The sequence below is a fragment of the Aliagarivorans taiwanensis DSM 22990 genome (genome assembly GCF_000429505.1).
In the GTDB taxonomy this organism is placed as follows: domain Bacteria; phylum Pseudomonadota; class Gammaproteobacteria; order Enterobacterales; family Celerinatantimonadaceae; genus Aliagarivorans; species Aliagarivorans taiwanensis.
The window spans coordinates 1-115,343 of sequence record NZ_AUBZ01000009.1 but is presented as its reverse complement, the minus strand read 5'-3'; the positions used below and the strand labels follow the sequence as shown (position 1 = coordinate 115,343).

Annotated in this window: 94 protein-coding genes and 2 pseudogenes (1 of these 96 running past the window's edge); 31 read left to right on the top strand and 65 right to left on the bottom strand. The window is 54.6% G+C overall.

The features are described 5' to 3' along the window. A protein-coding gene (gene ftsH, locus G462_RS0108030; protein ID WP_026958548.1) for an ATP-dependent zinc metalloprotease FtsH crosses the window boundary here: on the bottom strand, positions 1-1,036 show its 5' portion. 905 nt of this gene lie to the left of the window's left edge; only the first 1,036 of its 1,941 coding nucleotides appear in the window; it begins with the start codon at positions 1,034-1,036; its stop codon lies off the left edge, out of view. Between the two features lie 45 nt (positions 1,037-1,081). Continuing rightward, positions 1,082-1,711, bottom strand: coding sequence for a 23S rRNA (uridine(2552)-2'-O)-methyltransferase RlmE (gene rlmE / locus G462_RS0108025; RefSeq protein ID WP_026958547.1), 630 nt, complete (start codon positions 1,709-1,711; stop codon positions 1,082-1,084). 103 nt (positions 1,712-1,814) lie between these two features. Here rlmE and yhbY point away from each other — a divergent pair, with 103 nt between their 5' ends. Further along, a complete protein-coding gene (gene yhbY, locus G462_RS0108020) occupies positions 1,815-2,111 on the top strand; it encodes a ribosome assembly RNA-binding protein YhbY (RefSeq protein WP_026958546.1) in 297 nt (98 codons plus the stop codon). Positions 2,112-2,324: 213 nt separating this feature from the next. Here yhbY and G462_RS0108015 read toward each other — a convergent pair whose 3' ends face one another. The 5 genes from G462_RS0108015 to carA all read right to left on the bottom strand — a co-directional run bounded on the left by G462_RS0108015 (position 2,325) and on the right by carA (position 8,636). Continuing rightward, the gene (locus G462_RS0108015; RefSeq protein ID WP_026958545.1) at positions 2,325-2,792 is read right to left on the bottom strand and encodes a hypothetical protein; all 468 of its coding nucleotides are present in this window, start codon (positions 2,790-2,792) and stop codon (positions 2,325-2,327) included. A gap of 116 nt (positions 2,793-2,908) precedes the next feature. Continuing rightward, positions 2,909-3,529, bottom strand: coding sequence for an HAD family hydrolase (locus G462_RS0108010; protein ID WP_026958544.1), 621 nt, complete (start codon positions 3,527-3,529; stop codon positions 2,909-2,911). 90 nt (positions 3,530-3,619) lie between these two features. Beyond that, a complete protein-coding gene (gene greA, locus G462_RS0108005; RefSeq protein WP_026958543.1) occupies positions 3,620-4,096 on the bottom strand; it encodes a transcription elongation factor GreA in 477 nt (158 codons plus the stop codon). Between the two features lie 160 nt (positions 4,097-4,256). Continuing rightward, complete coding sequence (carB, locus tag G462_RS0108000; protein WP_026958542.1) at positions 4,257-7,475, bottom strand: carbamoyl-phosphate synthase large subunit; 3,219 nt, start codon at positions 7,473-7,475, stop codon at positions 4,257-4,259. A gap of 18 nt (positions 7,476-7,493) precedes the next feature. Beyond that, complete coding sequence (gene carA / locus G462_RS0107995) at positions 7,494-8,636, bottom strand: glutamine-hydrolyzing carbamoyl-phosphate synthase small subunit (RefSeq protein ID WP_026958541.1); 1,143 nt, start codon at positions 8,634-8,636, stop codon at positions 7,494-7,496. A gap of 328 nt (positions 8,637-8,964) precedes the next feature. Here carA and G462_RS0107990 point away from each other — a divergent pair, with 328 nt between their 5' ends. The 3 genes from G462_RS0107990 to G462_RS0107980 all read left to right on the top strand — a co-directional run bounded on the left by G462_RS0107990 (position 8,965) and on the right by G462_RS0107980 (position 11,706). Next, a complete protein-coding gene (locus G462_RS0107990) occupies positions 8,965-9,858 on the top strand; it encodes a hypothetical protein (protein WP_026958540.1) in 894 nt (297 codons plus the stop codon). Continuing rightward, complete coding sequence (locus G462_RS0107985) at positions 9,855-10,172, top strand: hypothetical protein (RefSeq protein ID WP_026958539.1); 318 nt, start codon at positions 9,855-9,857, stop codon at positions 10,170-10,172. The genes G462_RS0107990 and G462_RS0107985 overlap by 4 nt, the downstream gene beginning before the upstream one ends. A gap of 268 nt (positions 10,173-10,440) precedes the next feature. Further along, positions 10,441-11,706, top strand: coding sequence for a methyl-accepting chemotaxis protein (locus G462_RS0107980; RefSeq protein ID WP_026958538.1), 1,266 nt, complete (start codon positions 10,441-10,443; stop codon positions 11,704-11,706). 117 nt (positions 11,707-11,823) lie between these two features. Here the strand turns inward: G462_RS0107980 and G462_RS0107975 are convergent, their stop codons facing one another. The 3 genes from G462_RS0107975 to G462_RS0107965 all read right to left on the bottom strand — a co-directional run bounded on the left by G462_RS0107975 (position 11,824) and on the right by G462_RS0107965 (position 17,830). Then, the gene (locus tag G462_RS0107975) at positions 11,824-14,262 is read right to left on the bottom strand and encodes a glycoside hydrolase family 94 protein (protein WP_026958537.1); all 2,439 of its coding nucleotides are present in this window, start codon (positions 14,260-14,262) and stop codon (positions 11,824-11,826) included. Between the two features lie 73 nt (positions 14,263-14,335). Then, positions 14,336-16,837, bottom strand: coding sequence for a glycoside hydrolase family 3 protein (locus tag G462_RS22090; protein ID WP_051326610.1), 2,502 nt, complete (start codon positions 16,835-16,837; stop codon positions 14,336-14,338). Between the two features lie 171 nt (positions 16,838-17,008). After that, positions 17,009-17,830: a methylated-DNA--[protein]-cysteine S-methyltransferase gene (locus G462_RS0107965; protein WP_026958536.1), complete on the bottom strand. Its 822-nt coding sequence runs from the start codon at positions 17,828-17,830 to the stop codon at positions 17,009-17,011. 389 nt (positions 17,831-18,219) lie between these two features. Between G462_RS0107965 and G462_RS22085 the strand changes: the two genes are divergently transcribed. Further along, the gene (locus G462_RS22085) at positions 18,220-19,383 is read left to right on the top strand and encodes a 3-phenylpropionate MFS transporter (protein ID WP_051326609.1); all 1,164 of its coding nucleotides are present in this window, start codon (positions 18,220-18,222) and stop codon (positions 19,381-19,383) included. A gap of 22 nt (positions 19,384-19,405) precedes the next feature. Here the strand turns inward: G462_RS22085 and G462_RS0107955 are convergent, their stop codons facing one another. The 7 genes from G462_RS0107955 to recA form a co-directional block, all read right to left on the bottom strand. Continuing rightward, positions 19,406-19,984 carry a porin family protein gene (locus tag G462_RS0107955; protein WP_026958535.1) on the bottom strand — a complete coding sequence of 193 codons (579 nt, stop codon included), beginning with the start codon at positions 19,982-19,984 and terminating at the stop codon, positions 19,406-19,408. A 165-nt stretch (positions 19,985-20,149) separates the two neighbouring features. Next, on the bottom strand, positions 20,150-20,743 hold the full coding sequence (locus G462_RS0107950; protein WP_026958534.1) for a porin family protein: 594 nt from the start codon (positions 20,741-20,743) through the stop codon (positions 20,150-20,152). Between the two features lie 138 nt (positions 20,744-20,881). After that, entirely contained in the window at positions 20,882-21,070 is a 189-nt protein-coding gene (csrA, locus tag G462_RS0107945; RefSeq protein WP_026958533.1) for a carbon storage regulator CsrA, read from the bottom strand. A 112-nt stretch (positions 21,071-21,182) separates the two neighbouring features. Beyond that, positions 21,183-22,400 (bottom strand): aspartate kinase, encoded by a 1,218-nt coding sequence (locus G462_RS0107940; protein WP_026958532.1) that lies wholly within the window; start codon positions 22,398-22,400, stop codon positions 21,183-21,185. Positions 22,401-22,434: 34 nt separating this feature from the next. Next, positions 22,435-25,059 carry an alanine--tRNA ligase gene (gene alaS / locus G462_RS0107935; RefSeq protein WP_026958531.1) on the bottom strand — a complete coding sequence of 875 codons (2,625 nt, stop codon included), beginning with the start codon at positions 25,057-25,059 and terminating at the stop codon, positions 22,435-22,437. Positions 25,060-25,226: 167 nt separating this feature from the next. After that, the gene (locus tag G462_RS0107930; RefSeq protein WP_026958530.1) at positions 25,227-25,688 is read right to left on the bottom strand and encodes a regulatory protein RecX; all 462 of its coding nucleotides are present in this window, start codon (positions 25,686-25,688) and stop codon (positions 25,227-25,229) included. 5 nt (positions 25,689-25,693) lie between these two features. Continuing rightward, positions 25,694-26,743: a recombinase RecA gene (recA, locus tag G462_RS0107925; protein WP_026958529.1), complete on the bottom strand. Its 1,050-nt coding sequence runs from the start codon at positions 26,741-26,743 to the stop codon at positions 25,694-25,696. A 271-nt stretch (positions 26,744-27,014) separates the two neighbouring features. Between recA and G462_RS0107920 the strand changes: the two genes are divergently transcribed. The 3 genes from G462_RS0107920 to mutS all read left to right on the top strand — a co-directional run bounded on the left by G462_RS0107920 (position 27,015) and on the right by mutS (position 31,272). Further along, entirely contained in the window at positions 27,015-27,674 is a 660-nt protein-coding gene (locus G462_RS0107920; protein ID WP_026958528.1) for a Bax inhibitor-1 family protein, read from the top strand. Positions 27,675-27,719: 45 nt separating this feature from the next. Continuing rightward, positions 27,720-28,490, top strand: a complete 771-nt coding sequence (locus G462_RS0107915; protein WP_026958527.1) for a hypothetical protein — start codon at positions 27,720-27,722, stop codon at positions 28,488-28,490. Positions 28,491-28,734: 244 nt separating this feature from the next. Continuing rightward, a complete protein-coding gene (gene mutS / locus G462_RS0107910; RefSeq protein ID WP_026958526.1) occupies positions 28,735-31,272 on the top strand; it encodes a DNA mismatch repair protein MutS in 2,538 nt (845 codons plus the stop codon). Between the two features lie 31 nt (positions 31,273-31,303). On the opposite strand, the gene G462_RS0107905 is transcribed toward mutS, so the two are convergent. Continuing rightward, complete coding sequence (locus tag G462_RS0107905) at positions 31,304-31,843, bottom strand: NUDIX domain-containing protein (RefSeq protein ID WP_026958525.1); 540 nt, start codon at positions 31,841-31,843, stop codon at positions 31,304-31,306. Between the two features lie 304 nt (positions 31,844-32,147). On the opposite strand from G462_RS0107905, the gene G462_RS0107900 reads away from it, so the two are divergent. Both G462_RS0107900 and G462_RS0107895 read left to right on the top strand, forming a co-directional pair. Beyond that, positions 32,148-32,666 carry a hypothetical protein gene (locus G462_RS0107900; protein ID WP_026958524.1) on the top strand — a complete coding sequence of 173 codons (519 nt, stop codon included), beginning with the start codon at positions 32,148-32,150 and terminating at the stop codon, positions 32,664-32,666. A 3-nt stretch (positions 32,667-32,669) separates the two neighbouring features. Beyond that, complete coding sequence (locus G462_RS0107895) at positions 32,670-32,870, top strand: PEP-CTERM sorting domain-containing protein (protein WP_026958523.1); 201 nt, start codon at positions 32,670-32,672, stop codon at positions 32,868-32,870. 97 nt (positions 32,871-32,967) lie between these two features. Here G462_RS0107895 and G462_RS0107890 read toward each other — a convergent pair whose 3' ends face one another. The 4 genes from G462_RS0107890 to rlmF all read right to left on the bottom strand — a co-directional run bounded on the left by G462_RS0107890 (position 32,968) and on the right by rlmF (position 40,155). Next, complete coding sequence (locus G462_RS0107890; RefSeq protein ID WP_035477184.1) at positions 32,968-35,118, bottom strand: cellulase family glycosylhydrolase; 2,151 nt, start codon at positions 35,116-35,118, stop codon at positions 32,968-32,970. A gap of 61 nt (positions 35,119-35,179) precedes the next feature. After that, the gene (locus tag G462_RS0107885; RefSeq protein WP_026958521.1) at positions 35,180-37,996 is read right to left on the bottom strand and encodes a glycoside hydrolase family 9 protein; all 2,817 of its coding nucleotides are present in this window, start codon (positions 37,994-37,996) and stop codon (positions 35,180-35,182) included. 291 nt (positions 37,997-38,287) lie between these two features. Beyond that, positions 38,288-38,884, bottom strand: a complete 597-nt coding sequence (locus G462_RS23855; RefSeq protein WP_157378578.1) for a hypothetical protein — start codon at positions 38,882-38,884, stop codon at positions 38,288-38,290. A 158-nt stretch (positions 38,885-39,042) separates the two neighbouring features. After that, positions 39,043-40,155: a 23S rRNA (adenine(1618)-N(6))-methyltransferase RlmF gene (rlmF, locus tag G462_RS0107875; protein ID WP_084404977.1), complete on the bottom strand. Its 1,113-nt coding sequence runs from the start codon at positions 40,153-40,155 to the stop codon at positions 39,043-39,045. A gap of 152 nt (positions 40,156-40,307) precedes the next feature. Between rlmF and G462_RS0107870 the strand changes: the two genes are divergently transcribed. The 4 genes from G462_RS0107870 (at position 40,308) to G462_RS0107855 (ending at position 44,266) form a co-directional block, all read left to right on the top strand. After that, entirely contained in the window at positions 40,308-41,579 is a 1,272-nt protein-coding gene (locus G462_RS0107870; protein WP_026958518.1) for an O-acetylhomoserine aminocarboxypropyltransferase/cysteine synthase family protein, read from the top strand. A gap of 186 nt (positions 41,580-41,765) precedes the next feature. Beyond that, positions 41,766-41,972 carry a hypothetical protein gene (locus tag G462_RS0107865; RefSeq protein ID WP_026958517.1) on the top strand — a complete coding sequence of 69 codons (207 nt, stop codon included), beginning with the start codon at positions 41,766-41,768 and terminating at the stop codon, positions 41,970-41,972. A gap of 134 nt (positions 41,973-42,106) precedes the next feature. Then, positions 42,107-42,349, top strand: coding sequence for a DUF6868 family protein (locus G462_RS0107860; protein WP_026958516.1), 243 nt, complete (start codon positions 42,107-42,109; stop codon positions 42,347-42,349). 264 nt (positions 42,350-42,613) lie between these two features. Further along, on the top strand, positions 42,614-44,266 hold the full coding sequence (locus tag G462_RS0107855) for a methyl-accepting chemotaxis protein (RefSeq protein ID WP_035477178.1): 1,653 nt from the start codon (positions 42,614-42,616) through the stop codon (positions 44,264-44,266). Here G462_RS0107855 and amt read toward each other — a convergent pair. After that, positions 44,263-47,352, bottom strand: a complete 3,090-nt coding sequence (gene amt / locus G462_RS22075) for an ammonium transporter (protein ID WP_051326607.1) — start codon at positions 47,350-47,352, stop codon at positions 44,263-44,265. The two genes, G462_RS0107855 and amt, sit on opposite strands and share 4 nt — an antisense overlap. Before the next feature lie 307 nt (positions 47,353-47,659). On the opposite strand from amt, the gene G462_RS0107840 reads away from it, so the two are divergent. The 3 genes from G462_RS0107840 (at position 47,660) to G462_RS23850 (ending at position 53,160) form a co-directional block, all read left to right on the top strand. After that, complete coding sequence (locus G462_RS0107840) at positions 47,660-52,003, top strand: AsmA family protein (protein WP_026958513.1); 4,344 nt, start codon at positions 47,660-47,662, stop codon at positions 52,001-52,003. Between the two features lie 213 nt (positions 52,004-52,216). Further along, positions 52,217-52,888, top strand: a complete 672-nt coding sequence (locus G462_RS22070; protein ID WP_051326606.1) for an alpha/beta fold hydrolase — start codon at positions 52,217-52,219, stop codon at positions 52,886-52,888. Continuing rightward, the gene (locus G462_RS23850; protein ID WP_051326605.1) at positions 52,846-53,160 is read left to right on the top strand and encodes an alpha/beta fold hydrolase; all 315 of its coding nucleotides are present in this window, start codon (positions 52,846-52,848) and stop codon (positions 53,158-53,160) included. Before G462_RS22070 ends, G462_RS23850 begins: the two co-directional genes overlap by 43 nt. Before the next feature lie 39 nt (positions 53,161-53,199). Here the strand turns inward: G462_RS23850 and G462_RS22065 are convergent, their stop codons facing one another. Together G462_RS22065 and G462_RS0107825 are read right to left on the bottom strand one after the other, a co-directional pair. After that, positions 53,200-54,381 (bottom strand): acyltransferase family protein, encoded by a 1,182-nt coding sequence (locus tag G462_RS22065; RefSeq protein WP_084404976.1) that lies wholly within the window; start codon positions 54,379-54,381, stop codon positions 53,200-53,202. Further along, positions 54,378-54,839, bottom strand: coding sequence for a hypothetical protein (locus tag G462_RS0107825; protein ID WP_026958512.1), 462 nt, complete (start codon positions 54,837-54,839; stop codon positions 54,378-54,380). The genes G462_RS22065 and G462_RS0107825 overlap by 4 nt, the downstream gene beginning before the upstream one ends. Positions 54,840-55,048: 209 nt before the next feature. Between G462_RS0107825 and G462_RS23845 the strand changes: the two genes are divergently transcribed. Then, positions 55,049-55,996, top strand: coding sequence for an AraC family transcriptional regulator (locus tag G462_RS23845; RefSeq protein WP_169720150.1), 948 nt, complete (start codon positions 55,049-55,051; stop codon positions 55,994-55,996). Here G462_RS23845 and udp read toward each other — a convergent pair. The 6 genes from udp to G462_RS0107790 form a co-directional block, all read right to left on the bottom strand. Next, positions 55,993-56,763, bottom strand: a complete 771-nt coding sequence (udp, locus tag G462_RS0107815; protein ID WP_026958510.1) for a uridine phosphorylase — start codon at positions 56,761-56,763, stop codon at positions 55,993-55,995. The genes G462_RS23845 and udp overlap by 4 nt on opposite strands. A 147-nt stretch (positions 56,764-56,910) precedes the next feature. Next, entirely contained in the window at positions 56,911-57,705 is a 795-nt protein-coding gene (locus G462_RS23840) for a LysR substrate-binding domain-containing protein (protein ID WP_084404975.1), read from the bottom strand. A 383-nt stretch (positions 57,706-58,088) separates the two neighbouring features. After that, a complete protein-coding gene (locus tag G462_RS0107805; protein ID WP_026958508.1) occupies positions 58,089-59,780 on the bottom strand; it encodes a family 31 carbohydrate-binding protein in 1,692 nt (563 codons plus the stop codon). 118 nt (positions 59,781-59,898) lie between these two features. After that, positions 59,899-63,477: a di-heme oxidoredictase family protein gene (locus tag G462_RS0107800; RefSeq protein WP_026958507.1), complete on the bottom strand. Its 3,579-nt coding sequence runs from the start codon at positions 63,475-63,477 to the stop codon at positions 59,899-59,901. Positions 63,478-63,526: 49 nt separating this feature from the next. Next, positions 63,527-65,077, bottom strand: a complete 1,551-nt coding sequence (locus G462_RS23835; protein ID WP_026958506.1) for a di-heme oxidoredictase family protein — start codon at positions 65,075-65,077, stop codon at positions 63,527-63,529. A 36-nt stretch (positions 65,078-65,113) separates the two neighbouring features. After that, a complete protein-coding gene (locus G462_RS0107790) occupies positions 65,114-67,102 on the bottom strand; it encodes a family 31 carbohydrate-binding protein (protein ID WP_026958505.1) in 1,989 nt (662 codons plus the stop codon). A 442-nt stretch (positions 67,103-67,544) separates the two neighbouring features. On the opposite strand from G462_RS0107790, the gene G462_RS0107785 reads away from it, so the two are divergent. Next, a complete protein-coding gene (locus tag G462_RS0107785) occupies positions 67,545-68,216 on the top strand; it encodes an NAD-dependent epimerase/dehydratase family protein (RefSeq protein WP_084404974.1) in 672 nt (223 codons plus the stop codon). Between the two features lie 24 nt (positions 68,217-68,240). Here the strand turns inward: G462_RS0107785 and G462_RS0107780 are convergent, their stop codons facing one another. Then, entirely contained in the window at positions 68,241-68,612 is a 372-nt protein-coding gene (locus tag G462_RS0107780) for a hypothetical protein (RefSeq protein WP_026958503.1), read from the bottom strand. A gap of 178 nt (positions 68,613-68,790) precedes the next feature. Here G462_RS0107780 and G462_RS0107770 point away from each other — a divergent pair, with 178 nt between their 5' ends. Together G462_RS0107770 and G462_RS23830 are read left to right on the top strand one after the other, a co-directional pair. Continuing rightward, on the top strand, positions 68,791-69,273 hold the full coding sequence (locus G462_RS0107770) for a DUF2947 family protein (RefSeq protein WP_026958502.1): 483 nt from the start codon (positions 68,791-68,793) through the stop codon (positions 69,271-69,273). A 266-nt stretch (positions 69,274-69,539) separates the two neighbouring features. Continuing rightward, the gene (locus G462_RS23830) at positions 69,540-70,178 is read left to right on the top strand and encodes a carbohydrate binding domain-containing protein (protein WP_051326603.1); all 639 of its coding nucleotides are present in this window, start codon (positions 69,540-69,542) and stop codon (positions 70,176-70,178) included. 85 nt (positions 70,179-70,263) lie between these two features. On the opposite strand, the gene pstB is transcribed toward G462_RS23830, so the two are convergent. From pstB to G462_RS0107725, 8 genes are all read right to left on the bottom strand, one after another. Then, the gene (gene pstB, locus G462_RS0107760) at positions 70,264-71,013 is read right to left on the bottom strand and encodes a phosphate ABC transporter ATP-binding protein PstB (RefSeq protein ID WP_026958501.1); all 750 of its coding nucleotides are present in this window, start codon (positions 71,011-71,013) and stop codon (positions 70,264-70,266) included. Between the two features lie 9 nt (positions 71,014-71,022). Then, the gene (gene pstA / locus G462_RS0107755; RefSeq protein ID WP_035477175.1) at positions 71,023-71,868 is read right to left on the bottom strand and encodes a phosphate ABC transporter permease PstA; all 846 of its coding nucleotides are present in this window, start codon (positions 71,866-71,868) and stop codon (positions 71,023-71,025) included. Then, the gene (pstC, locus tag G462_RS0107750; protein ID WP_051326602.1) at positions 71,868-72,803 is read right to left on the bottom strand and encodes a phosphate ABC transporter permease subunit PstC; all 936 of its coding nucleotides are present in this window, start codon (positions 72,801-72,803) and stop codon (positions 71,868-71,870) included. Before pstC ends, pstA begins: the two co-directional genes overlap by 1 nt. Before the next feature lie 87 nt (positions 72,804-72,890). After that, a complete protein-coding gene (locus tag G462_RS0107745) occupies positions 72,891-73,706 on the bottom strand; it encodes a phosphate ABC transporter substrate-binding protein (RefSeq protein ID WP_026958498.1) in 816 nt (271 codons plus the stop codon). Positions 73,707-73,929: 223 nt separating this feature from the next. After that, positions 73,930-74,469 (bottom strand): DUF924 family protein, encoded by a 540-nt coding sequence (locus tag G462_RS0107740; RefSeq protein ID WP_026958497.1) that lies wholly within the window; start codon positions 74,467-74,469, stop codon positions 73,930-73,932. Between the two features lie 40 nt (positions 74,470-74,509). Further along, positions 74,510-75,007, bottom strand: coding sequence for a hypothetical protein (locus G462_RS0107735; RefSeq protein ID WP_157378577.1), 498 nt, complete (start codon positions 75,005-75,007; stop codon positions 74,510-74,512). After that, positions 74,982-75,596 carry a helix-turn-helix transcriptional regulator gene (locus G462_RS0107730; protein ID WP_026958495.1) on the bottom strand — a complete coding sequence of 205 codons (615 nt, stop codon included), beginning with the start codon at positions 75,594-75,596 and terminating at the stop codon, positions 74,982-74,984. Before G462_RS0107730 ends, G462_RS0107735 begins: the two co-directional genes overlap by 26 nt. A 218-nt stretch (positions 75,597-75,814) precedes the next feature. Further along, entirely contained in the window at positions 75,815-78,676 is a 2,862-nt protein-coding gene (locus G462_RS0107725; RefSeq protein WP_342664475.1) for an FAD-binding and (Fe-S)-binding domain-containing protein, read from the bottom strand. A gap of 276 nt (positions 78,677-78,952) precedes the next feature. Between G462_RS0107725 and G462_RS0107720 the strand changes: the two genes are divergently transcribed. Then, complete coding sequence (locus G462_RS0107720; protein WP_157378576.1) at positions 78,953-79,702, top strand: hypothetical protein; 750 nt, start codon at positions 78,953-78,955, stop codon at positions 79,700-79,702. Here the strand turns inward: G462_RS0107720 and G462_RS0107715 are convergent. After that, a complete protein-coding gene (locus tag G462_RS0107715; protein WP_026958492.1) occupies positions 79,641-82,310 on the bottom strand; it encodes a bifunctional acetate--CoA ligase family protein/GNAT family N-acetyltransferase in 2,670 nt (889 codons plus the stop codon). The two genes, G462_RS0107720 and G462_RS0107715, sit on opposite strands and share 62 nt — an antisense overlap. 465 nt (positions 82,311-82,775) lie before the next feature. Between G462_RS0107715 and G462_RS0107710 the strand changes: the two genes are divergently transcribed. After that, positions 82,776-83,192, top strand: coding sequence for a CBS domain-containing protein (locus G462_RS0107710; protein WP_026958491.1), 417 nt, complete (start codon positions 82,776-82,778; stop codon positions 83,190-83,192). A gap of 58 nt (positions 83,193-83,250) precedes the next feature. Here G462_RS0107710 and G462_RS0107705 read toward each other — a convergent pair whose 3' ends face one another. The 4 genes from G462_RS0107705 to pomA all read right to left on the bottom strand — a co-directional run bounded on the left by G462_RS0107705 (position 83,251) and on the right by pomA (position 87,292). Continuing rightward, complete coding sequence (locus tag G462_RS0107705; protein WP_026958490.1) at positions 83,251-83,745, bottom strand: glycine cleavage system transcriptional repressor; 495 nt, start codon at positions 83,743-83,745, stop codon at positions 83,251-83,253. Between the two features lie 211 nt (positions 83,746-83,956). Beyond that, entirely contained in the window at positions 83,957-85,420 is a 1,464-nt protein-coding gene (gene thiI, locus G462_RS0107700) for a tRNA uracil 4-sulfurtransferase ThiI (RefSeq protein ID WP_026958489.1), read from the bottom strand. Between the two features lie 178 nt (positions 85,421-85,598). After that, entirely contained in the window at positions 85,599-86,522 is a 924-nt protein-coding gene (locus G462_RS0107695; protein WP_035477170.1) for a flagellar motor protein MotB, read from the bottom strand. A gap of 5 nt (positions 86,523-86,527) precedes the next feature. Further along, positions 86,528-87,292: a flagellar motor protein PomA gene (gene pomA / locus G462_RS0107690; RefSeq protein WP_026958487.1), complete on the bottom strand. Its 765-nt coding sequence runs from the start codon at positions 87,290-87,292 to the stop codon at positions 86,528-86,530. A gap of 270 nt (positions 87,293-87,562) precedes the next feature. Here pomA and G462_RS0107685 point away from each other — a divergent pair, with 270 nt between their 5' ends. Genes G462_RS0107685 through dxs form a run of 3 tightly spaced genes read left to right on the top strand, consistent with a single transcriptional unit; the run spans position 87,563 to position 90,619 of the window. Further along, the gene (locus G462_RS0107685; protein WP_026958486.1) at positions 87,563-87,799 is read left to right on the top strand and encodes an exodeoxyribonuclease VII small subunit; all 237 of its coding nucleotides are present in this window, start codon (positions 87,563-87,565) and stop codon (positions 87,797-87,799) included. Positions 87,800-87,802: 3 nt separating this feature from the next. Then, complete coding sequence (gene ispA / locus G462_RS0107680) at positions 87,803-88,687, top strand: (2E,6E)-farnesyl diphosphate synthase (protein ID WP_026958485.1); 885 nt, start codon at positions 87,803-87,805, stop codon at positions 88,685-88,687. A 33-nt stretch (positions 88,688-88,720) separates the two neighbouring features. Next, positions 88,721-90,619, top strand: coding sequence for a 1-deoxy-D-xylulose-5-phosphate synthase (gene dxs / locus G462_RS22040; RefSeq protein WP_051326601.1), 1,899 nt, complete (start codon positions 88,721-88,723; stop codon positions 90,617-90,619). On the opposite strand, the gene G462_RS0107670 is transcribed toward dxs, so the two are convergent. From G462_RS0107670 to glyA, 15 genes are all read right to left on the bottom strand, one after another. Further along, positions 90,616-92,118 (bottom strand): ABC transporter substrate-binding protein, encoded by a 1,503-nt coding sequence (locus tag G462_RS0107670; protein ID WP_026958484.1) that lies wholly within the window; start codon positions 92,116-92,118, stop codon positions 90,616-90,618. The genes dxs and G462_RS0107670 overlap by 4 nt on opposite strands. Before the next feature lie 123 nt (positions 92,119-92,241). Beyond that, on the bottom strand, positions 92,242-93,255 hold the full coding sequence (locus G462_RS0107665) for a peptide ABC transporter ATP-binding protein (RefSeq protein WP_035477166.1): 1,014 nt from the start codon (positions 93,253-93,255) through the stop codon (positions 92,242-92,244). Beyond that, the gene (gene dppD, locus G462_RS0107660; protein WP_026958482.1) at positions 93,252-94,232 is read right to left on the bottom strand and encodes a dipeptide ABC transporter ATP-binding protein; all 981 of its coding nucleotides are present in this window, start codon (positions 94,230-94,232) and stop codon (positions 93,252-93,254) included. The genes G462_RS0107665 and dppD overlap by 4 nt, the downstream gene beginning before the upstream one ends. A 10-nt stretch (positions 94,233-94,242) precedes the next feature. Continuing rightward, positions 94,243-95,157 (bottom strand): dipeptide ABC transporter permease DppC, encoded by a 915-nt coding sequence (dppC, locus tag G462_RS0107655; protein WP_035477162.1) that lies wholly within the window; start codon positions 95,155-95,157, stop codon positions 94,243-94,245. An 8-nt stretch (positions 95,158-95,165) separates the two neighbouring features. Continuing rightward, the gene (locus tag G462_RS0107650; RefSeq protein ID WP_026958480.1) at positions 95,166-96,176 is read right to left on the bottom strand and encodes an ABC transporter permease subunit; all 1,011 of its coding nucleotides are present in this window, start codon (positions 96,174-96,176) and stop codon (positions 95,166-95,168) included. 53 nt (positions 96,177-96,229) lie between these two features. Then, positions 96,230-97,822: an ABC transporter substrate-binding protein gene (locus tag G462_RS0107645; RefSeq protein ID WP_026958479.1), complete on the bottom strand. Its 1,593-nt coding sequence runs from the start codon at positions 97,820-97,822 to the stop codon at positions 96,230-96,232. A 373-nt stretch (positions 97,823-98,195) separates the two neighbouring features. Beyond that, on the bottom strand, positions 98,196-98,687 hold the full coding sequence (locus G462_RS0107640; RefSeq protein ID WP_026958478.1) for a phosphatidylglycerophosphatase A family protein: 492 nt from the start codon (positions 98,685-98,687) through the stop codon (positions 98,196-98,198). Between the two features lie 43 nt (positions 98,688-98,730). Then, positions 98,731-99,708 carry a thiamine-phosphate kinase gene (gene thiL, locus G462_RS0107635; protein WP_026958477.1) on the bottom strand — a complete coding sequence of 326 codons (978 nt, stop codon included), beginning with the start codon at positions 99,706-99,708 and terminating at the stop codon, positions 98,731-98,733. 1 nt (position 99,709) lies between these two features. Continuing rightward, a complete protein-coding gene (gene nusB, locus G462_RS0107630; RefSeq protein ID WP_026958476.1) occupies positions 99,710-100,135 on the bottom strand; it encodes a transcription antitermination factor NusB in 426 nt (141 codons plus the stop codon). Positions 100,136-100,149: 14 nt separating this feature from the next. Then, positions 100,150-100,620 (bottom strand): 6,7-dimethyl-8-ribityllumazine synthase, encoded by a 471-nt coding sequence (gene ribH / locus G462_RS0107625; protein WP_026958475.1) that lies wholly within the window; start codon positions 100,618-100,620, stop codon positions 100,150-100,152. Positions 100,621-100,733: 113 nt separating this feature from the next. Continuing rightward, positions 100,734-101,852 carry a bifunctional 3,4-dihydroxy-2-butanone-4-phosphate synthase/GTP cyclohydrolase II gene (ribBA, locus tag G462_RS0107620; RefSeq protein WP_026958474.1) on the bottom strand — a complete coding sequence of 373 codons (1,119 nt, stop codon included), beginning with the start codon at positions 101,850-101,852 and terminating at the stop codon, positions 100,734-100,736. A gap of 24 nt (positions 101,853-101,876) precedes the next feature. Further along, entirely contained in the window at positions 101,877-102,539 is a 663-nt protein-coding gene (locus tag G462_RS0107615; RefSeq protein ID WP_026958473.1) for a riboflavin synthase, read from the bottom strand. A 77-nt stretch (positions 102,540-102,616) separates the two neighbouring features. Continuing rightward, entirely contained in the window at positions 102,617-103,753 is a 1,137-nt protein-coding gene (gene ribD, locus G462_RS0107610; protein ID WP_026958472.1) for a bifunctional diaminohydroxyphosphoribosylaminopyrimidine deaminase/5-amino-6-(5-phosphoribosylamino)uracil reductase RibD, read from the bottom strand. After that, entirely contained in the window at positions 103,753-104,202 is a 450-nt protein-coding gene (nrdR, locus tag G462_RS0107605) for a transcriptional regulator NrdR (RefSeq protein WP_026958471.1), read from the bottom strand. Before nrdR ends, ribD begins: the two co-directional genes overlap by 1 nt. 501 nt (positions 104,203-104,703) lie before the next feature. Then, a complete protein-coding gene (glyA, locus tag G462_RS0107600; RefSeq protein ID WP_026958470.1) occupies positions 104,704-105,957 on the bottom strand; it encodes a serine hydroxymethyltransferase in 1,254 nt (417 codons plus the stop codon). A gap of 169 nt (positions 105,958-106,126) precedes the next feature. Between glyA and G462_RS22035 the strand changes: the two genes are divergently transcribed. Beyond that, positions 106,127-107,158 (top strand): ChaN family lipoprotein, encoded by a 1,032-nt coding sequence (locus tag G462_RS22035; RefSeq protein ID WP_051326600.1) that lies wholly within the window; start codon positions 106,127-106,129, stop codon positions 107,156-107,158. 194 nt (positions 107,159-107,352) lie between these two features. After that, entirely contained in the window at positions 107,353-107,619 is a 267-nt protein-coding gene (locus G462_RS0107590) for an Lpp/OprI family alanine-zipper lipoprotein (RefSeq protein WP_026958469.1), read from the top strand. A gap of 74 nt (positions 107,620-107,693) precedes the next feature. Here the strand turns inward: G462_RS0107590 and G462_RS0107585 are convergent, their stop codons facing one another. Continuing rightward, complete coding sequence (locus G462_RS0107585; RefSeq protein WP_026958468.1) at positions 107,694-108,599, bottom strand: L,D-transpeptidase family protein; 906 nt, start codon at positions 108,597-108,599, stop codon at positions 107,694-107,696. A 934-nt stretch (positions 108,600-109,533) separates the two neighbouring features. On the opposite strand from G462_RS0107585, the pseudogene G462_RS24895 reads away from it, so the two are divergent. From G462_RS24895 to G462_RS0107570, 3 genes and pseudogenes are all read left to right on the top strand, one after another. Beyond that, a pseudogene (locus tag G462_RS24895) lies at positions 109,534-109,851 on the top strand (transposase); the annotation flags it as partial. Between the two features lie 465 nt (positions 109,852-110,316). Continuing rightward, complete coding sequence (locus G462_RS0107575) at positions 110,317-111,129, top strand: polysaccharide deacetylase family protein (RefSeq protein ID WP_026958466.1); 813 nt, start codon at positions 110,317-110,319, stop codon at positions 111,127-111,129. A 15-nt stretch (positions 111,130-111,144) separates the two neighbouring features. Next, positions 111,145-112,293 carry an acyltransferase family protein gene (locus tag G462_RS0107570; RefSeq protein WP_084404973.1) on the top strand — a complete coding sequence of 383 codons (1,149 nt, stop codon included), beginning with the start codon at positions 111,145-111,147 and terminating at the stop codon, positions 112,291-112,293. Positions 112,294-112,349: 56 nt separating this feature from the next. Here G462_RS0107570 and G462_RS0107565 read toward each other — a convergent pair whose 3' ends face one another. The 4 genes and pseudogenes from G462_RS0107565 to G462_RS0107550 form a co-directional block, all read right to left on the bottom strand. Then, positions 112,350-113,267, bottom strand: a complete 918-nt coding sequence (locus G462_RS0107565; RefSeq protein WP_026958464.1) for an IS5 family transposase — start codon at positions 113,265-113,267, stop codon at positions 112,350-112,352. 77 nt (positions 113,268-113,344) lie between these two features. Continuing rightward, positions 113,345-113,935: pseudogene (locus tag G462_RS22025) on the bottom strand (IS5 family transposase); the annotation flags it as partial. A gap of 195 nt (positions 113,936-114,130) precedes the next feature. Then, positions 114,131-115,027: a site-specific integrase gene (locus G462_RS0107555; RefSeq protein WP_035477157.1), complete on the bottom strand. Its 897-nt coding sequence runs from the start codon at positions 115,025-115,027 to the stop codon at positions 114,131-114,133. Then, on the bottom strand, positions 115,020-115,259 hold the full coding sequence (locus G462_RS0107550) for a hypothetical protein (RefSeq protein WP_026958462.1): 240 nt from the start codon (positions 115,257-115,259) through the stop codon (positions 115,020-115,022). The genes G462_RS0107555 and G462_RS0107550 overlap by 8 nt, the downstream gene beginning before the upstream one ends. Positions 115,260-115,343: the final 84 nt, after the last annotated feature.

The following is a 115,343-nucleotide window of genomic DNA, read 5'->3' as shown; positions in this document are numbered from 1 at the left end:
CATCGGCCAGCGGCACTTTGCGCATGTGTACCTTAAGGATTTGCTCGCGGCCACGTACATCTGGCAGACCAACGGTCACCTGACGGTCGAAACGACCGGGGCGCAACAGTGCAGGGTCCAGTACGTCAGGACGGTTAGTCGCAGCGATAACAATAATACCTTCGTTACCTTCGAAACCATCCATCTCAACCAGCATCTGGTTAAGGGTTTGCTCACGCTCATCGTGACCACCACCCAGACCAGCACCACGCTGACGGCCTACCGCATCAATCTCATCGATAAAGATGATGCAAGGCGCAGACTTTTTCGCTTGCTCGAACATGTCGCGAACACGAGAGGCACCCACACCCACGAACATCTCAACAAAGTCAGAACCGGAGATGGTAAAGAACGGTACCTTCGCTTCACCAGCAATCGCTTTGGCCAGCAAGGTTTTACCGGTACCCGGAGGACCTACCATCAACACACCAGTCGGGATCTTACCGCCCAGCTTTTGGAACTTGGTTGGGTCGCGCAGGTAGTCAACCAGCTCTGCCACTTCTTCTTTGGCTTCGTCGCAACCAGCAACATCGGCAAAGGTGGTTTTGATTTGGTCTTCACTCATCAGACGCGCCTTGCTCTTGCCGAAGGACATCGCGCCCTTACCGCCGCCGCCTTGCATCTGACGCATAAAGAAGATCCACACCCCGATCAGCAATAGCATCGGGAACCAAGAAATAAAAATCGAAGTCAGTAAGCCTTGTTCTTCCGGCTTCTCACCAATCACTTTCACATCTTGTTTGATAAGGTCATTCAACAGGTCACGATCTGGATATGGGATCAGAGTAGTGAATTGCTCGCCGGTGCGTTTGACACCGTTGATCTCCTGCCCAGAAATCTTCACTTCGCGGATCTGGCCGTGATTGACTTCCCTTACAAACGTTGCGTAGTCCATTTGACGACCACTACTGGAATCGGGGCTAAAGCTTTGAAAAACCGACATCAAAACTACCGCGATGACCAGCCACAAAATCAGATTTTTTGCCATGTCACTCAAGACGAAAACCTCATCTGTAAATAAAAGGTAACTTTAGTTAGCGTACTACAGTTTAAAACCACTAGCTACCAAATAGACTTCACGGGAACGGGCACGTGAAGAGTCTGGTTTACGGGTTTTGACGCTACTGAACATACTACGTACTTCCTGCAGATATTGGTCAAAACCTTCTCCTTGGAATACTTTGACCACAAAGCTGCCTTTCGGTGCCAGTACCTCTCGGCACATATCCAAGGCCAGCTCAACCAAATACATTGCACCCGATTGATCAACGGCTTTGTTGCCGCTCATATTCGGCGCCATATCTGACATCACCACATCGACCTTGTTGTCGCCAATACGCTCCAACAAAGCATTCAGCACGGCTTCTTCTCGGAAATCGCCGCACAAGAAATCGACGCCAGCAATTGGGTCCATCTGCAAGATGTCACAGGCAATCACATGGCCATCCATGCCCACCTGTTCCACCGCGTATTGCGACCATCCCCCCGGGGCAGCCCCAAGGTCGACAACCGTCATGCCCGACTTTAGCAGTTTGTCCTTTTGCTGGATCTCTTCAATCTTGAAAACCGCCCGTGAGCGCAGGCCTTGTTTCTGCGCTTGTTGGACGTAATGGTCATCAAAATGTTCGTTTAACCAGCGCTTAGAGCTGGCTGAATGTTTCTTTTTGGTCACCGAAAACTTACCGAATAGTATTTAGTTAGGACGATTACATAGTAATAGCCTAGAGATGGCGCTAAAATAAGGGTTTTCAACCCCGAGTCAGTAGAAAATTTCTATGCAACTGAGTAATAAGCAGAAACAACACCTTAAGTCCTTGGCCCATCCGCTCAAGCCTGTCGTCTTGCTGGGTGCCAATGGCTTGACTGAGGGGATTATGGCCGAGATTGAGCTGGCACTTGATCATCACGAATTGATCAAGGTGAAGATCCCCACCGACGATCGGGAAATGAAGCAATTGATTGCAGACACCATCGTGTCAAACACCAAGGCAGTGAAGGTACAGACCATCGGTCACATCCTGGTGATTTACCGCCCGTCGGAAAACCGAAAGATCGAACTACCTCGCAAGTAGCCCTAACCGGCACAGCGTACTAAAAAGCGGCCCATGGCCGCTTTTTGCGTTTTTATACCAATCCGAATAAGTAGATGTTCAGATGTTGCACAGGAAAAATCTTTGAGGACGAGGAAGGGCTTGCCGTAACTAGTGGACTAATTACAAAAGCGCTGACGCTGTCACCAAAGATTTTAACCAGCAAAGATGACCAGATACTTGTTCTGATTGGTATTATACCTGCTCGTTTAACAGCTCAGGGCGAGGGGCTTGCTCCCAATCACGCACTTGCGCATAGATACCTGCGGTCTTCAAGTAGCGATCGACTTTTTGCTGGTTTTCGATGCTGTCGTTGATCGATTGCACCGTGGTCCAGGTACCATCACTACGTGAAGAGCCAGATTTGTCGCCACCCATGGTGGTCTGCAGGTAGATATCCACCAGCTTGTCTTGATGTTGCACCTGATTGACCTGTAGGGCTGTGTTGCGCTTTGCATCGGTCTTGGCTTGCTCACCGGCTTGGTAATCCGCTACTGCGCCTTCAGCGGCCCGGCGCGCCTGCAACTGCTGCTCAGGGCTGAGCTTGTCGTACTCGTCTTTGATGCGATCAACGATATCGCGCGGCGGCGTCGGTTGGATCCGAGCATCGCCAGCGGAAGAAAGGTATTGCGCTGCAGAGAAACCAGTTTGGGATACTTGCATTTGTTACCACCTGAAAATGCCAATTAGCAAAACAAAATAAACAGTTTACCCGTCCCTGGTTGGTCATTAATCTATCAAAATGCGAGTTATTGTTCAAATATCGCACGCATAAGGATTTATGCAGTCTGATGCTCTGGACAAGCATGGAATTCCGCCAGTTGCCCATCCAATACCAATACGCAATCCATACCGGCGTTGTGCGCAGCCTGCAGGCCAAAGGGAGTGTCTTCAAACACTAGGCATTGCTCAGGTGCGGTATTCATCTGCTTGGCGGCGTATAAGAAGGTATCGGGCTCAGGCTTGTGCGCCTTCACCTCATCGGCGCTCACCAAGGTGGTGAACATCTCTGTCAGCGACAGATTATCGAGGATCCGCTGCATATTACTGCGCTCTGCGCCGGTACCCACCGCTATCGGTAGCTTGCCTTGGAACTGCTCAGCAACCGCTACGCTAGCTGGAATGCGCGCCACTTCCTGCCACAGTGTATCGAAGGTGGCTTTCTTAGTTTTAACCAACTGGTCCTTATCGAAGCTCACGCCAAAGTGACTAGCGTATTCGTCGGCAATCTTGGGAGTCGGCATACCGCCGCGCTTTCCAACAAAGTCGATATCCACCGGCAGCCCCTGCTCTTCCAAAGCCGCTTGCCATGCCTTTAAGTGCGATGGCATAGAGTCGACCAAGGTGCCATCCATATCAAAAATCAGCGCTTGATAGCGCGAGTAATCCAGCTCTAACACGTAATACCTCTAAATACGAAAAACGCAGCCGAAGCTGCGTATCAATCAAGTAAAGCGAAGGTACACCATGAATGTGACCTACGGATGTCGTTACTTGTACTCAACCTCGGTGATCTCGTAGTCCACCTCACCACCGGGGGTGTGAACGGTGACTTCGTCATCCAACTGCTTGCCAATCAGGGCACGGGCAATTGGAGAGTTTACAGAGATCATGTTCTGCTTTAGGTCCGCCTCGTCGTCACCCACGATTTGGTAGGTCACTTCGCCTTCGGTATCCAAGTTAAGCAGGGTCACGGTGGCACCGAAGATCACTTTGCCGTTGTTTGGCATCTTGGTGACATCGATAACCTGCACGTTGCTCAGCTTGGCTTCGATTTCCTGAATGCGGCCTTCGCAAAAACCTTGTTGCTCACGCGCAGCGTGGTACTCGGCATTTTCTTTTAAATCACCATGCTCGCGGGCCTCAGCGATAGCATCGATGATTGCCGGGCGGCGCACGGTTTTCAGATGTTCCAGTTCCTCACGTAGCTGGTCAGCGCCACGCACGGTCATTGGGATTGCTTGCATAGTATTAACTCTTCATCGCTTACAGCGTTAAATCGCTTTGAACAGAAAAAAAACTGGCCATCAATTGATAGCCAGCATTCTTAAGATCTTGTCTTCAGTGTAACCCGAAATGACAAAAGCGTGAAGCCTTGGCCATTTCGGTCAGGAAAGCGGGCTTTCCTTACTTCATACGCTGATGCAACTCTTGCACTGAAGTCACCACGCCACGGTCATCGGCCGAGTGGGCCTGACAGGTCGCGAATGCGCCATTCAGGGTAGTGGTGTAGTTCACCTTGTAACGCAGGGCTGCGCGACGTAGCTGACGCGAGTCTTCGATAGACTGGCGGCCTTCGGTGGTATTTACCACGTAGGCGTACTCGCCGTTCTTCATGCGGTCAAGGATGTGTGGACGACCTTCGTGTACCTTGTTCACCAAGCGAGGGTTAATTCCCGCTTCGCCCAAGATAACGGCAGTACCGTGGGTTGCATCCAGCTCGTAGCCCAGCTCAACCAGCTTCTTAGCCAGCTCAGCAACGCGGTGCTTGTCTGAGTGACGAACCGACAGCAGCGCACGCCCGCTCTTAGGACCATCGTTACCGATGCCCAGCTCAGCTTTAGCGTAGGCTTCAGCGAAGGTATCACCGACGCCCATTACCTCACCGGTAGAGCGCATCTCAGGGCCCAAGATTGGGTCAACACCCGGGAACTTGTTGAACGGCAGTACCACTTCTTTCACTGAGTAGAACGGTGGGATCACTTCTTTGGTGAAGCCCTGTTCTGCCAGAGTTTTACCGGCCATTACCCGCGCAGCAACCTTGGCGATTGGCACGCCGGTGGCCTTCGATACGAACGGCACAGTACGCGCAGCACGTGGGTTCACTTCGATAAGGTAGATGTCATCGCCCTTAATCGCGAACTGCGTGTTCATCAGGCCGATTACGCCCAGCTCCAAAGCCAAGGCACGTACTTGCTCGCGCAGACGGTCTTGAATTTGCGGGCTCAGGGTGTATGGAGGCAGTGAACAGGCAGAGTCACCAGAGTGAACACCGGCTTGCTCGATGTGCTCCATGATGCCGCCAATCACCACGTCTTTGCCGTCACAGATGGCGTCGATGTCTACTTCGATAGCGTCGTTCAGGAAGCTATCCAGCAGTACTGGCGATTCGTTAGACACGCTTACCGCTTCGTTGAAGTAACGACGCAAGTCGACTTCGTCATACACGATTTCCATGGCGCGACCACCCAGTACGTAAGATGGACGAACTACCAGTGGGTAACCGATGCGCTCAGCGCTGCGTACCGCTTCTTCAACGGTAGTCACGGTGTCGTTCTCTGGCTGCTTCAGCTTGAGGCGGTCAACCGCTTGTTGGAAACGCTCACGGTCTTCGGCGCGGTCAATCGCATCCGGTGAAGTACCAATGATTGGCACACCGGCCGCTTCTAGAGCGCGAGCCAGTTTAAGCGGGGTTTGACCACCGTATTGAACAATCACGCCCTTAGGCTGCTCAACGCGGACGATTTCCAGTACGTCTTCCAGGGTTACTGGCTCGAAGTACAGGCGATCTGAGGTGTCGTAGTCAGTCGATACGGTCTCTGGGTTACAGTTAACCATGATGGTTTCAAAACCGTCTTCACGCATCGCCAGAGCGGCGTGTACACAGCAGTAATCGAACTCGATACCTTGACCGATACGGTTCGGGCCACCGCCCAACACCATGATCTTGTCTTTATCAGACGGGGTGGCTTCGCACTCTTCGTCGTAGCTTGAGTACATGTAGGCGGTGTCGGTTGCGAACTCCGCAGCACAGGTATCTACACGCTTGTAAACCGGCAGAATGTTCAGGCGTTGACGCAGCTTGCGCAGCTCGCCTTCAGATACGCCAGTGAGCTCAGCCAGACGCGCATCGGCAAAACCTTTACGCTTCAGTTTGCGCAGGAAGTCTTCATCCAACGAGGCCACGCCGCCTTCAGCAACTTGGTTCTCCAGCTGGATAAGCTCTTCGATTTGCACTAGGAACCAGAAATCAATCTTGGTCAGGTTGAAGATATCTTGCACGCTTAGGCCTGCACGGAAGGCATCGGCGATGTACCAGATACGCTCAGCGCCCACGTTCTGCAGCTCGTGGCGGATGGTGTCCATCGCGTCCGCTGCATTCAGGTCAACGATTGGGTCGAAGCCATTGGCGCCTACTTCCAGACCACGCAGGGCCTTTTGCAGCGACTCTTGTTGGTTACGGCCGATAGCCATTACCTCACCCACCGACTTCATCTGAGTGGTCAGACGGTCGTTAGCGCCGGCAAACTTCTCGAAGTTAAAGCGTGGGATCTTGGTCACTACATAGTCGATAGACGGCTCGAACGACGCCGGGGTGCGACCACCGGTGATGTCGTTTTGCAGCTCATCAAGGGTGAAGCCCACCGCCAGCTTGGCAGCAATTTTTGCAATCGGGAAACCGGTCGCTTTCGAGGCCAGAGCAGACGAGCGAGAAACACGTGGGTTCATCTCGATGATAACCATGCGGCCATCGTTCGGGTTCACACCAAACTGTACGTTAGAGCCACCGGTTTCTACGCCAATCTCGCGCAGTACCGCCAGCGATGCGTTACGCATCAGCTGATACTCTTTGTCAGACAGGGTTTGCGCAGGCGCAACGGTGATAGAGTCACCGGTGTGTACACCCATTGGGTCGAAGTTTTCGATAGAACATACGATGATGCAGTTGTCGTTCTTATCGCGAACCACTTCCATCTCGTACTCTTTCCAGCCAATCAGGCTCTCGTCAATCAACAGCTCGTTGGTTGGCGACAGGTCCAGACCGCGGGTACAGATCTCGTCGAATTCTTCTTTGTTGTAGGCGATACCACCACCGCTACCACCCATGGTGAAAGACGGACGGATAATACATGGGAAGCCAACTTGGTCGAGTACGCCGTAAGCTTCTTCCATGTTGTGGGCGATACCTGCACGCGGACACTCAAGGCCGATGCTCTTCATCGCTTCGTCGAAGCGGTGACGGTCTTCGGCTTTGTCGATGGCATCTGCGGTGGCGCCGATCATCTCAACGTTGTACTTCTCCAGAACGCCCTCGCGCTCTAGATCCAGCGCACAGTTCAGTGCAGTCTGGCCACCCATGGTAGGCAGTACCGCATCTGGGCGCTCTTTAGCAATAATCTTTTCAACCACTTCCCAGTGGATTGGCTCGATGTAAGTCGCATCAGCCATCTCTGGGTCGGTCATGATGGTCGCTGGGTTCGAGTTCACCAGGATTACCCGGTAACCCTCTTCGCGCAGCGCCTTACAGGCTTGAGCACCTGAGTAGTCAAACTCACAGGCCTGGCCGATAACAATCGGGCCAGCGCCCAAAATCAGAATGCTTTTTATGTCGTTACGTTTTGGCATAGGTCTCAGTGCTCCCGATTAAGCTTGGCCGTTACGGCGAGCTTCAATCAGCTCAATAAAGTGGTCAAACAAAGGTGCGGCATCGTGCGGACCCGGGCTCGCTTCAGGGTGACCCTGGAAGCTAAATGCCGGCTTGTCGGTGCGATGGATGCCTTGCAGGCTTTGGTCGAACAGCGAGAAATGAGTCGCTTCCAGGTTCGCAGGCAGGGTGTCGCCATCTACCGCGAAGCCGTGGTTCTGAGCGGTGATCATCACCTTGTCGGCCTTGATGTCTTTCACCGGGTGGTTACCACCGTGGTGACCGAACTTCATCTTCACGGTATTGGCACCGCTGGCCAGAGCCAGGATTTGGTGGCCCAGGCAGATGCCGAATACTGGAATGTCGGTCTCAAGGAAGGTCTTCACCGCCTCAATGGCGTAGTCACATGGCTCTGGGTCGCCAGGGCCGTTCGACAGGAAGATGCCGTCTGGGTTGAGTGCCAGTACCTCTTCTGCAGAGGTTTGAGCAGGTACCACAGTCAGCTTACAGCCGCGGTCTACCAACATGCGCAGGATGTTACGCTTCACACCGAAGTCGTAAGCCACTACATGGAACGGCAGGTCGCTGCTGTTTTCTGGTAATCCGTCGAGCAGATCCCAAGTGCCCTGAGTCCATGGGTACGCGTCACTCACGGTGACTTCTTTTGCCAAGTCCATGCCTTTCAGACCAGGGAAGGCTTTCGCTTCCGCCAGTGCTTTAGCTTCATCCAAATCGGCGCCAGCCACGATGCAACCCGCTTGCGCACCTTTCTCACGCAGGATACGGGTCAGCTTGCGGGTATCGATATCGGCAATACCCACCACGTTGCGGGCTTTCAGATATTCGCTGAGGCTTTGTTGGCTGCGGAAATTGCTCGCTACCAGAGGCAGGTCGCGGATTACCAAACCACAAGCGTGGATATCAGTCGACTCTTCGTCTTCTGAGGTGGTTCCGTAGTTTCCAATATGGGGGTAAGTAAGGGTGACGATCTGTCGGGCGTATGAAGGGTCGGTAAGAATTTCTTGGTATCCGGTCATGGACGTGTTGAAAACAACTTCACCAACGGAACATCCGTTGGCTCCAATCGCAGTACCTTTAAACACAGTACCGTCTTCTAATACCAGCAGCGCTGAATTGCTCAAGGCAACCTCCTAAACAAAGAGATGTCGAGACACGACAAAGCTGAACTAAGGGCGAATTTAGCTCAGAAATGTGAAATTTTGGCAAATTCCGCGCATTTTATAGGAGAACTGAGTTGAGGTCTACGGAATCTTTTAGAAAGTTACTAAAACAGGCGTTTAAAGATGATTCGACCATAAAGGGCCTATTTCTGAAAGAATTTATATGGAAGGCAGGTCAGCTGAGATAGGTGTTTGAGCGCGCTCAAATCGCCGCGGGATTTCCCTTAGCCAACTAGCGAAAACGCCCCGTCGCATCTAGGATTCGAGGAACGAGGTAACAAGGATTGTTATGGATAAGAAGCCACTCTATGGCCTGTTGTCGGCGGTATTAATGCTGATATGTGCCACTGGCCAAGCGGCCATCGTCAACAATAATCACCTGTATCAGCTCTCGGAAGTGATACTTTTGCAGCTCGACAACCTGCAAGCTCCTGCAACCGGCGATGCCGACGATTTGCTGGTATCAGATAAACTTGCTACCAACCTAGTGTTCAAGAGCCAGCAGCTACTTCGCCTGTCGCAAACCTTAGCTCAGCAGCAAGGCAAATCCGCTACAGCGGATATTGAGATACCGATGCGCGCCTTTCGCCCTCGCGATGTGCAGCCCTACCTGCAGGCGCTGTCTGACCAGCTGGCAGCCTTGGGTGGCTCATTGCCTGAAGAGCAGCCCACCCGCCCACTGGGCAAAAACAGTAATGACATCTACAAGCAGTTACTGCTGATCGAACCTCGGCTAAGAGAATTGCTCAATCAAGATGTTGCACTGCAACAAGCGGCGGCAAGCGTAAGCCAGGTGCGCAGTAGTTTACTAGAAGTCGCTCAGGCCAAATCACTCTCTTTAAAACTCGGCAACCCGCCCGCAGCGCCCAGTGATGTCAACCTGACCGAGACCCACCTGCTGGCCTTCCAGTGCTTTCACTTAATGGAACGCTTACTGCGCGAACTTGGCATCGAGCCCACCGATCCTGGGCACTTTCCGGTTGGCGATAGCAGCAGTGCCCAGTTAGCCGACACCTTGGTAAACATGCAAAGCGAGCTGCACCGCGCCAAAACCATGCTGCAGTTGGAATCGGCCGCAGCCCCGTCAGAGCAAGAGAGCAGCGGTCTGAGCAGCCTCTATTCCACGCTACAGCAATTGCGCGATGCCCTGTACATGACGCTACACGGAGGAAGCCTGTCATGATGCAGCTAAGCCTCACTAAAAAAATTGCCGCTATCCCGCTGGCCATGCTGATACTGCTGGCGCTGATGATGGGCTTGAACACCTGGTCGGTGCATCAGGTCGAGCTGCATACCGAAGCCTTCACCGAACAAGTCGAGCCGCGTGCCCGGCTTGCCAGTCAGCTATCCAGTAATGCCTTAGAGCGCCTCAGCGCCCAGCAAAACTACCGCTTGGCAATGGACCCGGCGGCGCTTCAGCAATATCAGCAACTCAGCGCTACCGCCAATCAGCAGCTAAGCGATCCCCAGTTAGAGGCCTTTCCGCAAGCCAGATAGCCTCGAATAGCCGTTATCTCGACCAGTACTTTATCGACGACTTAGTGCCGCTGCGCCAACAGTTGCAGCAGACCCAACAGCGGATTCTCGAGCAAGTGGTGCCACTGGCGCTAGAGCGGGTTTTCCAGATCAACGCCTCACTGGATATTAATACCGCAGGGCGCTTACCGGCGCTCACCGTGTACTTTGCCAATCACCTACAGGCTGCCACCATTGCCTTGATGGACCATCTTGGCCAGCCGAGCGACACAGCAAAGAGCGTTTTTACATGGAGCTGTTTGGCTCGAAAAACGCCTTGTTTGATCTGCAGGCAGGGCTTAAGCGTGAACATCAGCAACAGCAGATCCAGCACGTTGCCGAGTTGCTCGGCGAGTATGTTGAGCTGGCGAACCTGAGTTTTGATCTGCTCGAAGAGCTGCAACTGCTCAACGAAGAGTTGTTGCAACCCTCGGCCCAGCAGGTGGTCAATAGCGCTGAGCTCAGTCAGCAGCAGATGTGGCAACAGCTGCGCGACTCCAGCCAGCTGATTGACCAACGTCTTGAGCAAACCCGCTGGCAGAACCTGATCTTTGGCGTGATTATCGCCTTGGTCTCACTGCTTATCGCCGCGCTGGTCATCCGGCTGATCCGCTCGCCGGTGATTAAGATGGTGGCTGCGATGAAAGACATCGCTCAAGGCGAAGGCGACCTGACCCAACGCCTCGATATTCGCGGTCGCGATGAGCTGGAGCAGGCGGCCCGCAGCCTGGAAAACCATGCCGGTCGCAGCGAGCAGCAGGCCAACCAACAACAGGCCGCGGTGCAAAACGTGAATCAGCATGTGGCCCAGCTCTCCGCGCGCTTTGCCGAAGTACTGGAGCACGTCACCAGTGCCAATCAATCGGCCGAAGCGATCAGCGATGCCTCGCACCAAGGACGCCAGCTCACCGATAGCAACAGTGAGCTGCTGGCTCGCGTGGTCGCACTAATCGAAGCTTCGGTGGACGATATGCAGCAGCTGGTGAATAACAGTCGCGACGCCAGCAAGGTGCTAGAGGTAATCGATGGGATCGCCGAGCAAACCAACCTGCTAGCACTCAATGCGGCCATCGAAGCCGCCCGCGCCGGTGAGCAAGGCCGTGGCTTTGCCGTGGTGGCTGACGAGGTGCGTAACCTGGCACGCAAGACCCAAGACTCCACCGAGCAGATCGAACAGATGATGGGCAGCTTGGTCAATGGCGCCCAACACAGCGAATCGCAGATGGTGGACAGTAAACAACAGGCGGGAGACAGCTCTGAGGCGATGGGTGAGATGCGCCAGTCGGTGATTGCCACCCATGAGCTGGTTAGCACCATTAGCGAGCTGCTACGGGAGATATCCCAAAGCTGCGACCAACAAGGACGGATCACCGATACCGTGGTGGAAGATATGCAGCGTATCGAAGACTCATCCAGCGAAGCGCTGCAACTAACCAGCGATACCGCCAAGCAAGCCAAGCTGGTCGCCTCACTTGGCGCCAGTATCAAGCGGCGCATGGCCCAATTCAAGGCCTAAGCTCAAGGCCTGAGTACAGGCCTGATATTCAGGCATAAAAAAGCCGGGCATGTGCGCCCGGCAATAGTCAAAGGCTAGTTTGACCGTACTACTTTCGTTAATACAACGAGAGGCTTACTACGAAAGGGTCACGACAACCTTGTTGTCACTGCCTTGCGCTTGCGCAGGCACCACTTGCCCGGCAATCTCTTGGCCGTTCACCTCAATCTTACTCACCTTGGTTGCCTCAGGGCTTTGGCGAATAAACTCGATGTTGTAGCTAGCGCCGCGGAACTGACGCTTGATCGCGTTCAGGCTAAAGTCGGCCGGCAGACAAGGGTCAATCAACAGACCTTTGTAGCTCGGCTTGACACCCAAGATGTGCTCGGCAATGGTGTGGAAGTTCCACGCCGCGGTACCGGTTAGCCATGAGTTCTTCGCTTCACCCGGTTTGAAGGCTTCTTTACCAGCAATCATCTGGGCGTACACGTAAGGCTCGGTTTTATGCAGCTCAATCTTGTCATCCTGATAAGCTGGCGCGATCTTGGTGTAGTACTCCCAGGCTTTTTGCGGACGACCCAGCTTGGTCTCGGCAATCATGATCCATGGGTTGTTATGGCAGAAGATACCGCCGTTCTCTTTGTAGCCTTGCGGGTAGGTAGAGATCTCGCCAAGGTTAATCTTGTACTCGGTGTAGGCCGGGTACAGCAGCGAGACCCCGTAGTCGCAAGATAGGTGCTCTTCAACCGAGTTCAGCGCCGCTTCCGCTTTACCGTCTTCCAAGCCAACGCCTGCCATGACACAGAAACCCTGAGATTCGATGAAGATCTGGCCTTCGTCGCACTCTTTACTACCGACTTTATCGCCAGCCGCATCGTAGGCGCGCAGGAACCACTCGCCATCCCAACCGTGCTGTTTAATCGCATCAGACATGCGCGTGATTTCAGTCAGTGCGCGATCCGCTTCGGCGTTGTCGCCCACTTCTTTGCACAGCTCAGCGTAATCTTGACCAAAGTAGACAAACATACCGGCGATCATCACCGACTCGGCAACCTTACCATCACCTTTGTTCTCGGTGGTTTGGAAGGACTCGTTCGGGTCTTTCGAGAAGCAGTTCAGGTTCAGGCAGTCGTTCCAGTCAGCACGGCCAATCAGTGGTAGGCCGTGTGGACCTAACTTGTTGATCACGTGGTTGAACGAAGCCTTCAAGTGCGCCAGCAGGGTGCCGGTGTTGTTCTCGTCGTTGTTGAACGGTACTTGCACGTCCAGGATCGAGAAGTCGCCGGTTTCCTTGGTGTACTGGGTAACCGATTGGATTAGCCACAGCGGGTCATCGTTAAAGTTACCGCCAATCGCTGCGTTACCGCGCTTGGTCAGTGGTTGGTACTGGTGATAGGCAGAGCCATCTTCAAACTGGGTGGCGGCAATATCCAGGATACGCTGGCGTGCACGCTCCGGCTCCAGGTGAATCACACCAATCAAGTCTTGGTTAGAGTCGCGGAAGCCCATGCCACGGCCAATGCCTGACTCGAAGAACGAGGCGCTGCGGGAGAAGTTAAAGGTTACCATACACTGGTATTGGTTCCACACGTTCACCATGCGGTTGAGGCGCTCGTCGCTGGAATCAACCACGTAGTTGTCCAGGCGATCGCTCCAGTAGTCAGTCACGCCTTGCAGCGCCGCTTTGGCCTGCTCAGGGGTGGCGTAACGGGCAATCACTTCTTTAGCACCGGTTTTGTTGATAACCGCTTTCGACTCCCACTTGTCGTCTTCAGCATTCTCTTGATAGCCCAGCACAAATACCAACTCGCGCTCTTCACCGGCTGCCAGTTCGATCTCTAGGCAGTGTGAGGCAATCGGCGACCAACCATGAGCAATCGAGTTTTGGTTTTCGTTGGCGTACACCACATCTGGATGGTCAAAGCCGTTTGAGTTATCCAAGAAGGTGTCACGGTCGGTTTCAAAACCGGCCAATGGCGCATTTACCGAGTAAAACGCGTAGTGATTACGACGCTCGCGGTACTCGGTCTTGTGATAAATCACCGAGTCTTCTACCTCAACCTCACCGGTTGAGAAGTTACGCTGGAAGTTGGCGCCATCGTCTTCGGCGTTCCACAAACACCACTCAACAAAGGAGTAGAGCTTGAAGGTTTTGCTCTGATCGGTGGTGTTCTTCAAACGAACGATCTGTACTTCTGCGTTCTCACCCATTGGGATGAAGTAGGTCACAGCCGCGCTCAAGCCCTGCTTTTGACCTTCGATGGTAGAGTAACCCAAGCCGTGACGACACTCGTAGCTATCTAGGTCGGTACGGGCCGGCTTCCAAGCAGGCGACCACACACAGCCACCGTCGTTGATGTAGAAATACTTACCACCAGTGTCCACTGGCACGTTGTTGTAACGGAAACGGGTCAGACGACGGAACTTGGCGTCTTTATAGAAGCTGTAACCACCCGCGGTATTCGACAGCAGACTGAAAAACTCGTCGTTACCCAAGTAGTTAATCCAAGGGTAAGGGGTCTTCGGGGTGTTAATCACATATTCGCGACGTTGGTCGTCAAAGTAACCTAGGCTCATGTTCACACTCTTCGCTTAAGTAAAAATTTCAAGTCGCTGCTCGCGCAGCCGACTCGTGAATTGTTGGGTGGGCCTAATCGGCCAACACCAGAGAAATATTGCTAAAGGCTATGTGCGCCGCGTCTTCACAGCGCAGGCGCCAAACCTTGTTGTTCACTTCCAGGCTGCGTAGCGAGTCATCCAGCGCGACCCGGATGCTATGCCATTGGCCATCGGCTTGTTGCAGTTGCTCGGAGATGTCGAAGCGATACTGCCCCCACCCCATCAGCTCCAGCTCTACCCACACCGGCGCTTGTGGCGCTTGCTCAAGCTTCACATCGATGCAGAACTCCAGCGCCTTGCCGCTTTCCCACGGCAGTGGCATCAAGCCGGGTAGCACTTCCAGGGTCAGCTCGAAGGGCTCTTGGGCCTGCACCGCACGGGCGTCGTACTGGTGTTGGTAGTTAATCGGCTCAATATGACTGCCAGCCACATCCAGCGGCGAGCAGCCTGGTAACATCACCGCGCGCGGTTGCGATTGCAGCGCCAGCGACAAGGGGTGACTGATCTGCGCTTCACGGCCAAATAGCACGTACTCGGCCACATCGATGGCGAACTCGCGGCTGTCTAACTCCAGGCGCGGGGTCTCTTGGGCGCTTTGATAACTCAGGCCAAAGCCCAGTGGGAATAGCGCCGCTTGTTCGCGGCTATCAATCTCGTTGGCCGGAGAGGTAAAGCCCGGGATATGAGTCGCCGGATGATTCAGAGCAAAGGCGTCTTTTTGCGCCGGCCAGCTAAAGCTGAGGCGTCCCTGAAAATCGTGTTGCACCTGCTCTTGGTGGTCGCGGAATAGCACATCGACGATACCGCCGCCCTGAGTGCCCGGCAGCCACGCCGCCACAAAGGCCTGCGAGTGGTTGATAAGATCGGTGCAATACAGCGGGCGACCGCTGAACATTACAGTCACCACCGGGTGGCCAGCGGCGCTCAGGCGGGCGATGGTCTGAGCATCTTGGTTGTTGCTCGGATGTAAGCTGCTGAAATCTAGCGTCTGTCCGGCTTTGATATCGCCATACATCTCGGCGTAGCTCTGCTCACCGATCACCACCACGGCCACACAGCCTTTCGGGGCCTGCGCTTCGTCGCGGATCAGCTGCTCACCAAGGTAGCCGGTTAAGGCGCAATCCAGAGTCTGCGCGCCCGGGAAGTCGGATACCGCGATATCATCGCCCTGCCAGCTCAGACTCCATCCGCCACATTGCTTGCTGATACTATCGGCACCGCTACCGGTCAGCAGCACCGCTTGGTTGGGAGACAGTGGCAGCAGCGATTGGTTGTTTTTTAGCATTACCAGTGATTTACGAACCGCCTCGCGCGCCAGCTGTTGGTGTGCATCGCTACCTAGTAGCTGTGGCTGATTGGCATATTCGCGCTGCTGAGGCGATGGCTTATCCCACAGGCCAGCACGCAGCTTGACGCGCAAAATACGGCGCACCGCATCATCAATCCGGCTCTCGTCGATCAGCCCAGCCTCTACATCGCGCTGCAGGTTAGTCAGACAAGCCTTCCAGTCGCTGCGTGCGGTTACCATCAACACGTCAACGCCAGCGTTTACCGTATGTCGGGCATCTTGCATGCTCGAGCCGCTTACTTCGCTGTGGCCGTTCCAATCGGAGATGACCAGCCCATCAAAGCCCATCTTGTCTTTAAGCACATCGCTGAGCAGATAACGGCTGCCGTGGATCTTGCCGTTGTACTGGCAATCGATGTTAGACGGCGCGTAGTTGTTGTTGTGATCCCAGGAGTTGAACGAGGCCATCACCGCCTGCACGCCGGCGTTTAGCGCGCTGACATAGCCAAGGCCATGGATATTCAGTAGTTGCTCTTCGCTGTAGCGGTTAATCCCACGGTCGACACCGTGTTCGGTCCCGCCATCGCCGATAAAGTGCTTAGCAGTGGCCACTACCCGGCGCTCGCCAGCTAGCTGCTCAGTATCGCCTTGGATACCCTCAACCATGGCGGCGGCGTAGTGGTACACCAGCCCAGAGTCTTCCGAGTACCCCTCATAGACCCGGCCCCAGCGGTAGTCGCGCGGCGTTGCCACGGTGGGGGCGAAGGTCCAGTCGATGCCAGTGGCGGCCACTTCTGCCGAGGTTGCCACTCCGATGCGGCGGATCAGATCCACGTCCTGCGCTGCGCCCAAGCCGATGTTATGCGGGAAGATGGTGGCGCGAAATACGTTGTTGTGGCCATGTACCGCATCGCTGCCCCAGATAAACGGAATACGAAATCCACGCCCCTGCCAAGCCGCTTCATTGGCTTGGTAGTACTGCTCGGCTGCCTCAACCCAAGCCTCAACCGGTGCGTACTTGTCGTTGCCCGGCCAGCTACCGCCACCATTTAGCAATGAGCCAAGCTTATACTCGGTCACTTCTTGGGGGGTCACGTCGGTCAGGTTGGGCTGGAGCATCTGGCCCAGTTTTTCCTGCAAACTTAGCTGGGCGAGGATCTGCTCAATCTGCTGCTCTTGCACCGCATTAGGGGCAATCTGGCTGCGGATCTCTGGCCACTCGGCAAAGTATGGGGTGGAGTCCATAAGGCTCATTAACAACTCTCAAATAGCGATATAGCAATGGCCTCATTCTACAAAAATGCGTTTTTGGGAGCGCGTCCAAAAACGGGGTTAATTGGGAGCAGACTCACAAGACATGAAACCGCCGATGAAACTGCAAGCATGATGGATTGCATGGCGTTGGGATGGGAGAAGTTAAGCGTGTTTTAGTGCCGATTCTCTGGCCAACATCACCTGTTTACGCTGCTCTCCCCAGCGGTAGCCACCCACTACACCGCTGGCGCGTATCACCCGGTGGCAAGGGATCAGATAGGCCAGTTGGTTACGCCCTACCGCATTGGCGACTGCGCGGCTCGCGGTGGGCCGACCCAGCTGCTGGGCCAGCTGCTGATAGGAGTAGCGCTCCCCGAAAGGGATCTTTAGCAAGGCTTGCCATACCTGTACCTGAAAGTTACTGCCCTTGACCCACAGATGCAGCGCTCGAGGCTGTTCGCTGGGCGTGAAGATCTGCTCAGCCAGCGCTTGCATGGGCTTTATAACCAAGTTCGCCTTCGGCCAGGCCGCACGCAAACTCTGCAAGGGGTCGCTGTCATCCTCGACAAAGCCCATATGACAGATGCCCCGCTCGGTGGTGGCAATCAACACTTGGCCAAAGGGACTAGTAGCGACGCCATAGCCAATCTCAAGGCCCTCCCCCTGCGACTTGGCTTGCTCAGGGGTGACCGCCTCTAACGTCACGTAGAGGTCATAGAGGCGGGAGGGCCCGCTCAGTCCCAAGTCGCCAGCCAACTCTAGCTGAGACTGCGAGCGGGCAAGGCAATGCTTGGCATGCTGCAGGGTGCAGTACTGCATAAAACGCTTTGGCGAGAGCCCCACCCATTGGCTAAACAGACGCTGCAAGTGATATTCGCTCATTGCCATCTCAGAGGCGAGCTGCTGCAAACTAGGTTTACTGCTGTAATGGCTAACTAAGTAGTCCACCGCTTGGCTGATTCGCTGATAATCTCGATTTTGCATATCACAGGGCTAGGATTAACTGGTTTACTCACTTTACGCCACCGAGCGGGCAAGCTCGACCTGAATCTTGCTCAATACTCGTTTACCGCGGGCTTCGCTATTACTGCAGCAAAGGCGCGTTTTCCACCTGACAGTTTGTTACACAGAAGTCCTCAATATACCCGAGCAACCTCAAGATGCTTGTTCAGCGAGATTTACCCGCCCCTCAGGCAAGGCACTGCTACGCCGATCTAGTGGTCTAAATCAAGGAGCAGTAACGCAGTATGAGGGACGGGTAAACTCGCCCTTCGGGAGACGCTCAATATCCTGCATCTTGAGGTTGTTCGGGTATATGACAGGCATTTGATATACACTCTGCGCCATCATTTCCCTCTCTAGGACATCATCGCGTGATCAAACTGAGTGCCGCTCCCTGGATTGCCAGCTTTAATGCTGGTTTGTTTTTCCTTTGGGGTATATTCCTACCGTTCTGGTCGCTGTGGCTGGAGGGGGAAGGCATGTCGGTATCGGCGATTGGTATCCTGTTGGGCGCAGGTATGCTCACCCGCGCCTTGGGCAGTATGTTGCTGATGCCACTGGCCAAACGCTCCGAACAGCTGCCACCGCTACTCAGTTGGGTGGCGTTTGCATCGCTGGCAGTGCTCACCGCCTTCCTGTTTCTTAACAACTACTTCTGGCTGTGCCTGCTCACCCTCACGCTGAACTTCTTTGTGGCAACCATGATCCCGGTGAGCGATGCCATCGCGACCCGTTGGGTTAGCAGCTTGGGGATTGATTACGGCCGGGCGCGGGTGTCTGGCTCGGTGGCATTTATTATCTCATCTTCGTTGATGGGCATCGTGCTCAGCCGCTATGGCACGCCGAGTATCCTCTATGCTGCGATTGGTGCAGCGCTGCTCACGCTGCTGCTTAGCCGGGTCGCCCGCGCAGATTCACTGGAAGATGATGCAAGCCCGGTCGCAGACGCCCAACCGAAAGGGCGGCTTTTCAAAGTGCTGGCCGACGCCAACGCCCGCCGCTTTATATTGGCGACTGCACTTATCCAAGGCGCTCACGCCGCCTACTACGCCTATGGTTCGCTGTATTTCCGGGATATCGGCTTTAGCGATGCCAGCATTGGCTATTTGTGGTCGGTGGGGGTGATCTGTGAGATGTCGATTATGATCTTCGGCATGCGTTGGTTCCGCAGCTGGTCACCGCTGCGCATGCTGATTCTGGCGGCTATCGCTGGGGCAGTAAGATGGGCATTGGTGGCCACGGTGGATAACGTGGTGCTAATGGGGCTAACTCAAAGCATGCATGCGCTGACCTTCGCATTGGCTCAGATCGCGGTGATTCGCTATATCGCCCACGAGGCCCCTGCCTCTCAAGCGATCTCCTTGCAAGCGCTCTACTCGGCGTTATCACTGAATTTGGGCACTGCGCTGCTTACCTTCCTGTGTGGCGCTTTGTATGCCGATATCAGCGGCAACATCTTCTGGATCATGGCGGGCTTAAACCTGCTAGCCATTCCCCTACTGGCAAAAAAAACCGCCCCTAAAGGAGCGGTTTAATCAAGCTGACGGAGTTAACACCTTAAAACAGGAAGTTAATGCCAACAAAGGGGCCGCTGTAGCTTTCGCGATGTAGCGGCGCCTTCATATCTTCCCACTGATAGCCGCCGGTTACTCGAAACTCCGGGAACTCAGTGAAGCGATAGCTTAAGCCTGCGCGATATTGCTCGCGCTGGTACTTCTCATCATGCAGCGGGTACAGCGCATCCGCCATCACGCCAAAGTTCATCAACGGCAGACGCCAGTTAACTCGGGCGGTCGCCGCTAGCTGCTCGCCACCGTCGGTACCGGCCAGCCATTTGTGGTCGGCGCTCCAGTTCTCGTAAGCCAAGCCCCAGTCAACCCGGAGGTTGGCCGCATCAAACAGGCGGTAGAACAGCTCAAGGTTGTAGCTTGAGCCATCAAACACATTCCCTTGATCGCGCTTAGTCATCCCTGCAGCTACGTTGGGAATGATGGGCAAGGCATGCCAGAATCTCAGGCTTGCATCGCCTTGCCAGTCGGATGATGAGCCAGAGGTGTTGGCCCAAGAGCCTTCTAGCTCAACTTCAAACAAGCTGGCTTGAGCGCCCAGCACCGCCGAAAACAGGCCAAAGGCCAAAGGCCAAAACAGCTTTTTTCATAAAAAGCAGCAGTAGATAAATTTTTCGGCATTTTAACATAAAGAGCTAAAATATAAACATCAAACAGCTTTTAATCTCACTTCTAATTCACAATACAGAATCATGACCCGCCTAAGCCGACAGTTTAGATAAGTCACCCATGCCTAGAAACGCAGGTTCACACCCATAAACGGTCCACTACGGTCGTTGTTCGCCCAGCGGGTCTTAAGCTCTTCCCACTGAAAACCGGCGTTAAAAGTCAGCTGTGGATGCTCGTTAAAGCGGTAACTCAAACCCATGCGCCATTGCTCGCGTTTGAAGTCTTCGTGGGTAAGCGGGTATTGCATATCAGCCATTACCCCCAGATTAGAGGCTGGGAACAGCCAGCTAAAGCGTCCCGAGGCATAAAGCTGCTCGCCGCTACCGACGCCAGCCAAGTGTTTCTTGTCGGCGTTCCAGCGCTCATAAGCCAGACCTAAGTCCAGCTCCCAGGCAAACGACTCCACCAGGTTGTAGAACAGCTCGAACTGAACGCGACTACCATCGAAAGCATCGCCTTGTGAGCGATTGGCTGCGGTGATACCAACATTCGGGAACAGGGGAATACCGTGGCGCAGGCGGGCAGACATATCGCCCTGCCAACTAGAGCTTGAGCTGGAGGTACTGGCCAGATTGCCATCGAGCTCAAGGGTCAACGCGTGCGCTGGCACAACAGTACTGGCGCCAAACAGCAGCACGCTACAAAGAAGTTTTTTCATCTTAGATACCAAAGGAGAAATAATGCGCAGGCATTTTGGCATATTCGGCTAGATGAACCCACCCCGACCTCTGAAAATATCGAGGCTATAAAAAAAGCCAGTCATAAAGACTGGCTTCTAAAGAATGCTTTTCAATACTTAGGCGTTGCCGCTAGCCGCGTTTTTCTCGGCTTGTATGCGCATATAAATCTCTTCGCGGTGAACCGATACTTCTTTTGGCGCATTCACACCGATACGTACCTGGTTGCCTTTAACACCCAATACAGTAACGGTAACTTCATCACCAATCATTAACGTTTCGCCAACGCGGCGAGTCAAAATAAGCATCAACTATCTCCTTAAATTAAACGGTCGCTCTTTTACCGCATACAAAGCCGCTTTTCTTTGATCACAAATAAACTATAGCGCTAAGCCTAGTTACTTTGTAAAAAAGAGCTAACTATGATTGTTCCAGGCCAAAGGCACTGTGTAGAGCCCTTACCCCTAGTTCTAGATATTTTTCATCAACAACCACTGACACTTTGATTTCAGAGGTTGAGATAAGTTGCATGTTAATTCCTTCATCTCCGAAGGTTTCGAACATGGTTTTCGCAACGCCGGGATGATTCATCATGCCCACGCCAACGATGGAAATCTTTGCAAGGTCCTCACGACCTTGAACTTCACGCGCTTCTAACTTCTGGGCGGTTTCTTGCAACAAAAGCTTAGCACGCTTGTAATCATTACGGTGCACGGTAAAGGTAAAATCAGCGGTGCCATCACCCATGGAGTTCTGAATAATCATATCCACGTCGATGTTCGCGTCACCAATCGGCGCCAAGATGGAGGCCGCAACCGATGGCTTATCCGGAACCCCAAGAATAGTTAAGCTTGCCTCGTCTCTATTAAAGGCAATGCCTGAGATAACCGGTGATTCCATCTTTTGCTCCTCGTAACTAATTAGGGTTCCTTCACCTTCGTCGAAACTCGACAATACACGCAGCGGTACATTGTACTTACCTGCAAACTCCACCGCGCGAATTTGTAATACCTTGGCCCCCAAGCTGGCCATCTCCAGCATTTCCTCAAAGGTAATGCTTTTTAAACGGCGCGCCTTGGGCTCGACCCGAGGGTCGGTGGTATAGACGCCATCCACGTCGGTGTAGATCTGACACTCATCGGCTTTCACCGCTGCGGCAATGGCTACCGCGGTGGTATCCGAGCCACCACGACCCAAGGTGGTGATGTGGTTATCTGGAGAGCGGCCTTGAAAGCCCGCAACCACCACAACCTTACCCTGATCCAACTCATGGCGCAGGTTTTTATCATCGATATCGGTGATGCGCGCTTTGCCGTGGGCATCGTCGGTGTGCATACGCACCTGATCGCCGGTCATCGATACCGCGTTACAGCCCTTTTGCTGCAGTGCAATACTCAATAAGGCAATGGTGACCTGCTCGCCGGTGGATACCAGTACGTCTTTTTCGCGCTCACTGGCATTTTCGTCCAGCTCGTTCGCCATACCCAATAAACGGTTGGTTTCGCCAGACATGGCCGAAACCACGACAACTACCTGATGGCCAGCTTGTTGAGTGCGGATCACCCGGTCAGCAACCGCTTGGATCCGCTCTAATGTCCCAACTGAGGTGCCACCATACTTCTGTACGATAAGTGCCACTGTCTCTCCTTAGGTTCCCTGTTCTTAAAATCTATTACAGCTGTTGGCTTAACCACTCACGAGCGGCATCCAATGCACTCGCCAAGTTCTCAGGTTGGCTACCGCCAGCCTGGGCCATATCAGGGCGACCGCCGCCCTTACCGCCAACGTCTTTGGCTGCCACGTTAACCAGCTCACCGGCTTTCACTTTACCAGTTAGGTCTTTGGTCACACCGGCAATCAGGTTGACCTTGCCTTCGCCCGCCACACCCAACAGGATGATGCCGCTCTCAAGCTTCACTTTCAGGTCATCCATGGTAGTACGCAGGGCTTTTGGCTCTACCCCTTCTAGCGCGGAAACTAGCACCTTCACACCGCCAAGCTCTTGAACTTGGCTTAGGATGTCACCGCTAGCGGCTTTGGCCAACTTGGCTTTGAGCTGCTCAACTTCTTTTTCCAGCAGTCTGGTGCGATCAATCGCGCTGCGCACACCTTTAATTACCGAGAATTGGTCGGTTTTCAGGATTGACGCGGCTTGCTCCACCTCTTCGCCCACCTTGTGCATCAGGTCGATTGCATACTGACCAGTGACCGCTTCGATACGGCGCACCCCAGCAGCAATGCCTGATTCGGCAGTAATCTTGAAGAAGCCGATGTCACCGGTGCGGGTTACATGGGTACCGCCACACAACTCTGTGGAGAAATCGCCCATCTTCACAACGCGTACGTCGTCGTCGTACTTCTCGCCAAACAGCGCCATCGCGCCGCTTTGCTTGGCTTCATCCAGGGTCATAACCGCAGTTTCTACCGGCCAGTTACGACGGATTTGCAGGTTTACCAAGTGCTCAATCTGACGGATAGACTTGGTGCTCACTGCTTCTAGGTGAGAGAAGTCAAAACGCAGACGTTGCGCTTCAACCAACGAGCCTTTCTGGGTCACGTGCTCGCCCAGCGTCTGGCGCAGCGCGGCGTGCAGCAAGTGAGTGACTGAGTGGTTCAGCGCGGTGTTCCAGCGACGACGAGAATCAACGCGGGCTTCTACCTCAGTGCCAACGCTTAGCTCACCACCTTCCAGGTAGCCCATGTGCACAAAGGCTTTGCCGTTTTTCACGGTGTTTTGCACCACGAAACGGCCATTGGCCAATGCCAGCTCGCCGTGGTCACCGGCCTGACCGCCTGACTCGGCGTAGAACGGGGTTTGATCAAGCGCAACAAGCAGCTCATCGCCACTTGCTGCTTGCTCAACCGCTTCGCCGTCTTTGTACAGTGCAACCACTTGGCCCTTGGCATCTAGCTCGGTGTAACCCAAGAAGCGAGTCTCGCCGTCGATCACCAAGTTCGCGTTGTAATCGACGCCGAAGTTGCTGTTTTGCTTAGCGCGTTCGCGCTGTGCTTGCATGGCCGCTTCAAAACCGGCTTCGTCGATGCTCAGCTCACGCTCACGGGCCAAATCGCCAGTAAGGTCAGCCGGGAAGCCGTAGGTGTCGTACAGCTTGAAGACCAGCTCGCCCGGGATAACCTTGCCATCTAGCTCGCTTAGTGCTTCATCAAGGATCTGCAGGCCGCGATCAAGGGTCTTACCGAACTGTTCTTCTTCCAGACGCAGTACTTTTTCGATCATGGCACGCTGGGTAACCAGCTCTGGATAGGCCTCGCCCATCTCTTTAATCAGTGCCACAACCAGCTTATTGAAGAAGCCTTCGCTTGCGCCCAGCTTGTTACCGTGACGCACGGCGCGGCGGATGATGCGGCGCAATACATAGCCACGGCCTTCGTTGGATGGCATCACGCCATCGGCAATCAGGAACGAGCAAGAACGGATGTGGTCAGCAATCACCCGCAGTGATTTATTGTCCAGATCGGTAGTGCCGATGATGTCCGCTGCCGCTTTAATCAGGTTTTGGAAGATGTCGATCTCATAGTTTGAGTGCACGCCCTGCAAGATAGCGGCGATACGCTCAAGGCCCATACCGGTATCTACCGATGGGTTTGGCAGTGGCTCCATGGTGCCGTCGGCATGACGGTTAAACTGCATGAATACCACGTTCCAGATCTCGATGAAGCGGTCGCCATCTTCTTCTGGGCTACCCGGAGGTCCACCCCAGATGTGGTCGCCGTGGTCGTAGAAGATCTCGGTACACGGACCACATGGGCCAGTGTCGCCCATCTGCCAGAAGTTATCTGACTCATAGGGCTTGTCTTCCGACTTGTCGCCAATACGGATTACCCGATCAGCAGGCACGCCCATTTGTTGGGTCCAGATATCGAAGGCTTCGTCATCGGTTTGGTAGACAGTCACCAACAGGCGCTCTTTCGGCAGCCCCGCCACTTCGGTGAGGAACTCCCACGCGTAGTTGATGGCGTCTTGCTTGAAGTAATCGCCAAAGCTGAAGTTACCCAGCATTTCAAAGAAGGTGTGGTGACGTGCGGTGTAACCTACGTTTTCCAGGTCGTTGTGCTTACCACCGGCGCGAACACAGCGCTGTGAGGTAGTCGCGCGATTGTAGGCGCGCTTATCAGAGCCCAGGAATACATCCTTGAACTGGTTCATCCCTGCGTTGGTGAACAACAGCGTAGGATCGTCGTGGGGAACCAAAGAACTACTGGCAACAACCTGGTGACCTTTCTGCTCAAAATAGCTTAAGAAGGCATTGCGGAGCTCAGCTGACGTCATCTTCATGAAATTGAGTCCTATAACGGCGAAGGTTAATAAACTGCGAAAAATAGCAGTTAAAACGGCTTAACCAACGATATCGTGTGAAACTGAAAAATATCCGGACAATATAGCACGCACTAGAGTGCATAAAAAGCCCAATCAGCACTGGGCTCACGCCTGATTTTACGCGCTCACTCGCCGTCTTCGGATGTCACTTCCTGATAGAGGATGTTAATCAGGTCAGAGGCGAAGCCGCGGCGGTACAAATAGGCCGAAACCTTGCTCCGTGGTTGCCAGTTTTTAAGGTCACTTGCGGTGTACTTACGGTGAAAGGCTTTTTCCAGCGCTGCATACCAATCCCAGTCAGGCTCAGCGACAATCTCGCTGGCAAGGTTGGCGGCAATCCCTTTGCTTTGCAGGTACATGCTTGCCCGTTTCGGGCCATAGGCTTTGGCGAGCTGGGAGCGAACCAGTTGCTCGGCGTAGATGCGATCGTTTAGCCAGCCATTCTCGATGGCATAGTCGCAGGCCGATTGGGCTTGCTCGTCGGAAAATTCTTTAGTGAGGAGTTTTTGGAAGAGCTGCTGCTCGCTGTAGTTGCGGCGAGACAGCAGTTGCATGGCGGCGGAAACCGCCGCCTGTGGGGTAGTCATCAGACTTAAGCGTCTTGCTCTGGTTGTTCAGCCAGTGGCGCTTCGACTTCTTCTGGCTCTTCTTGGCTAACGGCCAGCAGGTTTGCACGAAGGGTGGTTTCGATTTCGTTGGCGATCTCAGGATGCTCGCTCAGGAACTTACAGGCGTTGGCCTTACCTTGACCAATCTTGTTCCCTTTGTATGAGAACCACGCGCCAGCTTTATCAACTAACTTCTCTTTTACGCCCAAATCGACCAGCTCACCCATACGGTTGAAGCCTTCGCCGTACATGATTTGGAATTCAGCTTGCTTAAACGGCGGTGCAATCTTGTTCTTAACAACCTTCACGCGGGTTTCGTTACCCACGACTTCATCGCCCTGCTTCACCGCACCGATACGACGAATATCCAGACGAACCGAGGCGTAGAACTTCAGCGCGTTACCACCGGTGGTGGTCTCTGGGTTACCGAACATCACACCAATCTTCATACGAATTTGGTTAATGAAGATACACATACAGTTGGTTTGCTTGAGGGTCGCGGTCAGCTTACGCAGAGCTTGCGACATCAGGCGCGCCTGCAGGCCTACGTGGCTGTCGCCCATCTCACCTTCGATTTCAGCTTTTGGCGTTAGTGCTGCCACTGAGTCGATAACGATCAGGTCAACCGCGCCAGAGCGGGCTAGCATGTCGGTGATTTCCAGCGCTTGCTCACCGGTATCTGGCTGGGATACCAACAGGTTGTCGACGTCTACACCCAGCTTTTTCGCATAGACAGGGTCAAGGGCATGCTCGGCGTCTACGAAGGCACAGGTTTTACCGGCCTTTTGCGCTTGCGCAATCGCTTCCAGCGTCAGGGTGGTTTTACCCGAGCTCTCTGGACCATAGATCTCAACAATACGGCCCATTGGCAGACCGCCCGCACCCAAGGCGATATCGATAGACAGCGAACCGGTAGAGACGGTTTCGATATCCATGGTGCGGTTATCGCCCAGCTTCATAATGGAGCCTTTACCAAATTGCTTTTCAATCTGCCCAAGAGCAGCGGCTAAGGCCTTCTGTTTATTTTGATCCATGTTGCCCTCAACGGTGCGAATTCGTGTAGTAACTGTTGAGCACAGTATACTGGATGTTCATACAGTATCAATACCTGTATAGGAAATTTTCAGCAGCGTATTGCAAGCCAACGATTTCTCAGTTATCCAAGTGCTGACAGGCACTCCCCAACATTCGCTCTCCTACCCATAACAACAATATTTACTGTTGTATCAATCGGCTGCTTGATTCATGATGCCGCCTCACACTACCCCATTGAAAATACAGCGATAAGAGGAGTCAACCCCACCTATGAACACTGGCGTATTTGATAGAGGTTACACCCGAGGTAAACAGCTAAGTGCATCGATGTACAATGCTGCGATTGGATTGGTCCTGCTTTGGGGCTTCGCGATTAACTGGTGGATGGTAACCAACATCTCTCCTGAAGCAGTGTTAAGTATCCACCCGCTGCTCTTTTTTGGGGGGTATTTTGTAAGCTGCATTGGCGGCGTTATGTTGTTCACTAACTCTGAAACACCGCTGATCAGCTTTATTGGTTACAACATGGTCGTGGTGCCTTTTGGCTTAGTACTGAACGTTTTTGTGGCTGACTTTGATCCTATGCTGATTGCCGAAGCCGTTCGCGTTACTGCATCGGTTACCTTATTGATGATGATTTTGGGCACCTTGTTCCCACGCTTCTTTCAAGGCATAGCGGGAGCGCTGACGATAGCCCTGCTGATGGTGATTGTCGTTGAGATGATTGAAGCGATCTTCTTTGGTCGTCACCGAGGCATCATGGATTGGATTGTCGTAGTGATTTTCTGCGGATATATCGGAGTGGACTGGGGGCGCGCTAACCGTATCCCTAAAACCCTGGATAACGCTATCGACAGTGCAGCGGCCCTGTATATGGATATTATTAACCTGTTCATCCGTATTTTGTCGATACTCGGTCGCCGGAAGTAACTCCGATTTAATACGAACAAAAGCAACACCCAGAAAGGAAACTAGATGTCCTCCCGTTTCAACCATTCATCCACCGATGAGTCATTGGCCCACTCGCCCACACTCGCTAAGCGAGCGAAGAAACCAAGGTTTTTTAAAACCGCTAAGGCCGAGCATACAACGATTGCCTTACCTTCAGCAGGTTTTCATCTGCTGATCGGTACACTCAGCATGTTGTTCTTAAGTCTTAACTATTGGGCGATAGCCCACCATGAAGCGCTGTACCAGTCGCTCATTGCGCACTTCGGCGGACACCTGATTTGGATGCTCCCCTTGTTGTTGGCGGCCACCTCCTTGGTGTTTCTGTTATTCGACCGCCCTTGGGTGAGCTTTTTGGCCAGTTTGGGAACGACGTTTATCAGTATCACTATTCTGCATATCTGCTCTTGGTTGTTTGAAGGTGAGGCACAATCCCTCCAGCTTCTCAGCGTACTGCTATGCGTTATTCCCTTGGTCACCTTCGTGGCACTGGCTAAGCCATCATGGTTTGGAAGCATTTCCCGTGGAGCGCTTTGCTGTGTTGCTGTGTTCTTCCTACTGCTGGGAGCCCAGCTGGTATGGGGAATCTGGGAACTACACACCGGCCTTTGGATCCTCGCTTTTCTGTGCTGTATTGCGATGGGAATATGCTGGGGTGGATACAGTGAAGGGGAAGCAACGCTCGACCGCGCAATCGATGCCGCTGGCTTGATTTTTTCCAGTTTCTTCTTGGCATTACTGTATCTATTTTATGTGTTTATCATCGGTTCATTCTTGAAAAATAGATACCAGCGCTAGGTTTTCCTTGCTCTCATCGAGATAAATCAGCGGGGCGAGCGGCGCTTTTTAGTTCACATCGACTCAATGTCCAGAGCTGCGACTTCTGGACTAAGTGGATAAGTGAGCGGGAAAGCCAACTCACCCCGTCTCTTCTCCCTTCGCCTCTTCGAAGCAGCTTTGCTAAATCCTGATTGCCTTTTGCTGCGCAACTCTTATCCTTGTTCCATCTCTTTTATCCCTTGTTAGTTAAGCAGCAGTTTCTATGCAAAATCTCGAAAAACACACCCCGATGATGCGCCAATACCTCACGCTGAAGGCAGAGCATCCGGACATCTTGTTGTTCTATCGCATGGGGGATTTTTACGAGCTGTTTTTCGATGATGCTAAGCGCGCCGCCGACCTGCTGGATATCTCGCTGACCAAGCGTGGTCAGAGTGCTGGTACGCCGATCCCGATGGCCGGCGTGCCCTATCATGCGGTAGAGAACTACTTGGCCCGCTTGGTAAATTTGGGCGAGTCGGTGGCGATCTGCGAGCAGATTGGCGATCCGGCCACCAGCAAAGGGCCGGTGGATCGCAAGGTGGTGCGCATCATCACCCCGGGCACGGTGAGCGATGAAGCGCTGCTCGATGAAAAGCGCGACAACTTAGTGGTCGCTGTGACCAATCAAGGCGAGGCCTTCGGTATCGCCCACCTCGATATCAGCTCCGGCGAGTTTTTGATTAAGCAGTTAAGTGGCGAGCAGCAGCTTAATGCCGAGCTGGCGCGACTTAACCCGGCAGAACTGCTCTACCCCGACAGCTTCGAGTACAGCGCCAACCTTGCCCATATCAAGGGTCTGCGCCGCCGTGGTGACTGGGAGTTCGACCTCGATAGCGCCAAGCAGGTACTGAACCAGCAATTTGGCACCCAGCACCTCGATGGCTTTGGGGTATCCCAAGCTGGCCTGGCGCTATGTGCTGCCGGTTGCCTGCTGCAGTATGTTAAAGACACTCAACGCACCGCCCTGCCGCATATCAACCAGCTAAAAATGGAACAGCAGAGCGACTTTATCCAAGTTGATGCCGCGTCGCGTCGCAACCTGGAGATTACCCATAACCTCAGTGGCGGCACCGATAACACCCTCGCCTCGGTGCTCGATCGCTGCGCCACCGCCATGGGCAGCCGCCTGCTCAGCCGCTGGCTGCACCAGCCGCTGCGTCGTCAGGCGCAGATTATCCAGCGCCAGCAAGCGATTGCCGAAGTGATTGAGTTCGACCTGCCGACTCAGCTACAACCGGTACTGAAAGGCATTGGCGATATCGAACGCATCTTGGCACGTCTGGCGCTGCGCTCCGCCCGCCCACGCGATCTCGCCCGCCTGCGTAATGCCTTTAGCCTGTTGCCAGAGTTGCAGATGTACCTCAAAGACAGCCCGGCGCTAAGCGCACTGGGCGAGCAGATCAGCGAGTTCCCTCAATTGCTGGAGTTACTAGAGCGCGCGATTATCGACAACCCACCGGTGCTGATCCGCGACGGCGGGGTGATTGCCGAGGGCTACAACAGCGAGCTGGATGAGTGGCGCTCACTCAGCGAGGGCGCCAACCAATACCTGCAGCAAATTGAAGAACGCGAGCGCGAGCTTACCGGCATCGCCAACCTCAAGATTGGCTACAACAAGGTGCATGGCTTCTATATCGAGGTCAGCCGCGCCTACTCCGAGCAGGTTCCGGCCAGCTATGTGCGTCGCCAAACGTTGAAAAATATGGAGCGCTACATCATCCCCGAGCTGAAAGAGTACGAAGAGAAGGTACTCTCCAGCCAAGGAAAAGCGCTGGCGCTGGAAAAGCAGCTTTACGAACAGTTGCTAGATCTGCTGCTGCCCTCCCTTGGCGAGCTGCAGCGCAGCGCCCAGGCGTTGGCCCAGTTGGATGTGCTGAATAACCTGGCCGAGCGCGCCGAGAGTCTCAACTACCATCGCCCAAGCTTTGTCGATCAGCCATGTTTGGAGATCAGCGCTGGTCGCCACCCGGTGGTCGAGCAGGTCAACGACACCCCGTTTATCGCCAACCCGGTGCAGCTGAATCAACAACGCCACCTGTTGGTTGTGACCGGTCCGAACATGGGCGGTAAGTCGACCTATATGCGCCAAACCGCCCTGATTGCCCTGCTTGCCTGTATCGGCAGCTACGTACCGGCTGAGAGCGCCACCATCGGGCCGATTGATAAGATCTTCACCCGGATTGGCGCCTCGGACGACTTAGCCAGTGGCCGCTCAACCTTTATGGTGGAGATGACCGAAACCGCCAATATCCTGCACAACGCCACCGCCCACAGCCTGGTGCTGATGGATGAGATCGGCCGCGGCACCTCCACCTACGATGGTATGTCGTTGGCTTGGTCGGTGGCCGAAGCACTGGCCAAGGTGCAAGCCTTTACCCTGTTTGCCACCCACTACTTCGAGCTGACTCAGCTGCCAGAGTTACTGCAAGGGGTGTACAACGTGCATCTGGATGCGGTGGAGCACCACGATACCATCGCCTTTATGCATCAGGTTCAAGATGGCGCAGCCAGCAAGAGTTATGGCCTGCAAGTGGCCGCATTGGCCGGTATTCCGCAGTTTGTTATTCGCCAAGCAAAGCACAAACTGCAGGGGCTGGAGCAGCAACAAAGCGCTCAGTTATCACTGCCGGTAGAGGTGATGGAAGCGCCGAGTGTCGAGCCGCACCCCGTGGTGGAACAGCTTGCGAGCATTAGCCCGGATGAGCTTACCCCGCGTCAGGCGCTAGAGCTGCTGTATCAGTTAAAGCAGCAGCTGTAACTCCACAATTACCGACCCTATCAAGGCCTGCTCACAGCAGGCCTTTCATTTTGACCAAGCCATAGGCATTCACGGTGCTGCTATCGGCTATCTCACCGGAGAGGATCATCGCCTCGAAGGTGGCCAGGCTGACCCGCCGCACCAACAGCCCCTCCTCTTCCTCATCGAGTTGCTGCTCGCCTTGGGTTAGCTCAGTGGCGAGAAAGATATGGTAGCGCTGGTTACAAAAGGCCGAGGCCATATATTGGCTGGCCACATACTCTAGCTTGCCGGCAATAAGCCCGGTTTCTTCGCGCAGCTCGCCTGCTGCAACCACTGCGGGCTCGGCGTCGGGTTGGCTCTCCCAGCTGCCTTGTGGCAGCTCCAGGCAGCGCTTACCGATGGGATAGCGGTACTGCTCCACCAGATAGATATCTTGCTGCTCCACTGCTAGCACCACCACAAAATCGGCCTTCTCGACGACGCCGTAGATCCCCTCGCTGCCGCTCGGTCTGAGGATCTTGTCCTCTCGTACGGTCATCCATTTGTTTTGATAAACGACCCGACTCCCCTGAGTTGCAATCTCGCTCATGGCATTACTCCTAGTAAGCATCAGTTCTTCACAGCTTATCCTGATAAGGTTTCATTGCGTTGACGTTGAACCCAATACCGCCTGATTGAATTGCGGAAAAACGTGAGCTGTGATTTAGAAATTGGTTAATTAGTGTCAGCTAATTTTACATGCTAAGTAAAAAGTTAGTTTTTACTATCAGCAAAAGATGCGGAATATCTAAGTGCATGTTTATTGGATCTATTCTTGCTACTGCTCGACGGCAGTAGAAAACTTAGGATCGACGGCAGTAGAAAACTTTCTACCTATATTGCAAGGAGCAACAATGAACACCCGTACCCTAATTACAACGAGTATGCTGGCATTGGTAGGATTCGGTGCCCACGCTCAACTGATCACCTACGAGTTTAATAACGGCGACAGCTTAGATGGCTGGACCACCGACCGCAGCGCCCCCAGCGGCTTTGAGATCATCAACAACGAGTTGGTGATGACCGTCTCCGGTGAGCTGAACGACAACAACTTCTACAACACCCAAGGCATGAAGCTCGATGGTTTGCGCGCTGATTATATCGGCGTGGATATCTTCATCGACTCAGGCTGGGACCAACCCGGTCGCTATGGCGGTTTGTGGGGAACCGCTGAGAATGAAGGTGGCTCACTGAAAGAATGGCCGATCATGGAGTATCAATACCAGTACGAAAACCCCAGCTACGCTGAGACGCAAACCGGAATTGGTATCTGGGATACTTATGATGGCTGGGTCGATCCGGTAAGTGATGCCTTCGAGCTAGATGCCTTTAACCGCCTCGAGATTTTCCTTGCCGATGGCCTGTTCAGCTAATTTGTGAACGGCTCCGAGGTCTACCAAGGCCTATCGAATGCCGCCTTTATCGAAGAGATTATCCTCAACGGCTATAACACCCTGTCAGCACAAGGTGGCTATAGCATCCGCTACGATAATCTGACCTACAACGATGTGCCGGAACCGGCTGTGTGGTCCTTGCTGTTGTTAGCCGGGCTGGGCTTGGTGCGTCGCCGCCGCTAGGCAGCGCTTTAGCCGCAATACCTCGCTCTATAAAACAGCATCAAAAAAGGCCCGCCGAGGCGGGCCAAGCTGTCAACCTACGCTGACCAAGGATAATCTAATAAGCCACACAGGCTGGCGCTGCAAAGCCACCGCTATGGGTACCTTGCAAGCCAAAGCTGACGCTCTGTCCCGGCGCTAGCTGTCGGTTGTACTCAACACCACTTACGCTGATTTCGGTATCCGATAGCGTTTCATACTGAGCGCTCCAGCCCTGACTAAAGGTCACCGGTACTGGGAACTCCAGCAACACCTGCCAATCGCTAATGGTCTGCGCGCCGGTGTTGGTAACGGTAATGGCGTTAATCACAAAGCCGCCATCCCAACTATCAAGATTACCGACCTCACAGCTAAGGAAGGCACTGGCGGGTTCGCGCAGGGTCAGGCTCAGGCTATCGCTCACCTCAAGGCTCGCCCCATCGCTATCTAGTGCAGTCACGGTTAGCAGGTAGTCGCCAGCAGGTACCAACAAGTCGAGCAGATACTGGCTGCCCTCCACCTGGATTTGCTCACCGGCGAAGTCCAGCATAAAGCCAGCAGCATCGTTAAGTGCCACTTCTACCAGCACACTGCCGCCGCTCTCTAGCGTGGCGTTAGCGCTAGGATTGACCAAGCTGATCTGCGGTTGCAGCGGCAACTCGTCCACCACATTGACCACGATGCTATCGCTAGCCTCAAGCGCTTGCCCAGTCTCATCCAGCCCCACCAAGCGAATGCTCACCTCACCCTCGCTAGCAGGCAGTGTCACCGCCACAGGCGATGCGCTCACCGCGCCTTGCACCAACTGGTTGTTCAGATACACATCCACCGCTGCCACTTTGCTGGCTTGATAGGCCACGCTTAGCTGGCTGCCGGTTAAGGCATAACTGCCCGATGCTGGCGTTTGAATGGAGACTGCCGATACTGTGCTGGCCAAGTAGTCGCCCAGGCTCACCCCGGTTGCTGCGCTACCCAGCGGCACCACCCGGTCCAGACCGATAAACTTGCCCTGCTCGTTCTTCCACAGCGTTGGCTCGAGCACCGCATACTTCTCTTCATCCCAGGTGGTCCAGTCGTAGCCGACTAAGCCGCCGGTATCGCCGGAATTCGGGTTAAAGCACCAGAAGGTGTGGTGCAGACGGTGTTCTTGAATCAGCTCGCCGATGGCACGGATCCACTTCTCGTTGCCGGCACCGTCCATAAAGCCGCCCCACTCGCCAATTAACAGTGGCGAGATGTTCTCTTCATGGATGAACATCCAGTTGTCCTTCCATACATCTTCGTAGAGAGTGTCTTTGTTAAAGCCCTCATAGAACCACGGCTGGTCGAACACCAGCGGCCCGTAGTCGTGGGGCGAGTACATAAACTGGCCTTGGCGCTCACCGAGGTCCACCGGTAAGTCGCGCACCCCACGCAGGTTGCCGCCCCACCAGTTGCCGTGGTAGTCATCCTCATCCATGCTGGTCCAGGTCACGCCATCTTTGGGGTAGACCTCGATGCCTTCACACATGATCAGCATCTTTGGATTGATATCGAGGATCAGGTTGGAGGCCTTCTCACAGGCGTACTTCCAGTTGTTCACATCTTGGGAGTCATCCCATTTGGCAAAGTCACTGCCAGACCATGGCAGGCCGTGGGGCTCATTCTCCAAGTCCACCGCAATAATGGTGTCGTCGTTTTTGTAGCGCTCTATCACCCACTCCCAGGTGGAGAAGAAGATCTCAGGGGTGATGTCGCCCTTGTACCACATCGGCGCGACATGACCGGAGTTATCCGCCTCTGCGCTGTGCACGTCCAACAAGATTTTTAGCCCCACCGCTTTAGAGCCAGCGATCATCGCATCGAACACGTCCAAGGAGGTGGCTCCCGCAAGACCGGGGTTAACACTCTCGTTTACCGTGGCAGGGCTCTCATAGCCTTGTTGCCACTCGTAGAGCAGCTCGGTGGAGATGGGTACCCGCAGGATGTTAATCCCGCGCCCAGCGATGTTGGCTAAGGTGTCTTCGAGGTTGACCGACCACAGCCCGTGTAAGATCCGCTCGGAGGTATTAAAGCCAAACCAGTTGGCCCCGGTCAGCCATACCGGCTCGCCTTCAGCGGTGACGATTTGATTCCCTTCAACCCGCAGCCAGTCGTCATCGGGTAGCGGGGTGGCAGCCATGGCGGAACTACACAATGACGCGCCCAGCGCCAACCCCATCCATGGGGTAGAACGTTTGATAAAGTTCATGATAAGTCCTTGAGATAACACAGCCTGCCAAGTTGGCAGGCTGTTGATTTACGGGTACAACTTAAGGAAGAACAGTGCAGCTTGGCGCAATGAATTCGCCGCTGTAGCTGCCCTGCAGACCAAAGGTGGCGCTGCCACCGGCCGGCAGTGAACCGTTGTAGACTTCGTTTTCAGCGGTGATGCCCATGCCATCGCTCGACTCAGCCAATTTGGCATTCCAGCCGTTGGTTAGGCTTACCGGCATGTCAAAGCTCAGCAATACCTTCCAGCCATCTACTGCCACCTCAGAGTCGTTGCTCACGGTAACGCTGTTCATTACAAAGCCGCCCGGCCACGTGTCGATGGTGGTCGGCGCACAGCTCAGGCCGCCAAGAGGAGGCTCAACCCCTTCAACGATATCCAGGCTTAGCGTCGCTTGGGCATCCAAGGCTTCGCCATTCTCATCCACAGCAATCACCGATACGGCGATAGTCGTTTCAAAGTCAGGTGCCACAATGGTCACCACGCCGCTGCCAACCCGGCTGGCCACTTCAACGCCGTCCACGTAGACCTTGGCGGCATAGGCATTGGCCAGGTCAATCTGCAGATCGATGTTGCCCGCTGGCGGGAACTGAGCACCGTCGGCAGGTGAGCTGATGGCAACCGCTGGGATAATCGGCGCTTCCACCTCGATGCTCACGCTGGCCTCTTGCGACAATGCACCTTGGTCATCTTCTGCCACAAAGCCGAAGCTGTCGTTGCCGAAGAAGCCGTTGTTTGGCACATAGCTGGCCACCGCACCGCTTAAGGTCAGCGAGCCGTTAGCTGGCTGTATCGCGATCTGATAGCCGACGATGCTGCCATCGCTGTCGCTGGCACTGAGGGTAATGCTGGCTGGGGTGTCAAACGGTGTTGTGACACTTTGCGAATCCGCAATCGGTGGGCAGTTGATACCGCTGTCTGCGCCACAGGCGGGTGCGGGTTCTTGGCCCCATACCAACACGCCGTTGTCGTAGAGGGCGATCTTCGGCGCTTGTACATGGGCCGAGCCGTAGTCATCCCACGATGGGTCGTTGCTGTTGTCCCAGTCTGGGTCGTTGTTATCAGACGGCAGGGCGAAGCGGAATTGCACCTCTTTCTTGCTGTCAGATTGGCCACCGGGGAAGATATTCACCCCTTTGAAGCTGATCTCGCCGTAGTAAAGGTTCTGGGCAGGATCGCCCCATGGGAAGGGACCGGTAAAGCCACTGCCTTGGTCATAGGCGGTGCGCAACTCTACATCTTCGGCGCTGTAACCAGCGGCAATCACCTCACTCAGATCCACAAAGTAGCGCATGGTCAGCTGTTCGGTGGTACGTGCTGGCCAAGCGGTGTGGTTGTGCACCCGCGCAGAGATCTCGATATGACGAGGGCCTTGCGAGTTTAGCTTGGCATCAACGTACAGCTCGGTATCACGCACTTCTGGTTGTGGGAACAAGCTGTCGTCAATTGGCTCACCGCCATGGTCCAGCCATAGCCGTGCCACGGCAGAGGTGAAGCCGGCGTTGTAGTCGGTGGCCACCTCGTTTTTCACGTAATCATCGCGGTCATCTTCCCACGAGTCGTCACGACCCGGGCCACCAACCAAGGCACCCACCAACAAGTGACGGTTCTCGATGGGCTCTTTGGAGCTATCGTTCCATGCGCCATGCGCGGTACGGTGGTGAGGCTTGGTAGGGTGGAAGTCACCGTAGCCAATGAGGTAAGAGATCCCCAATGGGTTGTCACCCAGAATGTACTCTAACTGTGAGTAGGCAAAGTCATAATAGGTTTGGGCTTTGGCCGCGTTTAGACCTTCGGCTTTGAGGTAGTCAGAGTAGAGCAACGCCAGGAACGAGGTGTTCGAGGAGTAGCGCGCTGCGCCCCACGTATCAAGGAAGGCCAGGCCTCCCGGCGTGTAGCTGATCCGACTGCCTTGATAGCCAACCGTCCAGTAATCCAACCAGCGCTCGGCATCATCGCGATACTCTTGTTCGCCGGTCAGTGCTGCCATTAACACGTAAGAGCCATAGGACTTATCATCCCAGGCCTGCCCCCACTTGTAAGAGCGGGTGTCCGATTGTGGCTCGGTAGACAGGAACTGATATTCGGTTTTGGCGATATCCAGATAGCTGCTCTCGCCAGTGGCACGGTATAGCCAGATAGCGCCCCATACCAACTCATCCTGATAGCCACTCCAGGAGTTGTAGTAGGCCTGCGCATCGGTAATCGCATCGCTATATACGCCGCGATACTCATAGGCAAAGTCATACAGCTGGCGAGCATGTTCTAACAGCTTGGCGGAGTAGGCCGGGTCACTGTCAGCAAACACCATGGAGATCGCCGACAGGGCTGCGGCGGTTTCACCGGCTAGGTCGCTACCGGGATTGGCGGCGTCGATTTTGAAGGAAGGACGAGCCATCGGCAGCACCTCTGCCGAGCCCCACCATTTGTGGTCATCGCCACCGTGACCCACCTGCCCCCAGAACTCGGTCGGACCGGTGTGCGCTTTGACAAAGTAGTCGGCCACAAAACGCAGGTTGTTTTTGATATGGACCATCTGGTTGGTCTGTTGGTAGGCCTCGGGGTACTCAACCACGCCCCACGCCAACATCGTGGCGGTCGCCGCCATCGGGAAACCAAACTTAACGTGATCCCCGGCATCGTACCAACCGCCGGTGAGGTCAACCCCCACATCGTCGCCATCGGTCATAGCCGAGTCGCCGCGCCACTCAACCCGATTCCACGCAGGTAGTGGCCCAGATTGTTGCGCTTCGTAAAAGTAGATTGATTTTTGTAGTGCTTCACCATAGTTCGTTGCGAATGCGCTGCTAGCACCCAGTGCCATTAAGCCCACAACGACTGACTTCTTCAGTTCCATGCTCTGCCTCTCAAGTTATTCATTTAACTTCGGTTCGACGACGTATCGCTAGGCGACACGCTCGAACGCAGTGAGGTCAGTACATTTGGTCGGCAAGCTCCCTGACTAAGACTGCAGAGTCCGCAACCAAATGGACGTTCCTTGACCAAGCCAAGTTCAGGTAGTGGATAGTGGATAGTGGATAGTGTTAAATTACTCTGAACCAGACGCAGATCAGAGTGTGAAATGTTTGAACGAGGGGCAATTGCTTATTGATGATTCTATGAAGATAAATGTTAAAAAGTCGTTTATTCATGAAACTGTCAAGTTAAAAACTTGCCAATAAGCGGTGAAATTTAAGCCGGATCGCAAAATGCGCTTTCTATCATTAAGAGCGACCAGAGCGCAAAAAACGCACCAGTAGCATACCCAAATAATCCCAAAGAAAATCAAAGCGGTTGTTCCATCTCCTTGAATTTCATTAAGAAAATAGTCCCAGTCAAATTCGCCATCATCGTTGATGGTGGAACCTAATAAGATGAAACCGAGGAAGCCACTGTAGCTGTAGAAAGCCACTTTTTTGCGTTGTCGCTTAGGGCTTGGCGCAGAAGTGAGCGCTAACCCCAAACCGCTGTAACTGAACTCAAGCTTAGACACCAGTGACAACAATCGCGCCTTAGCGCGCTGTTGTTCGGCCAACACCTGCTCGTCTTGCTCGAGCTTGTCGGCCAGCGCCAGCCAGCGGTCGAGAAACTCCAGCTCAGACTTGGCCAGCTCCAGCTCACGCAGGGTGCGACTGACATTGTCGCGGTTTCGCAACCAGTTCATAACAATGGTTAAGATCCCCGGTACGATCCCCACAAAGGCACCGATTAAACCGAAGATGGCAATCATCATGTTGTTGCTCATGGCGCAGCGCTCGGCAAAAGTTAACAGGGCTTAAGTGGCAAAGCATATGTCGCTGACGCCAAGGCTTGCGGTAACAAGCCTTGATGAGCTGTTATTATCGGTGTGAATGCGTAGCGAATTCGCTACAGCTAGAACGCGTGCAAGACCTTGCAGAGCGCCTAAAACCGCCAGGCAAACAGCCGACTTTGCTTCTGCCCCTGACCCATAGCGATGACCTTGGTCTTCTTCACCTTAAGCTGCCTTGCCAGTTTTTCCAGCGCCTTAAGATTGCTCGATTTTGATACCAAAGAGGTGAACCAGCCTACTTGTTGGGCGAAGTGAGTACTTTCTTTAAGCATCTTGCTCAAAAACTGAATTTCGCCTCCCGGGCACCATAATTCGGCCTTCTGTCCGCCAAAGTTCAGCTTGCTTTGCTCAGGACTGGTTTCCGCTACGCTCTCCCCTTTCGCCGCTGCCAGGTTTTGCCGTTTGCGTTGGTTGGCCTGCAGCGCTTCCTCCAGCGAGGCGTGAAACGGAGGGTTGCACATGGTGGCAGCAAAGAACTGATCGCGGCCGATGATGCCGGCGAAGATCTGCTCCGGGTCATTTTGCTGTTTCACCTTCACCAGCCCTTTCAGGCCGGGATTACTCTGCACAATGGTCTGGGCGCAGCTCACCGAGACTGGATCGATATCGCTGGCGACAAACTGCCAGCCATAGCTATGAGCCCCCAAAATGGGATAGATCACACTGGCCCCAGTGCCCACATCGAGAATGCGTACTTGCTTGCCTTCGGGCGGCTTAGCGCCCCCGCCTAACAGATCGGCCAGATGGTGGATGTAATCGGCGCGCCCCGGGATCGGCGGACACAGATAGCCCGGCGGCAGCTGCCATAGTCCCACCCCATAGTGGCTGGCCAGCAAGGCCTGATTGAGGCATAGCACCGCTGCTGGGTCGGCGAAATCGATGGTGTTGTCGCCTTTGGGGTTGGCTCTAACAAAATCATGCAGTGGCGGGTGAACCTCGATCAGGCGGGCAAAGTCGTAGCGGCCTTGATGGGGGTTGCGAGGATGCAGTGAAGCCTTGGGCTTGGCCACCGCGTTAGCCTTGGGTTTCACTGCAGGATTTGCCTTGTCTGCAGACTTAGGTTTAGCGGCTGATTTTGCCTTGTTAGCAGCCTTAGATTTGGCTGCTTGGCCACGCTGGGCCTTGTCGCCCCACACGTCGTTCGAGCGGGATTCGCTGCGCGGTTTTCCGGCGCGGCTAGCGGGTTTACGTGGGGGCTGAGGCATGGCGTTTCAGGCTCGCAGTTGAGTTAAATCGGAAAAGTTGGCAAATTTTAGTCGTCTAACCGTAAAAAAGCCACGTAAGTCACAGCGAAGACCTTCTCTCGACCCACGTTAGCTACTAGCATGGTGGGTCTTACTCACCTCAAGGATTGACGATGAAACTAGAATCTTTGGCGCTCCACCACGGCTACGAGTCGGAAGCGACCACCAAGGCGGCCGCAGTGCCGATCTACCAAACCACCTCCTACACCTTTGATGACACCCAGCACGGTGCTGATCTGTTCGACCTGAAGGTTCCCGGTAATATCTACACCCGGATCATGAACCCCACCACCGATGTGTTGGAGCAGCGCTTGGCAGCAATGGAAGGCGGTATCGCCGGTCTGGCGCTGGCCTCGGGCATGGCCGCCATCACCTATGCCATTCAGTGCATCTGCGATGTGGGCAGTAACATCGTCTCTACCTCCCAGCTTTATGGCGGCACCTACAACCTGTTTGCCCACACCTTCCCGCGCCAGGGCATCGATGTGCGCATGGTGTCGCACGACGACTTTGCCGGCTTTGAAGCCGCCATCGATGAGAACACTCGCGCGATCTTCTGTGAGTCCATCGGCAACCCCGCGGGCAATGTGGTTGATCTACAGAAACTGGGCGAAATAGCCCAGCGCCATGGTGTGCCATTGATCGTCGATAACACCGTAGCGACCCCCTACCTGTGTCGACCCTTTGAGCATGGTGCATCGATTGTGATCCACTCGCTGACTAAGTACATCGGCGGTCACGGCACCTCGATTGGCGGCATCATCATCGACTCCGGTAAGTTTGACTGGGCCGCTAACAAGGCCCGCTTCCCGATGCTCAACGAGCCAGATCCGTCCTACCATGGCGTGGTCTACACCGAAGCGCTAGGGCCTGCGGCCTACATCGGACGCTGCCGCGTGGTGCCGCTGCGCAACACCGGCGCGGCAATCTCGCCCCACAACGCCTTCTTGATCCTGCAAGGTCTGGAAACCCTCGGCCTGCGTATGGATCGCCACTGCGAGAATGCGCAGGCACTGGCGGAATACCTGCGTGCCCACGACAAGGTAGAGTGGGTGAACTACGCCGGCCTGGATGACAGCCCCTACCAAGTCACCGCACAGAAGATCACCGCCGGTAAAGCGTCAGGGATCTTAAGCTTTGGCATTAAAGGCGGCAGCGAAGCTGGTGGCCGCTTTATCGATGCCCTGCAGATGATTCTGCGACTGGTCAACATCGGTGATGCCAAATCACTGGCCTGCCACCCAGCCTCAACTACTCACCGTCAGCTCAACGAAGATGAGCTAAAAGCGGCGGGCGTGAGCAGCGAGCTGGTACGCATCTCGGTGGGGATTGAGAATATCGACGACATCATTGCCGATGTCAGTCAGGCGCTTGATAAAGCCTGAACTGCTTCACCACACTAAACCTCAAGGCGCCCAACAGTGGCGCCTTGTGTTTTTTCGGAAACCTATCACCTTTGCATCAACCATGTGATAAATCAATATAAATAATCTAGCCTCTAGCGATTAGTCGCTCGCCCTTACCTTTTTTAAATAAAGCACCAGTAACCAACTGATAAATAGTAATTTTATATGACCCCCTCTAGCCGCACCTTTCAGTTTCAACTGGTACATCCAGATAAAAACTTGCACGGCATTAGCGAAGACAACTACCCACTACGCGAGCAAACTCTGGCAGTGGGCGAGCTTATTCAAGGCACCGAGACCTCGGTGAGCGGGTTACAGCAGCAAGTTGAGCAGCTACGCGCTATTACTAAAGATCTGAGGCTTATTCCTTAACTGTCAGTTTTCAATACACGCGCTAGGACAAGGGCACCCTTCTGGCTCGTCGTTGCCTCGAAACGTATCCCTACTCACACTCATCAACTGAGTAATTAGTTACACTAGAGTCCCCACTTGCTGAGGACCTGCCGATGAGCATTGCCCAACTCACCGACTTTTTTGGCTGGTGCAGCCTGATTAACATCATCCTGCTATCGCTCGCGGCGCTAGGCCTGCTGCTCGCCAAACAGCGGGTTATCGATATCCACCAGCGCTGGCTTCACCTCGATAAAGAGCAGTTGGACGCGCGCTACTTTGACTATCTGGCCAAGTACAAGCTGGCCATTGTGGTGTTTAATCTGGTGCCCTACTTGGCGCTGCAAATTATGGCGTAGTCGCTTAAATCATCCGCCCGACCAAGCGCCCTGCTCTCCCCGGTGTAGCGCTCCCCGATGCAGCTCACAGCCCTCGTCCACCCATGACGTGCTTGATGAAAGTTTCTCCAGCAAGCGAGCTACCTTTCAGTCGAAAATGACCTCGCGATCACATCAGCTGAAAAACATACCAGAGAAAACACTTTTCATTATTTAATCGCCCCGGCCTTGGCCGTTACATTTGCCGGCGGTCGCCGTTCACTAGCAATTTATCTGGCAGGAAGCATGATACTCAAACGCATATTTCAACAACTCTCCCTAAGTAAGCAGTTACTGTTACCTTCGTTAATAACACTGGTGCTCACCCTCTCCGGCCTAGGCTATGTCAGCTATCACCTGCAGCGCACCTTTAGCGACGTATCCAATGTGACCCAGTTAACCCTGCAGCAAATGGAGCTATTACGAGAACTCAGTGACAAGGTCACCGAGCTGAAGGTTGCCAGCATGTCTGCCCAAAGTGATGCCCAGCAGCTCGCACAACTGGATGCCTTGCTGACCGCGAAGCAAGCTGAGCTGACGGAGTTGCAACAGCGGCTATTAGCAGCAGGCATTGAGCAGCAAGCGCTGGCCAGCGTGCTGGAGCCGAGCGAGCAATTTGTCGAGCATGTGCGTAATCGCCTGCTTCCAGCTTGGCAGCAACGTATGTCGGGGATCGCCATGAACTTTGGTGCTGAACAGGCCTATCGCGACAATATGCAGCGTTTCCATTTCAGCGCCGAGACCATGGTGCTAGCCATCTCCGAGCTTAATCAGCAGCTTGATCAACTCGCGCGCGGCGCACTGGACGACAACAACCAACGCTACATGCAGCTACTTAGCGCCAGCACCATCGGTTTGGTGATCCTACTGAGCGCATCGCTGCTGTTTGCGCTGGCCATCGCCCGCTCAACCCTACGCCCGATCACCGCAATTCAAGCCTGCATGCGCAAGGTTGCCGACGGCCAACTGCAGGCTCGAGTAGACAACTTCGGCGACAACGAAATTGGCGCGCTAGCCAAAGACATCAACCACACGGTGGGACAGCTTTCGACCATAATCACCCACCTACGTCAGATCAGCGATAGCACCGCCTCATCGGCCACCGAGCTGGCGGTGGTAATGCAGCAGGCCTCCGAAGGGGCCGAGCATCAACAGCAGCAGATAGAGCAGGTGGTGGCAGCAGTGGAGCAGTTCTCCTGCAGCTCTCAGCAGGTCAAGCAAAGCGCCCTCAGCGCTCAGGATGAAGCACTCAACGCCAACACCCTGACCCGCGAGAGCATCGAGATCTTTAAGCAAAACCACCAAGCGGGCCTGAGCCTGGAACAGCAACTGCAGCAGGCCGCAGAGCGGGTCAATGCGGTGGATATAGAGTCGCAGAACATCGGTCGCATCCTCGAGGTGATCCAGCAGATAGCCGAGCAAACCAACCTGCTGGCGCTGAATGCGGCCATTGAGGCAGCCCGAGCTGGTGAGAGTGGTCGCGGCTTTGCGGTGGTAGCCGATGAGGTGCGCCAGCTGGCGGCACGCACCCAAGAGTCGACCCAGGAGACCCACGGGATTATCGAGCAGCTACAGCAGCAATCGAAAGGCGCCAACCAGAGTGTGCAAAGCAGCTTGGAGCTGGTGGCCAACAGCCGCAGCTTAAGCGAACAGGTGGATCAGGCGCTGGGCGGGATCACCCAAGCCATCAGCTCCTTGGCCGATATCAACACCCAGGTGTCTGCCGCCTCCGAGCAGCAAAGTCAGGTCAGTGAAGAGATTAACCTGAACATCAATGCCATCGATGCCATCGTCCGGGAAAGCGTCACCGGGATCAGCCAAAGTGCCAGTGCCAGCAGCGAGCTATCGCGTCTGGCCGAGGACCAAAAACAGCAGCTGCAGCAGTTCCAGCTACACTAGCTCACCGAAGGACGGACCGGCGTGTAGGCCGGTCCTGCCTCTGTCTGAGCGGGCTCAGCTAACAGCTGAGCAATCCACTCGGCACTCTCCGGCTTATAAAACCAAAAACCTTGGTAGACATCACAGCCGCGTGATGCCAGAAACGTCAGTTGCTGCTGATTCTCGACCCCTTCGGCCACCGTGGTCAGCTCCAGGTTCTTCGCCAAGGAGATGATGGTGGCGCAGATCTGGCCATCTTCATGGGTGTTGGCGCACTCATCGACAAAGGAGCGATCAATCTTGAGCACATCGATGGGCAAGCGTTTCAGGTAGTTAAGCGACGAATAACCGGTGCCGAAGTCATCGATGGAGATCTTCAGCTTGAGCGCCTTGAGCTCGGTCATCACCTCAATGCAGCGCTCGATATCGGTTAGCAGCACCCCTTCGGTCAGCTCGATCTCGAGCAGCTCTCCGGGCAATTGATAGTGGGCTAGCCGCTGTCGAATAAACGGCACCAAGCCCACCGAACGCAGATGCTTGCCGCTGATGTTGACCGATACCGGCACCAGCTGATTCCCTTCGCTGCGCCATTGGTCGAGCTGCTTAAGGGTGCGTTCCACCACCCACTCGCCCAGCCCAATAATCAAATCAGACTCTTCCGCCAGCGGGATAAACACTACCGGCGAAATCATCCCTTCTGTAGGGTGTTGCCAGCGCAGCAGCGCTTCCAAACCAACCAGCTGCCCCTGTTGGGTCACTTTGGGCTGATATACCAGACTAAGCTGCTGCTCCTCTTCCAGCCCCTTGCGCAGAGCCTGCTCATAGTCGAATTCGCGGGCAGCTTGGGTCGCCATCTCTGGCTGAAACAGTTGGTAGTTATCACGGCCGAGCTGCTTGGCCTGATACATGGCAATGTCGGCATATTGCACCAGCTGCTCGGCGCTGCTGTAGGCGCTGTCGCAGAACACCACGCCGATACTGCTCGGTACATTTAGCTGACGGCCTTCAATCTCCAGTGGCAGGCGCAGCGCTTGCAGCACCTCCTCCGCCTTGAAGCGGGCTTGCTCGGCGCCGGTTACGTGCTTGAGCAAGATAATAAACTCATCGCCGCCCCAGCGCGCCACAATGTCGCTGTTACGGCACACCGTGCTAAGGCGCTTGCTGACTTCCACCAGCAGGTGGTCACCGGCTTTGTGGCCAAGGGTGTCGTTGATTTTTTTGAAGTGGTCAAGGTCGAGAAACAACAAGGCCGCGTCAAGATCTCTCCCACCGGCCAGATGCAGCATCTTGTTCAGTTGCTGAATCAAGTAGGTGCGATTGGCCAGGCCGGTCAAGGCATCACTGTAAGCCAGGTTTTTCAGGCGCGATTGCATCTTCTGTTGGCGGGTAACATCGCGGATGTGCAGGGTGAACTCATCGCGCACCGAGGCCCCTAAGCCTGCGCCGGTAATGGTAATCTCGGCCGGGAAGCGGTCGCCACTGCTGCGACTAAGCAGCATATTGTTACGGCGATTGCGTAGCAGCCCTTGTGATGTAGAAAAGCCATGAGACAGGCTTTCGCTGATCTCCGCTCGCTTGTCTTCCTCGATAAACAGTTCGATAAAACTCTTGCCGGTGACTTGTCGCTTCAAGTAGCCAAAGCAGCGCTCTGAGGCAGGGTTAAACTCTAAGATCCGCCCCTGCAAGTCGATGCTGACAATACAGTCCATCGACGAATCGAGAATGGCACTTTTGCGCCGCTCACTGGAGCGGAAGCTGGTGATGGCATGGTCGCGCTTGTTGATCTCAGCATTCACCCGGGCAATCACTTGGTTGTAGCGCTTGGCGATCTGTCCCACCTCGGTAAACGGCTCAACCGGCACCGGCTCGGAGAAGGTGCCCTCGCGCTGCTGTTGCTGCATCGAGTCCAGTAAATCAATCAGTTCGGTACTGGCGCGATGCTCTGAGACGTTCATACCACTTATCTCATCAGCTCGGCTCACCCGCAGTGGCAGCCAGATATCGATTAAGCGCAGCAGCAGATAGCTCAGGCCAAAGGCATACAGGCCAATGCAGGCGATCCCCTGAAGCTGCACCCCCAACTGTTGGGCGCGACTTAGGCCGGTACCCAACACCTCGAGATCGGCAAACAGCGCCAGCGCCAAGGTGCCCCAGATGCCGGCAAACAAGTGCGCGGGCACCACCGCCAAGGCATCATCGATGCGGCAACGGGCCAGCCACCAGGTTCCCCAATACACCACCAGACCAGCCACCATGCCGATAAACGCCGCCGCCGCCCCGGAGACCACATGGCAGCAGGCGGTAATGGCCACCAGCCCGGCAATCACCCCGTTAAGGATGTAGCTGACATCGATAAAGCCTTTGCGCAGGAAGTGACAGGCACTGCAGACGATGCCACTCCAGGCCGCGGCTAAGCAGGTATTAAGCAAGATCTTCGGCACCGCATCGGTAAACGCGAGGGTGGAGCCACCATTAAAGCCAAACCACCCCAGCCATAACAGCAGCGTGCCCAGCACCGACAGAGGGAGATTGCTGCCCATCGGCATGGCATGTTCGCTATCGAAACGGCCGATCCGCGGGCCGATAATCAAGATGGCGGCCAAGGCCACCCAACCGCCCACCGAGTGAACCACGGTGGAGCCGGCAAAATCCACAAAGCCTTGGCGCTCCAGCCAGCCTTGGGCCTCACCGCTATACAGGCCCGCCCATGCCCAGTGGCCACTGACCGGGTAGATCACCGCACTAAGTACCACCGCCGCCAGCAGGTAGCCGTGATAGCTCATTCGTTCGGCCACCGCCCCCGACATCAAGGTTGCGGCGGTGCCACAAAACATCACTTGGAACAGGAAGAAGCTGATTTGCTCCGGGGAGTTATGCTCACCAAACAAGAATTCGCTGCTGCCCAGCCAGCCGTGAAGGCTGTCGCCAAACATCAGGCCAAAGCCAAACAGCCAGAACAGTGCCGAGGCGATAATAAAATCGGAAATGTTCTTGGCGGCCACGTTAATACTGTTTTTACTGCGGATCTTGCCACTTTCCAGACACAGAAAGCCCGCTTGCATCAGAAACACCAGTGCCGCTGTGCCCAATAGCCAGGCCGAATCCATATCGTTTCCTCATCCCTGATTGCACCAAGTTGGACAGGCGCCGGCAAACGCCGAGCGAAGCTGCGCCAATATGGTGCATAAATGTAACATTTGTCTGTTTAGTGAAACAGCTCCTTATGCCAGTGCAACTACCACGCCATACCGCCTAAGCACCTTCACCGACAAATCGCCCAATAAGCACGCTAAACGCATGTTTTATAGGCAAACAAACAGTGATAAACCCGCCAAGTTGCAGGCCCAAGCGCTTGAGCCAGACCCGCTATGATTTATAATCTCAGCGTCCCCTAAGTGCCTCCCGGAGTTTATTGTGAGTAAGGCCAAAATCGCGCTAGCCAGTCTGTCCGGTATCCTCGCCCTGATTATCATCGTGCCACTGCTAATCCTACTGATTGGCATCCGGGTCGACCTCAGCGGACAACGCAATACCATTGCCGATATCCTTGGCCAGCAGCTGCAACGCGAGCTCACCATCGACGGAGCTATTGAGCTTGAGGTATCACTCAAACCGGCGCTGCGTATTGAGCAGGTTTACCTGCACAATCACAGCCTTAAGCCCTCAGGCAACGAAGACACCGGCCTTAACAGTGGCAACCCGCAAAATAACGGCGACTGGCAGCAACCCTATCTGGCAGAGCTGGCCCTGCTAAGCGCCCAACTCGAGCTGCTGCCGATCCTCAAACAGCAGATCAACTTGACCCAATTGGCCGTCAATGGCTTTAAGCTCAACCTCGAGCAGCGGGCCCTTAATGACAATAACTGGCAGCTTGCCAGTAGCGATGCAGACCAACAGCCAAACGACAACTCGCCGGTCGAAGCACAGAGCGATAGCGCCGCACCGCCGGCGGAGTCCGAGCCGGAAGAGGCCCTAATCGAACAGCAGATATTCTGGCGCGGCACCGCCTACCAAGTGCGCATCGAAGAGAGCCTGCAGGTGCGGGATATGGCCATCAGCTACTACGACCATCTGGCTGATGCACAGGTGGACTGGCAGCTTGAGCAGCTGCACGCCACCATGCCCGATGAAGACAACCTCGAGCTAAGCGCCTCCGGCAGTATGCTGGGAGAGCGCTACCACTTTGATTCGCGCTGGCAGCTTAACTCCCTACTGCAAGGCGCCTTAGGCGAGCTGACCCTGAGCGCCCAGATCGGCGATATCGCGCTCTCGCTCACTGGTTTGGTGGACCCCAGCGCCCAACAGCGCTCTAAACTGGCACTGCAACTGCAGGCTGAGCAATCCGCCAGTCTGGCACGTCTGCTCGGAGACAACGCCGCCCTGATCAGCCCCTTGGCGATAGAGGCAACCCTCTCCGCCCTGCCTCGCTCCTTGCACATCGAAGACCTATCACTGCAAAGCGCCGGCTCGACGTTAAATGGCCAACTACAGCTCGACACCCTGAATAAGTTGGTGATTGGCGGCGAGCTGAATATCGATCAGTTCGATCTCAGCCCGTGGCTCGAAGACAGCCTGGAGCAAGCTAACTTCAGCGCGCTGGAAGATGAGCAAACCCTCGAACAACAAACGGCTAATCCACAGGACAACGCTGCTAACAGATCTTCTAGTGAGGAAGAACGTACCAGCGAAGAGGAGCGGCCACCACTCGGGCAGATCGCCAATTACTGGCTGAGTCAGGCCGATATCGACCTACAGCTCACACTTGGACAGGTACTTGGCCTGGAGCAGGAGATCAGCGCCATTGAGCTGGCCTTGAGTCTGGAAGAAGCTCAGCTGAAAACCCCGATGCGCGCCACCATCGACGACCTGCCGTTTCGCGGCAACCTCACCGGACGGGTCGAGCAAGATGCCCTGCAGCTACGCGCCGGTTTAGCAACCCGCGATGCCCCCTTGGACAAGATGATCAACCGCTTCCCGTTTTTGGAAGGCGCTAGCGGTAAGATTGGTAGCGGCTTTCTAGCCATCAGCAGCGATGGCGCCGATGTCATCGAGTTGCTGCGCAACGCGCGGCTGCGCTTTCGCATGCAAGAGAGTCACCTGCGCCTGCCCAGCGGTAGCCCCTTGGGGATCGAGCAGGGCGAGCTAAGCGGTGGCACCACTGAAGAGATGCAGCTTAGCCTTAGTGGCCAGCTATTCGAAGTGCCGGTGACCATGCAGGCCACAGCCACCGCCCCCAACCGCTTGTACCGAGGCGAAGACTGGCAACTTCACTACCAGATCGACTCACAGCCGCTGCAAGTGCAGCTTGCCGCATCGCTGCCCGAGGGCAACTGGCAGGAAGGCGCGGAAATGCAGCTCTCGGTACAAGCCGATGAGCTTGGTGCCCTCGCCCCTTGGCTAGGGGTGCGCGACGACGCCACCGGCAGCTTCGCCCTGAGAAGCGAGTTCTCCCTAAGTGCCAATCACCTGAACGCCGATATCCCCGAGCTGACGCTGGCCGATAGCCAAGGGGAGCTGAGCTTCCGCGCCCGTCGCTTCCCCAAAGACGACCAAGCCAACCTGCAGCTGCAGGGCCAGTTCAAGCGCATCGACCTGGCACAGATGCTCGGACTATGGCCAGAAGCGGCCGCGCTGGAAGAGCCGCAAGAGCTGGAGCCAATGCCTGAAGCCGCAGACAACAGCGAAGCAACACGCAACGACCAGCCAACAGGCAACGATAGTACCAATAGTGACAGTGCCAGCAGTGACCAGCGTAGAGCGCGCCGCACCGGCCAGCCGCTCACAGATGAGGAGCGTAAAGCCCGCCAAGCACAACGTCGTCAAGCGCGGCAACAGGCGCAAGCTGCCCGCCAGCAGCAGCTCAGCATCCCAATCCTGCCGCAGAGCTTTAGCCTGAGTGATGCCGACCTGTCGCTACAGGTAGAGCAACTGCAGCTCGGCGAGCGAGAACTGCAGGCCATCTCGATTCAGGGTGAAACTCGCGACGGCTGGCTGAAGCGGGCGCCGTTCAGTGCCCGCTTCCAACAGTTGTTGGTGGGCGGCGACCTGAGCCTCGACCTGCGCGATGCGCCTTACAGCATGGAATTTCAGGTGGGTAGCCGCGATGTCGACCTCGGCTGGTTGCTGCGTGAGCTGGAGCTTGCCGAGAACATTCAAGCGCAGGTTGAAAGCAGCCAACTGAGCCTTAAACTGCACGGCAATAGCGTCGCCGAGCTGCTCGACAACGCAGAGCTCGAGGTCGGCCTCAGTGAAGGCTACTGGCAGGTGGTCGACCCCAATACCCAAGCCGAGGGTGAGATCGCCATCCGCCACGCCAAGATCAGCGCCGCGCCCGAGCAGCCCCTAAGCTTTGACCTGCAAGGGCAGCTACTCGATTACCAGCTGCAACTTAACTTAAGCTCCTTGCCGCTCCAGCAATTCCGCCAACTGCGCAGTAATATCCCGCTCACCCTGCAGGCCCAGCTCGGCGAGGTAGCGCTGAGCGCCGAAGCGCGGGTACAGCGCCCCTTTGACTTAAGTCGCAACCGCCTGCAGCTGAGCCTGTCCAGTCCTTCGCTGAAAGCGCTGGATGGCCTGCACGGCTTTGACCTGCCGCCCTACGGCCCGCTGGCCCTAACCGCCGGCTTCGCGATGAATCGACGCGGCTATCAGCTACGCGATATGCAGCTGAGCGTGGGTGAGAGTCGCATGCAGGGCCAGGCCCATATCTACACCAATCGCGACAAGCCAGAGCTATCGCTAACCCTGCAAGCACCGCATATTCAGCTAGACGATTTCCGCCTGCATGATTGGCAGGGCTGGAGTGCTCCAGAGCAAGAGGCAGATCAGAACGGCGAGCAAGATAGACAAGATGCAGTGCAGCCGCAGCAAGCCTCATCCCTCAGCAGTGAGTCAGACTCACAGGCCGCCCCTCTGCTCAGTTTGGAAGCGCTGGCGCGGGTCAATGCAGTTTTCAAACTGGATGTAGACCGGGTGCAGTCCGGTGAAGACTGGCTAGGCGCCGGCCAGATGCACTGGCAACTGCAAGATAGCCAACTCACGCTAGCGCCGCTAAACCTGCAACTCCCGGGTGGAGAGGTGGATATCGCCGCCAGCCTGCGCCCCAGCGAGCTTGGCTTTGCCACCACCTTAAAGGCGGATATCGAGAACTTCGATTACGGGCTGCTGGCACGGCGCATCAAGCCCGACAGCGAGATGCATGGTCGCTTCAACCTCCATGCCGATCTGCACGGTGAGACCGATGCCCCGGAGCGCCTGCTGGAGAATGCCAATGGCACACTGGGCTTTGGCGTGTGGCCACAACAGTTTGAAGCGGGGATACTCGACTTGTGGGCAGTCAGCCTGGCCAGTGCGGTAATGCCTGAGTTAGACCCGGGTGAGCGTTCGGTGCTCAACTGCGTGGTGGGGGTGTTTAATGGCGAGCAAGGGGTACTCGATCAAAACATCCTGCTGGCTGATACCTCGCGAATGCGGGTCGTCGGTCAAACCGAGGTGGACTTTGGCGAGCAGACGCTCAGCTTAGTGCTGCGCCCTCAGGCCAAGCGCGCACAGATCTTTAGCCTGGAAACCCCGGTGCAGGTTAAAGGTAGCTTCGATGATTTCAAGATTGGCGTACCCAGTGGCGGCCTACTCGGCACCACCATCCGCTTTGTCACCAGCCCGGTGGTTGCGCCGCTACGCTGGATCTTCGAAGTGCCGTTGGATGCCAACGGCAGCGAGCTTTGCCAGCAAGTCTGGGATCGCGGCATAGAGCAATAGACTGAGAGTGCATTAGCCCGGGGGCGCACCTGATTAACCCATGGGCACTGTAAAATTATCAATACAGAGCCGATACAGTGCCTAATCGGGTGTATCTCAGCACAGTGATAAAAGCGTCAATTTAACCTATCTTTCTAGATGGCAGCCAAGGAGGGCTGTGCTTAAATCTCATTTCATACAAGGAAGGCCTTATGATCATCGTCTTGTTGATCCTTGTTCTGTTTACCTGCTTGCTGCTTGCTGATTGCCCTGCCCGGGCTGCGTAATGCCGAATACCACCCACTCAATGAACATAATCGTCGCTTGGCCAGCGGACAGTTTGCTCAGCTGCGTCATGGCCCAGTGCATTTTCAATTGCTGGGGCCCGATCAAGGTGAGCTGCTAGTGATGCTGCATGGCTTCTCGGTGCCCAGTTATGGCTTTGAGCGCAACGCGATGTGGCTGGCGCGGCAGGGCTATCAAATGCTGTGTTTTGATTTTTATGGCCGCGGCTATTCGGCGCGGCCGCGCACCGACTACACCCCGGAGCTGCTGGTAGAGCAACTGCATGAGCTGATCAGCTACTTGGGGCTGAGAACTCCCTTTCATTTACTGGGCTTATCCATGGGCGGGTGTATTGCCGCGAACTACACCCGCCGCTACCCCGAGCAGGTACTCAGTACCATCTTGCTGGCGCCACTGAGTAAACGCATCAACGCTGGGCCCTTTCGCTTCGGCAAACTGGGCCGTTTGCTCTGCTATAGCTGGTTTATTCCACGGATGCCTAATCAACAGCTTAAGGAGTTTGTTGACCCTATGGGGCAAGAGGACTGGGCCTATCGCTTCATCGCTTCAAAGAACAGATGCACTTTAAAGGCTTTCGGTATGCCATCTACAGCACCTTGATCCACACCCTAGACCACGATCATCAAGCGGCTTATCAGCTCGATGACCACCCTAGCTTGCTGGTATGGGGAAGTCTCGACAACGTGCTGCCGGTGTCCCAAGCCGAGCAACTACGAAAGCAGCTCGGCGAGAACCACCAATACATTGAGCTCCCCCACTGCGGTCACTTGCTGCACCACGAGCATCCCGATGAGGTCAACCAAGCCATCGTGAACTTTCTCCAGCAACAGGCTTATACCGCCCATCATCACGCCCCCGACTTGGCTGGCTAGGCTGTTCTGGCTAGCCTTTTTCTAGCTAGGCTCTTATGACTAAATAGTGCTGGCCAGCGCCAGCGGACTGCGCGCCTTCCAGCGCTTGGCGCGCTCCAGTATCGGCTGCTCAAAAAGGTAAAAGCTGAATGCCGCCAAGGTCCAGCTAAGCACCACCACGATGGCCGATAGCTGCCACCATAGCGCCACATCCTGGATCCCCATGTAATGATACTGCGGCACCCATAGCTCGCGGATCACTTCGATAAGCAGGTAGTGCCATAGGTAGATGCCAAACGATAAGGTCGCGATATGGCGGAACAGGCGGTTATCCACCAACCGGTGCCCCAGCACACTAAAGTGCAGCCCCAGCAAGATGGCGGCAAACAGCAGCGCGGCGAGCGGTGCCAGATAGGGCTGGCCTGTAAGCGGGTTCGGCGCGCCGGATATCAGCCACTGCTGACTGGCCCAAACAATCGCGCTGAAGCAGGCCAATGCCAGCAAATCAAATCCCCAGTGAGCTTGTTGGCGACGCTTTTCCAGACCAGCAATCAACGCCGCCGCCAGGCCACCACACAAAAACTGGCCCATAAATCCGGCCACATTCCAATAGGGTAGCCACTGCTTGGCACCGCCAATCATGCCGTACTGCCAGCCTTTACCCTCGGTATCGGTCATAAACCATTGCAGGGCCAGGGCGTGCAGTAGCTGCATCAATAGAATAAGCCCCACGCCCCACAATACGGCGCTGGCTAAGCCATGCCAACGGCTGCGCAACAGTGGCCACAGCAGCAGCGGAAGCAAGGCATAACAGGACACTTCCAGACCAATCGACCACAGCGGGCCATTAAAATCGGTGCTGAAAAAGCTGACGTAGTGATAGGGCGCGGTAAAGGTAAGCCCAGTAAGCAAGCGAGACCAGGCATAATCATGGGGGGCCAGCCAATAGTTGAGCGCAAAACTGCATAGCAACACTAGATAGTAGGCAGGCACAATCCGCGCAGCGCGGCGCAGTGCGTAATCCGAGAGGCGCGGCAGCGCTTGCTGATGCAAATGCGCCCGCCAAAACGGGTAAGCCAACAGCCCACCCGATAACACAAAGAACAGACTCACCCCCAGCTCGCCGGCATGCAGCCCGAGCACCACCGGGTCGTGGCTCTGCAGCCGCTGCACCAAGTGATGCACTAACACCGCGATGCAGGCCAGTGCCCGCATCCCATCAAATCCTCGTAAACGGCTCATGGATTGCCTTCTCCCTCACGAATCGGTTGTAATTTTGACAAGCCTTGATGCTCACCGCTGAGTTCCGCCCATAGCTGCTCGCCCTCAAACCACAGGCGGGTTTGGTGGTGTTTATCACCATAGTGCAGCTCGCCATCAGTAAAATTGGCAACCAGTGGTAAGGGGCGGTCATCGATACCAAGACCCGGGTTGGGCCAGTGTTGCAACACCCCCTTTAGCTGGTGTTGCCCCAACTTCTGCTTGAAGTCTAAAGTGAAGATCACCACCCCGCCCCAATTGCCCTGCCAGCGCCCCAAAAAGCGGCTGGCATCCTGCGCTTGAGAGCTAGCAGGCGCTATTGATGGCATCTGCGCCAGCCAGGTGCGATAGATCGGCACCACAGCACAGAGGACAAAGCTCAGTAAAAACAAAGCCTTTAAGTAGGTCCATGGGATCGGTTTGGGCTGACTGACTTGCATAAGCGCTTCTCCTTGCAGTGAGTCCATACTAGTCGTCGCCAAGCGAAAAACTTTGCATAAATTGCGATCTAGCGGTTGTTTTGAAGTCGGTTTTTTTTGTTTAATAATGACTCAATAGCAGTCAAGGAATAGGCCTTTAGGAGATGACGGTAAGCGTCGCCGCTCAACCAAACTTGAAACCCCAGCAGATACGTCAGTTGCATCGCGTTATGGACTACATTGACCTCAATCTGGGTGGGCAACTGCTGCTGGAAGAGTTGGCGCAACAGGCCTGCTATTCGCCGTTTCATCTGCTGCGCCTGTTCCGCGACTACCTTGGCGAAACGCCAGCAATCTACGTGCAGCGGCTGCGTTTGGAGCGAGCGGCCACCTTGCTGCAGCGCTACCCCAAGATGAAGATCACCGATGTCGCTCTTGCCACTGGCTTCTCGTCGGCGGCCGTGTTCTCGCGCGCATTTCGCAAGCATTTCGCCATGACCCCAAAGGCCTGGTGCAAACAAGATTTCTGGAAGCCCTGTGGCTACTACTTTTACTGGCGCGACCAAGACTGTAGCGATTGCCCCAATCGGACCCAGCGCAGTATCGAGTTACCTGAGGACTTCGCGGTATTGCCCGCCGATAGCAGCAAGCCAGAGGGGCTGAAGGATGTGAAAGTGGTAGAGCTGCCGGAAATTAACTTTGCCTATACCCGCGCTTTTGGAGAGTACGGGCCGGGTGCCAGCTACCCCCAGTGGCATAAGCTGTTCGCTTGGATGGATCAGCACCTTAGCTGCCGGCCCCGGATGATGATGGCGCAAGCCATGGATAATCCGCTGGTCACACTCGGCACCCAATGCCGCTTTGATGCCGGGTTTATCGTCGAGCAGCCACTACCTGCCAACCGCTTTTTATCCAGTAAAACGATTCCTGCAGGGCGCTATCTAAAGGGCGTGTTCGAGGGGAATGCCCAACAAGAGGCGGCGATGATCCGCCACCTTTGGAGCAATTATATTCCGGAACATGGTTTGCGGGTGCATCCAACCCACAGTGGGCTTGGGCTGGTGAACACCGCAGACTATAGCGAACTGCCGAAGCTAGACCAGCAAAGCACGATCGTGATCGATCACTACATTCCGCTGCTACCGCGCGACAGTCGCCCGAGTATTGAAGTCAGTTAGCCGTTGTGCGCCAACATCTTACGCGCCGCTTCCACCACGATGTCGATGGCGCGGGTTTCGGTTTTCTTCATGGTTTGCTCGTCAGGGATCTCTTGTTGAGTGCGGTTAACAATCACGCCCGCCACACAGCCGGCTTGCCAGCCCTGAGTTGCACAGATAGTAAATAGGCTGGCGCTCTCCATCTCATAGTTGAGCACGCCCATCGCCTGCCACTCTTCCATGCTGCCTTGTAGGTGTTTTACCACCCGGCCCGATACGGTGTCATAACGCTCTTGGCCTGGGTAGAAGGTGTCGCTGGAAGCGGTAATACCGATGTGGGTGGTTGCCCCCAACGCTTGGGCACTTTGATAAAGAGCTTGGGTACAGTGGAAGTTTGCCGCCGCCGGGAAGCTGGCTGGAGCGAAGTGACCGCTGGTGCCATCAAGACGCACCGATGCCGTGGTGACAATCACGTCACCGACATTGACCTGTGGCTGGATAGCGCCGGTGGTACCGACACGCAGGAAGCAGCGAACACCTAATTGGGCAAGCTCTTCCACGGCGATGGAGGTCGATGGACCGCCGATACCGGTGGAACATACCACCACGCTGTGACCATCCAGTTTACCCAGGTAAGAGCTGAATTCACGGTGGTTGGCCAGGGGCTTAGCATCAGAAAGCAAGGATGCAATGCGCTCAACGCGCTGAGGGTCGCCTGGGATAATGGCGAGCTTGGCCCCTTCGATCATCTCGGGGTTCAGCCCTAGGTGGAATACACTGGCTGTCATTTGATTGGTTCTCCTTAACTAGCTTACGCGCAGAGCTTAGTGCGCGTAGCTAGGATAAAGTGTGAGCTAAGTCGCAAGGTAAACGGGGACAGAAAATGAATTTAGGATGTTTACCTATTGTGTTTAGCGACCGTTAGATAAGAAAAGTTAGCGATAGATAAGTCGATGCATATGGTCGCGGTAGGCGTCGATGAAAACCTTGAGCCGCTTGCAGTTAGCGCGCTCCTGACGATGAACCACACAGATACTGGCTGGGCAATAGAACTCGCCGTCGAACAGGCGCGTCACCAAGCCCTGTTGCTCCGCTTCGCGAGCCAGCACCTCGGATACCACGCTGATGCCCTGCCCCTGCAACAAGAGCTGCCACACGGTGCTATAGCCTTCACTCTTTAACACTTGGTTGATAGCAAATGACTGGGGCTGAGCGCCTTCGCTATGCAAGGTCCATTGGCTATTCCCCCAAGAATAAGGGCTGTAGCTAATACAGCGATGATTCTTCAACTCGCGAGGGTGGCTTAGCGCGCCATAACGCTCAAGATAAGCGGGCGCGGCATAGCAGTAGCGTTTGTAGGGAGCCAACTTGCGCACCGCCAAGCCTTGCCACTCCACCAGATCGGGGCTGATCATTAGGTCGTAATCGCCCAACTGCCCAAGCTGCTCGACCGCAAGGTCGTGAAACGACAGAGTGATCTCTGGATAACGCTGCATAAAATCGGCGATCATCCCGCCTTGGCAAAGCAGGTCGACCACAGCCGGGACACAAGCAATCCGCAACTCGCCTTGCAGGCTGTCCCAATCGCCACAAAGGCTCGACTCCACCGGTAGACGCTGCGCGGCAACAGCAGGAGGTAGCGCGGACGAACTCTTCTCTGCAAGCCCTACAGACGATGAACGGTTAACACTCCCCCACGAACTAAACCAGCGAAGCACGGTGGCCCTCATTTGCTACTACTCCATGCACATGAAAGAACTAAAGCGATCGCTTTATTTTCCTAAATAACGTGCTAAAAAAAAACCTGACCGAATGGAAAACCTGCGTCAGTTCATACATTTAAAAGATAGTCGCCCACTGTCATAAAACTGAAACATTGATTATGCTAGTTTACAGTTATGAAACATTTAAACGACACAAACCGCGTTAGTTGTTACAGCTCAATGTTTGATTACTACCCGCTAATCACACTCAAACTAGGCTTGCTGCTGGCTCATACCCTATGGTGGTACTGCCTCTAGACGGCCTTGCCGTTAACACCTGACCAACATCTTGCTTGGTATCAAAAAAAGCCCCACCGAAGTAGGGCTCGTTTCTGTTGCCGCTGTGCTTATTAAGGGTTAAACACCGCACTGGTCTCTTCAATCACCTGCCCCAAGGCATTGTCCTGCACCTTGAAGGTCAGCTGATATTCATTCCCGGCCACACCCGGCCACTGATACTCGTAGTAGCCATCCACCAGATTCGGCGTGCGGCAGTCTGCGCCATTACAGAGGTAAACAAAGTTGGCAGTCCAGCCTTGATCTTTGCGCACCGCCTTGAAGGTGGAGCCATCGACAGCCACCAGACCAAAGTCCGGGTACTCGCCGGGGTTTGTCGGTGGATCGATCGGTGGGTCGATCGGCGGTTCAATGGGAGGTTCAACCGGTGGATCTACCGGATCGGTGCCGCCTTCAGCAAAGGTAATCACCTTCTCCTCACTGATAAACTGGCCGCTGCTGTTGTCTTGGGCCTTGAACTGGATGGTATAGCTCTGACCCACTACTACACCGTCGAAGCGTTTCTTGTAGTAACCGCCTTCCAAGGAGCCGGGTAGGCAGAAGCCGTCCAAGCAGACATACTGCCATGAGGCGCTCCAGCCCTGATCGCGATGGAAGACCTCGATGGTGTCGGCATCGATGTAGCTAAAGCCTAAGTCGCCCTGCGGCTCGATCGGTGGGTCAATCGGGGGATCGACGGGCGGATCAACTGGCGGCTGGCTGCTGCCATAGCCTAGCTGTGCAAACAGCTGCTCGTTTTGCAGCAGCCAAACGCCATCGCTCACTTCGGCAGTGAAGTTCTCCTCAATCAGGCTGTTGGCCTGCACGCGGCTGTCACCCCAATAGCCTTCGCCATAGCCATCACCAAAATCGCCCCAGCGCCATTGGTTGTCCCAGTCAGCGTTGATATAGGTAATCGCTTTAACGTCATAGCGGTCGATAAAGTTAAAGAAGGGCGCAAACCACTCATCCCAGATCTGCTGGCCGGTCTTGCTCTGGCGGTTGGTGCCTTGGGCCGGATCGGCGGAGTAGTTGAGATCGGCGATCTGGTAGCGCTGTGGGCTCGATTCGTTGATAAAGATCGGCTTGCCCTTGGCTTTGGCAAAATCCGCCGCTTCGTTCACCGCATCCCAGTTACAATCTTGCGGTGCGAAGTAAGACAGACCAATCCAGTCCACGTATGCATTACCCGGATACCAGCTCTCCAGCTGACCACGCGGGTTCGGGCAATACGACGACACCTGCCACACCATAGCGATGCGATCTTCAAAGCCCAACTCGCGAATACGGTTATACACATAGCGCCACGAGGTGATCAGATCGGCCTGATTATGGCCATTCCATGGGCCATCTACTTCGTAGGCCCAACGCAAGTAGACCGGCCGGTCATAACCGTACAGACTTTCCAACAGGTTAGTGATGTTGTTGTTGTAGGTTCCCGCAGCAACGGCATCTACCTGCCCATTCATCGAGATCCCGGCGATGATGGCGCGATCAGGATAGAGGCTGGCGAGTTGATCCAAGTTGTTGCGACCAGCGCCGGCATCGGCATCGCCATGCAGGCCGTCCAGCGCGGCAATCCCTACGTAACCGGTGACCCCGCCAGCGGCAATACTGGTTTCGTTGTGAAAGTCATTGATGCTATCCACATCCTGACCCACGCTGAACAATCGCCCTTGTTCGGGCACCAACGGCGCTGCCGTCAGGCCGGCAGATAACGCCAGACCACAGGCGAGCGATATGACACTCAAGCTTCTACGCTTCATGGTTTTTCCTTGTTAGCAATTGGGCAAACATCCTGCCTGCCCGGGTTTTCTCTGCTAGGGTTTCCCCCAGCTTTTCGCTTGAGAGGCACTCGATCGAGCGCCCCTCGGTTGCTGCGCCCTACAGCGAACGCAAGAACTGGATCAGGCTTTGCTGCTGCGCCGGTGACAGTCCGTTAAACCCGGCGACCGCATTCACCGCATCGGCCTCGCTGCCCTCGTCGTCATGCATCTGGATCGCCTCACTCAATGAGCTGGCGCGACCGTCGTGCAAGAACAGCAGTGGTCGTTCGCGCATATGGTGAATGGCCATCTGCTCAGCATCATCGCCGTCATACAGGGCAATGCCGATATCGATTTGGCCACTGACCAACTTGTTGTTGTTCTCCAACAGGTCGATGTTGCGGCCCAATCCCCACAGCGGCGCCGTCCGGTAAGTGCCGCCAGCCACCTGATGCAGCTTCATATCGGTATAAGGGCGGATCACCAAGTCGCGGAAGGCCTCGGGCGCATGCTCACTGGTCACCTGCATGGGCTGGTGACAGTTGGTACAGCCGATGTCGTGGAACAACTGCTCGCCCTCTCCCACCGCCGGATCGTCGTAGCTGCTGGGGTAGCGAGCCGGAACGGTCAGGTACTCGGTGTACTTGGAGATAAGCTCAAGATTGGCCGCAGAGATCTGCGCTTCGTCGTTGGGGTCGATACCATGATCGTTAACCAGCGCATTCTTGATCTGCTGACGTACCGTCGGTACGTCGCCCGTCCAGGTAAAGCCGGCTTCACGCCCATCGATATACTGCAGCAAGCCCACGCCATAGGTTGGCGGAGCGATGCGTGGGCCATTGGGCGTATTGATCACCTCCGAGCCACGGCCATCTCGGTAGTGACAGTCACCACAGGCCACCGGACCGCCCTCTTTCACCTCGGGCAGCTCGTTACCGATCCCGGTGTCGCCGGGGTTAGAGCCAAGGTTGTCCTGCCCCGGATCTTCGTTGCTGGACTTTTGCAGCTTCACCCCATGGAACAGGTGGTGTCCCCATAGGAAGTCATCCACTTCGGACGGATCGTGCAGGGTGGTCAGGTGCTGAGTAAACAGCCCGCCCTTCTCGATAATCATGTCGTGGATACCCGCACCGATATGGCCGTTCTTAAACTCGCCGCCATAGTTTTTGATGTTAAACACCATATGGGTGCCGCCTTTGGGCACCAGCGACAAGCGAGGGTCGCCAATCGGTGAGTGGAAACCCTGACCGATGGTGTAGTACTGGAAGGTGTTGTAGGTTTGCGCGGTAATCAGCCCCACCACCCCGGTCATCTCGAAGCTCACGTTTTGCCCGTAGCTCCAGCCGCCTTGGGTGTAAGTGGTCTGGTTGTTGGAGGGCTCAAAGTTGTAGACCCAGGTCGGCAACTTGGCATCGCCGGCTCCGTTTTGTAGCCCTTCCAAGCGCACCAAGCCTTGCTCAGCGCCGGTATAGGAGATCGGCATGTTGAGATCGAGGGTCAGGGTTATCGAGCCATCGGCTTCGGTGGTCTCAATCGCATCGATGGAGTAGCGCGCCAGATCGGCGACCCGTGACGAGTTGTGGGTGGCATCGCGAATAGCTTCGGTCACCCCGTCGTAGGCGCGCGGATGGCGGAAGCGCATCCAGTTAGCGCCAGTGTCGGTGTAGACTTCGCGGGTCGACAGGTCGATGCGCTGACCATCGTTGATAAACAGCGCGGTGTAACGATAGGCCGAAGCCGGATCGAAGTCGTCGTTGTTATCAATCACATACTTACCCGCTCCCGGATTGCTCATCTCATAGCGGAAGAAGTACCAGTAGCGGCTGGCAGTGGCACAGGCCTCGGGAATGGCTGCAGAGCCGCTGCTTAAGTCGGTCTCATAAAAGCTGACCTGATCGAGGGTACAGAACATACTAACCGGTGAACCCGATACCGCCCCTAAGGTCGCGCCAAACTCCCAGCTCACCTGATTGCCATCGATATTAAAGGCAAAGCCATTGTTCGGTGCGCTCATGCTAAGCGGGGTGAGCAAGGCGCGCTGATACAGCTCCTGCGGCACCGGTGCCAGATCAAGCGCCACCAGCGGCCAGCTTTCACTCACGCCATCCAATTGGCCCGGCTCGCTATCGGCTGCACGCAAGTAGAGAGGCATGCCGTTATAAGTGACCTGTAGGCTACCGTCAGGGAGGGTAATGGTGCCCAAACTGCCAGACAGGCGTGAGGAATCAACCAAGGCTGCTGGGTCTTCAACCTTCAGTGCTGGCCAAGCCGCGCAATCAATGCAGTTGCTGACCCCTTCTGAGTCTGCTGCAAAGGTATACAGGGTGTAGCCGAAGTACTCAGCCCCTGCGCCAATACCCGCCACCAAAAAGTTACCGACAGTGGCGTCAAAGCCCACGTCCCACGCTGGCAGTATTTCTGGCGTGCTGGGCGCTACTACTTGCGGGTCTTTGCTGCCTGCGCCGCCGGGGCCTCCGCCGCCCGGAGTGCTGCCATCGCCTTCCCAGTAGACTTCCCAACGCGGTAAGGCGTCGGTGCCATAGCCGGGGATCTTCAGCACCGCGTTGTAGGTTTGGCCGACCCGCATATTGTTTTGCTGTGCCTGCCAACGACCTCCAACCAACTCGGCGCGATAGCAATCGGCATCGCCATCCTTACACATGTAGTAATCGCCACCGGGCCAATCTGGCTGGTTGGTCGCCCAGTAAAGTGCGCTGCTGTTATCGATGACCTCGGCGCCATAGTCGCCTTGGGGCGGCTCACTGTCATCAGCAACCACTAGCTCAGCCTGCTGCTGGCGGCTATCGCCCTGATCGTCGGTAGCAACCACGTCAAAGCTGTAAGTGCCCGCCTGAGTCAGCGCTACCTGCCACTGATAAGGCGCGGCAGTTAAACTGCCCGCATCGATTTGGCCACCTTCCGGCTCGCTGATGGTTAAGGCCACGCTGGCGATGCTGCCGTCGCTATCGCTAGCACTGGCTGCAACCGTGATACTATCGCCAATCACAAATTCGCCATCCGGCAGGCTAATGCTCACCTGCGGAGGCAGGTTACCGGTGGGTACTTCAGCGACATTAACCACAGCAGTTTGCTCAGTGCTCAGACCGCCATCATCGGTCGCTACCACGCGCCAGCTGTGATTGCCGACGACAGCATCCTGTACTGTTGCTTGATAAGGCGATTGCGTAAACGAACTATGTAGCTGCTCGCCCGCACCAGGAAGGCTGAGATAGAAATCAACGCTGACCACCTCGCCATCGCTATCGCTGGCATTAGCCTGCAAGGTGTAGCTGTCGCCCTCAAATAGGCTGCCACTGGGCACTGTTAAGCTCAGGCTAGGTGCTTGATTTGGCGGTGGTGTGCTGCCGCCATCGCCTGCGGTCACCGTATACTCCGGCGAGATATACTGGCCGGTGGCGTTATCTTGGATCTTGAGCTGGATCAGGTAGTCGCTGCCAGCACTCACCAAGCCGGTCACATCGCGCTGCCAGCGGCCATTGACTAGCTCACCAGCGGTGCAGTTGTAATCAAGACAGAGGTAGCTCCAGCCACCGGTCCACCCTTCATCATCGAAGTACAGAGTTGCACTGCCGCTGCCGACCTCAATACCTTGGCCCGCCCAAACGCTAGCGGATGAAAACGCCAGTGCGCAGGCAAGAGTGTGCCTGCGCCATGGCGTAGAGTGATAACTTCTCATGGGAATATCCTTATTAAAACGGGCAGCCCGAAGGCTGCCCGTTGTTTCCTTACAAGCTGTTCAAGAACTTGATGACCTTGTCCAGATCACCACTTTGCTCAAGCGCGGTGCGCTCTTCGATGGCTTCTTCTTGGTGCAGCGAGATAGCCTCTTCCAGGCTGCTGGCGCGACCGTCATGCATAAACAGGGTCGGCAAGCCGCGGCGGTTGAGGATCTCGATATTACGACCGATGCCCCAGAGTGGCGGCGTGCGGTACATGCTGCCGGTACCGATATCGTGCAGCTTCATATCGGTGTAGGGGCGGATGTAGATATCACGCAGTGACTCCGGCGCATCGCTGCGGGTTTTCTGCGTCGGTTGGTGACAATCGATACAGCCGGCGTTGTGGAAGGCCACCTCCCCTTCCGCCACTTCCGGATCGGTGTATGAGCTGTACTTGCGCACTGGCACGTGCAGCAGCTCGGTGTAGTTCACCACCCGTTCGAACTCTTCCAGACCGATATCTTCAGGAAGTAGGCCGTGGTCATTCCACAGCGCATTGGTGGTTTGCTGACGTACATCCGCCACCGAACCATCCCAGGTCAGGCCGACTTCAGCGCCTTCGATCCAGCTCAGCAGACCGCTGCCGTAGGTAGGCGGCGCAATCAGCGGACCTTTAGGCGTGTTGGCAACAAACGGGCTACGGCCATCGCGCACGTGGCAGTCGCCACAACTGGCATTGCCCTCTGGCTGGATCACGTTGCCGTCTACGTCGGCCAACTCAACCGAGCCGGGGAAGCCGGTGCTGCCTTCACGGGCGCCTAACTCATCGCTCACGCCATGGAATAGGTGGTGGCCGAGCAAGAAGTCGTTCACCAGATCCGGGTCGACCACGGTGGTCAGATGCTGAGTAAAGGCCGCATCACGCTCGTCGTTTTCCACTGGGTTACAGCCGTCAGAGTGAACCATCCGCACACCCGCACGGCCTGAAGAGTTCAAGCGAGGATCACCGGTGGACGTGGTAAAGCCAGCCCCCGGGGTGGTGTATTGCATGGTGTTGTAGACCTGCGAGCTAATGCGATCGCCGCCGTACTTGGAGTTGTCGGCCGTTGGGAAGGTTGCCTCCCAGCTCATGATCTGCCCGTAGTCCCACACATCTGCAGGGATCGGGTAGGCGTTCACCGTGTACTGCGGCCCCTGACAGTTACCGGCGCCCCACTCCAATAGCTCGATACGCATCGGCGCTACACTGGCATCGGCTTGGATGGCAATGTTACCCGGCTCATCGATAAAGTGAGTGGCGTAACGCTCCAGGCCAGACAGTGGCGACATGTTGTAGGGTAGCGCGTCGAAAATGGACTCTTCGGTACGATCCCGTGAGTGTGGGTGACCATGACGCATCCAGTTGGCGCTGTGGTAAGTCGTCTTGCCACGCTGGTCTGGGTCGATACGATCGTCTGGATTGGCCTCGTCATAGACGAACAGCGCCGAGTATTCCCAGTTACCATCGGGGTCGAGGTTCACTTCGCCGTACTTGCGGTAACGGAAGAAGTAGTAGTACTCGCCATAACAAGCACCGGGGATATCGGCTTTATATGGCCCCGCCAAGGTGCCGGGCATATCCGCCTTGTGGAACTGGATCTGGTTGTTGGAGCACTAGAACTCCAGGCTTGGATCCTTGGCCTGACGCGGCGCGCCATAACCGCCCCACGGTGAGAACTGGGCAATCAAGCCGTTATCCATCGCCGCGTTGTGGCCTGCATGCCAAGTGATGGTGCGGCCATCCAGATCGAAGGTGAAACCATACAGACGAGGCTTCTTGCCAAGGATCGGTGTCTTCAGCGCCGGAGCGGGATAATCCACCAGTGGCAGCTGAGGAATCAACTCCACAGAAGCGACCCACCAAGCGTTATTCACGCCATGGCCTGAGGTATCGCTAGCCTCCGCATCACCTACGTAGAAGTACAGCGGACGGCCGTCGTAGGTTACCTGATACTCGATGATCTCAACTGGCTCACCGCAGTCATCCAGCTCGGTGCGCACACGTTCGATGGTGGCAAACTCGCCGGTTACACCACCCACAGGTGCAAAGCTATCCGGGCTATCCACCAATAGCGCAGGCCAGGTTTTCAGGCAGTCCTCATCACATGCGCTGCTCAGGTAGCCATCGTCGTCGAAGGTGTACAGGGTAAAGCCGGGCTGTGCGGTTGCCGTACCCGCCTTCAGGTAAGGACCAAACTCAGGGCTGTGCACCACCGAGCCAATGGCCACTTTGACCGGCTCGCTGGGGCCGCCATCACCGCCGTCGCCCCCTGCGATATAGCAAGGCGACTCGCTCAGACCTTCTCCGGGTTTCAATTGAGTGCTAAAGATGCATTGCCCACCATTGAACTGACCACCTTGCAGGCGGATCTCCAAATCATAAGTGATGGCCGCGTCCACCGAGGCCAGCTCGGTTTGATAGCGCTGATAGTAAGCCCCCGTTTGCTCGGTGTGATCAAACGGCCCGGTTTCAGGCAGGTTCGGGGCATTGTTTTGCAAGCCTAAGATGGCAAAACCGGGGTTGTGACCAGCCATTGATCGGTGATAAACCACACCGCCGTTGGTCAGGCCAAGCACAAAGCCATCGCCATACTCAGCACCCGGGTCGACCTCAACGGGCGGCTCGCCACAGGTGTTGTCGTCCCCCACAAAGAATGCGGCGGTGGCAGTGGCCGTAGCGCCTTGGTCATCGGTGGCAACGGTACGTAAGGCGTAATCGCCTTTTACCAAGTTTCCGATAGACCACTGATAAGGCGCGCTTTGCAGCACACCAGCCGACAGCTCGATGCCCGCCGGTTCGGTATAGAGTAACTCGACCCCTTCAATCTGGCCGTCGGCATCGCTGGCCACTACGCTAATCGCCGCATTATCGCCGGCTTTCAGGCCACTGGGGAGGCTGGCAAAGCTGACCGAAGGCGCTTGGTTCTCATCGCCACCATTGTCCGCGACCGCCACGATGCTGATGCTGTCTTCGGCGGTGGCGCCATCATCATCGCTGGCTACTACCCGAAGTAGGTAATCGCCCGCTTGAACAGTAGTAATCTGCCATTGATAAGGCGCTGCGCTGAGCGCGCTCACCGGCGACTCGCCACTGCCCGGCTCAGTGAGGTAAAGGGCTACCGTATCCACGCTGCCATCGCTATCGCTGGCACTGGCGGTCACGCTTACAGACTCACCCACCACGACCGATGTCGGCTGGACAGAGAGGCTTACTGTGGGCGGCTGATTTACCGGTGGCGTGGTGCCACCACTGCCACTGGCAACCACCGGGATATCCTGGGAGATATATTGCCCGGTGACGTTATCTTGAATCTGGATTTTGATGTTGTAACTGGCGCCCACCTCCACCGATTGCTCGGTGACTGCGCGCTGCCAGCGGCCGTCGACCAATGCGCCACTGACGCAGTAGTTATCGACGCACAGGTAGTTCCAACTCCCTGTCCAGCCCTGATCATCAAAATAGACCGTTGCCTGGTCGCCGCTAACCTCTATCCCTTGGTCTGCGAGTGCGCCACTGGCACCGGTGAAAGAAATGGCCGCCACCAATGAGCTGAGCAGCAGCCTGCGCGAGCCCGCGCGTGTTCGGCTTGCAAGTACTGACATTGTCACTCTCCATGTCTGGTTGTTGCCGAGCACCGTACAACTGAAACCGGTTACATTTTCACTAATTAAAAAAGGCAAACTCACTTCCCGACACAGGAATGCTATTTACACTTTACATACTAGCAACACAATTAGAGCATTATTTCGACTACAAAAACAAATAACTAAAATGACAATTAGGTGGTGGTTTCGAAATATTTCTAGTCGCTTCACAGATTTTGCAGGACGATTATCTAGCAGATCACAAAACATAGCTAAAGTTGCCAAAGATAACTCGCAATGACCTTTGGCAAAGTGTGGGGTACTATTGAAGGCAAGGATGCGCGAATTAACAACTATCGCTAATCCCTTGCCAGGCCTGAGGTTTTGCCTCGCATAACAGCAATCAACTAAGCGCGATGAGAGTCGCTTCCCTGAGACACCTCCAACAATTGGACACGGGATGAAAATATTACTGTTTGGTGCAAGTGGAATGGTTGGCAGCCTGCTGCTATCGCTATGTTTAAACTCGCCGCAAGTGAGCCAGGTGACCATCGTGGTGCGCAAGGCGACCGGCAGGAGCCACTCCAAACTTCAGGAAGTCATTGATACCCAGTGGATGAATCCGCAACAGCCTAAGGATTACCTGCAGGATGTGGATATCTGTTTCTACTGTGTGGGGGTCTATCTTGGTCAGGTTGGCCGAGCCCAGTACAAAGAGATTGCCGGCAATTACGCGCTGCGGGTGGCGAGCCCTCTGGCAGAGGTCAGCCCCCATGCCCAGTTTCATTTTCTTAGCAGCCGCGGCGCCGATCGCAGCCAAAGCAGCGGGTTTTTACCGGGCAAGGTGTTGGGCCACGCAGAATCGCAGCTAGAAGAGGTGTTAGATACTCGATTGTGCTGCTATCGTCCCGGCTATATCTATCCGGTGGTGCGTCGTCAGGAGCCACATATCGGCTATCGCCTAATGCGCCAGTTGTATCCGCCTTTGAGCACCCTGTTCCCGGATATGGGGATCGCCTCGGACTACTTGGCGCTGGCCATGCTAAGCAACGCCTTAAGCGACGCCCCCCAGTTCATTATGGAGAACGCCGACCTGCGCCGCTTAGCCGAGCTGCAAGCGCTGGCTGACTAACCAGCACGGCTCGCCCAGAATGCTCTAGGTAATCGATGGCCAATCGCCGTAGTTGGCGTCGCCGTGGTATACCTTGGCCTCATCCAGCGGGAAGAAGCCTTCAACTACCGCCTTCACTTTGGCCAGTACCTGGTCACGCTCTTCCAGATCGGCGAAGTAGCTCACGGCTACATGGTCCTGATTATCAAAGTAGGCGTGGAAGATATCCCAGCCGTTATCGGCTTCTAGCGTAACCAGTGCGTCGTCCAGCTCTTCGAAACGCTCAACGTCGGCAGCAAAACGCAGCTCCAGACAGTCTACGGCATAAGGACCAATCGCCATTTTCTTCATATGGCGATGCTTGTGATGGCGCTTTACTTCAGGCTTGAAGTAGTTGGGGATGGAGATAATTTCCATGGATGTCCTCTGAGACAAAGCTCTTCGATAGTAAACATGCGATGCCCAAGCGGCATCTTTTCGGTGGCGGAGCATACGGCATGCCCACACAACAAACAAGCCTAGCGCAGATAGTTGATTTAGCCGCGCGGCCACTGCTGATACAATGACGGCGTTTATCTCAAAAGTTGGTCACTACATGAACTATTTCCCTCTCGAGCAGCATAAAAAAGCGTGGATTTTTCGTCGCCAGGATCTGCCCATCAACGACAATGACAAGCAGGCCATCAAGCCGATGACAGAGCCGCGCGCGCAAGAGCTCTGGAAGCAAATGGTCAGTCGCCAAGTTGATCACCCGGACTTTTTTCGCAGTGGCGACTGGGCCTTTAATGTAGAGACCTGGCAGGAGCAAGGGAACTGGGAAGAGGTGTGGGACAGCGAGCAGGCCGCGCTGCCCGAGCTACTGCTCGATACCTTGCAGTGGGAAGACAACACCATCGTTTACTACTGTAACGACCAATACAGCGTAATAGAAACCACCTGGGGCACCTTCAAGCGCTGCTGGAAGAATTTCCTGTTTATGGACGACGGCGCGCTGCTGCTTGGTAAGCGCCGCACCGAGGTCGCTCAATTCTTGGCGAACGGCAGTTTTCGCACCGGGACCAAGCCTAAGCAGTTGTAATACCAATCTACATAAGTAACTGTTCGCCTTCAGCGTTCTCACTTTGCATTTTGCGAGTGCTCATTCGATAGGCGCTTGCAAAAATGCGAACGCTCCTCACTACTTCTTATAACTCCCTGTAAATTAGTCTATTTTCCATACTTGCTCGATTATTGATGTCTATATTAGTGATAACCACTTTCACTCACTGATATCGATTCATTTTCACCGGATTTGGGGAACAGGCTATACAACGATTTATTCTGGCGCTGATTTGTACGGCAACAATGACCTCTGCCAACGCCAACCTATTGCTCAACGGCAGCTTTGAAGACAACAGCCTCAAACAAGGAAAGTGGTCTTACTTTAACAGCGACGACGTGCAAGGCTGGTCGGGCGATAACATCGAGATATGGCACAACATGTTCTCGATTGACGCCACCGACGGACAGCAGCACATCGAGCTTAATGCCCACTGCAATAACAAAGGCAAGCCTTGCCCCGAGGGTAACTACGAGATATTTCAAGCGTTCGCCACCAACCCCGGAGAGGTTTATCAGTTCGGCTTTGACTACCGTGCGCGAACCAAACGGGAAGAGCGTTTTGCGGTAAGCATCGTCAATGACCTGAGCGAACTGCTGTACTACCGCGAATTTGATGACCACCGCAACCGAGCCTGGAACGCGCTTGACGCGCAGTTCACGGCCGACGGCCTGGGGGCTTCTATCCACTTCCAAGCGCTAAGTGGCGGTAGTATGGGGAATCTGATTGATGATGTGTATGTTGAATCTCAGCCGCTGCGCTTGGCCAGCTTCGCCTCAGTCAACGAGCCGGATGCCCGCTACCTGCTATTGATTGCGCTGATTTGGTTAGCCTTGGGCAGCAAAATCTTTGGCATCAGAAAGCGCTTAAAGGCGCAAGCTTAGCTCGCAAAACTCTCCCAAATCCTAAACGTGAAAAAGCCAGACAGTCCCTTGCCTGGTTTTTTCGAGAGTAGAGGGTTACTTAAGATTAACCGAAGTCACCGTTTACATAGCCTTTGGTGCGTTCGTCTTGAGGAGAGTTAAAGATCTGCGCGGTTTCGCCGTGCTCTACCAGCTCACCCATCCAGAATACCGCCGTCTTGTCCGAGATACGCTTAGCTTGGTTCATAGAGTGGGTCACGATCACGATGGTGTAGTCTTTACGCAGCTCTTCCATCAACTCTTCAATCTTGTGGGTCGCGATAGGATCCAGTGCCGAGGTCGGCTCATCCATCAAGATTACTTCTGGCTGGATAGCAATCGCACGCGCAATACACAGACGCTGCTGCTGGCCGCCCGACAGACCAAAGGCATGGCCGTCTAGTCGATCGCTCACTTCATCCCACAACGCGGCGCCACGTAGCGCATTTTCAACCGCTTCATCGATAATCTTCTTATCGCGAATGCCTTGGGCGCGCAGGCCGTAGGCCACGTTTTCGTAGATGCTCATCGGGAACGGGTTGGGCTTTTGGAAAACCATGCCCACTTTCATACGCAGGCCGCCCACGTTGCGCTCTTGATAGATATCGTCGCCATCGAGAGACACGTTACCGGTGATCTTTACGTTCTCGATCAGATCGTTCATACGGTTCAAGGTGCGCAGCAGGGTAGATTTACCACAACCCGATGGGCCAATCAGTGCAGTCACTTTACGCTCAGGGATCGGCAGGTTAATGCCTTTTAGCGCGTGGTTTTCACCGTAGTATAGGTTTAAGTCTTTAACATCAAACTTATTCATAACTGTCTCTTAGTAGGTCGCTTTGTTTAGACGGCGACCAATTAGCTTGGTCACAAGGTTGATAGCCAGTACCAGTACAATCAGTACCGTTGCCGTTGCATAGGCTTGGTTCCAATCGTGAACGGTGTATAGCTCTGTGGTGAGTTTGTACAGGTGTACCGTTAGGGTACGACCAGAATCAAGTACTGAATCAGGGATACGGGCCACCATACCGGCAGTCAAAAATACTGGCGCAGATTCGCCAATAACACGGCCGGTACTTAGGATTACCGAGGTGATAATACCCGGCATCGCCGATGGCAAAATTACTCGCCAAATGGTGTAGATCTTAGAGGCGCCCAGGCCGTAAGAGCCTTCACGGTAGGCCAGCGGCACCGCAATCAGCGCTTCTTCAGTGGTACGGATGATAACCGGTAGGATCAAGATGGTCAGGGTCAAGGCACCCGACAAGATCGAGAAGCCTAAGCCCAGGGTTACCACGAAGAAGGTCATACCGAACAGGCCGTAGATAATCGACGGAATACCGGCCAGCGACTCGGTACAGAAGCGGATAACCTTCACCACTTTACTGCCGGGCTTGGCGTATTCAGTCAAGAACAGCGCGGTCATAATGCCGATTGGCGCGGCAATGGCGATGGACAGAATCACCATGTAGATGGTCGATACGATCATCGGCCAGATACCGGAGTTTTCTTTATCAGTCACCGAGTAGTTGGCGCTGATAAAGGTCCAGTCTACGTACGACAAACCGTTCGCCAGGATATGCCACAACATCCATACCAGGAAGATGATGGTCAGGCTGGCTCCGCCCCAGATCAGTGACAGGGCAATTCTATCTTCAATCGTTCGACGCATTATCTTGCCTTCTCTCGGTTGAGGTATAACAGGGTGGCGTTAAGCACCATAACAAACACCAGCAGTACAATACCGGTGGTGTATAGCGCGCTAGAGTGCAGGCCGGTTGCGTAGGCCATTTCCATCGCAATGTTAGCAGTTAGCGAGCGGGCAGAATCGAGCAAGTGACGCGGCATCGCCGGCGAGTTACCCATCACCATGATAATCGCCATGGTCTCACCGATGGCGCGGGCAATACCCAGTACCACACCGGCCAAGATACCCGAGCGAGCCGCAGGCAGTAGCACTTTAAAGATGGTGAACATCGGTGAAGCACCCAGCGCCAGTGAGCCCTCTTTGTAGCTGCGAGGTACGGCGCGCAGCGCAGTCTCGGAGATGGCAATCACGGTGGGCAGAATCATCACCGCCAGTACGATAATCGCGGCCATCAGGGTGTTACCGGCAGGAATGTTAAACACCTTCTCCACCATCGGTACGATAATCACCAGGCCAAAGAAGCCGTAAACCACCGAAGGAATACCGGCCAGCAGCTCGACCGCAGGGCGTACCACGTCAGCCACGCGCTTAGGCGCCACTTCAGCCAGGAAGATAGCGGTTAGCAGGGCAACCGGTACACCGATAACCACCGCGCCTAGTGCTGAAATCAGCGAGGCCACGATCATTGGGGCAATACCAAACAGTACCGGTGGCACCCACTCCATGCCGAACACAAAATTGGTTACACCGGCATAGCTCAGCGCTGGCATGCCTTCTTTAATCAAGAAGTAGCCGATAAGCCCTACCGAAAACACCCCAATAAAGGCGCTCAGCATGAACAAGTATTTGAATAGGTGATTGGCCCAGTCAACTCGGTTGGCTGATGCCTCTAGTGCTTTCACTACCTGCCCTGACTGCTTCGCAGTGGGGGCGTGGTTTACAGTTACTACGTCACTCATAATCTTCACTTCGTTGTAAACGCAACAAAGAGGCAACCACTACTGGCCGCCCCTTCCTTTTAAGTAAATCCCTGTTTTTTATAGGAACTACTGAACGTCGATGTAACCTTCGCTTTCGATGATTTGTGCACCTTCTTCACCCATGATGAAGTCGATGAAACGCTGAGCTTCAGCTGCAGTGTCTTCTTGAACCATCAGTACGAATGGACGTGCAACACCGTACTCACCAGCGCGGATAGCTTCTTTAGTTGCTGGAGCGCCGTCTACTTTAACAGTGCGCAGAGACTCATCTACTGAACCCAGAGAGATGTAGCCGATTGCAGCAGGGTTGTTAGCAACCAAGGTTTTGATTGCACCGTTACCGCTTTGTACTTGTGCGCGTGGAGAGATAGCAGTCACTTTCTGACCGTTAATCTTGCGAATCAGACCCATGATGTCTTCGAATGCACCACGAGTACCTGAACCTACTTCACGGGTTACTGCAACGATTGGCATGTTAGCGCCGCCAACTTCGCTCCAGTTAGTGATTTCACCCATGTAGATTTTCTTAACTTGCTCAGCAGACAGGTCTTGAACGCCGTTGGCGTTGTTCACTGCTACTGCGATACCGTCCATCGCCATAGTGAATTGCTTAACGCCAGCTTTCAGCTCGTCGTCAGCAACTGCACGAGAAGACATACCAATCATGCTGGTACCGTCGTTGGCTGCACGGATACCTGCGCCAGAACCAGTACCTTGTACTTCTACAGCATCAGCTTGTGTGGCTTGGTATTTCTCAGCCAGTACTTCCATAACACCGGTTACAGAGGTAGAGCCAGAAGCAGTTACAGTGCTAGCAGCGTAAGCAGAGGCACCAAACATTAGCGATACAGCGCTGATAGATGAGATGATTAGGTTTTTCACGATACTACTCTCTAAAGTTGTTTATTGGGGGTCACGTCTCCTGTGACTCGACGCAGATTAAAACAAGTCAATGTGACAGCCACATGACAGTTAGTGAAATATTTTAAGATAGAGAGAATCGGCGAAACTTTAGACAGGCACTTTAGGTTTTATTTACAACTAAAAACCATAAAAAACCTATCACCTACGATAGCCGCATGTCAGTAACCGTCTGCGCTTGCGACTAAAACGACGAGCCTGGAGTGTTAAGAAACTCGCGCTCTTCAGGGCTGCTAGTACGCCCAAGGAGGGTATTACGGTGCGGGTAGCGACCAAAGCGTTCGATAATCCGCGCATGCTGCGCGGCGAAGTCATAATTCTGCTCCAGCCCCGGCTGGGAGAACAAGGCTACGCTTTGCTGCTGAATGACTCGGCTCTCCGAGTGCATAAATGGCATATACAAAAAAGCCTGCTGGATAGGTGCAAGCACCTTGTCCTGATAGTTAGCGATGGCTTGCTGAGCCAACACCAAAGCCACTGAGTCATAAGCAAAGGCTTGCGGGCTATCGCGGAAGATGTTGCGAGAGAACTGGTCCAGCACAATCACTTCGGCCAGCGCGCCTTGGGCTCGCACCCGCCAATAGGCGAGCTCTCCAGCAGCCGCAGCCCGGTGAAATACTGCAAAGCGCCGCTCCACTTCCCGGTCAAAGGCTAGGTCTTTTTCAAACCATTGGGCAGGTCGGCATTCTGAGAACCAGAAGTTCAGTACGTCCATGTAGTGCATTGCTCTCTCCCCTCTCCCTCTCTACTCTCTAGCTTTAATGCTAACAGCCACAATCTCCTTGCAGTAGCCACTCACACTGCTGGTAGTTACCGGCAATTGCCAGCTGGGCCACATAGTGCACCACTTCACAGCCGGCCTTACCCCACTCACAGCGCGGGGCAGCCACCACCTTTAGGTTGATAGCTTGATTATGCCAGCGCCAACGGTGCAACTGCTGCTGGCCGGCTTCACTGAGCATCTCTGTGCTGCGGCTGCCCCATATAGGTTGTGCGCGCCCATCGCGGTTTAGGATGGGATCGGAGCCATCGAGTTGGGTCTGCAGCAGAATGCGGGTTGGGTTGCCAGCCACGGTGGGCAGGTAGAAGCTACACGCGCAGCCATAGTATTGTTGATTTGCTGGAATCTGATTGAGTTGGCAGTCGCTGGCTTGGGCATTAATCGCAGGGAACAGCAGGCCTGCAAACAGCGCAACCACCGCACGCGCTCCCCAAAGGCTCTTTAATAAGCGCCAGCTAGGACTTAACCAGATAGTAGGCACAGCGCCGCGCTCCCTGCACAATGTGTTCTTGGCGTGACACCTGATAGCCCTCAAACAAGTAGCCCAACATCGCTAACTCTGAGCGACACAGCTTTTGGCAGGTGCTGGCGGCGGCGCAGATAGGGCAGTGATCTTCGATAAACAGGTAGCCTTGATCATGGGTGGCCCAGCTGGCCAAGTAGCCCTCTTCACTGCGGCGGCGAGTAAAGGCATCCAGCTTGGCTTCGACATCCTCAAGCGGGCTTAGCAGCCGCTGATAGTTGGCCAGACTTTGCTGTTCACGTTTTGCAACCAGCTGCTCCAGCCCTTCATCACCAAACACCTGCTCAACGGCGCTGAGTAGCTGCACGCTAAGGTCGCTGTGCGAGTCGGGAAAGCGCGCATGGCCGCTGGCGGTCAGGCGCCAAAAGCGGGTCGGTCGACCCACTTTCACCTTTTGCTCATGGAATTCCACTAAGCCTTGCTGCTCTAGCTGGTGCAGGTGCTGGCGCACCCCCATGGTGGTCATGCTGAGCTGATCGGCCAGCATTTTTACGCTCTGCTGACCATGGCGCTTAATGGTAAATAAGATTTGTTCGCTACTTTTCATCTCCGTCATTATTGAGGGCGATGACGATTATGTAAAGTTAGTACTTTATTAATTAGCCTGAACTTGGGGGAGGTTCACGCCCAAGGTGAGCTCTTCCTATTCTCTGGCTGGCTCGCGCCGCCGTCGACGTTTCGCCAGCCACTTGCTATTACGTGATGTAGTAACGGCTTGTTCTGCCTTTTGCTGCGACTCAATAGGCTTAAGCAGTGCCTGTGGGTTCATAGACTGACCTCGTCGACCAGATAGACAATCGATTGATAGGGAATACCGCTGTGTTTCATTAAGCCAATCTCACAGGTGCGGCTATTGCTGTAGCCGCGCGAGCAACCTTCCGGCACTTGCTCACGTAAGCGCTCCAGGGCACTGGCATTAAGTTCTGGATGGCTGAAGCCTTTGTCGCCCGCCCAGCCGCAGCAATAGATCTGCTCTGGCAGTACCGCCTCAGGTGCACAGGCCTTGGCCAAGCCCATAAAGGCCTGTTCAACCCCCATCCGCCGCGAGCTACAGGTCAGATGCAACATGATGGGCTGCTGCAACGGCAAGATTTCCAGCCGTGGCAAGGCGTGCTGGTAGATAAAGCCCACCGGCTCGTAGATCGCCATATCTTGAGTAAACTGCTCTTGGCTGCGTTTGGCACAGGGGCTAGTGTCCATCAGCACTGGCCAGCGACCTTGCTCACTGGCCTGCCATAGCAGCGCTTCCAGCTGCTTGGATTTCGCCTCACTTTGCGCGGCAAAGCCTTTGCTGTGATAGGGCAAGCCGCAGCAGCTGCCGCCAATCCCCTCGGGAACAATCACCTCAAAGCCAGCCTTTTCCAGCACCGAGCAGGTGGCCTCTTGCAGTGAGCGTTGATCAAGCGCGTCAGCCGGCGGCCCCATGGTGCGTGACGCACAGGAAGGAAAATACACCACCTTGTCGGGGTGGAACACCCGCTTGGGCTTGAAGCTGGCTGCAGCCTTAGGGAAGGCCGGACTCCATTGCTGCAGCGCTGGCTGCTTGGTCAGCTTGCCGGCCCCATGGGTGAGCTTGCCCATCACCTTTTCGCCCAGTAGCTGCTGGGTGAAATCCATCAACTGCAGACCGACCCGGCCACCACTGGCAAGACCGGCAAAGTGCTTGGCGCTCCAGCGCGCGATGGTCTCGCCGCGGCCCCCTTGTTGCGCCTCGGCCCGCAGCTTGCGCACCAGATCGCCGGTGTTGATCCCCACCGGGCAGCGATCGGCACACAGGCCTACTGCCGCGCAGGTATCGATGCCCTGATACTTGAAGTCTTTTTCCATCCTCGCCAAGCGCTCAGGCTGCTCCTGACTGCGCCTCAGGGCAGCTATCTCACGGTAGATAACAATCCGCTGGCGAGGAGTCAGGCTAAGCTTGCGCGAGGGGCAGACCGCCTCACAGAAGCCGCACTCGATGCACTTATCCACCAAGCTATCGGCGGCGGGCATCGGCTTTAAGTTTCGAATGTGCGCCTGCGAGTCAGGGTTGAGGATCACCCCTGGGTTGAGCAGGCCCTGCGGGTCAAACAGCTGCTTGATCTGCTGCATCAAGGCCATGCCCTGCTCGCCCCATTCCAACTCCACAAAGGGAGCCATGTTGCGCCCAGTGCCATGCTCCGCTTTTAGGGAGCCCTTATAATCCACCGCCACCAGCTGACTGACCGCCTGCATAAAGCCGTCGTAACGTGCCACCTCTTCCGGCGTATCAAAGCTTTGGGTGAACACGAAATGCAGGTTGCCCGCCAGTGCATGACCGAAGATCAGCGCCTCTTGGTAGCCATGTTCAACGAACAGCTGTTGCAGCGCCTCGACGCCTTCAGCCAGATGCTCAATCGGGAAGGCAACATCCTCAATCACCACCGTGGTGCCAGTGGCTCGCACCGCCCCCACCGCGGGGAACAGGCCCTTGCGAATAGCCCATAGTCGGCTGTATTCCTGCTCCAGCGGGGTAAACGCGACTTCGTTGCGGCGTGGGTGCGCTTCCAGACTTTTGATTAGCGCATTGCAACGCTGGGTTAGGCCGCTGGCGCTGCTGCTGCGTGCCTCCACCAGCAGGGCGCAGGCTTGCTTGTCTAAGTGCTGGATAAAATCTGGCATACCGGGCTGATCGGCCACCGAAGCCAGCGCCCGTCCATCCATCAGCTCCACCGCCGATACCGGCTTAGCGGCCAAGGTTTTGACTGCCTCACAGGCCTGTTGGTTATTGTCGAAGACCAACAAACACGAGGCTTTATGGGGATGGTCATCGACGGTTTGATAGGTCACGCTGGCAATAAAGCCTAGGGTACCCTCCGAGCCCACCATCAGGTGAGTCAGGATATCGATGGGGTCTTGATAATCAATCAGTGCGTTCAGGCTGTAGCCGGTGGTGTTCTTCAGGCGGTACTTGTGCTGAATCAGCGTACGCAGCTCTTTGTTGGCCACCGTTTGTTCAGCTAGCTGCTTAAGGCTTTGTAACAACCCGCCATGAGAAAAGCGAAAACGCTGCACACTAAGCGGGTCGGCAGTGTCCAACTCGCTGCCATCCGCCAGCACCAAGTGCATGCTTTTTAACGTGTTGTAGCTGTTTTGGGCAGTGCCACAGCACATCCCCGAGGCATTGTTGGCGACGATCCCGCCAATCTTACAGGCGGCAATCGAGGCCGGATCCGGGCCGATTTTCTTTTGATAGGGCGCCAAATAGCGGTTAGCATCCGCGCCAATCACACCGGGCTGGAGGCGGATGGCTTGTCCCTCTTCAAGGATCTGATGGCCGGTCCAATCATCGCTAAGCAGCAGTAACACCGAATCGCTGATTGCCTGACCCGACAAGCTGGTGCCCGCCGCGCGAAAGGTAAAGGGCAACGACAAATCACGGCAGCAAGCCATCACCCATTTTAGCTGGGCCAAGGAGCGCAGCTTGACCACCAGCTTGGGGATCAGCCGGTAAAAACTGGCGTCGGTGCCAAAGGCGAGGGTTTCGGTTTCGCCGCTAAGCACCTGCTCCGGTTCAAAGCTCTGCAGCAGCATCTGCTCAAGCTGCTGGTAGGCGTCGTCACGGTTGGTGGGGGTATCAGCTAGGTCGTGTTCACTGGGCATGTCCATCTGCACATCTCTCAGGGTTAGTTCTTGCTGGTTACACCCACTGCATGCGGGCTGGTTAGCGGTTTCGCGGCATCACACCGACATTATTGAGTGGTTGCTTAACAGAAATCGGCTCTCTACAGTGATGAATCCGCTATCACTCTGTAAATAACGATAGCAATACATCGACATAGTCGGGCTGTATCATCGTGCTTGGCTTAGCTTAGTGGCTAAGCTTAAGCCTCAGCTATTGGACTAAAGTCGATAAACCACAGAGATCACAAGGGGACGTTGTTGTTGTCGTGGTTCGCTTACTGTAAGCGCCTGTTTATTATTGCTTTGCTGATCACTTCGCAAGCGAGCTTGAGTGCCGAGCTGCCAGTGTTGCGACTGGCCAGCATCAAGCAACTGCGGGCGCTCTACCCGCACGCGCATCAAGCGATTTCTAACGCGGGGCTGGAACTTGGCTACCAGATCGAGTTTGTCGATCTACCTGCGGCGCGGGCCTCCCGCCAAGCCAATGCCGGAGACCTCGATGGCGAGGCGCTGCGTGTGCGCTCGCCCGGCAAGAGCCCTTCAGCCAATTTACTGTTAGTTGATCAGCCACTGTTTCAGTCCGAGGTCTGGTACTGGACCAATAAGAACAACCACTGTCCTAAACCGGATCAGCTCCCTTATCGCAAGCCGGTGGGCATTATCGGCTGGCAGTATTTCGAGCAGGTATATGCGCTGTCACGAGTCGGACACGAGCAGGTCATTGAACCGACCAAAATATTCGATATGTTACGGCGCGGCCGGGCAGACTACTTTCCGGCCCCCTTGGAAGTGGTGGAGCGGGTGTTCTCGTTACAGCGCGAGCACCTTAAAACCTGTCTAAAGCGTCCTCTGAGTATCCGTTCTGCCTACATGTTGCTGCATCGGCGTCATCAAGAGTTAGTGCCCAAGTTCGCCGCAGCCTTGGGTAAACAGCTGGCGCGAGTAGCCGCTACTCCACCAGTTGTAAGTTCATCTCGATCACCCCTTCTTCCAAGTCCATACGTACCTTGAAGCCAAGCTTTTTGGCGAGCCCCGCCATTCCGCGATTCTGGATCATGGTGATACCGCTGACTCGTTCGGTGCCCTTGGCGCGATAGTAATCGATAAGCTTGCTTAGCAGGCGCGAGCCCAAGCCTTGTCCTTGCATATCACTGCGCACCACCATGGCGAACTCGGCTTCGATGTTGTCGGGGTCGATGGTTGCTCTCACCACCCCCAGAATCGCGCGATCATCCGGTGCTTGGCGATCTTCAGCGATAAAAGCCATCTCCCGGGCATAATCAATCTGGGTAAGCAGGGCCATCTCCTCGTGGGTCATCTGCCCGCGTGCGCCGAAGTAGCGCTTATAGCGATCTTCATCGCTAAGCGAGGAATCGAAGGCTAAGTGGCGTGGTTCATCCTCTGGCAGGATCGGTCGCAGCAGCACCTCGAGCCCCGATTTTAGCTTGCAGCGTTGCTCAAGCTCTTTGGGGTAAGGGCGAATGGCAAGGCGCTGTTGGGTGCTCTGGTCGTTGGTGCGCAGCTGGATGTTGGCGTCGAGCACCGTCACCTTGTCACCCGCCACCAGCACCGGGTTCAGGTCGAGACGGTAGATCTCGGGGCAATCGATCACCAAGTGAGAGATGCGGGTAAGCAGCGCACAGACCGCCTGCATGTCCATGCTCTGGGGCAGATTACGTTCGCGGATCTTCTGCATCTTGATGGCGCTGATTAGCAGATAACGGGACAGCGCCATATTCAAAGGCGGCAGCGCCACGGCGGCATCTTTCGCTTCATCCCATTCCGAGCCACCTTCACCGAGAAAGATCGCCGGCCCAAACACCGGATCGCAGATCACCGCAATCCTTAGCTCCTGGGCACCAGCACTTAAGGCCATGCGCTGCAGCAACATGCCATCGACCTGCGCCTCTGGATACGCCTGATGCACCCGCTCCAGCATCGAGTCGGCGGCAATCTCCAGCTCTTGGGCGTTGTTTAGGTTGAGCGAGACGCCGTGCACATCCGCTTTGTGTAAGATGTCTGGGCTTTGGATCTTCAGCGCCACCGGGTAGCCGATGCGCTCGGCCTGACTCAGTGCTTCGGCCTTATTTTTCACCATCCAGGTGTCGATGGTGTTGATCCCATAGGCCTGCAGTAGTGCACTGGCGGTATGGGTCTCCAATACTTGGCGACCATTATTGAGGTAGCCCTGCAGCTCTTGACGTTGCAGCGCGGCGTCTGCCGGAATCAGCTCACTGACGGTTTGCGGGGTTTGCTGCAGCAGTTTTTGGTTGCGGCGAAACTCCACCATATGCATAAACGCGCCAACTGCCGCCTCGGGTGTGCGGTAGGTGGGGATCCCGGCGTTTCTCAGCCGCTCGCGTGCGGCATAGGCACTGTGCTCCCCCATCCAGTTGGTTAGCAGGTTACAGCGTCCACTCGCCCGGTGGCGAGTAAAGCTGTCGATCACTGCCTGGGCGCTGTCTTCACCACAGGCGAACAAGGCCGGGGCGTGCATCACCAGCACCGCATCGGCGTCACCGCTTTCCAGCAACACATCCAGACATTGGGTATAGCGCTTGGGATCGGCATCGCCCAGCATATCCACCGGGTTCTGCCCGGACCAGCCGGTGGGCAAGATAGCGTCGAGCTTAGCCAGGGTATCGGCAGACAGCTCCGCCAACTTGCCGCCATTTTCTAGTAAGGTATCGAGGGCCAGCACACCCGGACCACCACCGTTGCTGATAATCGCCAGCCGCTCGCCCTTCACCGGCTTGGAGTAGGCCAGCGTTTCCACTGCCGCAAACAGCTCATGTAAGTCTTTGACCCGCAGCATGCCGGCGCGCCGAAAGGCGGCATCGAACACCGCATCCAGCCCCACTTCACCACCGCTGTGCAGCGCAGCGGCTAGCGCGCCTTGCTGGCTGCGCCCGGACTTAATCACCAAGATCGGCTTATTGCGCGAGGCCGCACGCGCCGCCGACATAAAGCGCTGCTTGTCTTGAATCGAGTCGACATACAGCATGATGGCTTGGGTTTTGCCATCGCGCCCCAGATAATCCAGCAGCTCACCAAAGGTGATATCGAGCGCTTCGCCGAGCGAGATAAACGAAGAAAAGCCAATCTGGTTGTAGTTGGCCCAATCAAGCACCGTGGTGCACACCGCCGCCGATTGCGAGACAAAGGCAATCTTACCGGGCTTGGCCGGGCAGTGGGCGAGCGAGGCGTGCAGACCAATCGCTGGGATCATCAAACCGATGGAATCTGGCCCTAACAGGCGAAAGTCGAAGCGCTGCAGCAGCTCCTGTACCTCAGCCTTATCGCGCTCATCGAGGCGGCTACACAGCACCACCACTTTGCAGCCAAGCTGACCGAGTAGCGCCAACTCCGCTTTGGCTTGCTCAGATTCAGAACAGACAATCGCCAAGTCGGGAGTGAGTGGCAGCTCCAAGATATGTGAGTAGGCCAAAACGCCCAGCACCGCTTTCTCTTTGGCGTTAACTGGCATCACCGGTCCAGCAAAACCACCGTTCATCAAGCCAGACATCACCAAGCGCCCGGCGCTATTGGCCCGGCTGGTTGCGCCAATAACCGCCACCGAGCGTGGCGCAAACAAGCGTTGTAGCTTCCCTAAACTCATTGTCGATCCTTGCAGGTTGAGCGTGCATTACGAGGCGTTGGCTTTAGTGTAGCGTGATACCCAAGCCACAACCCCTACCCACTTCATGTTCTATACCCGAACTACCTCAAGATGCAGGATTCAGAGGCACTCAATGTCCATAGGGCGAGGCGAAAATACGAAGGAATGATGACCCATTTCAAGTTTTTTCAACGAAGAACTATGGACATTGAGCGCCTCCCAAAGGGCGAGTTTTCCCACCCCTCATGCTGCGTTACTGTTCCTGTACTTAGACCGCTAAGTCTGCGTCACAGTGCCTTGCCTGAGGGGCGGGATAATCTCGCTGAACAAGCATCTTGAGGTTGCTCGGGTATAAACATATTGAAAACGGTAGAAAAATAACAATTTCTTCACAACTTGCTGGACAAGCACCCGATTCTTCTGCATACCATTAGTTATCACTAACAACAAAAAGCCGAGGCAACTATGCCCTTGCGTTCTATCAAAGCGATCGACTACATGACCCTTAACCCGGTCACGGTTACTCCAAAGACGTCGCTGTTCGAGGCGATCGACCTGATGATCACAGCCAAGGTGTCGGGCGCGACGGTACTGAATGAGCGAAAAGAGGTGGTGGGCGTTATCTCCGAGATTGACTGCCTGCAGGCCATCTTGAAAGGCACCTATCACGGTCACTTGGGTGGCAATGTCGGTCAGTTTATGACGGAAGAAGTCGACACCCTGGGCACCGACGTGGACATTCTGGCGGTGGCAGAGAAGCTGTTAAAGGACAAACGCCGCCGGATCCCGGTGGTCGAGAACGGCAAGTTTGTCGGCCAATACAGCGCCCGCAGCATCCTTAAAGCGGTGACCCAGTTCAATAGCGAAAGCTCTCTCGCCTAACACGACATAGAGCCGACTCAGCGCGGCTCTATCTTCCAGCTCTGGCGGTTTCACTAAGCTACTTAACTTTCAGCCCCGCATCGAGCTCTTCCAGCTCGGATTTGATCATGCCGATATCCAGGCTTGCTGGTACCGATAACTCGAACGCTGCCGAAAACACCAGACTCGCGGCATCGGCGACCTGAAAGCGATGGCACTCCATCTTATCCACCACCACATCGTGTTGCGCCAGACAGGAGGTGATGTCCTGAATCAAACCGGCACGGTCCTCGGCATCGACATGCAGTGCGACGGTATGACGGGCCACTTCCGGGGTATCGAGGCAAGGGAGAATCTGCAGGTTCACATCGGGGAAATCGATTAGCTTGTCTTGCAGCGGCTCGGCTTGGTCTTCGGGCAGTTCGACCTTGAAGATGGTGGCAAAATAGCCATCGAGATTAATGACCCGGCTGTTGACCCACTTTCCTTGGTGCTGGTGGGTTAGTGTGGCGAGGTCTCGCAGTCGTTCAGGATGCTCAGCACCACTGACGGTTACCATAAACATTGCACTCATAGTCCAGTCCCTCCTAGCTCACACGAATTAATGGTTCACGCGAAATATGGTTCACTTGGCAGTGTGGTTCACTTAAAAGTGTAACCCGAGGGCCGGAGGGCGGCAGGAGAAATCCCTAAAAGCTTGAGCCAGTTGGCTAAACACGGAGTGTTGACTAGCGAATCCTAAACATCGCCGCAACACCCCGGTAACAGAGCGCAGATAAAGTGGCTTAGCGGCGGTAAACGCCAACGTTATCAAAGCCCTGCTCTTTGAGGTACAAGGCTTGAAGCTTGCTCATCACGCCGCGGTCACAGTACAGCAAGTACTGCTTACTTTGGTCCAGATCGCCAAACTGGGTAGCCAGTTTAAAGAATGGCAGATGTACCACTTCTACGTCGTCTAGCTCCAGAGGCGCAACTTCTTCCTCTTCCGGAGCGCGCACATCCAGTACCACCGCGTGCTCTTGTTGCACTTCGGTCACAGTCTCAACCTGATGTACCTGCTCATCGCTCTCATTGGCAATATCGCGAATATCGATAATCCGCGCCTCTTCCACCACCTTATCCAGCACGCCAAAATCGAATTTCTGCTCTTCTTCCAGCAGCTTCGATTCAACTGCTTTGACCGTTGGCTTTTGCGAGATTACGCCACAGTACTCCGGCATGGTCTCCGCAAAGTCGCCAGTGCCGATGTGGTGGGCGGTGTCGATGATATCTTGCTTGTCGGTGGCAATCAGCGGGCGCAGGATCAGCGTCTCTGACACCTTGTCGATCATCCCAAGGTTCACCAAGGTCTGGCTGGATACTTGGCCGACTGCTTCACCAGTGACCAAGGCTGGAATATCCAAACGCTGCGCCAGACTTGATGCAGCACGCACCATCATCCGCTTAAGCACTACGCCCATCTGGCCGTTCTCAACGTTTTGTAGGATCTGATCGACAACCGGGTCAAAGTCCACCGCAATGAACTTCACGCGGTGCGAGGAGCCATAGCGCTTCCAAAGGTGATGGGCCACTTGCTTCACGCCGATCTCATGGGCACGTCCACCCAGATTAAAGAAGCAGTAGTGTACCTTGGTACCGCGCTTGATTAGCTGGTAGCTGGATACCCCAGAGTCAAAGCCGCCGGATAGCAGCGACAGCACACTTTCTTGGGTGGCGATAGGGAAGCCGCCCAGACCCGGATGCTGGTGTTTCACCAAGAAGGCCTTGTTGTCTTCGATCTCCAAACGAATGGTTACGTCTGGGTTCTTCAGCTTCACGCCGCCAGTGTCACAGTACTGGTTGATGCCGCCGCCCACGTAACGCTCTGCTTCGATGGAGGTGAAATCCTGTTTACCGCTGCGCTTAACGCGCACACAGAAGGTTTTGCCTTGCAGGCGATCCTTCCAGACTTCGTGGGTAATCTCATAGAGGTTGTGTAGATCGGTGTACTCAAACTCGCTCACTTCCAAGAAGTGTTGGATACCCGGGATACAACCCAGCGCATCCACCAGCGGTTCGCGGTCCGATTCTTCGACATTGCGGGCGGTAACGATCAGTCGGTCCCATTCCAGTTTTACCCGGATATCCATCTCTAAGTTGCTCAGCACATTGCGAATATTGCTTTGCAGGATCTTGCTAAAGCGTTTGCGCACCGACTTACTCTTCATAGTAATTTCGGGGAATAACTTAACGATGAACTTAAACTTCATGGGATCGGCTCCGGTAAATTTGGCCGCGGATTATACCCTGAGTTTAGTTTGCCTGCTACGCCTGTAGACTTTTGCAGCGCTTTGGGTCGGTCGACCGAGATAAAACATATGGCTCAAAGAAAGCTTAATGTAAAAAAGAGGGAGGCCTTTGCCTCCCTGCTACTTGATATCGCGAGTCTTAGTTAGCGTCAGCCTGAGGCTGCACCGAGACCTCCTGAGACATCATCGCCTCGCCCTGCATAATGCCAATCTCAACGCGGCGGTTTTTACTGCGGTTTGCGGCAGTATTATTCGGCGCAATCGGCAAGGTATCGGCCATGCCCTGCACCCGCAGTCGCTGCAGCTCAAACCCGGGCACCTTGACCAACTCATGAGCCACCGAAACAGCACGTTGACTGGAGAGGTCCCAATTGGAGCGATACAGCTCAGACAGCGCTGGCTGGTTGTCGGTGTGACCCGACACGGTAATCACCCCGGGAATATCCTTAATCAGCTCGCCAACCCGGTAGATAATCGGTCTAAAGCGCGGCTGCAAGAAAGCTGAACCGGCCGGGAATGCGCCTTTCTCACGGATACGAATGATGATCTGCTGACCCAGCGATTCCACCTCAATGGCGCCATCTTCCACCTGATCGCGCAACTGCTCAGCAATCCGCTTGGCTTGCTGGTTTTGGATCTCTTGGGCTTGCGACTCTTGGCTTTGACTGCTCGATTGGGCTTGTGAGCGGCCACCACTTTGATCGCCGGAGTCTTTTTGCTCGCCACCGGCATCGGCATCTTCACCGTCCTGGAACTCCAGTTTGGCCTGGGTGATATCGATGGTTTGCTGCATGATGGTTTCGATCGGGGTCGGCTCAGGGCGCCCCGGACGGAACTCTTGGGCGATCACCGAGGTGCCCTTGGGAATGTCTTTTACCTCAAGCAGGTTTTGCACACCAAAGGCGTACTTCATCGAGCCGGCGATCTGCTTGAACTTCAATACGTCCATCTCTGAGAACGCCAGCAGCAGTACGAAGAAGCACATCAGCAGCGACATCAGATCCGCAAAGGTTGCCAGCCATAACGGCGCCCCGGGAGGGGGACATTTGCAGGGTTCTTCCATAGCGATTACTCTTCAGCGGTACCCAAGCTACGTTTGCCTTCATGCAGATAGTTTTTCAGCATGGCTTCGATAATACGCGGGTTTTGGCCATCTTGGATGCCCAGCACCGCATCGAGGATCAAGGTGCGATTAAGCTTTTCCTCGCCAGCTCGCAGCAGCAGTTTGTCGGCGATAGGGATCGCCACCATGTTTGCCAACATCGCACCATAAAGGGTAGTCAACAAGGCCACCGCCATCGCGGGACCAATCGATTTAGGGTCATCCATGTTGGAAAGCATCGCTACCAGACCGATCAGGGTACCGATCATCCCCATCGCCGGCGCCACATCGCCCAGCGCTTTGAAGATACCGGCACCGAACTCGTGGCGTTCGGAGGTAAGCAGGATGTCTTTTTCCAAGGTGGAGCGCACCACATCGGCATCGTGGCCATCCACCAGCATGTCGATGCCCTTTTGCATAAAGGAGTTGGTGATCTCAGCCTCTTCCAGTGCCAGGAAGCCGCCTTTACGCGCCGAATCAGCCATTTCCACCGAGCGCTGGATCAAGTCTTCCGGCTTGTCGGCCTTAAACATAAAGGCTTTCACTGCAATCTTCACGGCGCCAATAAACTGGCCGATGTTGTACTTCATCAACACCACAAACAGTGACCCACCGAATACAATCAGTACCGAGGGGATATCGATGAAGATCCCGATTCCTCCCCCCATTACCATCGCCATCACGACGAAGGCAAAAGCCCCAAGCAGGCCTATCAGCGTTGCTAAATCCACAATCTAATCCTTGTAGCCAGTAAAGCGCAGGTTGGCGGTGTCTAACCTGAACATAATTTGAACCCGAAAGATAAACCCACCCAAACCTTAATACTACTCCAGTACAGCGCTGGAGTTGAAGGTGATTATATTCAAAGATTCAAGACCTTGAGATGAATCTCTTCGTTGTACTTTATATCGACCAATAAAAAAATACTTGAGTGGCGAGTTTGACCTGTATACCGCCCTGAGTTAACGTGGCGCCAGCAATCATCACGCCAGGATCAACTGATGGCCGCCAAAAAGCCCGAAAACATGAGCTTCGAAGAAAACCTCAACGAACTCGAACAGATTGTCTCGCAGCTTGAGCAAGGAGAGCTCAGTCTCGAACAAGCACTGAAAAGTTTTGAACGAGGTATCAGTCTGGCCAATGCCAGTCAGAGTAAACTGAACACCGCCCAACAGCAGATCAAGATACTTCGTCAGGGACAAGCCGGCGAAGACTTAGCCCCATTCGAACAGGAGTAATCTGTGCACGCCTCTCTCGCTGACGCCCTCGGTGCCTACCAGCAGCGGATCAACGACTATTTGGCTGAGCAGCTAACACGCCAGCCCGATCTAGAACCGCGCCTAAAATCCGCCATGCATCACGGCCTGTTGCTCGGTGGTAAGCGGGTGCGCCCGGCGCTGGTATATATGGTGGGAGAGTTAGCGGGACTGGAGCTGACCTATTTAGACCCGGTTGCAGCAGCGGTGGAAGCGATCCATGCCTATTCGCTGATCCACGACGACTTGCCCGCGATGGACGACGACGAGCTACGCCGCGGCCAGCCAACCTGTCACATCGCCTTCGATGAAGCCACGGCAATTTTGGCCGGCGACGCCCTGCAAAGCTTTGCCTTTGAGCAGCTAAGCCAAGCGCCCCTGAACGCTGAGCTGCGCATTGAGCTGGTCGCCACCTTGAGCAAAGCCGCCGGCTATGCGGGCATGGTGGGTGGCCAGGCCTTGGATATGGCCGCCACCGAGCAACAGGTTAGCCTGGAAGCCTTGGAGCAGATACACCGCCATAAAACTGGTGCGCTAATCAGTGCCGCGGTTGCCATGGGCGCGATCAGTGCTGATTTGCCAGCGGACCAGCGGGCAGCCTTGCTGCGTTACTCACAAGCGATTGGGCTGGCATTCCAGGTTCAAGACGATATTCTGGATCTGACTTCCGATACCGAAACCTTAGGCAAACCCCAAGGTTCCGATGCAGAGCTCCAGAAAAGCACCTATCCTGCTCTACTAGGACTGGATGGCGCGCGCGATAAAGCCCAGAGTTTGCGGGCTGTGGCGCTTCAAGCTTTAGAGACTTTGCCCTACAATAGCGCCATGCTCGCCGAATTGGCCGATTACATCGTATACCGCGATAAGTAAGCAAAAATCACAGTAAGAGCCATATCTCAATTTATGACACTGGACATTAAGCACTACCCGCTGCTCGCCGAGGTGGATTACCCGGAGCAACTTAGAAAACTATCTAAACAACAACTCCCAGAGCTGTGTGAGGAGTTGCGCCGTTATTTGCTCAACAGTGTTAGCCAATCCAGTGGCCACTTGGCATCAGGCTTGGGTGCGGTCGAGCTGACCGTGGCCCTACACTATGTCTACGACACGCCGTTTGACAAGCTGGTATGGGATGTTGGCCACCAGGCCTACCCACATAAGATCCTCACCGGCCGCCGCCAGCGTATGTCGACCATTCGTCAGCTCGATGGCCTGCACCCCTTCCCGTGGCGCGACGAAAGTGAGTACGACGTGCTGAGCGTAGGCCACTCCTCTACCTCGATCGGTGCCGCTTTGGGTATGGCCATCGCTGCGCAAAAAGAAGGCGAAGGCCGCAAGGTTGCCGCAGTCATTGGCGATGGCGCAATGACCGCCGGGATGGCCTTTGAGGCGCTTAACCATGCCGGTGATATCCATAACGACATGCTAGTCATCCTCAATGACAATGAGATGTCAATTTCCGAGAACGTTGGCGCACTGAACAACTCTCTGGCCAATATCCTCTCAGGCAGCTTGTACTCAAACCTGCGCGAAGGCAGCAAGAAGGTACTCAGCGGCATGCCGCCACTGAAAGAGCTGGCCAAACGCACCGAAGAGCACCTCAAAGGCATGGTGGTACCGGGCACCCTGTTTGAAGAATTCGGTTTTAACTACATCGGCCCCATCGATGGCCACGATGTAAAAGGTCTGGTCAAAACATTGAAGAACATGCGTAGCCTGAAAGGGCCGCAGTTACTGCATGTGATGACTAAAAAAGGCAAGGGCTATGCCCCCGCCGAGCAAGACCCGATTGGCTACCATGCAGTATCCAAGTTCGACCCGAGCAAGCACGACCTGCCAAAGGCTAAAGCCACCGCCCCGACCTTCTCCAAGGTATTTGGCGACTGGCTGTGCGACATGGCGGCCCAAGATGAGAAGCTGATGGCGGTGACCCCGGCCATGCGCGAAGGCTCAGGCATGGTGCGCTTCTCCAAAGAGTATCCGCAGCAATACTTCGATGTGGCGATTGCCGAGCAGCATGCGGTGACCTTTGCCGCCGGTCTAGCGATTGGTGGCTATCACCCGGTGGTGGCGATCTACTCCACCTTCTTGCAGCGCGCCTACGATCAGCTGATCCACGATGTAGCGATCCAGAACCTGCCGGTGCTGTTCGCCATTGACCGTGCGGGCGTGGTGGGCGCCGATGGGCAAACCCACCAAGGGGCTTTTGACCTAAGCTACCTACGGCCAATCCCCAACCTGACAATCATGTGTCCGGCGGATGAGAACGAGTGTCGCCAGATGCTGTTCACTGGCCATCAGATGACTACGCCCGCTGCGGTGCGCTACCCACGTGGCGGCGCGGACAACACCCCTATCGAGCAAACGATGCAGGCGTTGGAGATAGGTAAGGCGCGGGTGCTACGCGAAGGCTCTCAGCTGGCCATCCTCAGCTTTGGTACCCTGCTCACCGAGGCGCGCAAAGCAGCCGAACAGCTCGATGCCACCTTGGTGGATATGCGTTTCGTGAAGCCCTTGGATGAGACCTTGCTTGTCCAGTTGGCGCAAAGCCACAGCCACTTTATCAGCGTGGAAGACAACGCGGTGATGGGCGGTGCAGGCTCTGCGGTAGCGGAGTTTATCTTGGAGCAAGGCTTAGCGGTGAAGTTTAAGGCTCTTGGCCTACCGGATCGCTTTGTCGAACAGGGCACGCAAGCGCAGATCCACGCGCGTTTGGGCCTGGATGCAGCCGGCATCACAGCGACTGCCCGTGCCTTTAGCGCACCCAGCCACTCTACCCCACTGAAAGTTAAAGCCGACTAGTCTGCCTTGTCCGCTGCGTCGGCTTGGCGCAGCGACAGCTTATCGAAATGCGGATAGGCCATGGCAAAACCGACCGGACCCAAACTCACCTCAGCGCTGGCGGCCCACAGCCGCTGCTCCCAGTAAAGAGGGACCAGCAGGGCATCATCATAGAGCTGCTCTTCGAGCTGCCGCATCAGTAAGTCACGCTCCGCTGAACGCCATTCCGCCTCGGCAGCGCGCAGCAACACCTCGCCGCGCTCACTAACATAGGGCCCACAGCGGCCTACATGAGGATAGAGGCTGTCACTCACCTTCATGGTTCGCATCAGGGTCATCACATCGCCAGACAGGCTGTGGCGTGACACCAGCGCCATGTCGTAGCGACAGCTCTCCAGCGCTTGCACATAACCACTATCATCCAGCCATTCGACCTGTAATTCGAAGCCGGTTCTAAGCAGCATCTTTTGCAGCTGCCCGGCCAATCGCCGGTACTTCTCTTGATAGCTTTGCGGCAAGATCAGCGTCAAGCGGGTGCCATCGGGCACCTCTGCCTCTTCCAGCAGTTGATTGGCAACTATCGGGTTATAACGCGGCGTCAGGCTCTTGTTGTAACTGGGAAAGGCCGGGTCGCTAAGCTGGGTGGCAGTATCGGCCATCGGCCCCATCGACTCTGCCAAGGCCTGATTGTTAATAGCAAAGTTGAGCGCTTGGCGCACCGACACCTGCTCAATATAGGGTCTGCGAGGATTGAGCTGAATCGCGGTCCAGTCTTGGCCGTTCACCGGGTGCAGTAACACATGCTGTTTTTCGTTAAACAGGTGGGCGTACTCCAGCGGAACATGGTCGACCAAGTGGACATCGTCGGAGAACAAGCTGGCAACGCGGGCTTCTTTGTTGGCAATCGGGATCAAGCTGAGCTGTTCGACATTGCCACTGATCTCGCCCCAGTACTGGGGGTTTTGCTCAAAGCGCGCATGCAGGTTTTGCAGGTAGTCGCTGAGCATGAATGGACCAGTGCCAGACAGGCGCTGCGCAGTACTCGGCACAAACTGGCTATCAGCCGGAAACAAAAAGCTCAGCCTGACAAACAGCATCGAGAAGGGGTAGTCAGTAACCACCACAAAGTCGCGCTCATTCAGGGCTTCAATCGTGGTAATCGGTGACCACCAGCGCTCAAAGCTGGGCGAGGCTTTAAGCTGCTCAAAGGTCCAGGCGACATCGGCGCTGGTCAGGGGATTTCCCGAGTGAAACTTCACCCCTTCGCGCAGGCGAAAACGGTAGCGGGTGGGCGACTCAGCCTGCCAGCTCTCCACCAGCCGCGGCTCCAGCTTGCCTTCGGTATCAAAGCGAAACAATGAGTCAAAGGCAAGGTTTCCGATCAGCAAACTGCCGGGCACACTGGGGTCGACCACCGGATGAATCGCCAAGGGATAGGCGGTGCCCCAAACAAGTTGTTCGGCCTTGGGGGCAAAGCTGCATAGTAGGGTCAGCAGCAGCGCAAGCAGTTGTGATCTCACCCGGTTCTCCCTGTGTTAAGACCGCGCAAGCTTACCATATTCGCCAGCGAGCTAAACAGGGCAATAAAAAAGCGAGCCTTGGAACTAGGCTCGCTTGAGTTGTTACAGGGGTAAGTAGAGCGCTTAGAGCCGCCCTTCTTCCCGAGCAAAACAGGCTACCTGGGTGCCAGACTCGTTTACCAGCAGCGGCTGCTGCTGGGCACAACGCTCGTTGGCGTAGCGGCAACGGGCGTGGAAGGCACAGCCTTGTGGAGGGTTGAGCGGCGATGGTAGCTCACCCTGCAGCTTGATCTTCTCGCGGCGGTGGGCTGGGTCAAGACGCGGGGTACTGGAGAGCAGCGCTTGAGTATAGGGATGCTTGGGATCGTTAAAGATCGCCTCACAGCTGCCATACTCCACCGCTTTGCCCAGATACATCACCATCACTTCATCGGCAATATGTTCCACCACCGACAAATCGTGGGAGATAAAGATGTAACTCAGCCCCATCTCCTGTTGCAGATCCATCATCAGGTTCAGTACCTGAGCCTGTACCGATACGTCCAGCGCCGATACCGGCTCATCGGCCACCACCACCTGAGGGTCGAGCATCAGGCCGCGGGCAATCGCGATACGCTGGCGCTGACCGCCGGAGAACATATGCGGGTAGCGGTCGTAGTGCTCCGGGCGCAGCCCCACCTTGGCCAGCATATCCAGCGCCTTTTGCTTGCGCGCTTGCTTGCTCAAGCTGGTGTTGATCACCAAGGGCTCTTCCAAGATGGTCCCAACCTTCTTACGCGGGTTGAGCGAGCCGTAGGGATTTTGGAAGATAATCTGGATCTTCTGGCGCAGCACCTTGGCCGCTTCCGCGCCGAGGCCCAGTACGTCTTGGCCATCGAAGCGCAACTCACCGGCGGTGGGCTGCTCAATCATGGTCAGAACCCGAGCCAGGGTAGATTTACCACAGCCCGACTCTCCTACCACTGCCAGGGTCTTGCCCTTATCCAGGTTAAAACTGACACCATCGAGGGCCTTTACATTGGCCTCAGGCTTCATAAAGCCGGTTTTCACCTGATAGTGCTTCTTGATATCCACCACACTCAGCAAGGATTCCGCCTGCCCAGCTGCGGTCGATGATGTTAACTTCGCTTCACTCATGCTGCGGGTTTTCCTTGCAAATCGAGGGGGGTAAAACAGCGCACCTGACGCAGGCTATCGCCACTTACCATGGGTACTTCACGCTGACAACGTTCGCTGGCATAAGGACAACGCGGCGCCAACATACAGCCCTTGGGCCGGTCGAAGGCACCGGGTACTACGCCGGGTAGTGCTTCGAGGCGCTCTTTACCCTGAGAGGACTCAGGCAGTGAACGCAGCAAGGCTTGGGTGTAGGGATGACGCGGGGTTGAGAAGATCTCTTCCGCCGGGCCCGTTTCCACCACCTGTCCTGCATACATCACGATCACCCGGTCGGCGGCTTCGGCTACCAAGGCCAGGTCGTTAGTAATCAGCACCAGCCCCATGTTCTTCTCGCGTTGCAGCTCGAGCAGCAAGTCGACGATCTGAGCCTGAATGGTTACATCCAGTGCGGTGGTTGGCTCATCGGCAATCAACAGTTTTGGGTCGCAGGCAATTGCCATGGCGATCATCACCCGTTGGCTCATCCCACCGGATAACTGGTGCGGATAGGCTTTGAGGCGCGATTTAGGGTCTGGAATACCCACCTGCTCAAGTAACTCAATGGCACGTTCACGGCGCCATTTCTTTCTGCCGCCTTGGTGGATCTTGAGCGCTTCAGTGATCTGGAACTCAACGGTGTAGCAAGGGTTGAGGCTCGACATCGGCTCTTGGAAGATCATCGCGATATCGGCACCGGTTAGCGCGCGGCGTTTTTTCACTGGCATCGACAGCAGATCTTGGCCATCAAAAGTCAGCCCTTCGGCTTTTACGTGGCCGGGGTATTCAATCAAACCCATGATCGACAGCGAGCTCACACTCTTACCTGAGCCACTCTCACCGACAATACCCACCACTTCGCCCTTTTCCACGCTGTAGCTGACTTGGTCAACCGCTCGGAAGGGATTCGGTCCATCACCAAACTCGACGCTGAGCGAGTTTACTTCTAATAAGGCCATCAGCGTCCTCCTATTGTTTTAGTTTGGGGTCGAGGGCATCACGCAGGCCATCACCCATCAGGTTAAAGGCCAGTACGGTCAGCAGGATGACCAAGCCGGGGAAGGTCACCACCCACCAAGCGCGTTGCACAAACTGCAGCGCATCGGCCAGCATCGAGCCCCACTCCGGCGTAGGCGGCTGAGCACCTAAGCCGAGGAAGCCCAGTGCCGCCATATCCAGGATGGCATTGGAAAAACCAAGGGTGGCTTGCACGATCAGCGGCGCCAAACAGTTGGGTAAGATAGTGATAAACATCAGGCGCAGGTGCGAGGCCCCAGCTACCCGCGAGGACACCACATAGTCTTTGCTTAGCTCGGCAATGGTCGAGGCGCGGGTTAGGCGCACGTAGTGTGGCAAGGAGACGATCGCAATCGCCATCGAGGCATTGATCAAGCTTGGGCCCAAGATAGCCACAATCGCAATCGCCAGCAGCAGGCTAGGCATCGCCAGCATAATGTCTACAGCACGCATAATCGCGGTATCGACGGCGCCTTGGAAATAACCGGCAACCAGACCAAGCAAAATGCCCATGCCCAGTGACAAGGTAACCACCAAGCAGCCGATAAACAGCGACAAGCGCGCACCATGCATTAGGCGCGATAAGATATCGCGGCCCACATCATCGGTGCCGAGTACATAGGTCCAGCTTCCGCCCTCAACCCAGGCTGGGGGCATCAATAGTGCATCGCGGTATTGCTCAATCGGCGAGTGCGGTGCCAGCCAGTTGGCCGACAGCGCCACGATAATCATGGTGACAATGAACACCAAGCCAACTACCGCACCGGTGTTGGCAGAGAAGTAGCTCCAGAACTCCTGCAGCGGAGTCTGCGGCTGAGGCCCAACTTGCTCGGGGCTCAGCGTTTCGGTATTAGTAGAATCTGACATATCGCCCCCTACTTATTGTGTCTGATGCGCGGGTTCACCACGCCATAGAGGATGTCGACGATCAGATTGACCACAATAATAATGGTCGCCACCATCATAATGCCGCCCTGTACCACGGGGTAATCGCGGCGGGCGATACTCTCAATCAACCACTTGCCGATGCCCGGCCAGGCAAAGATCGTCTCAGTCAGGATCGCGCCAGACAGCAGAATACCGACCTGCAAGCCGATCACCGTAATCACCGGGATCAAGGCGTTACGCAGGGCGTGTACCACAATCACCCGCAATGGCGCCATGCCCTTGGAGCGCGCGGTACGGATATAGTCTTCGCTAAGCACTTCCAGCATCGACGAGCGGGTCATCCGGGCTATCACCGCCATCGGAATGGTGCCCAACACAATACTTGGCAACACCAAGTGGTGCAGCGCAGAGGCAAACGCGCCCTCTTCACCCGAGAGCAAGGTATCGATCAACATAAAGCCGGTGACTTCATCAATCCAATAGGTCACATCGAGCCGCCCGGAGACCGGGGTCCAGCCGAGGTTAACCGAGAACACCAGCATCAATAGCAGCGCCCACCAGAAGATCGGCATGGAGTAGCCGGTGAGCGAAAAGGTCATCACCGAGTGGTCGAATATCGACCCTCGTTTGACTGCCGCGATAATCCCCGCAGGCAGCCCCACCAGCACTGCAAACAGCGCGGCACAGGTCGCCAGTTCCACGGTTGCCGGGAACAGGCTGGCAAATTCTTCCATTACAGGCGTCTTGGTGATCAAGGACTTACCCAAGTCACCATGGAAAATATTGACCACGTAGTCTTTGTATTGGATCAGCAGCGGTTGATCCAAGCCTAACTCAGCGCGCAGCTGGGCATGTCGCTCTGGCGACACCCCGCGTTCACCGGCCATCACCTCAATCGGGTCACCGGGAATCAGGCGAATCAGGGTAAAGGTCAATAAAGTAATACCGATGAAGGTCGGTACCACCAACATCAGCTTTTTAAATATAAATTGAAACATAGGAGTGCTTGTCAGCGAATAAAGGGGGCAGCGAGCTGCCCCCTGTCTTCACACTAGTCTTTGAGTGAAACTTCATAGAAGTGGTGACCGCCCAGAGGGTCGATCTTGAAGCCTTGTACTTCTTTACGTACTGGCTTGTATACCACTGAGTGGGCAACGGTTACCCAAGGCGCTTGCTCTTTGAAGACCAGCTGTGCTTCTTCATACAGCTTGGCACGCTCGCCTTGATCGCTGATCTGCTTGGCTTTTTCTAGCAGGTCACTGAAGGTTTCGTTACACCACATCGCACGGTTACCACCGCCTACTGCATCACAGCTCAGCAGTACTGACAGGAAGTTATCCGGGTCACCATTGTCACCGGTCCAACCCAGCAGTACGGTGTCGTGTTGACCTTCTTTAGAACGCTTGAGGTACTCACCCCACTCGTAGCTAACGATCTCTGCGTCTACGCCCACTTTGGCCCAGTCAGCCTGAATGATTTCCGCCATACGACGAGCATTCGGGTTGTAGGGACGCTGTACTGGCATCGCCCAAATGTTGGTCTTCAGGTCGGTGACACCCGCTTCGGCCAATAGCGCTTTAGCTTTTTCTGGATCGTATGGGTAGTCAACGGTCGCGTCGTTGTACGACCAAATAGTCGGTGGTAGTGGGTTCTTCGCCACTTTACCTGCGCCTTGGAATACCGCGTCGATAATCGCTTGCTTGTTCAGGGCCAGGTTAAGGGCTTGACGAACACGTACGTCATCGAAAGGTTTTTTCTGGGTGTTGAATGCCAGGTAACCAACGTTCAGACCTTCCTGACTCATCAGGTTGATCTCACTGTCTTCGGCCATTTGCGCCACGTCAGCAGGGTTTGGATACGGCATGACATGACACTCGCCGGCTTTAAGCTTGGCGTAGCGTACTGAGGCATCCGGGGTGATAGAGAATACCAAGCGATCAATCTGAGGTGCGCCCTTCCAGTAATCTTGGTTACCCAAGTAGCGGATAATCGAGTCTTTTTGGTACTGCACTTTTTGGAACGGACCGGTGCCCACAGGGTCTAGGTCCAGCTTCTCAGGGGTACCAGCAGCGAGTAGCGCGTCGGCTTGCTCGGCAGAGAAGATAGAGGCAAAGTCCATCGCCAGGTTGGCGATAAACGGCGCTTCAGGCTTGCTCAGTACGAACTTAACGGTGTAGTCATCAACCTTAACCACTTCCTTGACTAGCTCAGGCATGCCCATGCCGTTGTAGTACTCGTAAGAACCGCCAGACACTTTGTGGTAAGGATGTTCAGGGTCGTCCTGACGCAAGAAGCTGAACACTACGTCATCGGCATTGAAGTCACGGGTCGGCTTGAAGCCTTTCTTCTGAGAGTGGAACTTCACGCCTTTGCGCAGATGGAAGGTGTATTCCAAGCCATCTTCCGATACTTCCCAAGACTCAGCCAGACCCGGCTCAACATTGGTGGTACCAACTTCAAACTCAACCAGACGGTTAAAGATGGTTTTTGAAGAGGCATCAAAGGTGGTGCCGGCGGTGTAAAGAGACGGGTTAAAGCCTTCAGGGCTACCCTCTGAACAGAAAACGAAGGTCTGTGCTTGGGCGCTCATCGCGAAAGCACTGGCCGCCAAAGCCAGAGACAGCTTGGTCAGTCCTTTTTTCATTGTGTTTCTCCGTAATGACATCGTGTCGTATGCGATTATCTATCGCATTCCATATGTTGTAGTTTGCGTGTTCCGTGCACTACTTGCTAAGCGAAAGCCCGAGATCAAAGCCTTGATCGATAGCAATATTTATTCAAATACCGCTTAGCAGGATACGCTACTGCGAGGGTTAAATTAGTATTTTTAACTGAAAATGTCTAGCTTCTCTGCAGCTTTAAGCTAATGACCGTAGCTTTGAGGAGATAAAATATGAAAGTGAATTCATATTTTTCATATAACTATTCATTTTGTATGGCAAATAGAATGGCATAAGCTCAGCATGATTTGGGGGAATGCTGAGCTTGTCAGGTAGGATTGTCTGGTCGGGCCGGAATCAGCCCAGAAGGTGCAGAATTAAATGCAAGCTGGCGCAGGCAAATACCCCCGCCAACAGGTCGTCGAGCATAATGCCTAAGCCGCCATCCACTTTCTTGTCGATAGCCTTGATTGGCCACGGCTTGAGTACGTCAAAAAAGCGGAATAGCACAAAGCCCAGCAGCAAATTAGTCCAACTAAAGGGCACCCACAGCATGGTGATCCAAAAGCCGACGAACTCATCCCACACAATGGCACCATGATCGTGTACTCCCATGGCATCGGTGGCTTTTTGACAGCAGACGATGCCAAACCAGGTAGTCAGCGCCAGCACCAACAAGTACCAAGGGGTACTTAGCTGTGCAATCAGGAAATAAGGCAGAATGGCCGCTACGGTACCAAAAGTGCCGGGGGCCTTGGGCGCTAAGCCGCTGCCAAAACCCACGGCACTAAGGTGCCAAAGGTTGCTTAGGTTAAGGGCTTTTAGGGCGGCGCGAGGGCTCTCTGACATAGTACTCTTCACTCGAATTAGGGGTCTTAGCGCAAATTCGCAATCAGGACTCGAAATGGTTCCAGCTGCTCGTCTCTAACTGATAGCGCTTGTTGTTCAGTTGCAGGTTCACTTCTCCACTGCCCACTCCCACCGTACCAATGCAGTGGTACGGAACGCCGCTAAACGACAAGGCGGTTTCGATCTGCCCGCGGTTGGCTTCCGGTACGGTAAAACACAGCTCGTAGTCTTCACCACCGGTCAGTGCGAAATGAATCGCCTGTTCTTCCGAAACCAGTTCACGCATCAAGTCAGAGAGCGGCAAGCGCTCCAGCTCCAGATTGGCACTGCAGTTACTGCGCTTGAGGATATGACCCAGATCGCCCAGCAGGCCATCGGAGATATCGATGGTGGCACTGGCCACATCGCGCAGACCATAACTGGCCAATACCCGAGGCTGAGGGTAGTAGTGGCGCTCAATCAGCTGATCCCGAGCACTTTCGCTCAGCGATAGCCGCTGCTGCAAGGCTGCAAGCCCCAGTGCCGAGTCGCCCAGCGTGCCGGTCACGTAGATGCCATCGCCAGCCGCTGCGCCATGGCGGGTCAGCGCCTTACCCAGCGGTACCACGCCATGTACAGTCACCGTGATGCTCAGCGGCCCGCGGGTAGTGTCACCGCCTACCAAGCTGACGTTGTAGAACTCGGCCAGCTCAAAGAAGCCACGGCTGAACTCGCTCAGCCACTGCTCGTCCACTTCGGGCAAGGTCAAGGCCAGTGTCACCCATCGCGGCTCTGCGCCCATCGCGGCGAGATCGCTGAGGTTAACCGCCAAAGACTTGTGTCCAAGGGCGTGGGCAGGAATATCGGGGAGAAAATGGATGCCTTCCACCAAGGTGTCGGTGGACACCACCAGATGATGGTTATCTGGTGGTGTTAGCAGCGCCGCGTCATCGCCAATACCGAGGGCGATATCGGCGCGTTGCTCTTCACGGGTAAAGAAGCGTTCGATGAGCGAGAACTCATCGAGGGGGACGCTGCTCATATTAGTTTGGTTTTGACTTAAGATCTTGCAGGCGCAGAACCTTGTCCATCACGCCGTTAATGAACTTATGGCTGTCTTCTGCAGCAAACGACTTAGCCAGTTCGATGGCTTCGTTGATTACCACTTTCGGTGGAATGCCATCAACCATCAGCAGCTCATACATGCCGATACGCAGGATAGCGTGCTCAACCATGTCCAGCTCTTCAAGCTTACGAGACAGCGATGATGCCATCGCCTGGTCGAGTTTGTTGGCATTGGCAGCCACACCGGCGATCAGCAATGAAAAGTAAGGCACGTCGGCCTTGCTCATGTCGTGATCGGTCATGAACTGGTGTTCAATGTTGGCGATATTGTCGTTGGTCATCTGCCACTGATAGATCGCCTGAGTAGCAAATTGACGGGCCTTGCGGCGCTCAGCTGGTTTCACTGGAGTCTCCTCAATTAGGCGTCAAGCTGTGGTACGAGATTGATCATCTCCAAGGCACTCAGTGCAGCTTCCGTACCCTTGTTACCCATCTTGGTGCCGGCACGCTCAATGGCTTGCTCGATAGACTCGGTGGTCAATACACCAAAGGTAATTGGCACGTTGTACTCCATCATTACTTGCGCCAGGCCTTTGTGACATTCGTTAGATACGATCTCGAAGTGGTAAGTACCACCACGGATAACGGTTCCCAGAGTGATAATGGCATCGTAGTTACCGCTGGCAGCCAAACGCTTGGCGGCTAGTGGGATCTCTACCGCGCCCGGTACGCGAACAACGGTGATGTTATCTTCGCTGACTGAACCTTGACGAGTCAGGGTGTCAACCGCACCAGACAGCAGGCTTTCGTTGATAAAGCTGTTGAAACGGGCGATTACAATGGCGACCTTCGCATGGGGGGCCGCAAGACTAGCTTCGATTACCTTCATATTCTGCTCTGTTATCTTATTCGCTTAGTTACGCACTAATACTAGTTATTCGATAAAAACGCGCCATTCTATCACAAGCTTGGCGCGATGGTTGAGTTTCTGTTAGTGGCTGCTTAGCAGCCATCGCAATCGATGTATTCGACCACTTCCAGACCAAAGCCTGATAGCGCATGGTAGCGCTTGGGTGAGCTAAGCAGGCGCATCTTGCCCACGCCCAAGTCGGCGAGAATCTGCGAGCCTACACCGACGGTACGCGAGACCGGCTCGGCGCCTTTGGCCTTGATGGTGTCGCCACGGTCTGCCCGGGCAAAGGCTTTAACCTGCTCGATCAGCGCATCGGCGCTGTCATCGGTGCTCAGTAGCACCAGTACGCCCTTCTCCTCGGCGATCTTTTTCAGCGCTTGGTCCAGCGGCCAGCTCATCTTGCCAAGGCGGTCACTGCCCAGCAGGTCGCTAAACGGGTTGTGTAGATGTACCCGCACGGCGGTGGCTTGGTCAGCTTGTACCTCGCCAGCCTGCATCACGAAATGCACCTTGTTGTCGATGGTGTCGCGGTAGGTGATCAGCTTGAAATCGCCATGGCGAGTGGGCATCTGACACTCTGCAACCCGCTCAATGGTGGTTTCGTGCAGATTACGGTACTCAATCAGATCGGCAATGGTGCCCATCTTCAGGCCGTGCTCGGCGCAGAACTTTTCCAGATCTGGGCGACGGGCCATGGTGCCATCGGGGTTGAGGATCTCAACAATCACCCCGCAAGGCTCGCGACCAGCAAGCCGCGCTAAATCGACACCCGCTTCGGTGTGGCCAGCTCGGTTCAATACCCCGCCTTCTTTAGCCATCAATGGGAAGATATGGCCAGGCATCACGATATCAGCCGGCTTGGCATTCACCGAAGCGGCGACCTGTACGGTGCGTGCACGGTCGGCCGCCGAGATACCGGTGGTCACCCCGGTGGACGCTTCAATCGAGACGGTAAAGCTGGTCTGGAACTGCTCGGTGTTCTTTTCTACCATCAGCGGTAGCTTGAGCTGCTCACAACGCGCCTGAGTCATCGGCATGCAGATCAGACCACGGCCGTAGGTGGCCATAAAGTTGATCGCCTCCGGCGTGACCAGATCCGCGGCCATAATCAGATCGCCTTCATTCTCGCGATCTTCGTCGTCCATTAACACCACCATTTTACCTTGGCGGATGTCCTCAATAATCTCTTCTATGCTACTAAGCGCCATAGTTCACCTGTGTTGTAGGCTGATTTATCTAAAGAAGCCGTGTTGAGCTAAAAACTGTTTATCGATGCCGCCGCTGGCCGGTGCATCGGGCTGCGCAGGAAACTGCATCAAACGCTCCAGATAGCGCGCCAATACGTCAACCTCGATATTCACCGGGTCACCTTGACGCCACTGGACGATGGTAGTTTGCTCCGCGCTGTGCGGAATAATGGTTAGCCGGAACAACTCGCCGTCTAACTGGTTCACGGTCAGGCTGATACCATCCACCGTGATCGAGCCCTTGTGGGCAATATAGCGCTGCAGCTCGGCCGGCGGCTTAATCCACAAGTCGATGGCGCGCGCTTGTTTTTCGATGCGCGCCACGGTTGCCACGCCGTCCACGTGACCGCTAACGATATGGCCGCCGAAACGCGAGCTGGCCAGCATCGCCTTCTCCAGATTGACCTTACCGCCCACCTTGAGTTTGGACAGGGCACTTTGCGCGATGGTCTCGTGGGACACGTCAGCCACAAAGCTGTCGGCATCGAAGCGGACCACAGTCAGACATACGCCGTTCACAGCGATACTGTCGCCGAGTCTGACATCGCCCATATCCAGCTCAGGGCAGCTGATCGACAGGGCGATATCTCCGCCCACCCGACGCATCTCGCTGATCTGGCCACAGGCCTCAATAATTCCGGTAAACATGTCGCGTTGCTCTAATACTCTGTTCGGTTAAACCCACTTTAATAAGCAGGCATGCATTTGGCTAAGGGCCTAATAAGCTAGTTGCGTTGCTGCCAGATGGTCTTGATATCCGGGCCGACCACCCGTTGCTCGCAAAGCTGCCAGCGGCTCAGTTTGGCCATCTCGGTGTACCCCTGCAGGGCAAACAGCGGCAGGGCATCTTGCCCCATCAATACACCCGCTTGGTAGCTAATCAGCTGATCCACCAGCTCGGCATCTAACAGCGCGGCCGCCAGGCCTGCGCCTGCTTCCACCCACAAGTCGTTAATCTCATTCTTGCTCAGTAGCTGCATCGCCCGCAAAAGCCAGTTGTCCCCGGCCGGGACGATCAGTTGCTTAACCTTGGCGCTCATCTCAGCGGGCAGCGCCTGCTCAGCATAGCTTAGTACCCATACCTCACCGGGGCTGTGGAACAACTTAAGTTCACTTCCCGCCTGCGCTAGTCGCCCCTGACGGTCGATGATCACCCGAACCGGCTGACGCAGCGCCTGCTCGGGGTAGCGCTCGCGCAAAGAGCCCAGCTCGCCATGTCTGACGTTGAGCGAAGCGTCATCGCGAATCACTGTAGCAGCGGTAGAAAGAATCGCATGGCTGCAAGCGCGCTCGCGCTGCACATCTTGGCGCGCCAAGTTGCCGGTTATCCATTTGCTTTCGCCATTGGCCAACGCAGTTCGACCATCGATGGAGCTGGCCAGCTTTAGCTTAACTTGGGGACGCGCTCGCTCTACCCGACTTAAAAAACCGGGGTTAAGGGCCCGGGCCGCATCGGCCATAAGCCCGCTGCGCACCTTAATTCCAGCTTCCTGCATAATCGCCACACCCTTCCCTGCCACCAGCGGGTTGGGGTCAACCATCGCCATCACCACCTCGGCCACTTGTTCAGCCGCGAGCGTTCTCGCACAAGAAGGGGTTCGGCCTTGATGAGCACAGGGTTCAAGGGTGACGTAACAGGTGGCGCCTTGCAGTGAATGGCCCTTGGCTTTGGCATCTGCGATGGCGTTGACCTCGGCATGGCCTTCGCCTGCCTTGCGGTGGAAGCCCTCGCCTAGCAGCTGCCCATCACGGACAATCACACAGCCCACATTGGGGTTAGGCGCGGTGGTGTAGCGACCCCGTTTAGCGAGTTGGATGGCGTGGGCCATCCAGCGACATTCTTGGGCGGAAAACTCGGCCATTACTTCTCCAGCTTGGCAATCTCTTCGCCAAACTCTCGGATATCCTCGAAGCTGCGGTATACCGAGGCAAAGCGCACGTAAGCGACTTTATCCAGCGCCTTGAGCTGCTCCATCACCAGATTACCGATAAGGCCAGTTTCCACCTCGCGCTCACCGGTTGCCCGCAGCGCAGACTTGATCTTGTTGACGCACTGCTCGACGTCATCGACGCTAACCGGACGTTTCTCCAGCGCTCGCATCATCCCGGCGCGCATCTTCTCTTCGTTGAAGGGCTCACGGGTACCGTTGCCTTTAATCACCCGCGGCATCACCAACTCGGCAATCTCGAAGGTGGTAAAGCGCTCATGACATTCCAGACACTCTCGACGGCGACGGATCTGATGTCCATCAGCGACCAATCGCGAATCGATTACTTTGGTTTCGTGTGCGGCACAGAAAGGACAATACATCAGGGGTACCCACTAGTGAATATGTCGGAATTTTAGCTGGTTAGCGGGGGGCGACACAACTTCCGCCGCTGCTAAATCAGAAATTACGGAGAAAAAGCGCCGCTTTACGGCAGCTAGTTGTCGTTACTATGGTTCACAGACCGCGGTTGCGTTAGCAGCGCTTGCGCTAGCTGCACACAGACAGCCGCGCGGCAAGTTGGCTTAGGTGATGGCGACAACTGCCACACTGCCCCAGACGATTATCTGGATAAACAGCAGTCGCTTGGCATTACTTAAAGGATTCATTACACACTCCACCAGAGTTGTCGGTCAGATCGCGCCAAGCCCTTGACGTTGCGCAGAGTCTAACTGACCTGTTATTCAATCCTTTGATCTCAAGCAATCTAGATGCCAGTATTGACGATTATTTCAACACCGCACTTCCTTTTGCAAATACTAAAAAAGGAGGCATAGCCTCCTATATTCAGACCGTCTTACCGACGGAAAAGTTTCAAACTGGTTTTACTTGTAAACTGGGTAGCGTTTACACAGTTCCAAAACTTGCTGTTTCACACGGTCGATTGTCGCGTCATCTTCCAGATTGTCCAGAACATCACACATCCACGACGCCAGCTGTTGAACCGCTGCAACGTCTAGGCCACGGCGAGTGATCGCCGGCGTACCGATACGTAGACCAGAGGTCACAAACGGTGAACGCGGGTCATTCGGTACCGAGTTCTTGTTCACGGTGATGTTGGCACGGCCAAGGGCGGCATCAGCATCTTTACCAGTGATGTCTTTATCGATCAGGTCGACCAAGAACAGGTGGTTGTCGGTGCCGTTAGAGACGATCTTGTAACCGCGCTCTTGCATTACCGCTACCATCGCTTTGGCGTTATCGATTACCGCTTGCTGGTAGGTTTTAAACTCAGGCTCCATGGCTTCTTTAAAGGCCACGGCTTTAGCTGCAATCACGTGCATCAGAGGGCCACCCTGACCGCCCGGGAATACCGCAGAGTTCAGTTTCTTCTCGATCTCTTCGTTTGCACGAGCCAGGATCAAACCACCACGAGGACCCGCCAGGGTTTTGTGAGTAGTAGTGGTAACCACGTCAGCCACCGGTACTGGGTTTGGATACAGGCCAGCAGCCACCAAGCCAGCAATGTGCGCCATATCGACAAACAGGTAAGCACCCACTTTATCCGCGATATCACGGAAGGCCTGCCAGTCAAGAATACCCGAGTAAGCGGAGAAGCCAGCGATGATCATCTTCGGCTTGTGCTCAAGGGCCAGACGCTCAACCTCGGCGTAATCTACTTTACCAGTCTCTGGGTCGATACCGTATTGAACGGCGTTGTAGATCTTACCGGAGAAGCTCACTGAGGCGCCGTGGGTCAGGTGACCACCGTGGGCCAGGCTCATACCCAATACGGTATCTCCGGCATTCAGTAGTGCCATGTATACGGCTGAGTTAGCTTGCGAGCCAGAGTGTGGCTGCACGTTGGCATAGTCGGCACCGAACAGCTGCTTAGCACGCTCGATAGCCAGGAATTCCGCTTTATCGACATACTCACAACCGCCGTAGTAGCGTTTGCCCGGGTAGCCTTCAGCGTATTTATTGGTCAGCAGAGAGCCCTGCGCTTCCATTACTCGTGGGCTGGTGTAGTTCTCTGAAGCAATCAGCTCGATGTGTTCTTCTTGGCGAACCGTCTCATCGGTCATCGCCTGCCATAGTTCGGCATCGTAATCGGCAATATTCAAATCACGCTTTAACATCAGTCTCTCCTGTACCTGTAAATCATGTTGGTGGGTGATGAAGCAGGGATTCTACCCCAGTTACCCAGATAACTCAGCCCCAATGTGAAAATAAAGTTGCAACTAAAAAAGCCTGACTAAGGTTTGAATTCGTTAGACTTAAACAGCGCACTTTTTGCAGGAGTCCTCAATGAAACCTTTGCTCGCCTTCAGCCTGAGTTGTGGCCTCTGCCTGGGCTGCAGTCAGATAGCCGATCCCGCGAACTCCGCCTCCCACACCGACGCACCGGCAAAAGAGCCACCAGCATCAGAGCTTGCTCATTACTATCAATACCGGCTCTATAGCACTGCCGATCAACGCCAGTTAACTACAGAGCAGGCCGCCGCTGAGTTATCCGAACATCAGGTAGTGATCTTGGGCGAGCTACACGGCCACCCAGCGATTCATCTGGCACAGATGCAGCTGTTGGTGGGGATGGCAGCCTCACAGCCAGATTGGGTATTGGCGATGGAGCAGTTCAGCCGCAACCATCAAGCCAGTATCGACAGCTATTTAAATGGTGAGATAGGTGAGGCGTGGTTTCGTCGCGAGGCCGACGCGTGGGGCAACTACCCGTCTAGCTACCGCCCTTTGGTGGAGTTTGCTAAAGCTCAACGTCAGCCCGTCATCGCGGCCAATGCACCAACACTGGCGACCCGCTGTGTAGGACAACATGGGCTCGATTACTTAGACACGCTAAGCGATGAGCAGAGGACGTGGGTGGCCTCCGAGTTTTTCATGGACGATGAAGCGTATCGCAGCCGCTTGCTGGGCAACGGCCATCACGGCGGCGAGCCAAACGATCAAAGCCAAGAGCGTCACTTTCAGGCCATGCTGGTGTGGGACGAGACCATGGCCGAATCGGTGGTAAGGCAAGCCAAGCGGCATTCATTGGTGGTACTCACCGTAGGCAACTTCCACAGCGATTATCGCCAAGGTACGTATGCGCGGATTAAATGGCGTGATCCACGCCTATCGATTGCCAGCGTAGTGGTGGTCACTGAGCAAGAATTCAGCGAGATGAGTCTAGCCCAGCGGCAACTGCGGGGTGAATACTTACTGGTGGTGAAGGCCTTGCCTGTTCAATATGTCGACCCGCAACGGCAGTTTCAGCAATGGGGACATATTTCACACAATACTGCGAACTGTCAGCTCGACGCCCAGTCCACGGCGCTCGAATGAGCAAATCTTTAGTGTTTATCTAAACAATATCAAAGCAACCACACTGAAAATGTTGGTTTTTTCGTCACTTTTGCCATGCAAAGGCTTGCAGTCAAGAATGAATACGCCATAATCATTACTGCGACTCACAGAGTAATTGCAAATCGGAACATAATCATACGCTTGTTTGCATGATCACAATGAAGGACATCCACATGAAAAAGTTTTTAGTTGCTGGCGCCATCGCTTCTACTGTTGTTTTGGCTGGTTGTAGTAACACTACCGCGCTGGAAAACGAAGTAAGCACCCTACAAGGTCAAGTTGACGCACTTTCTAGCGAAGTTGCAGCTCTACGTGCTGAGCACAGCTCTATCAAGGGCGACGTAGACGCAGCTCAAGCTACTGCTGACAAAGCTCTGTCTGCAGCTATGCGTGCTAACGAGCGCATCGACAACATGGCATCTAGCTCTTTCTCTAAATAAGAAAAAGCCACGATGCAAAAAAGCGATGCCTTGGCATCGCTTTTTTGTTCTCTGCACATCAGCCCAGCAAGTATCTATCCTTGGGCGCCCACCTCAAACACAATACCTTGCTGCTGTCTAAGCAGTTGATTAACCAAGCGACTGTCCACCCCATCTTGTGAGATAAACTGCACCTGCTCGCGGCTAAGGCGTAGGTTGCTCGGCTCGCTGCGTTCCTCTTCGCTGCGGTTTAGCGGCTCGTGGATCTCCAGCATCATCCGGCCATCGGGCTCGTTGGCGTATTTAACCGGCTGATTGATGATCTTCACCGGCGTGCCAACCCCTACCTGGCCAAATACATACTCAATATGCTCTGGGAACAAGCGAATACAGCCGGCGCTCACCCGCAGACCAACCCCAAAGCTTTGGTTGGTACCGTGGATCAAGTACTCGCCACGCCCGTAAGCTAAGCGCATCGCAAACAGGCCTAAAGGGTTATCCGGACCGGGTGGGACTTTCCATGGCAGTGGCTCACCGCGCGCGGCATACTCATCGCGGGTTTTCTGGGTCGGGACCCAGCTGGGATTCTCGCGCATCTGGCTGATGCGGGTGGTCATCTCAGGGGTGGCTCGGCCAATTCGACCAATACCAATCGGGAACACATCCACTTCACCGGCGTCTGGGCGGTACAAATACAAGCGCAGCTCAGCGAGGTTAATAACGATGCCTTCGCGAGGCTCATCGGGTAATAGCAGTTGGGTGGGAATCAGTAGGGTATTACCTGCACCGGGCACAAAGGGGTCGATACCGGGGTTGGCGGCGAGCAGGTGTAAAAAGCCCACTTCATAGCGCTCGGCGATCATCGCCATGTTTTCGCCAGACTCGACGATATGCTGCTGGTTATAACCCACCACTCGAGACGCGTCGTCCGGTAGCTGGTAGGTGAGAGCAAAAACGGAAGTGCTTAAAAATGCTAGTGCACTAGCGACGTACTTTAACATTGGATCAAGTGAGCTGGTTGATACATGCCACCAACATAGCACTGTCGCCCGCCACTGTTAAGTCGGGTGTGTTAGATGATCCCGGCAACGCCAACAAGGTAGGTAAGAGCGCCCCAGATAAATACGATCAAACTAAGCCAGTGAAATCCCATGTTGTCCCCTAAATTCTTCCTGAATCGGTAGCTTTCTTCCCTGCTACCTTGATTGTTTACTACCCCTTATGAGTTAGGGTTCTGGCAAAAGTTCTCCGAACAGCGAAAAAAATTTGCTTAGCGAACAAAAAATGTGCTGCAGCTCAAAGCTTATGGGGGTTTTCTCACCACTCACGCGGTAAAGAGGCTGTAAAGCGGCCACTTACTCAGTATGATTGGCGGCAAATTTCCGGCAGCCGTAATTTCAGCCACGCTACACTAAAGTGTCGATTGATATCGCCTGCCAATGCCAACGTTTAAGGAGTGAGCCAAATGGCCCAGTTCATCTACACTAAGCTTAGGCGGATAATGACAACCTGGTTACTGACAGGCTTTTCATTATAATTTCAAATAGTAACAACGTTAAGGATAGCGCTACCATCGAGTAGTAAAGCGTACGATTTTGCCCCATTTTTGCCCCAAAGTGTCCCACACATGCCCCAAGGAACAGCTACCCTTTTGCCACTCCAAAACAAACCTCAAGTACTCAGTTTTCCCATCTAAACTGTACACGTACTGAATGCCCCCTAGAACCGAGCGATTTGCTTCCTCGAGTCGTGAACTTGAGATACTAGGTGTTGGACAAGTAATGACTTTATCCAGTTGGTTTGCAGTTCTTGTTCATCCCGCTCAGCTTTCAAAACCTCGGCATCGGCATCATGTTCCTAACTGATTAGGGAAGGTGCGATTAAGTCCCTGATGTGAGATCATCGGCATAAGGATATCAACAACTCCCTGCATTAATGTCTCATCAGCTAGCCTTCGCCGATAGTAAGTTTTCTTCGGAACGCCGATAGACCCGCAAAGGGCGACTTCTTTCCCGAATAAATGACCGGCTGACTAGGGTTCGGCTTACCGAAGTGATTGAGCCCGCCTACCCTAAAGCAGGTAATGGCCGCCGCCCTTATCCTTTAGAAACCATGTTGCGCATTCACTGCATGCAGCAGTTGTACACACTCAGTGATGACGCATTGGAAGAGGCTCTTTATGACATCGCCTCAATACGCTTGTTTGCTCAGCTTTGTTTAGACGGCACCATTCCGGACCGCACCGCTAGTATGTTCGGGTTAACCGGATGTTGGGGAGCAAGCGGCATCAGTGATGCCTAAAAAACGGAAATTGACCGAATAGTGGCCTAAAATGGACTAGTTCGGTCGTTATCCGCTTAAAGTTAGAAATATTAAATAGTCAATACAGGCATTCATCTGAAAGCTAAGGAAAACAGGCATGTTTTCGCGGGATTATGAAGGGATCCCTCAGCAGAGTGAGAACGTGAACGTATATCGAACAATCAGTAGTCATATTATGAGCTTTAGCTGTTGCTTTATTGAGCAAGTTTATATTACTCTTTAGCGAATCGGAACAGCCAAGAATCACAATGATCAAAACACGCTCATTCACGCTCTCGCCCAGCACCTCTTAGTACGTGATCGCCACCCCAAAACTCAACACTGCATTAGTATTAACTATGCGACTCTATAAGAGCTGATAATTAACCCTCCCGTGAAACAGGAATCGCAAGTACAATGAACAAGCTAAAAAACTTTCTGTATCTGACCTTGCTCATACTTACCGCCTGCAATTCATTAAGTGATAGCACTTCTCCCACTGAAACTCCGCAAGGAAGAATAGCTTTAACCTTTGATGACGTTTACGTCAACAATTGGCATTCAGTTAAAACAGAAATCGAGAATCGAGGAGCCACTGCTACATTTTTTGTCAGTCGATATGGTGACGAAAATGCACCGGTAAACACTAGAAACGACGAGTTCATCAATATGCTCCATGATTTCGAGCAATCTGGATTTGAGATCGGTGCTCATACTTTAGAGCACGAACACCCCAACGAGTACATAGCAACTCATGGTCTAAATGCTTGGCTAAGCGATGAAGTAATAAAAGCCACATGTTCTATGATCGATGACGGTTTTACCATATACTCTTTTGCATACCCATTTTCTAACTCTCAGACCGAAGAAGCGAACGCCAAATTATTAGAAATTTTTGATGTCATTAGAACATATAGCGGTAAGAACACTTCACATTACTTAGGTATTCACTCTGAAAACTCTCAAATAGCGTTAGGTTCTGCCATTGATGAAGAAACCCTCAACATCAATGAATTAAAGAAGGTAATAGACAATATTTCAGAGTTAGGTAAAACACTTGTTTTATCTGCACATGACATAGCGAACGAAAATCCAACTCAGTTATTTATAAAGCCTGATACATTATTTGAGATAATTGATTATGCCATCATTTCTGGTATCGAGTTTATAAACATTAAAGAAATCAATAATGAGAAAGCAACACCTGTAAAAAACTCTATCTGCATGTAAAAAGGACAAAGTGACATGGAACGTTCCAAATCCCTTGACTCTGTCAGAGGAATAGCAGTATTAATGGTTTTTTTCATACACTTATCACAAAAGACACTGCCGATTGAATCACCTGCATTTAGCATTGCCAAGTTAGGAAGCATGGGGGTTCAGCTATTTTTTTTGATAAGTGCAGTAACTATACTCATGAGCTTTAACAAACATAAAGCCATTGACAAAAAGCCTATAAGATCTTTTTTTGTCCGTCGCAGCATGCGAATCATTCCTATATATTGGCTAGGCATTGTAATATACACCTTGCTTTTCGGCGTTCTCGCATCAAGAGGGTGGGGAGATGGCCCAGAGGCTTGGCATTACCCTTGGCACTTCGCTCTAATGAGCATGCTGCATCCAGAAACACAAAGTACAGTTGTGCCTGGTGGTTGGTCGATAAGTGTTGAAATTCAATTTTACCTTCTTTGCCCACTAATCTTTATGACCATCAAAAACCTCCAGACTGCAACTTACTTTTTATTAGTTACAACCATTTTCGCCTTGGTGTATCGCCTTGTATTTAGTGACATATTATATGCTAATGAATTGATGCCGTTGCTTGGGGAATCACCGGAGAGAAACCGTTATAAATTCTTATACCGCTCACTTCCTAGTCAGATGCCAGTGTTTGCATGTGGGGTATGCCTATACTTTATCAAAGACTCGCACAGATTAACGGGATTTGTAAATAGCAATACCTTTTCCCTTTGGGGGGTATTTTTTAGCTTGATATTTATATACATCATTATCACTATTAACGGTGGAACTTTAGCAAGAGCACTTGAAACATATGCTCATATTTACTTTGCATTTACATTAGCCATACCTGTTGCAATTGCACTATACCGCCCATCCTCAATTCCAACATTTCATGCATTACAGCAAACTGGTAGAGCCAGCTATAGTTTTTACTTACTGCACTTTTTGGTTTTAAATTCCGCAACGGAAGCACTGGCTGATCGCCTTAACAACTATCAATTTTTTGTGACACTGATAACAACCTTACCGATAACATACTTTTTATCTCAACTTATGGCAATAACAATTGAGGCTAAGATAAACAGGATGACAAAAGGAATGATAAAAAAACTGAACAACAAGCCCGAACACGCCCCATTGAGTACACACTAAGGCCTTGTTGATCAATTCAGTGCAGGGAACGCAGTAACCCTGCGCTGCTCAGCGATTTATCCAGCTATCTGACGAACAGGCATACCTAGCCTGCTCATTTTGTTCAACGCCGCGACGCCAGCCATAATTTCACCTACTTGAGCGTTGTAATCGCGCAGGCTCAATTTGCCACTAATCAGTTGCTTATAACGATACATCGCAGTCTCTGATAACGACCGCTCATGATAACCACTATCATGTTTCCATGATGCTAACTGACCGCTCTTTAGTGCAACTACGGCCTTGTTTCGTGGGTGTTCACCTCGCCAATACCCGGCATTCTTTCTAGGTGGAATGGTGGCTGCAATACCTTTCCGCTGAAGCACTGCGTAGCAATGCTTTGTGTCATAGGCACCGTCGCCGGAGACTTGCTTTATCTTACGGCGAAGTGGGTTAATTAGCGTGGGAAGTACTTCACTGTCATGCACGTTATCGAGCGAGGCTACCGCACTCACTATTTCGTGAGTGTCGGCATCAACAGCTAAGTGCATCTTGCGCCATATGCGCCGCTTTTCTTTGCCGTGCTTACGGACTTTCCATTCTCCTTCACCGAAGACTTTCAGCCCTGTTGCATCAATCACGATGTGTCTAGCTGGGCCCTTACAACGTAGGCGGTAGTTAACCTCAACCGTCTTAGCTCGCTTGCTGATACAGCTATAGTCAGGCGACTTGAGGTCAACATCCATCAGCCGAAATATCGAGTTGATAAACCCTTCCAGCGCTCGCAGAGGTAGCTTAAACACGCCCTTAATCATAAGCGCGGTGCTGATGGCTGAGTCACTGTAAGTATTGCTGCGGCCCCGACGACCAGAAGGGTGTTGGTTGTACCAATGCTTGATAGCAGCATCGTCCATCCAAAAGGTTAACGAACCTCTTTGGTTTAAGGCTTGGTTGTATTGCGTCCAGTTGGTGATTTTGCCCTTGGCTGTACCCATGATGCGACCTGATAGTAGGGTTTAACGATCAGATCGCAGATGAGCAAAATGGTTCAACTCGATTTAGGCAACAACGCCTCATAGGCGCCATCGGCGGAGACTTGCTTTATCTTACGGCGAAGTGGGTTAATAAGCGTAGGGAGTACTTCACTGTCATGCACGTTATCGAGCGAGGCTACCGCGCTCACTATCTCATGAGTGTCGACATCTACGGCCAAGTGCATCTTGCGCCATATACGCCGCTTCTCCTTGCCGTGCTTACGGATTTTCCATTCGCCTTCACCAAAGACCTTCAGCCCTGTGGCATCAATCACGATATGCCTGGCAGGCCCCGTACTGCGTTGGCGATAGTTAACCTCAACCGTCTTAGCTCGCTTGCTGATACAGCTATAGTCAGGTGACTTGAGGTCAACATCCATCAGCCGAAATATCAAGTTGATAAACCCTTCCAGCGCTCGCAGAGGTAGCTTAAACAAGCCCTTAATCATGAGCGCGGTGCTGATGGCTGAGTCACTGTACGTATTGCTACGACCTCGGCGACCAGAAGGGTCTTGGTTGTACCAATGCTTGATAGCCGCATCGTCCATCCAAAAGGTTAACGAGCCTCTTTGAGTTAAGGTGTGATTGTACTCTTTCCAATTGATGATTTTGCCCTTGGTGGTGCCCATGATGCGACCTGATTGTAGGGTTTAACGATCAGATCGCAGATGAGCAAAATGGTTCAATTCGATTTAGGCAACAACGCCATTCAGAGTCTCGAGCCCCTCCAATTTAGGTTAGCTACGAGTAGCTTCGACTGCCTCTTATCACTATTACCACTAGATTTTGTTGGCTAAAGTATGCGGGTAATCGAAGCCCTCGCTCTAGCGCAAGTACACTTCAGTAATATCGGGGCGAAAGTGCCCCATCTCCTGAGAAACCACACGCAGCGCCTCTTCTCTGGGCAAAAGCTCGTTAAATTGAAGCGTCTGCATGCGCTCTTGCGCAAACGCGTGGCGCACTCCATGTGCGCCATAGCTCCAGCCCAAAGCCCGCGATGAGGCAGCACTAAAAGAGTTACTCCACTTCTGCCCGCCACCGATGTTGTACATTGACTGGTAACGTATGCCGCGGTCAGTAACGGGCTGAGGTGTCGGATGGCGACTGGCCTCAAGCTGTTTGGCTAGCGGCTCACTGATTCGCACCTCTCGGCATAAGCCGCCCTTACCTACGACCGAATAGGCCACGCCCCCTCGACCGGCAAACTTGTCTGCGGCTGACACACGAACATCCGGCGGTCGAACATCGACTGGCGCGAGGGTATGTAACTCATGAGCGCGAAGGCCTGCATCATACGCAATGGCAGTGGCCAGGGCATGCGGCGGGGTTTGCCGCTCTATAATGGCGTGAACTTGGGGTGATGAGTAGGCGCGGCTCGATAGGACGCTTTGTCGCTCAGACTTAACTACATCAAGGTGCTGGCCTTGTGGCAACTGGTGAGTTACCTCGCGCATGATGACCTCTAAGGCTTGCCGAGTCATATCTACACTGGATTGACTCGCCGTTTCTGCACGCTCTCGCAGGTAGCCATTGGCTTGCTCCACCGTGAGTTGGTGCAGCGTCCCCAGCTGGTTCTCTTTTAGGTATTCAGCGCACTGCTTGACCTGTTGCTCGTAGTTACGCACGGTTCCAACGGATTGAATGAGGCTACCTTGTACCTGCTTCATCATGCCCGAAGCATGTTTCGCTGAGTTACTAATCTGCTTTCTAAAACTAGGCATGTTTATTCATCCATCGAGATAAGGTTGAGACTGAGCAGCGGCACTTTTTGCCTTGCAGCCAGCGTTGTAGTTCACCCAAGGTCGCACCTTGACGCCGTAGCGCTAACAACTCACCCGCATAGCGGTCACATACGGACTTGCGCTGCTTATACGGACGCATTTTTCTTTGTACGTCCGAGTGCGACCGCAGCTGTTGGAACACGACCTTTGCATCAAATTCAGAGCTGTCCATTATCGACTCCTTGTAGTGGTCAAGTTAAATTGGCCACGGTTTTGTATTCAAGCCAGTACCTTCGCTCTGACTCATTGGGTGTCA

Bases quoted from the DNA above. Each gene is read 5' to 3' on its own strand.
- yhbY (WP_026958546.1), top strand. From the start codon at position 1,815: ATGCAACTGAGTAATAAGCAGAAACAACACCTTAAGTCCTTGGCCCAT.
- G462_RS0108015 (WP_026958545.1), bottom strand. From the start codon at position 2,792: ATGCAAGTATCCCAAACTGGTTTCTCTGCAGCGCAATACCTTTCTTCC.
- greA (WP_026958543.1), bottom strand. From the start codon at position 4,096: ATGCAAGCAATCCCAATGACCGTGCGTGGCGCTGACCAGCTACGTGAG.
- carB (WP_026958542.1), bottom strand. From the start codon at position 7,475: ATGCCAAAACGTAACGACATAAAAAGCATTCTGATTTTGGGCGCTGGC.
- G462_RS0107990 (WP_026958540.1), top strand. From the start codon at position 8,965: ATGGATAAGAAGCCACTCTATGGCCTGTTGTCGGCGGTATTAATGCTG.
- G462_RS0107985 (WP_026958539.1), top strand. From the start codon at position 9,855: ATGATGCAGCTAAGCCTCACTAAAAAAATTGCCGCTATCCCGCTGGCC.
- G462_RS0107980 (WP_026958538.1), top strand. From the start codon at position 10,441: ATGGAGCTGTTTGGCTCGAAAAACGCCTTGTTTGATCTGCAGGCAGGG.
- G462_RS0107975 (WP_026958537.1), bottom strand. From the start codon at position 14,262: ATGAGCCTAGGTTACTTTGACGACCAACGTCGCGAATATGTGATTAAC.
- G462_RS22090 (WP_051326610.1), bottom strand. From the start codon at position 16,837: ATGGACTCCACCCCATACTTTGCCGAGTGGCCAGAGATCCGCAGCCAG.
- G462_RS0107965 (WP_026958536.1), bottom strand. From the start codon at position 17,830: ATGCAAAATCGAGATTATCAGCGAATCAGCCAAGCGGTGGACTACTTA.
- G462_RS0107950 (WP_026958534.1), bottom strand. From the start codon at position 20,743: ATGAAAAAACTTCTTTGTAGCGTGCTGCTGTTTGGCGCCAGTACTGTT.
- csrA (WP_026958533.1), bottom strand. From the start codon at position 21,070: ATGCTTATTTTGACTCGCCGCGTTGGCGAAACGTTAATGATTGGTGAT.
- alaS (WP_026958531.1), bottom strand. From the start codon at position 25,059: ATGAAGATGACGTCAGCTGAGCTCCGCAATGCCTTCTTAAGCTATTTT.
- G462_RS0107930 (WP_026958530.1), bottom strand. From the start codon at position 25,688: ATGACTACCCCACAGGCGGCGGTTTCCGCCGCCATGCAACTGCTGTCT.
- recA (WP_026958529.1), bottom strand. From the start codon at position 26,743: ATGGATCAAAATAAACAGAAGGCCTTAGCCGCTGCTCTTGGGCAGATT.
- G462_RS0107920 (WP_026958528.1), top strand. From the start codon at position 27,015: ATGAACACTGGCGTATTTGATAGAGGTTACACCCGAGGTAAACAGCTA.
- G462_RS0107915 (WP_026958527.1), top strand. From the start codon at position 27,720: ATGTCCTCCCGTTTCAACCATTCATCCACCGATGAGTCATTGGCCCAC.
- mutS (WP_026958526.1), top strand. From the start codon at position 28,735: ATGCAAAATCTCGAAAAACACACCCCGATGATGCGCCAATACCTCACG.
- G462_RS0107905 (WP_026958525.1), bottom strand. From the start codon at position 31,843: ATGAGCGAGATTGCAACTCAGGGGAGTCGGGTCGTTTATCAAAACAAA.
- G462_RS0107900 (WP_026958524.1), top strand. From the start codon at position 32,148: ATGAACACCCGTACCCTAATTACAACGAGTATGCTGGCATTGGTAGGA.
- G462_RS0107890 (WP_035477184.1), bottom strand. From the start codon at position 35,118: ATGAACTTTATCAAACGTTCTACCCCATGGATGGGGTTGGCGCTGGGC.
- G462_RS0107885 (WP_026958521.1), bottom strand. From the start codon at position 37,996: ATGGAACTGAAGAAGTCAGTCGTTGTGGGCTTAATGGCACTGGGTGCT.
- G462_RS23855 (WP_157378578.1), bottom strand. From the start codon at position 38,884: ATGAGCAACAACATGATGATTGCCATCTTCGGTTTAATCGGTGCCTTT.
- rlmF (WP_084404977.1), bottom strand. From the start codon at position 40,155: ATGCCTCAGCCCCCACGTAAACCCGCTAGCCGCGCCGGAAAACCGCGC.
- G462_RS0107870 (WP_026958518.1), top strand. From the start codon at position 40,308: ATGAAACTAGAATCTTTGGCGCTCCACCACGGCTACGAGTCGGAAGCG.
- G462_RS0107865 (WP_026958517.1), top strand. From the start codon at position 41,766: ATGACCCCCTCTAGCCGCACCTTTCAGTTTCAACTGGTACATCCAGAT.
- G462_RS0107860 (WP_026958516.1), top strand. From the start codon at position 42,107: ATGAGCATTGCCCAACTCACCGACTTTTTTGGCTGGTGCAGCCTGATT.
- G462_RS0107855 (WP_035477178.1), top strand. From the start codon at position 42,614: ATGATACTCAAACGCATATTTCAACAACTCTCCCTAAGTAAGCAGTTA.
- amt (WP_051326607.1), bottom strand. From the start codon at position 47,352: ATGGATTCGGCCTGGCTATTGGGCACAGCGGCACTGGTGTTTCTGATG.
- G462_RS23850 (WP_051326605.1), top strand. From the start codon at position 52,846: ATGCACTTTAAAGGCTTTCGGTATGCCATCTACAGCACCTTGATCCAC.
- G462_RS22065 (WP_084404976.1), bottom strand. From the start codon at position 54,381: ATGAGCCGTTTACGAGGATTTGATGGGATGCGGGCACTGGCCTGCATC.
- G462_RS0107825 (WP_026958512.1), bottom strand. From the start codon at position 54,839: ATGCAAGTCAGTCAGCCCAAACCGATCCCATGGACCTACTTAAAGGCT.
- G462_RS23845 (WP_169720150.1), top strand. From the start codon at position 55,049: ATGGACTACATTGACCTCAATCTGGGTGGGCAACTGCTGCTGGAAGAG.
- udp (WP_026958510.1), bottom strand. From the start codon at position 56,763: ATGACAGCCAGTGTATTCCACCTAGGGCTGAACCCCGAGATGATCGAA.
- G462_RS23840 (WP_084404975.1), bottom strand. From the start codon at position 57,705: ATGAGGGCCACCGTGCTTCGCTGGTTTAGTTCGTGGGGGAGTGTTAAC.
- G462_RS0107805 (WP_026958508.1), bottom strand. From the start codon at position 59,780: ATGAAGCGTAGAAGCTTGAGTGTCATATCGCTCGCCTGTGGTCTGGCG.
- G462_RS0107800 (WP_026958507.1), bottom strand. From the start codon at position 63,477: ATGAGAAGTTATCACTCTACGCCATGGCGCAGGCACACTCTTGCCTGC.
- G462_RS23835 (WP_026958506.1), bottom strand. From the start codon at position 65,077: ATGCCCGGCACCTTGGCGGGGCCATATAAAGCCGATATCCCCGGTGCT.
- G462_RS0107790 (WP_026958505.1), bottom strand. From the start codon at position 67,102: ATGTCAGTACTTGCAAGCCGAACACGCGCGGGCTCGCGCAGGCTGCTG.
- G462_RS0107785 (WP_084404974.1), top strand. From the start codon at position 67,545: ATGAAAATATTACTGTTTGGTGCAAGTGGAATGGTTGGCAGCCTGCTG.
- G462_RS0107780 (WP_026958503.1), bottom strand. From the start codon at position 68,612: ATGGAAATTATCTCCATCCCCAACTACTTCAAGCCTGAAGTAAAGCGC.
- G462_RS0107770 (WP_026958502.1), top strand. From the start codon at position 68,791: ATGAACTATTTCCCTCTCGAGCAGCATAAAAAAGCGTGGATTTTTCGT.
- G462_RS23830 (WP_051326603.1), top strand. From the start codon at position 69,540: ATGACCTCTGCCAACGCCAACCTATTGCTCAACGGCAGCTTTGAAGAC.
- pstB (WP_026958501.1), bottom strand. From the start codon at position 71,013: ATGAATAAGTTTGATGTTAAAGACTTAAACCTATACTACGGTGAAAAC.
- pstA (WP_035477175.1), bottom strand. From the start codon at position 71,868: ATGCGTCGAACGATTGAAGATAGAATTGCCCTGTCACTGATCTGGGGC.
- pstC (WP_051326602.1), bottom strand. From the start codon at position 72,803: ATGAGTGACGTAGTAACTGTAAACCACGCCCCCACTGCGAAGCAGTCA.
- G462_RS0107740 (WP_026958497.1), bottom strand. From the start codon at position 74,469: ATGCACTACATGGACGTACTGAACTTCTGGTTCTCAGAATGCCGACCT.
- G462_RS0107730 (WP_026958495.1), bottom strand. From the start codon at position 75,596: ATGAAAAGTAGCGAACAAATCTTATTTACCATTAAGCGCCATGGTCAG.
- G462_RS0107725 (WP_342664475.1), bottom strand. From the start codon at position 78,676: ATGGACATGCCCAGTGAACACGACCTAGCTGATACCCCCACCAACCGT.
- G462_RS0107715 (WP_026958492.1), bottom strand. From the start codon at position 82,310: ATGAGTTTAGGGAAGCTACAACGCTTGTTTGCGCCACGCTCGGTGGCG.
- G462_RS0107710 (WP_026958491.1), top strand. From the start codon at position 82,776: ATGCCCTTGCGTTCTATCAAAGCGATCGACTACATGACCCTTAACCCG.
- G462_RS0107705 (WP_026958490.1), bottom strand. From the start codon at position 83,745: ATGAGTGCAATGTTTATGGTAACCGTCAGTGGTGCTGAGCATCCTGAA.
- thiI (WP_026958489.1), bottom strand. From the start codon at position 85,420: ATGAAGTTTAAGTTCATCGTTAAGTTATTCCCCGAAATTACTATGAAG.
- G462_RS0107695 (WP_035477170.1), bottom strand. From the start codon at position 86,522: ATGGAAGAACCCTGCAAATGTCCCCCTCCCGGGGCGCCGTTATGGCTG.
- G462_RS0107685 (WP_026958486.1), top strand. From the start codon at position 87,563: ATGGCCGCCAAAAAGCCCGAAAACATGAGCTTCGAAGAAAACCTCAAC.
- dxs (WP_051326601.1), top strand. From the start codon at position 88,721: ATGACACTGGACATTAAGCACTACCCGCTGCTCGCCGAGGTGGATTAC.
- G462_RS0107665 (WP_035477166.1), bottom strand. From the start codon at position 93,255: ATGAGTGAAGCGAAGTTAACATCATCGACCGCAGCTGGGCAGGCGGAA.
- dppD (WP_026958482.1), bottom strand. From the start codon at position 94,232: ATGGCCTTATTAGAAGTAAACTCGCTCAGCGTCGAGTTTGGTGATGGA.
- dppC (WP_035477162.1), bottom strand. From the start codon at position 95,157: ATGTCAGATTCTACTAATACCGAAACGCTGAGCCCCGAGCAAGTTGGG.
- G462_RS0107650 (WP_026958480.1), bottom strand. From the start codon at position 96,176: ATGTTTCAATTTATATTTAAAAAGCTGATGTTGGTGGTACCGACCTTC.
- G462_RS0107645 (WP_026958479.1), bottom strand. From the start codon at position 97,822: ATGAAAAAAGGACTGACCAAGCTGTCTCTGGCTTTGGCGGCCAGTGCT.
- G462_RS0107640 (WP_026958478.1), bottom strand. From the start codon at position 98,687: ATGTCAGAGAGCCCTCGCGCCGCCCTAAAAGCCCTTAACCTAAGCAAC.
- thiL (WP_026958477.1), bottom strand. From the start codon at position 99,708: ATGAGCAGCGTCCCCCTCGATGAGTTCTCGCTCATCGAACGCTTCTTT.
- ribH (WP_026958475.1), bottom strand. From the start codon at position 100,620: ATGAAGGTAATCGAAGCTAGTCTTGCGGCCCCCCATGCGAAGGTCGCC.
- ribBA (WP_026958474.1), bottom strand. From the start codon at position 101,852: ATGGCGCTTAGTAGCATAGAAGAGATTATTGAGGACATCCGCCAAGGT.
- G462_RS0107615 (WP_026958473.1), bottom strand. From the start codon at position 102,539: ATGTTTACCGGAATTATTGAGGCCTGTGGCCAGATCAGCGAGATGCGT.
- ribD (WP_026958472.1), bottom strand. From the start codon at position 103,753: ATGGCCGAGTTTTCCGCCCAAGAATGTCGCTGGATGGCCCACGCCATC.
- nrdR (WP_026958471.1), bottom strand. From the start codon at position 104,202: ATGTATTGTCCTTTCTGTGCCGCACACGAAACCAAAGTAATCGATTCG.
- glyA (WP_026958470.1), bottom strand. From the start codon at position 105,957: ATGTTAAAGCGTGATTTGAATATTGCCGATTACGATGCCGAACTATGG.
- G462_RS22035 (WP_051326600.1), top strand. From the start codon at position 106,127: ATGAAACCTTTGCTCGCCTTCAGCCTGAGTTGTGGCCTCTGCCTGGGC.
- G462_RS0107590 (WP_026958469.1), top strand. From the start codon at position 107,353: ATGAAAAAGTTTTTAGTTGCTGGCGCCATCGCTTCTACTGTTGTTTTG.
- G462_RS0107585 (WP_026958468.1), bottom strand. From the start codon at position 108,599: ATGTTAAAGTACGTCGCTAGTGCACTAGCATTTTTAAGCACTTCCGTT.
- G462_RS0107575 (WP_026958466.1), top strand. From the start codon at position 110,317: ATGAACAAGCTAAAAAACTTTCTGTATCTGACCTTGCTCATACTTACC.
- G462_RS0107570 (WP_084404973.1), top strand. From the start codon at position 111,145: ATGGAACGTTCCAAATCCCTTGACTCTGTCAGAGGAATAGCAGTATTA.
- G462_RS0107565 (WP_026958464.1), bottom strand. From the start codon at position 113,267: ATGGGTACAGCCAAGGGCAAAATCACCAACTGGACGCAATACAACCAA.
- G462_RS0107555 (WP_035477157.1), bottom strand. From the start codon at position 115,027: ATGCCTAGTTTTAGAAAGCAGATTAGTAACTCAGCGAAACATGCTTCG.
- G462_RS0107550 (WP_026958462.1), bottom strand. From the start codon at position 115,259: ATGGACAGCTCTGAATTTGATGCAAAGGTCGTGTTCCAACAGCTGCGG.